We start from the raw sequence: 112,607 nt of genomic DNA on the forward strand, positions 1-112,607 counted from the left end.
GCAGCAATAACGAGTGCGACCATGATGTTCCCTTATATTCTTTAGATGACTTTGGCTTCGGTACGCAGCTTCGACACCAGGGTCGCCACGTCCGGCACGGTGATGCCGGCCGAGCGCTTGGCCGGCTCCGACACTTTCAGGGTCTTCAGGCGCGGGSTCACGTCCACACCCAGGTCTTCCGGCTTGATGGTCTCGAGCGGCTTCTTCTTCGCCTTCATGATGTTCGGCAGCGTCACGTAGCGCGGCTCGTTCAGGCGCAGGTCGGTGGTGACGATGGCCGGCAGGCTCAGGGCCACGGTTTCCAGGCCGCCGTCGACTTCGCGGGTCACGGTCACCTTGCCGTCTTCCAGCACGACTTTCGAGGCGAAGGTCGCCTGCGGCCAGCCCAGCAGSGCRGCCAGCATCTGGCCGGTCTGGTTCGAATCGTCGTCGATCGCYTGCTTGCCCAGGATGATCAGCTGCGGCTGTTCCTTGTCGGCCAGCGCCTTCAGCACTTTCGCCACGCCCAGCGGCTCGATCTCGGCACCGGTCTCGACCAGGATGCCGCGGTCGGCGCCGATCGCCATGCCGGTGCGCAGGGTTTCCTGGGCCTGGGTCACGCCGCAGGTCACGGCCACGATCTCGGTGACCTTGCCGGCTTCCTTCAGGCGGGTCGCTTCTTCCAGGGCGATCTCGTCGAACGGGTTCATCGACATTTTGACGTTGGCGATATCGACACCGCTGCCGTCGGACTTGACGCGGACCTTGACGTTGTAGTCGACCACGCGTTTGACGGGTACCAGGACTTTCATTGCCGGCCTGCGGATGCGGCAGGTCCAGCTTCATCTTGCGGTGCTTGACCTGCGGATGCTCAAAGGTCTGGGCGATGTCGTTGATCGGCCCGGCAGGCACGCCGGCGGCTTCCAGCGGCGCGACCCATTCGGCCGTGGTGCGGCCCAGTAGCACTTCTTCCAGCATCGGCACCAGGGTCTCGCGGTTGCGCACCCGGTTGTTGTTCGTCGCGAAGCGTTCATCGGCGGCGAATTGCGGGCAGCCGGCGATCGCGCAGAACTTGGCGAACTGGCGATCGTTCCCGACCGCGAGCACCATGTGGCCGTCGCGGGTGCGGAACACCTGGTAGGGCACGATGTTCGCATGCGCATTGCCCTGGCGCTTGGGCACCTTGCCGGACACCAGGTAGTTCATGTTCATGTTCGCCATCGCGGCCACCTGCACGTCCAGCAGGGCCATGTCGATATACTGGCCTTCGCCGGTCTTGTGGCGGTGTTCCAGCGCGGCCAGGATGGCGACGCTGGAGTACATGCCGGTCATCAGGTCGGAAAAGGCCACGCCCAGTTTCTGCGGGCCGCCGCCCGGCAGGTCGTCGCGCTCGCCGGTGATGCTCATGAGGCCGCCCATGCCCTGGACGATGAAGTCGTAGCCGGCAAAGGCCGACATCGGACCGTCCTGGCCGAAGCCGGTCACCGAGCAGTAGACCAGGCGCGGATTCAATTCCTTCAAATCCTCGTAGGACAGGCCGTAGCGCGCCATGTCGCCGACCTTGTAGTTCTCGATGAAGACATCGCTTTCCATCGCCAGCTTGCGCACGATGGCCTGGCCCTCCGGCGTCGAGATGTCGAGGGTGACCGACTTCTTGCCGCGGTTGGTGGACAGGAAGTAGGCGGATTCTCGGGTGTCCTGGCCGTCCTGGTCCTTCAGGTAGGGCGGGCCCCAGGCGCGGGTATCGTCGCCGCTGCCGGGCCTTTCGATCTTGATCACCTCGGCGCCGAGGTCGGCCAGCATCTGGCAGGCCCAGGGGCCGGCGAGGACGCGCGTCAGGTCGAGGACGCGGATGTGTGACAGTGCTCCAGACATGCTGCTCTCCAGTCAGACGCGTTCGATGACGACTGCCAGGCCCTGGCCGACGCCGATGCACAGGCTGACGACGGCGTAGCGGCCGTTGCGGCGCTGCAGTTCTCGCGCCGCGCTCAGGGCCAGGCGGGCGCCGGACGCGCCGAGCGGGTGCCCGATCGCGATCGCGCCGCCGTTCGGATTCACGCGCGGGTCGTCGAAGGACACATCCAGCATCTTGAGGCAGCCGAGCACCTGGGTGGCAAACGCTTCGTTGATCTCGATGACGTCCATGTCGGCCAGGGTCAGGCCGGCGCGCGCCAATGCTTTCGGAATGGCGTAGGCCGGGCCGAGGCCCATCACGCGCGGCTCGACCCCGGCGGCGGCGCCGGCCAGGATGCGCGCGACCGGCTTGGCGCCGGCCTTGTCGCCGGCCGCGCGGCTGCCGATGAGCAGGGCGGCGGCGCCGTCGTTCAGGCTGGAGGCGTTGCCGGCGGTGACCACGCCGCCTTCCTGCAGCACTTTCAGCTTCGCCAGGGACTCCACGGTCGATTCCGGACGCGGCTGCTCATCGGCGGCCACGATCCGCGGCGGCGTCTTTTTCCCGGTCGGGACCTCCACCGGCATGATCTCGCCGGCGAAGAAGCCGTCGGCCAGCGCCGCGGCATAGCGGGACTGGGAGAGGGCGGCGAAGCGGTCGCTGTCCTCGCGGCTCAGTCCGAGGTCCTCGGCCACGTTGTCGGCCGTTTCGGGCATGGTGTCGCCGCCGAACTCCTTGGTGATGCGCGGGTTCGGGAAGCGCGCGCCGAGGGCCGAGTCGAAGACCTTGAATTCACGCCCGAAGGCGGACTCGCTCTTGGCGACCACGAAGGGCGCGCGGCTCATGCTCTCGACACCGCCGGCCACATACAGCTCGCCTTCGCCGCTGGTGATGGCGCGTGCGGCGTCGAGCACGGCCGCCAGGCCGCTGGAGCACAGGCGGTTGACGGTCTGGCCGGGCACCGTATGCGGCAGGCCGGACAGCAGTACCGCGTGGCGCGCGATGTTGCGGCTGTCCTCGCCGGCCTGGCCGGCGCAGCCGAGGATCACGTCCTCTACCTGTGCCGGATCGAAGGGCGAATCGTCGACCAGCTTGCGGATGACGGAAGCGGCCAGGTCGTCGGGACGGACCGGGGCCAGGGCGCCGGCGAGGCGGCCGAACGGGGTGCGCAGGCCGGAGTAGATGTAAGCGTCGAGCATGATATTCCTTGATTGATCAGTTTTCCGGGGTGAGCAGCGAGACGCCCAGCAGGGCGCGGCGCTTCAGCCACGGACTCGGGCGATAGCGGGGATCGCGGTAGAAGTCGAACAGGCCGTCCAGGATGCGCAGCACGGTGGCGGCGCCGAGCGCATCGCCGAGCGCCAGCGGTCCTTTCGGGTAGCCGAGGCCGAGGGTCACCGCCTTGTCGATGTCTTCCGGGCTGGCGATGCCTTGCTGGGCGATGTCGGCGCCGATGTTGACGATGGTGGCGAGCACGCGCTGGCACACCAGGCCGGCGCTGTCGCGGATCCTTGATACCGGCGTACCGTCGGCGGCGAACAGCGCGTGGGCGGTATCGCGGAAGGCGTCATCGGTCAGCGGCGTGGTCATCAGGGTACGGCGGCCGGAAATGAACAGTGGATCGAGCGCCACGGTGCGGGCCGGATCCAGGCGCGCGGCCACGGCCAGGCTGGTCGCGTCCTGGCCCACCGGCAGCACCAGGCACAGGGAGTCCCCGGCCGGACGCTCGCCGCGGTCGCGCGTCGCCCCCAGCGCGTCCAGCAGGCGGTCGACCGCGGGCCAGGCGTCCGCATCGGCGGCGCTCAGCCAGACCGGCACGTCGCTGCGAGAAGGAACCGGAACGGCCGCAGCGTCCTGCTTCTGGCCGTCCTGGTAAACATAGAAGCCGCGGCCGCTCTTGCGGCCCAGCAGTCCGGCCGCCAGGCGCTGGCGTGCGATCGGCGAGGGGCGGAAGCGCGGCTCCTGGTAGTACTGGGCGTGGATCGATTCCATCACCGGCTGCGAGACGTCCAGTCCGGTCAGGTCCAGCAGCTCGAAAGGACCCATGCGGAAGCCCGCGGCCTCGCGCAGGATGCGGTCGAGTTCCGGATGCGCGGCGATGTTCTCGCCCAGGATGCGCAGCGACTCGGTCAGGTAGCCGCGGCCCGCATGGTTGACGATGAAACCGGGCGTGTCGCTGGCGCGCACCGGCGTATGGCCCATGCGGCGGGCGATCGCGGTCAGGCGCTCGGGCACGCCGGCATCGGTCAGCGGTCCGGCGATCACCTCGACGATCTTCATCAGCGGCACGGGGCTGAAGAAGTGGAAGCCGGCGACCCGGCCCGGCGCCTTGCACACGGCGGCGATGGACGTCACCGACAGCGAGGAGGTATTGGTGGCGAGGATGCAGCCGGCCGAGACCACGGCTTCGAGCTGGCCGAACAGCTCCTGCTTGGCGTCGAGCTTCTCGACGATGGCCTCGACCACCGCGGTGCAGGGCGCCAGGTCGTCGAGCGACGCGGCCACCGACAGGCGGGCGCCGGCGTCCTGTGCGGCCTGGGCGGAGATCTTGCCCTTGTCGGCCAGCTTCCGCAGGGTGGCCGCGATGGCGTCGCGCGCTTCCTCGGCCGCGCCCGGACGGGCGTCGTGCAGGATGACGGCCATGCCGCCCTGGACGGCGATCTGGGCGATGCCGCGGCCCATCAGGCCGCAGCCGACGATGCCGATCACTTCGAGGTTTTGTTCAGTGCTGCTCATGCTTTATTGTCCCGTGTAGGAAGGTTTGCGTTTCTCGAAGAAGGCGCGCATGCCTTCCTTCTGGTCCTGGCTGGCGAACAGCAGGTGGAAGGCCTTCCGCTCCAGCATCAGCGCGGCCTCGAGCGAGGCGTCCTGGCCGGCCAGCAGCACTTCCTTGATCTGGCTGGCGGCCAGCGGCGGCATCGCGGCGATGGTGCGCGCCAGTTCCAGCGCGCGTTCCTGCACTTTCGCATCCTCGACCACTTCGCTGGCCAGGCCGCAGGCGAAGGCTTCGCGGCCCGAGATCGGCGCGCCGGTCAGCAGCATCTTCATCGCCTGGAACTTGCCGATCGCACGGGTCAGGCGCTGGGTGCCGCCGGCCCCCGGCATGATGCCGACCTTGATTTCCGGCTGGGCGAAGGAGGCGTTCTCGCCCGCCACGATGATGTCCGCATGCATGGCCAGCTCGCAGCCGCCGCCCCAGGCATAGCCGTTGACGGCGGCGATCACCGGCTTCGGGCAGCCGGCGATGGCCTGCCACAGGCGCTGGACCTGGCGCAGGTGCATGTCGATAGGCGTGGCCTCGGCGATGTCGCGCAGGTCGGCGCCCGCCGCGAACACCTGGTCGCCGCCGGTCAGGACGATGCAGCGGATTTCCGGATCCTGGCCGAGGGCAGTGAAGTGCTCGGCCAGCTGCATGCGCACGCTCTGGTTGAGCGCATTGCGGACGTCGGGACGGTGGATGCGCAGGCAGGCGATGCCAGGTTCCGGGTGGGAAAGGATGAGGTCGTTCATCGAGGTCTCGCTTGTTACCGCGGGTCCGCACAGCGAACCGCGGGTTCGAAAAATGAAGATGCGACCCAGAATATGGAAAAATTCTCAGCTTGTAAAGCCTGAATCCACGCCCTGTATCAGAAAAATCTATCGTCGACATGCGTGGTTCGCATAGCGGACCGTGGGTTTGAAAATGCTTGACATCACGAGAATTGATATGACAGGATGAATTAAGAACCGGCGCCGGCAGCCGGCAAAACGACAAGGGAGACAGGGCATGCACATGGTGGATGAAGGCAACGACATCGAGCAGTTCGATGACAAGGAAGAGGGCAAGGACCGGCAGTTCGTCACCGCCCTGGCCCGCGGCCTGGAACTGCTGCGCTGCTTCGGCGCCAGGGAGCGCGAACTCGGCCTGACCGAGCTGGCGCGCCGCACGGCGATCCCGAAACCCACCGTGGCGCGCCTGGCCGGCACCCTCGCCAAGCTCGGCTACCTTGAACACATGGAAGCCGAAGGCCGCTACCGGCTCGGCGCCGGCGTGCTGGCGCTGGGTTACAGCATGCTGGCGCGGCTCGACGTGCGCGACGTCGCCCGCCCCATGATGCGCGAACTGGCCGAGCGCGCGCAGGCTTCGGTATCGATCGCCGTGCGCGACCGCCTGTCGATGGTGTACGTCGAGTCGATCCGCAGCAGCGCCTCGATCACCCTGCAGCGCGGCGTCGGCACGCGGCTGTCGCTGACCACCAGCGCCCTCGGGCGCGGCTACCTGGTCGGCCTGCCGGCGTCCGAGCGCGCCGCGCTGCTGGAACAGGTGCGCGAGCGCGCCGGCGACGACTGGGCGCGCCAGCAGGCCGGCGTCGAACAGGCGCTGCGCGACTATGCGGAATTCGGCTTCTGCATGTCGCTGGGCGAGTGGGACAAGGACGTCTACGGCGTCGGCGTGCCGTTCCGGGCCCCGGACGGCACCATGATGGCCTTCAACTGCGGCAAGCCCGCTTTCAAGTGCAGCCGCGAATACCTGCAGCACGAGCTCGGACCAGCCCTGGTCGAGCTGGTGCGCAAGGTCGGCGGCTCGATGGGACAAACTACGAACTGATTTGGAAAGAAGATGATACGCGACCAGGAAACCATGACTGTGCTGCTCGATACCCTGTCCCGCTTCGTGCGGGAGCGGCTGGTGCCGGCAGAGAATGAAGTAGCGGAGACCGACCAGATCCCGCCCGACGTCGTCGACGACATGCGCGAGCTGGGCCTGTTTGGCCTGTGCATTCCCGAGGAATACGGCGGTCTTGGCCTGACGATGGAAGAGGAAGTGCTGGCTGCGTTCGAGATCGCGAAGACCTCGCCGGCCTTCCGTTCCCTGGTCGGCACCAACAACGGCATCGGCTCCCAGGGCCTGATCGTCGACGGCACCGAAGAGCAGAAGCGCGACTACCTGCCGCGCCTGGCCTCGGGCGAGCTGATCGCCTCGTTCGCGCTGACCGAACCGGGTTCCGGCTCGGACGCCGCCTCGCTGCGCACGACGGCCGTCCGCGACGGCGACTTCTACGTCATCAACGGCACCAAGCGCTTCATCACGAACGCGCCGGAAGCCGGCATCTTCACGGTGATGGCGCGCACCAACCCCGAGATCAAGGGCGCGGGCGGCATCTCGGCCTTCATCGTAGAGAAAGGCACGCCGGGCGTCTTCATCGGCAAGACGGACAAGAAGATGGGGCAGAAGGGCGCGCACACCGCCGACGTCATCTTCGAGAACTGCCGCGTCCCGGCCGCCAACCTGATCGGCGGTAAAGAAGGCGTGGGCTTCAAGACCGCCATGAAGGTGCTCGACAAAGGCCGCCTGCACATCGCCGCGATCTGCGTCGGCGTGGCCGAGCGCATGCTGGACGATGCCCTGCGCTATGCGGTCGAGCGCCAGCAGTTCGGCAAGGCGATCGCCGACTTCCAGCTGATCCAGGCCATGCTGGCCGACAGCAAGGCCGAGGTCTACGCGGCCCGTTCGATGGTGCTGGATGCCGCGCGCCGCCGCGACAACAAGGAAGACATTTCGACCGAAGCCGCCTGCTGCAAGATGTTCGCGTCCGAGATGTGCGGCCGCGTGGCCGACCGCGCGGTGCAGATCCACGGCGGCGCCGGCTACGTGTCGGAGTACGCGATCGAGCGCTTCTACCGCGACGTGCGCCTGTTCCGCATCTACGAGGGCACCACCCAGATCCAGCAGCTCGTCATCGCGCGCAACATGATCCGCGCCGTGCAGCCATAAGCAAGCAAGACAGCAAGACAATTGGAGGAGACATGGAAGTAGCAGCAAACCGCGCGGTGATTGCCGCGGCAAACAAAAACACATGGAAGATCGTCTTTGTCTTCGCCTTCCTGGCGCTGATGATCGACGGCGCCGACCTGATGTTCCTGTCCTATAGCCTGGGCAGCCTGACCAAGGAGTTCGGCCTGACCAAGGTGCAGGCGGGCACGCTCGGCACGGTCACGCTGGTGGGCATGGCCCTCGGCGGCATCTTCGGCGGCTGGGCCGCGGACCGCTTCGGCCGGGTGCGCACGGTCGTCTGGACGATCATGCTGTTCTCGGTGGGTACCGCGGTGCTCGGCGCCACCCACAACTTCGAACAGTTCGCACTGTTCCGCTTCATCGCCTCGGTCGGACTGGGCGCCGTCTACGTGGTGTCGAACACCCTGATGGCGGAGTACGTGCCGACCGAGCGCCGTACCACGGTGCTGGGCAGCCTGCAGGCCGGCTGGTCGGTCGGTTACGTGGTGGCGACCCTGCTGGCCAGCTGGATCCTGCCGACCTATGGCTGGCGCTGGCTGTTCTACATCGCCATCATCCCGGTGGTGCTGGCCGTGCTGATGCGGCGCGTGGTGCCGGAACCGGCCGCCTGGATCGCCTCGCGCCAGAAGCTGGCCGCGGACAAGGCAGCCGGCACGCGCACCGGCGGCAAGCCGGCCGGCGCGATGAAGCTGATCTTCTCGAACCCGGCCCACCGCCGCATGTTCATCCTGTGGTCGCTGGCCGCCGGCTTCCTGCAGTTCGGCTACTACGGCGTCAACAACTGGATGCCGACCTACCTGGAAAAAGAACTGCACATGAACTTCAAGGCGATGACCGGCTATATGGTCGGCACCTACGTCGCCATGATCCTCGGGAAGATCGTCGCCGGCTGGCTGGCCGACCGCTTCGGCCGCCGCGCGATCTTCGCCTTCGGCGCCCTCGGCACCGCCGTGTTCCTGCCGCTGATCGTGTTGTACAACACGCCGGACAACATCGTCTACCTGCTGACCATCTTCGGCTTCCTGTACGGGATTCCGTATGGCGTGAACGCGACCTACATGACCGAGAGCTTCGAGACCACCATCCGCGGTTCGGCCGTCGGCGGCGCCTACAACGTCGGCCGCGTCGGCGCGGCGATCGCACCTGCCTGCATCGGCTACCTGGCCACCAACGGCTCGATCGGCCTCGGCTTCCTGGTGATGGGCGTGGCCTACTTCCTGTGCGGGATCGTGCCGGCGCTGTTCATCAAGGAAAAGCTGTACGACCCGCAGCAGTAATAAACCAGCCGGATACCATCATGACCATATCGCTTTCCGCCGCCGATTTCCAGCCGACCGAGATGTACTTCCTGCTGCGCGACTCCGTCGTGCCGCGCCCGATCGCCTGGGTGTCGACGGTGTCGGCCGAGGGCGTGCCGAACATCGCGCCCTTCAGCTTCTTCAACGTGGTGTCGCCGTCGCCGCCGGTGCTGGGCTTCAGCTGCGGTCCGCGCGGCGACAACCACGCCGGCGAATGGGTGCCGAAGGACACCTATGCGAACATCGTGGCCACCCGCGAGTTCGTGGTGAACATCGTGCCCGAACAGCTGATGGACGAGATGGTCAAGACCGCCGCCGACCTCGCGCCCGGCGACAGCGAGTTCCGCTACGCCGGCCTGGCGGAGGCGCCCAGCAGCATCGTGAAGGCGCCGCGCGTGGCCCGCGCCCCGGTCGCCTACGAGTGCAAGCTGCACGACATCCTCGACATGGGCGCCAACAAGTGGATCATGGGAAGCGTGCAGCACGTGCACATCGACGAGGCCGTGTACACCGGCCGCAAGGGCGAGCAGGATCATCGCATCGACCTGCTGGAGCAGACCGGCACGCGGCCGGTCGGACGCCTGGGCCGCGCCTACTACGTGCGGCTGCGCGAACTGGAGGCCCGCCTGCGCAGGGACGGGCCGAACAACTGAGCCTGGCTTATACCGGCATCGGCCGGTTGTTGTTCAGGTCGAGGAAGCCACGGATGATGCGGTAGGCCATCCAGAGCCAGGCCGCCGCACCGACCAGCCAGGCCAGCGGAATCCCGATGATGGTGATCGCCAGCACGAAGGCGACCGCCATCGCCACCACGTACCACCAGAACGAGCGGATCATCCAGGTGTGGTGGGAATAGACGATGGTGCCGGCCGTGTCCGGACGCCTGATGTAATTCACGATCAGGACGATGATGTTCAGCAGCCCCAGCGAAAAGAAGAAGGTCGCGGCATGGGCGAGATACAGGATGCGGGCGAACTGCTTTGCATCCTCGATACCGCGTTCGTAGACGAGTTCCTGGGACATGGCGTCCTCCTGTGTTGAGTTGGTGACGTCGTAAAGCCGACGATAGCCGATCGCGCGCTCAGGCGGCGCGCGCCCGGGATTGTACCCAAGAAATAATACTGACGGCATCCATCGCCCCGGCCTGGCGTGCGATCTCCTGGCCGCCCTGGAACAGCGCGATGGTGGGGATGCTGCGGATGCCGTAGCGCCCCGCCAGGTCCTGCGAGGCCTCGGTATCCACCTTCAACAGGCGCACCCGCGGCTCCAGCCGGCCGGCGGCCTGGGCATAGGCCGGCGCCATCATGCGGCAGGGCCCGCACCAGGCGGCCCAGAAATCGACCAGCACCGGAATGTCGTTGCGGCTGATGTGGCGCGTGAAGCGCTCGCTGTTCACGTCCAGCGGTTTGCCTTCGAACAGCGCTTTCGTGCATTTGCCGCAGACGGGTTGGTCGGCGAGGCGCTCGCTGGCGACGCGGTTGACGGCGTCGCAATGCGGACAGACGATGTGCAAGGGCTCGGTCATTGGGTTTCTCCTGCGAAGTCGATATGCGATTGTTCATATTGTAATGCCGGCCGTGCGACGCGTGCCCGCACTCCCGGAATAGAATCTGCCCATGAGCGAAACCCCAGCCCCCACCTCCGCTGGCGGCGCGTGCCTGATCGGCTGCGCTGGCTGGAGTCTCCACAAGGATGTGGCGCCCGACTTCCCCGAAGAAGGCAGCCACCTCGAGCGCTATGCGGCCGTCTTTCCCGCCGTCGAGATCAACTCCTCCTTCTACCGCCCGCATCAGCCGCAAACCTACGCCCGCTGGGCCGACAGCGTGCCGCCGGACTTTCGTTTTTCCGTCAAGCTGCCGAAGTCGATCAGCCACGAAGCCCGCCTGCGCGACGCCGACGAGCTGCTCGACCGCTTTGCCGGCGAGGTCAACCACCTGGGCGCGAAACTCGGCTGTATATTGATCCAGCTGCCGCCGAAGGGCGTGTTCGACGAAGAGGCGGCGCGCGACTTCCTGCCGCGCCTGCGCGAAAGGGTCGGCTGCATGCTGGCGCTCGAAGCCCGCCATCCGACCTGGTTTTCGGACGCCGCCACCGACGTCCTGCGCGAACACGGGGTGACCCGCGTGATGGCCGATCCGCCCGCCGGCCAGCCCGGACCGCATGTGCCGACCACGGAGGCCGGCTATATCCGCCTGCACGGCACGCCCAAGGTGTATTACTCGAGCTATCCGCCCGAATTCCTGCGCGAAGTCGAGCGGCGGATCGCGCTGCTTACCGCCAGTGGCGCCCACTGCTGGTGCATCTTCGATAACACGGCGGCCTTCGCGGCGGTGCCGAACGCCCTCGAGGTGCTGCGCGCGCTGAAGCCTGTGATGAGCAAGTGAGCACCATGGTCTGCGCCACCTTCCGCTTCTACGGCGAGTTGAACGACTTCCTGCCGCGCGAGCGCAAGGGGCGCGAGATCACCACCCCATGCGCGCGCATGGCCACCACCAAGCACATGATCGAAGCCCTCGGCGTGCCGCACACCGAGGTCGAGCTGGTGCTGGTGAATGGCGACTGCGCCGGTCTCGATCTGCTGCTGGAAGAGGGCGACCGCGTCGCCGTCTACCCGCACTTCACGCGCTTCGACGTCAGCGACCTGAGGCCGGCGCCGTCGCTGCCGCCGGGGCGGATTTGCTTCGTGGCCGACGCCCACCTCGGCGGACTCGCGCGCCTCTTGCGAATGGCCGGGTTCGACACCATCTACGACAACAGCCTGAGCGGCGACCAGGTCGAGGCGCTGGCGGCGGACCAGGAACGCGTGGTGCTGACGCGCGACCGCGCACTGCTCAAGCGCCGCGGCATAGACTTTGGCTGCTATGTGCGCGCCCAGCGGCCGGAGGCCCAGCTGCACGACCTGTTCGAACACTTCGGCCTGGCCGAGCGTGCCCGCCCGTTCACGCGCTGCCTGCATGACAACGCGCCGCTGCGCAGCGTCGCCAAGGCCGAGGTCCTGGACCGCCTGCCGCCCCAGGTCGCGGCGGTCCAGGACGAATTCAATACCTGCGACCTGTGCGGGCGGGTCTACTGGAAGGGCTCGCACTGGCAGCGCATGAGCGCCGTCCTGGCGCGTGCCGCACAATGAATGAACCCGACCGTGATGTACACTATGACGATCCTTTGCCGACCAGCGTGAGAGCATGTTGCAACAGGTAAGCTTCCCAATTCGCAGCGAATGTCCGCCAGGCGCCTGCGTCTGCGAGCGCGAGCGCCTGCTCGTCGAGCCCGACGCCGACCTGCGGCCCCTGCGCCTGACGCGCATGGAGGAGCAGAAGCTGATCGGCCGGATCGAGAACATCTCGAGCTACGAGGAGCTCAAGCGCCTGCAGGAGAAGATCCGCGCCAACCTCGGCGTCGAGCTGAAGATCGTGCCGGGCCCGAACGAGGTGCGCACCCTGCGCGGCATCGTCATCCTGCTGGAAGACCGGCCGGGCCTGTGCAAGAAGGTCAGGCAGTCGATTCCGGCGGCGATCCGCAAGGTGCTCGACCGCCATCCCGAAATCACCTGGGCCATCCTCGATTCACACGACCTGTTCGGCATGTAGCGCCAGCGCGTCGAATTCGATGAGCTGCGCGCCCAGCGCGCGGGCGAATTCCTGGTCGTGGGTCGAGACCAGCACCACCGCATCCTTGCTCTTCGCCGCCAGCAGCGCGATCAGCAGGGCGCGCGCATTCGCATCCAGGCCGTTCGACGGCTCGTCGAACAGCAGCACCGCCGGCTCGCCGATCCAGGCCGCGGCGATCATCAGCTTCTTCTGCGTGCCGAGCGACATATCGCCGCAGCGGGTGTCCAGGTGGCGCGCCAGACCGAAGCGCTCGACGATGTCCAGCACCGCCGCCGATACCTCGCAAGCCTTGGCCCAGGCGACGAAGGCCAGCAGTTCGCGGCCCGTCATGAAGGGATAGACGGGGCACTCGTCCGGCGCATACGCCAGGCGGGCCTTGGCGGCGGCCGGTTCGGCCTGCAGGTCGAGGCCGTCGATCCAGACCGTGCCGCCGTCGGGCTCTTCGATCCCGGCCAGCACCCGCAGCAAGGTCGACTTGCCGATGCCGTTCGGCCCGCGCAGCGCGTGCACACCGGGGGCGAAGCCGCGGCTCAGGTCCCGCAGGATCTGGCGGGAGCCGTAGGATTTGCATATCCCTTCGAAACGCAGCATTTTTTCTCCTAGGTCAGGCAGGCGATCGTCGCCGCGCACCAGCCGCCGGTGAGCAGGGTAGCGAGGACCACGGCGTGGCGCTCGCTGAGCACGGCCGGCGCGCGCAGGGCACACAGCAGCAGCGAGTACGCGGCCACGCCCGCCAGCGCGCGCTGAGCCGGTACGCCGGCAGCCACCGCCAGCGCCGCCAGGCCGGCCAGGAATGGCAGGGCGAAGGCGAGGACGGCGGCAAGATCGAAGCGCCGGTGCCAGTGTCGCGTCAGCGGCAATGCACCGGTAAAGCCGATGCCGGCGCGGTGCCCCAACTGCAGGCCGCGGAACATGCCGCCGGCCGTCAACGCGACCAGGGCCTGGGCGATCAGGACGGTTGCAAAGCTGCGGCCGTCGCCATCGAACAGCAGCACCAGGCCGAGCGCGGCGCCGGCGATTGTGGCCGCGACCAGCGCCTTGGTCATGGTCTCGTTGCGGCGTTCGCGAACCAGGATGACGAGCGAGACCTGGAGCGCCGGTCCATGACGCCCGGCCAGCATGCGCAGCAACGCGGCCGGCCAGGCCGGCATGGGAATCTCCATCTGCGGGAGCCGGCGGCGCGGACGGCGCCACGGCCCGAAAACGAGGGCGAAGGCGGCAATGGCGCCCACCAGCAGCGCGGCCACCGCCAGGAAGGGTGTACCCTGGCTGGCGGCCAGCAGCAGCGCGCCCGCAGCCATGCCGGCCCATGCTGCAAGTCGCCGTTCGAGCACGGCCAATTGCGCGGCCAGCGCCAGCAGGACCACGTCGATGAGCATGAGCTGGCGCGCCGCCGCGGCACCGTGCGCGGCAACGACGACCAGGGCGGCGCCGGCGATCGCCAGCAGCGGGGTATCGGCCAGCACCAGCACGGCGAGGTCGACCCGGCGCCGCTGGCGGGGCGAGAATGGCAGGGAAGCCGCGTAGGCCATGAAGGCGCCGCCTTCGATCTGCCTGCGCTGCATGCCCGCCCAGGCCGCGCAGGCGAGCAGCAGGACCATCAGGTAGGCGAAGCGCCAGGCGATGCCGTGCCCCGGGGCCAGCAGGCCGAGCAGGGGGCGCCCGAACATCGCCATATTGTCCATCGGCGTGGTGCCGGCCGCCGAGGCCACACCGACGATCAGCACCAGGGCCTGCCAGCGCCGCAGCAGCAGGCGCGCCGTACTGACGGCGTACCAGCGCAGGCGAAGACGGAGCAGGCGAGCGGCAATGATGGCAGTGTCCCGAAAGAGTTGTCGGTCGATTATGGCCTATACTCGAAGGAAACGCCATCAGCCAGGAGTCGCCATGAAGATCGTCATTGCCCCGGATTCGTTCAAGGAAAGCCTGTCGGCGCTGCAGGTGGCCGAGGCCATCGAGGCCGGCCTGCGCGAGGTGTTCGCGGACGCCGAGATCGTCAAGCTGCCGGTGGCCGACGGCGGCGAGGGCACGGTACAGGCGATGATCGACGCCACCGGCGGCCACCGCGTCGAGCTGAGGGCCACCGGGCCGCTGGGCGAGCAGGTCGGGGCCTTCTATGGCATGGCTTCGTCACCGGACGGCGGCGCGCCGCTGGCCGTGATCGAGATGGCCGCCGCCAGCGGGCTCGAACTGGTGCCATCGGAACGCCGCGATCCCTTGCGCGCGACCAGCCGCGGCACCGGAGAACTGATCCTGCACGCCCTGGATGCCGGCGTGCGCCGCTTCGTGCTCGGCGTCGGCGGTAGTGCGACCAACGATGGCGGGGCCGGGATGCTGCAGGCCCTCGGCGTGCGCCTGCTCGATGCCGGCGGCGCGGAGATCGGTCCGGGGGGCGCCGAACTGGCGCGGCTGGACCGTATCGACGTTTCAAGGCTGGACCCGCGCGTGAAGGACAGCCAATTCCATATCGCCTGCGACGTCAGCAATCCGTTGACCGGGCCGAACGGCGCGTCGGCCATCTTTGGGCCGCAGAAGGGCGCGACGCCGGAGATGGTCGCTCGACTGGATGCCAGCCTGGCGAACTATGGCCGCCTCATCGCGCGCGACCTCGGCCAGGACGTGGCCGACATGCCGGGCGCCGGGGCCGGCGGCGGCATCGGCGCGGCGATGGTGGTCTTCCTGGGCGGCCGCCTGCGGCCCGGCATCGAGATCATCGCCGAGGCGGTCGGGCTGGAGCAGGCCGTGCGCGACGCCGATCTCGTGATCACGGGAGAAGGGCGGATCGACGGCCAGAGCGTCAGCGGCAAGACGCCGGTCGGGGTGGCGCGGGTGGCCAAGCGCTTCGGCACGCCGGTGATCGCGATCGGCGGCGGCCTGGCGCGGGATGCGTCGGCCGTGCACGCGCACGGCATCGATGCGGTGTTCGCGGCGGTGTGCCGGCCGTGCACCGTGCAGGAGGCGCTGGCCGAGGCGCGCGAGAACCTGCGTTCGGCGGCGCGCAATGTGGCGCAGGCGCTGCGGATGGGCGCGGCGCTGGAGTCAGGCCGAGGCTGAGCGCCGCATCGCCAGCACCCGCTGGCCCGACGCCAGGTAGCGGGCCAGGCGCTCGGACAGGAAGGGCGGCAGCGCATCCTCCGGCGCGGGTTCGAAGCCGGCCTCGCCGTAGAATCCCGTCAGGTGCTCGTAGGGCAGGCACCAGGCCGTGCCGCGGTCCAGCCAGGGAATACAGCGGGCCAGCAGCGCGCGGCCGATGCCCTGGCGCTGGAATGACTGCGCCACCTGCATGCCGCGCAGGACGATGTCGCCGTGCTCCTCGCACAAGCGAACGGCGCCGGCCAGGCGGCCGTCCAGGTCTGCGGCGAACGTCAGGTCGGCTGCCGACACGCCGCCGCCATATCCTGCGGCCTCGTAGAAACCGGCAATCCTGGCGAGTTTGCCGGGCTGTACGACAGCGATTTCAAGCATGGGTTTCCTCAGGCGCTGACCGGCAGAGGGCCGCCGCGGCGCAGCCACCCAGCAGCGCGCCCAGCACGTGCGCCTGCCAGGCCACGGCCACGCCCGCCGGCAGGTCGGTGAATGCAGCCATGTTCGCGCAGGCTTCCCACAGCGTCTTGCTGGCCAGCGCAAGCGCGGCACAGGCGAGCACGGGCCGGCTGTCCGGGTAGCGGTCCCAGGCCGGCACGCCGCCCAGCACCGCGGTCAGCACGGCCAGGCCGGAGGCGCCGCGGTACTCGTGCATCCCCGGTACGAAGATCAACAGGCCGAGCGACAGCAGCAAGGCGCCGCTACCTAGCACAAGGGCATAGCGCCGCGAGCCGATCAACGCTTCGGTCAGCGCACCCAGCGTGAGCAGCGCCAGCACATCGGCGCCCGCATGCGAGGCCGAGAAATGCACGAGGTGGCCGCTCCACAGGCGCCACAGCTCGCCGTGCAGGATGGCGGCGCGCTCCCAGGCGAGTCCGGACGCTGCCTGCTCGCCGGCGCAGGCCAGCAGCAGGCAGATGCCGGCCAGCGCTAACGAGACGGGCGCAGTCTTAAGCACGGCGGCGCACGATCCAGCAAGCCGCGCCGGCGAGCAGCAGGGCCGCCGTCCAGCCGAATCCGCCGGCGCCGCGTCCGCCGCGGTATCCCTCGCCGCGCTCGACCTGGATGCCCGGATCGGATTTCGCCCGTTCCTTGAAACTCGCCAGCTGCATCTGCAGCGCCGGAATCATCCGCTCGACCGCCTGCGCGTAACCGTCCGACTGCGCACCGCGGACCTCCCTGCTGTAGCCGGCCAGGGTCGACGACCCCTTCACCTGACTCATGCCTGGCGCGCGGAACAGCAGCTTGCGGCTGCGGACATCGAACACGGCGGCATCCACCATGGTCTGCACGTCGTACTGGTCGCCTTTGATCAGATAGGCGCCGACCACGGTCCAGTACAGCACCGCCATCCGGTTGGTGTCGTTGAAGCGGATCTGGTCATACGACACCAGCGCGATCACGTCGACGTTGAACATCCGCGCCACCTGGTCGAGGTTGTCGAAGCCGCCGCGCGGGCGCAGGTAGGCGCTCGGGATGACCTCGATGCTGCCGATGTAGTCATACTCCGAGAACGAGGCCTTGACCTTCTCGAGCAGCTGCATCTGCTCGGCGTCCTGCGGCGCGGCGCGTCCGCCGCCCGGCACGAAGGCGATGCCGACACGCACCGGCAGGCGCAGCCTGGTGACGGTCGGCTCCATCTTCGGCGCCTCTTTCGCGTTCGGATACAGGTAGTCGACGATGCTGCCGGCCTGGCGCTCGCCAGTGTGCTGGAACATCGATGCGCAGCCGCCCAGCGCGAGCAGGGCGAGGGCGCAAAGGAGGGTCTTGAAGCGGTTCATGCATGCCTTTCAGTGGTGGCCGGTAGACGGCGGACCGGGGCATGATGACATTTTGAACTGGACGATCAACTGATGAATCCGAAGCGTCGATAATCGACGCCGGCGGTATCGTCTTGCGCTACCGAGACCGGCGTTGCTCAGCTACGCTGTCGATTGCGAGTGCCGTCCGGGTGCTGCTCGTGCGGCGCCAACAGATGAAGGTAGCAACGCGTTTGGATTGTCTGACACGCTGAACGCTGCACCTGGCGCCCCACCTGTCCTTTCGGCGACTAATGGCGGACCTGCAGACCTCGACGATAGCCGTATCGCCGAGCGTCGTTACCTGCGTATCCGAAACGGCGCTTGCGAACGAACCGAAGAGGAACCACTTGCTGGGCACGTGGACCCTCACGAAAGTACCCGATTCGTCGGAAATCTCATCGATCGGTGATGCGGAAGTGGCAGCTCGTATCGGTAAAAAGCTGGTCATCGCGCCAAACAACATCACGGTGGCGGGGAAAAGCTGCCGCAAACCGCCGAAGTTCGCCCGACACTACGAAGACGCGGCGAAGTACGTTTGAAAGACGGCGCACGCGCCGGTCGATCGTCTCGGCATTCCGACTGTCGTAGGGGCAGTCGATCTGGCGTGCACCGAAGCCCTCATCAAGGGATAGAACCATTTCGTGATCTATTGGCAGGGCTTCATCTTCGACGCGGTGAAGACAGAGTAAACCGCCCGACAGCTGGCCCGAGCTCGGGGGAGGCACGGGCCAGTAGCGTCCTCAATGCGCCTGCCCGCCCCCCAAATAAGCCGCCACCACCTTCGGATCGTTTTTCAAATCCGCCGCCGGCCCGTGCACGGCAATGGTGCCGTTCTCCAGCACATAGCCATAATCGGCCACGTTCAAGGCCGCCTGCGCGAACTGCTCCACCAGCAGCATGGTCACGCCCTCGGATTTCAGCCGCGCGATGATGCGGAAGACCTCGTCGACCAGGATGGGCGCCAGGCCCATCGAGGGTTCGTCGAGCAGCACGACATCCGGATTCAGCATCACGGCGCGCGCCATCGCCAGCATCTGCTGCTCGCCGCCGGACAGGGTGCCGGCCAGCTGGAGGCGGCGCTCCTTCAGGCGCGGAAACAGTTCGAGCGCGCGTTCGAGGTCGTGCTGGACGTCGCCTTTCGGGCGCGCGCGCGTGAAGCGCGGGAAGGCGCCCAGCAGCAGGTTGTCGGTGACGCTCATGGTGGCGAACACGCGCCGGCCCTCCGGCGAGTGGGCCAGGCCGGCGCGCGCGATGCGGTGCGAGTCGAGGCCGGTGATGTCGCGGCCGTCGAGCTGCACGCTGCCGCTCTTCGGTTTGATCATGCCGGAGATGGCGCGCATGGTGGTGGTCTTGCCGGCGCCGTTGCTGCCGATGAGGGTCACCAGCTGGCCCTTCGGGACCTCGAGGGAGATCCCGTGCAGGACGTCGACCTTGCCGTAGGCGGCGTGCAGATTCTGGATCGATAGCATCTTGGCTTGTCCTCTCAATGTGCGGCGGCTTGCGGCGGCGCTTCGGCGGCGCCGCCCAGGTAGGCCTCGATGACCTTCGGATCGGACTGCACCATGCCGGGCGTGCCCTCGGCGATCTTCTGGCCGAAGTCGAGCACGGTGACGGTATCCGAGATCGACATCACGACATCCATGTGGTGCTCGATCAGCACGATGGTGATGCCGTGGTCGCGGATCTTGCGGATGATCGCCATCAGCTCGCGGATGTCGGGCGCGGTCAGGCCGGCCGCCGGTTCGTCCAGCAGCAGCAGGCGCGGATCCAGCGCCAGCGCGCGGCCGATCTCCAGCAGGCGCTGCTTGCCGTAAGGGAGGTTGCGCGCTTCTTCCATCGCCAGGTCGGCCAGGCCGATGAATTCGAGGATGGCCGCCGCGCGCACGCGGGCCGCCGCTTCCTCACGCTTGTAGCGCGGGGTGGACAGCATGGCGTCACCCACCGTCGAACGGAAGCTGTGGTGCAGGCCGACCAGCACGTTCTCGGTGGCGGTCATCTCGCCGAACAGCTGCACGTTCTGGAAGGTGCGGGCGATGCCGCCCAGCGCGATCTGCGACGGCGTGCGGCCGGTGATGGCGTGGCCGGCGAATACGACGCCGCCTGCGGTCGGTTTGTAGATGCCGGTCAGGACGTTCATCATCGTGCTCTTGCCCGAGCCGTTCGGTCCGATCAGGCCGTGCACCGAGCCGCGCGCCACGTTCAGGTCGACCTGGTTCAGCGCCTTCAGTCCGCCGAACTGCATCAGCACCTGCTCCACGCGCAGCAGCTCGCCGCCCTCGGCGCCGGCTTCGGCACGCGCACCGGATGCCTTCATGCCGGCGAACGGATCGGCCTCGCCGGCGCCCTGGACCGCGGCGACGTGGACGCGGCCGCGTCCGAACAGGCTCTTGAAGAAGCCGACGATGCCGTCCTGCAGGTAGTAGACGACGAACAGGGTCATCAGGCCGAAGATGGTGAGGCGCCAGTCGACCATGCTGTCCAGCCTGTAGGCGAAGACGGCCATCGCGATCGTCCCCACCACCGGCACCGCGGCGCGCGCTACGGTGGTGCGGCGCTTGGCCAGCATCAGCGCGGCGATGACGACGGCGGCGACGGCGGCCGAGATCGCGATCTTGCGGAACACCTCGATGTCGGACAGGAGGCTGGGCAGCATGACCACGATGGTGGCACCGATCAGCGAGCCGAGGCGGCTCTTGCGGCCGCCCATGATCACGGCCAGCAGGAACAGGATGGTCAGCTCGAAGTTGTAGCTGTTCGGCGAGATGTACTGCTCCGAATAGGCGTACAGGCTGCCGGCCAGGCCCGCGAAGCCGGCGCTGATCACGAAGGCATAGACCTTGTAGCGGTACACCGACACGCCCATGCAGTCCGAGGCGATGGGGCTGTCGCGCAGGGCTTCGAAGGCGCGCCCGATGTGGGAGCGCAGCAGTCGGTGCACCAGTAGCAGGGACAGGAACATGAAGCCGGCCACCGCGTAGTAGTACTGGACCTCGGTCAGTTCCGTGCCCATCACGGTGGGCTTCTGCAGCTGGATGCCGAGCGGGCCTTCGGTCAGGAAGGTCATCTCGTTGATCAGGATTTGCACGATGGTGCCGAAGGCCAGCGTCACCATCGCCAGGTAGGGGCCGGTCACGCGCAGGGCAGGCAGGGCAAGGATCACGCCGAACAGGGCGCAGCCGATCACGCTGGCGGGCAGGGTCGCGTACCAGGGCATGGCCAGTTTCAGCACCAGCACCCCGGTGATGTAGGAGCCGATGCCGAACAGGCCGGCGTGGCCCAGCGAGACCTGGCCGGTGTAGCCGACCACGATGTCCAGGCCGTACAGCAGAATGGCGTAGATCAGGATGGTCTCGGCAAGGTGGATGTAGTAGGGATTCGCGAACAGCAGCGGATAGGCCGCGACCAGGACGATGCCCAGCGCGACGGCGGCGGCGAGTTTTTTGTTCATGCTCTATACCTTCTTGATCGCGGCCTTGCCGAACAGGCCGGACGGCTTCACCGCCAGCACCAGCAGCAGGAGCACCAGGCCCGGCACTTCCTTGTAGCCGGTCGACAGGTAGAAGCCGGTGGCGGTTTCGGCGATGCCGAGGATGATGCCGCCGACGATCGCGCCCATGCCGGAGGTGAGGCCGCCGATGATCGCCACCGCGAAGGCCTTCAGGCCCAGCGAGGCGCCCATCGTGGCGGAGGTCAGGGTGAGCGGCGCGATCAGGGCGCCGGCGAAGGCCGCCGTCGCCGAGGAGAGGGCGTACGAGAAGGTGATCACCATGCGCGTGTTGATGCCCATGAGGCCGGCCGCGTCGCGGTCGTTGGCGGTGGCGACCACCGCCTTGCCGTAGATCGATTTGCGGTTGAAGATCTCGACCGCCAGCATGATGGCGACGGCGCCGATGATGACCGCCACCTGCATCGGCTGCACGTTCGCGCCCAGCACCGTGAAGGGCTCGGACGACAGCGGCGAGGGGAAGGGCAGCACGTCCTTGCCCCAGATATTCTCGGCCACGTTCTTGAAGATGATGGCCAGTGCGATGGTCGACATGATCCAGCCGAATTCGGACTTGATGCGGATCGCCGGGCGCACCCCGATCCATTCGACGAACATGCCCTGCAGGGCGCCGAACACCATCACCAGCGGGACCATCAGCCAGTAGCTGATATAGGGACCGCCATGGATGGTCCCGACCAGGGACAAGCCGACCAGGGCGCCCAGCATCAGGGCCTCGCCCTGGCCGAAGTTCAGCGTGCCGGAAGTGGCGAAAGTGAGTTGATAGCCGAAGGCGATGACGGCATAGATCATGCCGAGCGCGATCCCGGAGAAGACCAGCTGGAGGAGGATGTCCATTTTTACCCTAGTGACCGATACGTCTGCCCGTCGTCCCCGCGCAGGCGGGGGCGACGGATAAGTGCGCTAGGTGCGCGGGCTTACTTCACCGGCACAACCCGGCCATTCTGCACTTCGCCGAACTTGGTGTTGTCGAAGTTGATGGCTTCGTGGTCGGTGTGGCTGTAGGGCTTGTTGTAGGTGGTGACCACGCCTTCGATCGGGGTCTTCAGGTTTTCCAGGGCGGATGCGATCTTCGGGCCTTCCGTGCTGCCGGCCTGCTGGATTGCGGCGGCCAGCAGGTAGATCGAGTCGTAGCCCTGGGCCGCCGACACCGCCGACGGCATGCGGCCGTTCGGCGGGTTGTAGGCTTTCACGTAGGCGTCGATGAAGGCCTTGCGTTTGGGCGTATCCGGGTTCTGGATGAAGGTCTGCGGCATCCGGGTGCCGTTGCCGTTGGCGCCGGCGTTGTCGATGAAGTTGGCCATTGCGAGCGTCCAGCTGCCGACGATCGGCACCTTCCAGCCCAGCTTCTGCATGCCGTTGGCGATCTGCGCCAGTTCGGGGCCGATGCCGTAGGTGAGCACGACGTCCGCGCCGGCCTGCTTGGCGCGCAGCAGCTGTGCCGTCATGTCGACGTCGCCGATGTTGTACTTCTCGACCGAGATCGGTTTCACGCTCTTCGCGGCCAGGACCTTTTCGAGGTCTTCGCGGCCGAGCTGGCCGTAGTTGGTCGAATCGGCCAGGATCGCCGGCTTCTTGAAGCCGCGGCGGATCGCTTCCTCGGCGATCATGGTCGACTGGATGGTGTCGTTGGCGGAGTTGCGGAAGACGTAGTTCTCGGGCTGGTTGGCAAACTGCTTGGTGACGATCGAGCCGGTGGCGACGTTGTTCATCACCGGGATCTTGGCCTGCTGGTAGAAGCGCTGCGAAGCCAGGGCCACGCCGGTGTTGATGTAGCCGACGGTGGCCACCACCTTTTCCTTGTTGATCAGTTCCTGGGCGATCTGCACGCCGCGTTCCGGCTTGGCCTCGTCGTCGCGTTCGACCATCTGGAGTTGGCGTCCCAGCACGCCACCTTTGGCATTGATTTCATTCACCGCCAGGCGGACGCCGTCGCGCATCGACACGCCCATCGGCGCCGAGCCGCCGGTGAAGGGGCCGGACACGCCGATCTTGATCGGCTCCGCCGCCATGCCTGACATCGAAAAACCCAGTGCTACCCCTGCAACCAATGCTTTCAGTCTGAAATCCATTGCTGTCTCCGTAGTTGATTTTTATGCCGCACGCTGGCGCGCGCCGAGGCTGGCGCAGACCTGTCGTCGAGCCATTCTAGGATAGCAATTGGGCAACAGCAAACGATTCATGTGACGCGTTGCACCATGCGTCATTCATGCAAATGCGTAAGAAAAACGTAAGGAAGAGGGTGTATGGCAGGGCGAAAAAAAAGAGGCCGCACCGCAGTGCGACCTCCCCATTTTAGTGCAAATTTTCCGGCTTAGCGATGACCGCGCCAGCGGCCGCCACCGTGGTAGCCGCGATGGCCGCCCCAGTTGCTCCAGCTGAAGCCGAGGCCGATCGAGATCGGCGGATACCAGAACGGATCATAGACCGGCGCCGGCGCATAGATCGGGGCCGGCACGTACACCGGCTGGGTCACGTAGGTGGGGCCGCTCGGCACCGGGCTATAGGTAACGACGTCCGAGGTGGTGACGCGGCCGGCATTGCCCGAGGCGGCGGCCTGGGCCGCGGTGCCATTCGGGACCGGGGTTACCGAGACGACCTGCCAGCCGTTCGCGTCCGGGGCTTGCGCGTAGGCGCGCGTGCCGTAGTTGGCGGGACCGGGATACTGGGTCGCGCAGCCGCTCAGTGCGGCCACTGCAAGAATGATGGCGAGTTTTTTCATGGCGGTTCTCCTCACCTGCATACTACCCAGTTTCTTGTGGCGCCCGCTTTTTGATTTACAGGCTGTTACACCTGTTCACTCTCCTGAAACGTGAGGCAAGCTCAGGAGCGGCGGCGCCGGCTGGACAGCGCCACCGCGGCCAGGATCATGCCGAAGCCCGCCACATGATAAAGGTGGGGCGCTTCGCCCAGCAGCGGCCAGGCAGCCAGGGTCGCGAACAGCGGGATCAGGTAGACCGACATGCTGGCCCGCGCAGGCCCCGCCACCGCCACCAGGCGGTCGAAGCAGAAGTAGGCGCCCAGGCTGGGGACGATAGCCAGGAAGCCGAGCGCCACGTAGAGGCGGCCGTCGCCGAAGGACGGCACATCGCCGCTGGCCGCTTCGAGGGCCGCGAACGGTGCCAGCACCAGCGCGCCGCCGCCGATCAGGGCCGCCAGCTTGACGGTGCCGGGCAGCGGCGGCAGCGGCACGCGCTTGTTGAAGACCGTGTACAGCGACCAGCCGATCGCGGCCAGCACCACCCACAGGTCGCCGCGGCCGAACTCGAGCTGGCCGAGGGCGCCGAGGTCGCCCTTCGTCAGCACCACCAGCACGCCGGCGATCGCCACCATCAGGCCCCAGCCCTGGCGGCGGCCCAGCGGGGCTTTCCACACCAGGCGTTCGACCAGGGTCACCAGGGCCGGACAGGCGGCCAGGATGATGGCGACGTTGGCGGCGCCGGTGTGGCGCGCGCCGATGTATTGCGGGGCCACCGCCATGCCCATGCCCAGCGTGGACAACAGCAGGATGCGCGGCCAGTTGGCCAGCAGGGTGCCGCGCAGCGCCCACATGCGCGGGCCGACGGTCGGCATCAGGATCAGGAAGGCCAGCGCCCAGCGGCCGAAAGCGAGGAATACGGGAGGAATCGCCGCACCCTGGGCCCAGCGCGCGACCACCAGATTGGCGGCGAACAGCGCGGGCGTGATGAGCATGAGGGGCAATTCGGCATTGAAGGCGGCGCCCTGGACACCGAGCCCGCCGCGGGATACTGCTTCCGACACAAAGTACTCCTTACATAAGACGCCGGAATCATACTGCAGCGCACAAAAAATGTGCTTCTGTTGCGCCTGCCTGAGCGCGGGAATATGGATGATTCTTTTGCGTCTGGAGTAAAATGCGAAAGAATTATCTTCAACCATGCCTGTATAGACAAGGAAGACGCCATGAAAGACGGCCAACTCGACGAAATCGACCGCCAGATCCTGCGCACCCTGGGCCGCGACGGACGCATCAGCAACCAGAAACTGGCCGATACGGTGAACCTGTCGCCGACCCCCTGCTGGCACCGCGTCAAGGCGCTCGAGGACGGCGGCTACATCACCGGCTATGCGGCCCTGCTCGACCAGCGCCGCATGGGCGTGCCGGATACCGTGATCATCGAGGTCACGGTGGACCGCCACGACGACGAAATCTTCAAGGCCTTTTCCGACGCCCTTGCCGAGCTGCCGGAAGTGATGGAAGCCTATCTGCTGTCGGGCGAATACGATTACCTGATCAAGGTGGCGGTGGCCGGCACCGAGGGTTACGAGCGCTTCCTGCGCCAGAAGCTGTACAAGCTGCCCGGCGTGCGCCACACGCGCTCGACCTTCACGCTGCGCTGCCTGAAGCGCTCGCCCTCGGTGACCCCGTCCTTCACTGCGTGAAGAGGGCCAGCGGCACCGCCTGCGCCATCGCCTGGTAGCCGGCGCTGTTCGGATGCAGGTGGTCGCCGCTGTCGTAAGCGGCGCGCAGGCGCGTGATGCGGGCCGGATCGCGCAGCGCCAGCTCGAAGTCGACCACGGCGTCGTAGGTGCCGCCGCTGCGCATCCAGGCATTGAAGCTCTTGCGCACGTTCTCCCGCGCCGCCGTGTAGTAGGCGTGGCCTTCGAAAGGTGTCAGGGTGGCGCCGACCGCGCGCAGGCCGCGTGCGCGGGCCTTCGCCACCAGTTGCTGGTGGCCGGCGATCAGGCTGCCGACCGGGATCGGATTCGCCCCCGGGCTGTAGACGATGTCGTTGATGCCGATGAGCACGACCATCCAGCGCACGCCGGAGGTGGCCGCGATGTCGCGGTCGAAGCGGTCGAGCGCCTTCTGGCCGGTCAGCATCGCCTCCGGATAATCCTTCAACAGGGAGTTGGCGGCGATGCCGCGGTTGGCCACGCCGATATTCCCGGCCACGCCCAGCTCCAGCTGCAGGCGCCGCGCCAGCAGGTCCGGCCAGCGCCGGTTGGTATTCGCGCTGCTGCCCTGGCCGTCGGTGATCGAGTCGCCGAGCGCGGCGACGGCCGCCGTGGCAGCCAGGCCGGAATAGGCGCCGCTGACGTCGACCTCGGTCAGGAACGGCCAGGTGGCGATGCTGCGCGCGACCGGCAGGTTCGATGCCGCGCTGTAGCTGCCGGCGCTCGAGACATAGCCGGCCTGCAGCGCCTGGTTGTGGAGGGTCGTGACGCGGGTCGAGGCCGGCAGGTAGAGGCTGACGGCGAGGTCGGCAAAGGGCGGCAGGTTGAAGCTGACCGGATCCGACAGCACGGCGGTACCGGCGGCGATCGTGACCGGGGCCCGCCCGCCGAACAGCAGCTGGCGGTCGGTGCCGGCAACCAGCGCCGCGCCGCTGGTGCGCAGGGCGATGCGGGCGGCGCCGATGGACAATGGCGCGCTGCCCATTTCGTTCGAGATGCGGATGCGCGCCCGGCTGCCGCCGGCGCTGGCATGCGCGATCAGACGCAGGGTCTGGTTGGCCAGCACCATCGTCGAGGCCGCGGGCGGCGGGCCGGCCGGCGCCGTTCCCCAGGTGGCAACCCAGGCTTCCACCGCCAGGGCCTGCAGCTCCTGTGCCGCGGCAGGCAGGGCCAGCGCCGCGGCGAGGGCGGGGCCGGCGCGGAGAAAATCGCGGCGTCGCGGACACTGGGGAACTTGAACCGGGGGAGCGGCGTCATTCTCGACGCCATCGTTTTCGGCAAACTGGGTCGGTTTCATGTTCGGCTCCTGGGGGTTGGACAAGCGTTAGACTGCCAATCGCGGAGCCGGAACAGGAAAAGTATTTGCGCCACCTCACACCTCGTGCGAGTGGCGCAGGGTTTATTGCAGGATGGTCAGCAGCCCGTCGAGCCCGGAGAAATTCAGGGCCACATCGGCCTGGGCGCGCACCACCGGCTTGGCGCGGAAGGCCACCGACAGGCCGGCAATCCCCATCATCTTGAGGTCGTTGGCGCCGTCGCCCATCACGATCGCCTGTTTCGGATCGATGCCGAGTTCGGCGCAGACGCGCTGCACGGTGCGCATCTTCTCTTCGGCATCGACGATGCCGCCCACCACCCGTCCGGTCAGCACGCCGCCCTCGGCTTCGAGCACGTTGGCGTGCACGTAGTCCAGCCCCAGGCGGGTCTTCAGGCGCTCGGTAAAGAAGGTGAAACCGCCCGACACCAGCAGGGTCTTCAGGCCGGCCGCCTGCACCGCCTCGAGCATCGCTTCGCCGCCCGCGGAAATGCGCAGGCGCTCTGCGTACACGCGCTCCAGCGCTTCCACCGGCAAGCCTTCCAGCAGGGCCACGCGGCGCTTCAGGCTCTCCGAAAAATCGAGTTCGCCGCGCATGGCGGCTTCGGTGATGGCGGACACCTGCGGCTTCAGGCCCTGCATGTCGGCGATCTCGTCGATGCATTCGATGGTGATCAGGGTCGAGTCCATGTCCATCGCGACCAGCCTGAAGTCGGCCAGGGTGAGACCGGCATCGACGAAGGTGGCGTCGACGCCGGCGGCGTGGGCGGCGGATTCGACCGTCGCCTTCAGCGCGGGCGTGAAGTCGAGGCCTTCGCAGCGCAGCGCGTGCGCGTGGATGGGCGTGCTGCTGCGCGGACAGGCCGGCGCGGCGACCTGTGCGAGCACGGCCTGGTCGGCCGCGGGGCCCTGGAGGATCAGTTTCTTGGACATGGCGAACTTAAGCTAGTAATTGTTTGATGGTCTGCTTGACCTGGTTCACGCGCGCCTGCAGGTCCGGCATGGCGGCGGTGATGCGCAGCTTGTCCTGGCCGGCCAGCTTGACCTGGCGGTTTTTCTGGATCAGCGTGATGATCCTGATCGGATCGATCGGCGGCTTTTCCATGAACTGCAGGTTGGCGGCTTCCGCGTGGGCGTCGATCTTCACGATGCCGACCTGCTTGGCCGAGATGCGCAGTCGGTGGGTCTCGATCAGGGCCTTCACCGCATCCGGAAGTTTGCCGAAGCGGTCGATCAGCTCTTCCTGCATGTCGTCGATGCGGTCCTGGGTTTCGCAGTTGGCCAGGCGCTTGTAGATCGACAGGCGCTCGTGGACATCGCCGCAGAAGTCGGCCGGCAGCAGGGCCGGCACGTGCAGGTTGATCTCGGTGGTCGAAGACAGCGGCGCGCTCATGTCCGGCTCGCGGCCGGCCTTCAGCGCCTTCACCGCCTCGTTCAGCATATCGGAATAGAGCTGGAACCCCACCTCCAGCATTTCGCCGGACTGGTTCTCGCCCAGCACCTCGCCGGCGCCGCGAATTTCCAGATCGTGCATCGCGAGGTAGAAGCCGCTGCCCAGTTCCTCCATCGCCTGGATCGCGTCCAGGCGGCGCTGCGCCTGCTTGGTCATGTTCAGGGCGTCGTTCACCAGCAGGTAGGCGTAGGCCTGGTGGTGCGAACGGCCGACGCGGCCGCGCAGCTGGTGCAGCTGGGCCAGGCCGAATTTATCGGCGCGGTGCATGATGATGGTGTTCGCGGACGGCACGTCGATGCCGGTCTCGATGATGGTCGTGCACAGCAGGATGTTGAAGCGCTGGGCCACGAAGTCGCGCATCACCTTTTCGAGGTCGCGCTCGTGCATCTGGCCGTGGGCCACGCCGATGCGCGCCTCCGGCACCAGTTCGCGCAGCATCGCCAGGCGGTTTTCGATGGTCTCGACTTCGTTGTGCAGGAAGTAGACCTGGCCGCCGCGTTTCAGCTCGCGGAGAACGGCTTCGCGGATGATGGAGCCGTCTTCGCTGCGCACGAAGGTCTTGATGGCCAGACGCTTCTGCGGTGCGGTGGCGATCACCGAGAAGTCGCGCAGGCCTTCCAGCGCCATGCCGAGGGTCCGCGGGATCGGCGTCGCGGTCAGGGTCAGCACGTCGACCTCGGCGCGCAGGGCCTTCAGCGCTTCCTTCTGGCGCACGCCGAAGCGGTGCTCCTCGTCGATGATGACGAGCCCGAGACGCGTGAACTTCACGTCCGGCGACAGCAGTTTATGGGTGCCGATCACGATGTCGACGGTGCCGTCGGCCATGCCCTTGATCGCGTTGTTGATCTCCTTGCCGGTGCGGAAGCGCGACAGCTCGGCGATCTTCACCGGCCAGTCGGCGAAGCGGTCGCTGAAGGTCTGCGCATGCTGCTCGGCCAGCAGGGTGGTCGGGGCCAGGATCGCCACCTGCTTGCCGCCCATGACGGCGATGAAGGCGGCGCGCAACGCGACCTCGGTCTTGCCGAAGCCGACGTCGCCGCAGACCAGGCGGTCCATCGGGCGGCCGGAGGTCATGTCCTGGATCACGTTCTGGATCGCGGCGCGCTGGTCGGGCGTCTCGTCGAAGCCGAAGCTCTGGGCGAAGTTCTCGTAGTCGACCGCGGAGTATTCGAAGCTGTGTCCCTGGCGCGCGGCGCGGCGGGCGTAGAGGTTCAGCAGCTCGGCGGCGGTGTCGCGCACCTGTTCGGCGGCTTTTCTCTTGGCCTTGTCCCACTGGCCGGAGCCGAGGGCGTGCAGCGGCGCGTCTTCCGGGCTGGCGCCGGAGTAGCGCGAAATCACGTGCAGCTGCGACACCGGTACGTAGAGCTTGGTCTCCTTGGCGTACTCCAGGTGCAGGAACTCGGTATCGCCTTCGCCCAGGTCCATGCTGATCAGGCCCATGTAGCGGCCGATGCCGTGGTTGATGTGCACGACAGGATCGCCGACCTTCAGCTCCGACAGGTCGCGCACCATCGACTCGACCTGGGACGTGGCTTCCTGTTTCTTCTTGCCGGCGCGTTTGCCTCCGCCCGCATACAGCTCGGTCTCGGTGATGAAGACCAGGCGGCCGGTCGACTCCTCGGACAGCTCGAAACCGGCCTGCAGGGGCGCGACGCCGAGGGCCACTCTGGCATCGCTGGCGCGCAGGCCCTCGAAGCCTTCGATCAGGGCCAGGTCCAGCTTGTACTCGTTGAAGTACTGCTGCAGGGTCTCGCGGCGGCCGGCCGATTCGGCGCAGATCATCACGCGGGTGTCCACGCGCATCAGGTAAGAGCGCAGATTCGACAGCGGATCTTCGAGGCGGCGGTTGACGGCAATGTCCGGGATCGGCGCCGACAATTCGGAAGCGGCGGCGGCGGGATCGCGCGCGATGGCCCAGCGGCCGTGCGGCTTGGCGCTGACGAAGAAATCCTCGGCGCCGAGGAAAATCTCCTTCGGCTCCAGGATCGGGCGTTCGCGGTCGGCCTTCAGGAACTTGTAGCGCGATTCCGTATCCGCCCAGAACCGCTGGATCGCGGCTTCGATGTCGCCGACCAGGGCCAGCGGGGATTCCTCGGGCAGGTAGTCGAACAGGGTCGCGGTCTGGTCGAAGAACAGCGGCAGGTAGTATTCGATGCCGGCCGAGGCGATGCCGCTGCCGATGTCCTTGTAGACCGGCGAGCGGGTCGGGTCGCCCTCGAAGCGCTCGCGCCAGCGGCCGCGGAAGGCGGTGCGCGCCTGCTCGTCCATCGGGAACTCGCGGCCCGGCAGCAGGCGCACTTCCTTGACCGGGTACAGCGAGCGCTGGGTATCGGCGTCGAAGGTGCGGATGGTTTCGATCTCGTCGCCGAACAGGTCGAGGCGGTAGGGCAGGCTCGATCCCATCGGGAACAGGTCGATCAGGCCGCCGCGCACCGAGTACTCGCCCGGCGACATCACCTGGGTCACGTGGCTGTAGCCGGCCAGGGTCAGCTGCGCCTTCAGCCTGGCTTCGTCCAGCTTCTCGCCCTGGCGGAAGAAGAAGGTGTAGGCGGCGAGAAAAGAAGGCGGCGCCAGGCGCACCAGCGCCGTGGTGGCCGGCACCACCAGCACGTCGCACTGGCCGTTGCGGATCTCGTGCAGGGTGGCCAGGCGCTCGGACACCAGGTCCTGGTGCGGCGAGAACGCATCGTAGGGCAGGGTTTCCCAGTCCGGCAGCAGGTGGCAGGACAGCTTGCCGTCCGCGAACCAGGGGATTTCGTCGAGCAGGCGCTGGCCGTCGCTGGCGTTCGCCACGATCACGGTCAGCATCTGCCCGCCGGCCTTCAGCTCGAGCGCGGCAAGGGCCAGCGCATAGGCATCCGAGGAACCATGCAGCGCCGGCAGGGCAAAGCGTTGACCGGGTTTGGGGAGGTGTTTTTTCAGGTCGAAAGGCATGCTGGAATTATAGTCGAACGAGGCCGCCGAGCACTCGCGCCGAGCCGGCGTCGAGGCCGGCCACGGCCGGGTCGTCGCCGGCCAGCATGCCGTCGTCCAATAGCAGGCGCAGCAGGGCCAGATTTTCGGCCCGGCCCAGGCTGACGGACAGCGGCTGGGCGGCCGACGGTCCGCTGCCCGCCGCGCCGAGGATCGCGGCGGCGATCGGCGGCGGCAGTTCCCACTGCAGGGCGATACGGGCCGCCAGCGTGCGGGTGCGCGCCAGCAGCGCGGTGACGAAGGCCGGGTCCTGGGGCAGGGCGTCGGTGTCGAGCATGCCGTCGAACAGGCGCATGGCCACGATCAGGCCGAGGTCGTCCATCAGGCCCGCCAGGTAGGCTTCGAAAGCATCGGCGCCCAGGCCGGGGGCGAGCAGGCTGGCGGCCAGCGCGCATTTCTCGGTATGGCTCCAGATGCGCGGGGCGGCCTGGCGGCTGTGGCGGCCGTTCTGGGTCCCGATCAGCGGGCGAAAGGCGGCACGGGCCAGCAGCATGCGCAAGCCGTTCCGGCCCAGCACCAGCAGGGCGGCGTCGATGGTGCGCACCTGGCCGGAAGAACGGTAGTAGGGACTGTTGGCTTCGCGGATGAGTTCCGCGACCAGGGACGGATCGCGGGCCACCTGGCGCGCCAGCTCGGCGCTCGACGCAGCTTCGTCGCGCAGGCTGCGCAGCAGCTGGGGAATGACTTCGGGGACGCGCGGGACCAGGTCGGCGGCGTGGTCCGGGGAATCGAGCAGGCGGTCGAGTTCGGCCAGCACCAGCTGGCTGTGCCGCTGCGCCTGTGCGGTCGGCGCCGCGGCCGCCGCGCCGGCGGTCAGCCAGCGCCACCAGGCCTGGCCGTGGTCCAGGGGCGCCCGGTCGGACGCCGGCGCCGGCGCTTGGGGCGCGGGTGCGCCGGCCCGCACAGGCGTGTGCGACGCGACGGCGTCATCAACGCCGCCGAACAGCCGCGCAATCCAGTTTTTCATTGCTACGCCCCTCGACTATGCCAGGGGCCATTCTACCCGAGGGGCGGCGGCGGACCGGATTGCGTTTGCAGAGCTCAGTGGCCGGCGGCGCCGCTGTCGCTGGAAGCGCGCACGGAGGGGGTGGTATTTCCGGTGCCGTTGGCGTCGGAATTGTCTTTCGCCGCCGCCGAGCCGGTGGCGGTGGCTGTGCCGGTGGTGGAAGCGCCGGTCGCGCCGGTCTGGAATACCTTCATAGCGGTTTCCCTATAGTGATCGCATGGTGGGGGCCACGGTAAGGCTGGCGGCAAGCGAACCGGGTCGCGGCGACCGGTAAGGCGGGGTGCCGCCATGGTCGCTATTGCCTTCGTTCGGGCCGCACGCCGCCAGGGACGCCGCCAGCAGGAGGGAGGCACCGGCAGGCTGTACGCCTGCTTCGGCCCTTATCTCACTGCGTATTGGTGGGAGGCGGGGTGGTTCCGCTGGTCGTGCCCGAATTGGTGGTGCCGGAAGTGCCGGAACCCGAGGTGCCGCTGCCGGTGCCCCAGTCGTTACGGCCCGAGGTGCCGGTGTTGCCGCTGGCGCCCGAGGTTGCGGTGCCTGAGGCGCCGTTGCCGGAGGTGCCCATGGTGCCGGAGTTGGACGTGCCGGTCGCGCTGCTGCCACTCGAGCTGCCTTCCATCGAGCCGCTGTCGGAGTTGCTGCCGGTCGAGCTGCAGGCTGCCAGGCCAATGGCCATCGCGGCAGCAATCATCACGCTTTGATATTGTTTCATGGTCTACTCCTTCGGTGGTGGATGACGCCATCATGGGGTGGGGGATGGGGTTCCAAAATAGGATGGGTCCGTCCAGCCATGTAGGATAAAGACGACGCTCTTGCTACAAATTTCCCTACAAGAACTGCATTTGGCTTGAAGTGTTCGCACAAAGAAAAAGGCCCCGCGGGTGGCGGGGCCTTGGGGGCAGGGAAGCGGAACGGGCTTAGAACAGGCTGTTCTGAAGCTGCTGCTGTTGCGGTTGCGGCTGCGCCGCCTGCTGCTGCGGTGGCGGTGGCGCGTTCGGATCGGCGTTCGGGTCCACGGCCGGCTGCTGGTCGAGGTCGACGCCGCCGAAGGTCGGACTTTCGGCAAACTCGGCGTAGACCCAGTCGTCGTTTTCGCGCACCAGGCCTTCCGGCTGCGGACGCTCTTCCTGCGGGCGCTTGGCCAGGGCCACCTTCATGTAGTCGATCCAGATCGGCAGCGCCAGGGTGGCGCCGAACTCGCGGCCGCCCAGGGATTTCGGATCGTCATAGCCCATCCAGGCCACCGCCACGACGTTGCCGCCGTAGCCCGAGAACCAGCCGTCGACGGCGTCGCTGGTGGTGCCGGTCTTGCCGGCGATGTCGGTGCGGCCCAGGGCCTTGGTGGCGGCGGCGCCGGTGCCGTAGCGGGCCACGTCGCGCAGCATGCTGTCGGTGATGAAGGCATTGCGCGCATCCAGAACGCGCTGCTCTTCCTGGTGCGCCGCCTGCGGCTTGGTCTCCTGGATCACCTTGCCGTCGGCGTCGACGATCTTCTCGATCAGGTAGGGCTGGACCCGGTAGCCGCCGTTCGCGAACACGGCGTAGGCGCCGGCCATCTGCAGCGGGGTGACGGCGCCGGTGCCCAGCGCCATCGTGTAGTTGGCCGGCTGGCGCGCGACGTCGAAGCCGAACTTGCCGATGAAATCATGGGCGTAGGGCACCGAGATCGCGCGCAACAGGCGCACCGACACCACGTTCTTCGATTCCGCCAGCGCGCGGCGCATGGTGATCGGACCGTCCCACTTGAAATCGTCGTTCTGCGGCGACCAGGTCTTGCCGGCGTCCTCGCCCGGCATGTCGAGCGGGGCGTCGAGGATGCGGGTGGCCGGCGAATAGCCCTTGTCCAGAGAGGCGGAGTAGATGAAGGGCTTGAAGCCGGAACCCGGTTGGCGCCAGGCCTGGGTCACGTGGTTGAACTTTTGGAAGTTGTAGTCGAAGCCGCCCACCAGCGCGTGGTAGGCGCCGGTGTCGGCGTCGATCGCGACGAAGGCCGCAGCCACCTGCGGCACCTGGGTGATAGCCCAGGCGCCCTTGGCATCCCTGGCCACGCGGATGATCGAACCGGTCGAAATGCGGCGCTCTTCCTTGGTGTTCGAGGCCAGCGAGGCGGCCGCGAACTTCAGGCCGGCGCCGCTGATGGTTACGTCGTCGCCGTCGATGGTCTCGACCCGCACCGCCTTGCCGGATGCAGACAGCACCACCGCCGGAATCAGGCCGTCGCTGGTCGGGCGCCTGTTGAGGGCATCGGTAATCGTATCCTCGCGCTCCTGCGGGTCCTCGGGCAGCTCGATGCGGCCTTCCGGTCCGCGGTAGCCGTGGCGCTGGTCGTAGGCCAGCACGTTGCGGCGCACCGAAGCGTAGGCCGCTTCCTGCTCGGCCTTCAGGATGGTCGTGTAGACCTTGATGCCCTTGGTATAGGCGTCGTCCTTGAACTGGTTGTAGACCGCCTGGCGCGCCAGTTCGGCCACGTACTCGGCATGGGTGTCGAATTCCTGGCCGCGGGTGTTCACGCGCAGCGGCTCGGCCAGCGCCTGCTGGTACTGCGCCTCGCTGATGTAATTCAGCTCCCGCATGCGCTTGAGCACCGCATGCTGGCGCTCGCGCGCACGCTTCGGATTCGCCACCGGGTTGTGGCGCGACGGGTTCTGCGGCAGGCCGGCCAGCATCGCCATCTCGGCCACGCTGAGCTGGTCGAGGTTCTTGTTGAAATAGGTGCGCGCGGCGCTCGAGAAGCCGTAGGCGCGCTGGCCCAGGTAGATCTGGTTCATGTACAGCTCGAGGATCTCGTCCTTGCTGAGCGCAGCCTCGATCTTGTAGGCCAGCGCGATCTCGTTGACCTTGCGGCCGATGTGCTTTTCGCGCGACAGGAAGAAGTTGCGCGCCACCTGCATCGTGATGGTCGAGCCGCCGCCGGCGCCGAAACCGTGGCGCAGGTTCGAATAGACGGCGCCGATGCCGCGCTGGAAGTCGATCGCGCCGTGCTCGTAGAAGCGCGCGTCTTCGATTGCCAGCAGCGATTTCTTCATCAGGTCGGGGATCTTCTGGATCGGGACGAAATCGCGGTGCTCCTCGCCGAACTCCCCGATCAGGACCTTGTCGGCCGTGTAGACGCGTAGCGGGATCTTGGGCCGGTAGTCGGTGACGGCGTCCAGTGCGGGCACATTCGGCAGCACGCGGACCACGACGTAGCCGACCACGCCGGCGACGAACAGGAGGATGAGGGCCAGGGCCAGAAATATAAAACCACGGAGGCGGTTGGGGCGGCGCGGGGCCGGAGTACTCTTAGTTGCCAAACTTGTCTCTCTGATGACGGTCAGATGACCGGCAGATCGCCGTGCCGACAGGGCGTAAACACGGTCTACGTCAAAATTATAATCCGCTTTTCTTCCATTACGGCATGTGCCATAGTGCGAGTTCAAGGCACTGCTAAGCAGTCCCTGCAGTTCAGAAACACGATACGTCCCAAGGAAAAGATGCCGTACGATCCCCATCCACCCGCGGTCAAGCCGTATATCCCGGCGTCCGCCCACCTCCCGGAATTCACCCTGCGCGCCCTGATCATGGGCACGGTGCTGGGCATGATCTTCGGCGCTTCCTCGCTTTACCTGGTGCTGAAGGTCGGCCTCACGGTCAGCGCCTCGATCCCGGTGGCGGTGATCGCGATCACCCTGTTCGGCATGGCCAAGAAGGCCGGCGGGCGCGAATCGACCATCCTCGAGAACTCGATCACCCAGACCGCCGGTTCGGCCGGCGAATCGCTGGCCTTCGGCCTGGGCGTGACCATGCCGGCGATTATGATCCTCGGCTTCGACCTCGAGATCTCGCGCGTCATGCTGGTCGGTGTGCTGGGCGGCCTGCTGGGCATCCTGATGATGATCCCGATGCGCCGCACCATGATCGTCGACCAGCACCGCGAACTCAAGTACCCGGAAGGCACGGCCTGCGCCGAGGTGCTGAAGGCCGCCGCCACGCCCTCGTCGCGCGAAGCCGCGGGCGAGGTGCGCATCGAAGGATCCGATGAGGAGAAGGCCGCTCGCCATCGCGCCTTCCTCATCTTCGGCGGCTTCGGCATCGGGCTGCTGTACAAGGTGTTGAGCATCTCGCTCAAGCTGTGGAAGGACACCGTCAACTTCGTCTTCAACGCGCCATTGAAGGCCGGTTCGGCCGGCGCCGAGATCTCGCCCGAACTGCTGGGCGTCGGCTACATCATCGGTCCGCGCATCGCGATGACGATGGCGGCCGGCGGCGTGCTGTCCTATCTGCTGCTGATCCCGATGATCAAATTCTTCGGCGAGCTCCTGAGCGTTCCGCTGGCGCCGGGAACCATGCTCATCAAGGACATGGGCCCGGACGACATCCGCAGCGCCTACGTACTCTACATCGGCGCTGGTGCGGTTGCCGCCGGCGGTTTGATCAGCCTCGCGCGTTCGCTGCCCACCATCTGGAATGGATTGAAGGGCGGCCTGACCGGCTTCAAGGGCGGCGGCAACGGCGACTCGAAGGGGGATGCCGCACCACTGCGTACCGACCAGGACATCCCGCTCAAATGGGTCGTGATCGGCTGCCTGGGCATCATCGCCGTGATCACCTTCGCCACGCCGCTGCACATGAACCTGCTGGGCGCATTGCTGATCCTGGTGTTCGGTTTCCTGTTCTCGACCGTGTCGTCGCGCCTGACCGGCGAGGTCGGCTCGTCCTCGAACCCGATCTCCGGCATGGCCGTGGCGACCCTGCTGTTCACCTGCCTGATCTTCCTGGTGATGGGCTGGACCGGCGGCCGCTACTACGTGACCGCGCTGTCGGTCGGCGCCATCGTCTGCATCGCCGCCAGCAACGCCGGCACCACCTCGCAGGACCTGAAGACCGGCTTCCTGGTGGGCTCGACCCCGCGCCTGCAGCAGTACGCGATCCTGGCCGGCGCCCTGGCATCAAGCCTGATCCTCGGGCCGATCCTGCTGAAGCTGAACGATGCCGGCACCGTCTACGTGCCCGCCGCCCAGGTGGCGCCGCACGTCACCACCGATGCGTCGAAGCTGAGCCAGACCGCCCAGCTGCAGGGTCCGCAGGCTTCCTCCGACCACGCAAGCTATAAAGTCTGGCAGAAGACGGACACCAACGGCGGGCCGGCCGGCAAATACCTGGTGCGCGACGACGGCTCGCTGGCTTACCTGGTCGACCCGGGCATCAACGGCCAGTTCCACACCCGTCCGGACGGCTCCGAGGTCAAGAAATACGATGCGCCCAAGGCCGTGCTGATGTCTTACATCATCAAGGGCATCCTCGACCAGCAGCTGCCCTGGACCCTGGTGCTGTTCGGCGTGATGATCGCGGTGGTGCTGGAGATGGCGGGCGTGCAGGCGCTGGCGTTCTCGGTGGGCGTGTACCTGCCGCTGGTGTCGACCCTGCCGATCGCGATCGGTGGCCTGATCCGCTGGATGGTCGACCGCCGCAACAACAAGCTGCCGCAGTACGCCGGCCTGAACGAAGAAGAACTGCAGGCCGCCGGCGACCGCAGCTCGGGCACGCTGCTGGCATCCGGCTACATCGCCGGCGGCGCCCTGGCCGGCATCATCATCGCCATCACGGCGGGTGTGCTGACCGATTTCGACAATGCGATGAACAAGTGGGCGGAGGCTGCGAATCCCTTCTTTGCGGGGGTGAATTCGGATGCGCTGTCGATCCTGCCGTATGCGGCCTTGATCGTGTTGTTGTATTGGGTGGGTCGGGAGAAGGCGGCGAAATGATCGTCGTCCCCGCGCAGGCGGGGACGACGTTTATGAGGCGCGGGGTTCGTTAGCGTTCGGGCGACTCAGACGAAGGCGAGGTCGTGCTGCCGGATGGTGTGATCCAACCACTCATCGGTATGCCCGAAGCTGTACCCCAGTGCCTTGGCGCGCGACGTATCCAGCACCATCGGCCCCGGCAAATCGAAGGGCGACAGCCGCCCGGCCTCCGCCGGCGCCGCCGCACGGCGCATCCGCACCGGCGACTCCAGCACCTCGCCGACGCGCTCGTACAGTTGCGAAGCCGACAGCGCCCCATCGCAGGCCGCGTTCACCGGACCGGTGAAGTCCTGCATGCCGCTCCAGAACAGGAAGTCCGCCGCCGCATGCGCGGTCATGAAGGACACGGCCGCGCTCTCGTTCGAATACGGCAGCGTCGCGCCGGCGCGCGCCAGTTCGACGTAGTGGGCGAGGCGGCCTGTAAAGTCTTCCGGGCCGCCCAGCACGTGGGCCAGGCGCGGCGTGACCAGCGGCAGCGAGCCGTCGCGCACCAGGTAGGCTTCGGCCTGCACCTTGCCGCTCACATAGCATTCGGTGGCGCGGCGCGGGTCGTGCCAGGGGTATTGGGTGTCGATGGGCTGGGCCTCGACCGCGAGCCCGGCTTCCGTCAGCAGCCCGGCTGCGCCGAAGCCCAGCACACGGTAGGCGTCGATGGTCGAGGTCATCACATAGCGGCCGACCTGGCCGGCAAAGGTGCGCACGGCGATCGCCGCGTCCAGCGGGCTGTAGCTCATCTGGTCGTAGACGATATCGAAGGGGCCGGCCTTGGCCACGGCGCGCATCGCCAGCTCGTTGCGGCGGTCGGCGCGGATGCGCTGGATGCGGCCGCCGAAGGGATCGGGCGCGTAGCCGCGCGTAGCGATGGTGACACGGTGGCCGGCGTGCAGGAGCCGCTGGACGAGCAGCCTGCCGATGAAACGGGTACCGCCGATCACCAGAATGTTCTTGAACATGGTTTTCCTTACGCTGAAGACGCTGAAAAGCTGGCGGGTTCGTGGTGAATCCGCTATATTTTGTATGCAGCGCAGCAATTGTTCAAACAAGAAAAAAACATTGCAATGAATAAGAAAAACTTATGCATGGTGGGGGCTTGAAGCCCCTGCGCAGCCTGTCCGGGCTGATCGATTTCGAATGTGCCGCGCGTTGGGGCAGCTTCAAGCTGGCGGCACAGGAGCTGCACAAGACCCCGGCCGCCGTCAGCCTGCAGGTCAAGCACCTGGAGGATGCGGTCGGCTTTCCCCTGTTCGTGCGTCATCCGCGCCATATCGCGCTGACCGCCAAGGGCCAGGAACTGGCGATTGCGGTCGGGCGCTCGCTCGGCGACCTGCGCGCCAAGGTCGCCGCACTGCAGCGTGGCGACGAGGAAGCCATCCTGCGCATCTCGACCACGCACTCCTTCGCCATCAAATGGCTGGTGCCGCGGATGCCGCGCTTCACCAAGCGGCATCCGGAACTCGACATCCGCATCGATTCGAACGACACCCCGGTCGACCTGGAAGACGATGGCGTCGACGTCGCGATCCGCTTCGGTCCGGTGAAGGACGGCGATCCGGCGTTGCTGTTCCGCGAGCGGCTGGTGCCGGTCTACAGCCCGGAGCTGCTGGCCGAGGGCCAACAGGAACTCACGCTTGCCGACCTGTCCCGCTTTCCGCTGCTGTGCGAGCGCACGCCGGAAGCCTGGCTGCAACTCTTGAACGAGAACCGCGCCTTGAAGGGAAAATTCGAGGGCAAATACGATTTTTCGCGCACCTTCAGCCACTGGGGCGTGCTGGCCCAGGCCGCGGTGGCCGGGCAGGGGATCGCCCTGGTGCCTTACGGGATCGCCTTCGAGGACATCGCCTCCGGCAGCCTGCGGGTGCTGCAATGCCGCAGCGCGCCCTATGGCAACGGCTACCGCTTCCTGGTCAATCCGCACAAGGAGGCGATGGCCAAGGTGCAGCAGTTTCGTGCCTGGGTCGATGCGGAGATGGAGGCGATGCGGCGCACGCTCGATGCCGGCAATGGCCGCGCTGGCGAACCTCCGGCGAAGTAAGCAGCGCCCTTATTTACAGGGCCGCTTGCTCCTGTCCATCATCGCGTCCAGCTGCGCCGCGCTCAATACCTTCGGCATCGGCTCGTCGACAGGCCTGGGCGGCGGCTCGTTCGGACATGCCGGCACCGCATGCGGCAGCGATGCCGCCAGCGCGAACAGGCGATCGCGCAAGGGCTCGCGCACGAGGTTCGCATCGATCCATAGCTGGTAATCGCGGCGGCCTTCCTTCCACGACAGCAGCGAGACTGCCTTTCCCGACGGGTCTTCTAGCACGACCAGCCGGGCCGGCAGGCCATTGATGCGCTCCGGTTCGTCCTTCGGATCGCGCCAGCTGGTGCTGCCGTCCGCCGACATGTCCTGTTCGAACAGGGTCAGCCGGTGCCCGTCCGGTGTGCGAAAGCCCCGGTACAGGCGGGAACGGACGTCGCCGACCTTTTCGGCGCGGCTGCCGAGGCCTTCGAGCAGTGTAAATGGCGTGTGGCGCAGGTCGACCGGCGTGAAGGCCAGCTTGCGGGTGGCGATGGCGTCCGGCAGGAAGCCGACGTCGAAGCGCTCGAGATCGCCCGGACAGACACGCTCGAAACCGTTGCGCTGTGCCTCGAGCTGGCCGTCGCCGTTTCGCGAGCGGCCCGCCTGGCATTCATATTCCTTGACGCCGGAGCGGACCACCATTGCGCAGGCGCCGATCGCGACGGGGCCGACTCCCGCCAGCAGCCAGCGTTTGGCGGGCGATCGCGCCGGTGCCGGCGCATCGTCGCGCAGGCGTTTCCCGAACCGCGTGCACAGCCAGGCCAGGCCGAGAGCCGGCAGCGCCATCGGCGCACCGGTCACAAGGGCGCCCAGCAGCGGCGCATGCATCCAGATGACGGCACCGAACAGATAGACGGCGCCCGCCAGCAGCACGAGCAGGTTGATGGCGTGTCCGGCGAGCCAAAGCAGGATGCCGATCGTTCTTTTCATGTTTCCTCTCTAGCATGTACGTACGAAAGATGATATTTTCCTACGGTTAATCTTTTTACTTTTCATCATCTTTCCTTATACATATGTCTCGTCACTCCGCGGTCACTGTTCCCTCCGCCTGCAAGGCCATCCCGGCGGCCATCGCCCTGCTGTTCCTGAGCGTCGACGCCGGCGCGCAAACGGCGCCTGCCGCCGGCAAGCCCCTCGAAACCAGCGCCGCCAAGCCGGCCGCAACGGCGAAAGCGAAGGAGGCGGATGCGAAAGCTCCGGCCGCGGTGAGCGCCGATGCGCCGCAGCAGCCGCAGGGCCAGATCGCCACCGTGAACGTGGTCAGCGAACGCCAGACCAACCGCGTGGACCGCCAAGTGTACGACATCAAGAATGACGCCAGCACGGCCGGCGCATCGATCGGCGACGTGCTGAACAACGTGCCTTCGGTGAACGTCGACCCGAACGGCACCGTGCGCCTGCGCGGCAGCGAGCGCGTGACGGTGCTGGTCGACGGCAAGCCGACTGCCCAGTTGCAGGGCGAGAACCGCGCCGCCGCCATCAATGCGCTGCCGGCCGAGAACTATGAATCGGTCCAGGTGATCAACAACCCGGGCGCGGAGTTCGGCAACGAGGCGGGCGGCGGCCCGATCCTGAACCTGATCTCGCGCCGCTACACCAAGCCGGGCGGGAACGGCACGGTGGCCAGTAACGTCGGCCCGGGCGGCCGCGCCAACGCCTTCGCCAACGGCAGCTACAGCGCCGGCTATGCCTCCGTGAACGGCACCCTGAACGTGCGCCGCGACGGCAACGACACCGACACCGAACAGCTGCGCGAGCGCATCGATCCGACGACCGGCGCGATCAGCCGCCTGCGCCAGGATTCGCACAACCATGGCATTAATACCTTCGTCCAGGCCGGCATGGGCGGGCGCTACAACTACAACGAGCGCGACACCATCACCGGCTCGTTCTCGGTCAACAAGCGCGGCAACGACGCCGACTCGAACCAGCATTTCACGGACTTCCGCACGACCCAGTCGCCGGTCGTCGACTACACCACGCGCCGCAAGACCGACGGCGATTCGCGCAACCACGAGATCGTCACCGGCTTCGAGCGCCGCTTCAACTCCGATGGCGAGACGCTGAAGATCGACCTGCGCCACTCGTCGAACAACAACAGCGCGGACACCTCGACCCTGTACCAGGCCCTGGCGATGCCGGCCACCGGCGCGCCCACCCTGCGCGACTACGCGCAGAACGTCGACACGCGCGTGCGCATGACCGACCTGAGCGCCGACTATTCGGGCAAGGCCGGCCCCGGCTTCCTGAACGCGGGTGCACGCCTGCAGCGCCTGCAGCAGACCGCCGACAACCGCTACCTGTTCCTGACCGGCGGCGGCCTGGACACCCGGCGCAGCAACCTGTTCGACCTCGACCAGGACGTGGTGGCGGTGTACGGCACCTACGAGATGCCGCTGAATAAGCTGTGGTCCTTCAAGAGCGGCCTGCGGGTCGAGCGCACCGACCAGGACCTGGACCAGGTCACCACCGGCGTCCAGGCCACCAACCAGTACACCAGCTACCTGCCCAGCCTGTTCCTGACGTATAAGCTGGACCAGTACTCGAACCTGCGCCTGTCCTACGCCGACCGCATCTCGCGCCCGACCTCGGGCGACCTGAACCCCTTCGTCAACTACGCCAACGACTATTACGTCAGCTCGGGCAATCCGCACCTGCATGCGGTCAAGCTGCACTCGCTGGAGCTGGGTTACGAAACCAAGATCAAGGGCCTGATGCCGGTGAGCGTGCGCGGCTACCTGCGCAAGGAATCCGACGTCATCACCGACCGCCGCGTCTTCCTCGACGCGAACACGCTCTTGACCACGCGCGAGAACCTGGGCGACCGCCGTTCGGGCGGCATCGAGTTCTCGGTGATGGGCATGATCCCGCCGAACATGCGCATCAAGGGAATCGCGTTGCCCAACATCCGCTTCATGTTCAACGGGAACTACGGCTTCATCGAACAGGACCGCACCGATGCCATGGGCCTGGCGGGCGGCAAGCGCTCCTCGCCCTCGCTGCAGTTGCAGGGCGGCGGACAATGGCAGATCGGCCCCGACGACGTGCTGACCCTGATGACCTTCCGCCAGGGTAAGCTGCTGTCGGGCGAGGGTTACCGCGAGCCCTTCGGCATGATGAACCTGGCCTACGAACACAAGTTCGACAAGCGCCTGTCGATGAACATTCGCGCCAACGACGTACTGCGCTCGACCGACCAGAAATTCCGCGTCGAGACCGATGTGCTGCGCGACCGCACCGACACCACCGTGCACCAGCGCCGCCTCTACGTGGGCTTGCGCTACACCTTCGGCGGCACGACCGGCAACGACGCGGTGCGCAACGCGATGCAGGCGGCCGGCATCAACGTCGACAGCCCGCAGGCGCGCGAAGCGATGCGCCGGGCGCAGGAGATGCAGCAGGCGCAGGCCCAGGCTGCGAGCGAAGCGCAGAAGGGTGCGCCGGTACCGGCTGCTACGCCGGCTGCCAAGCCAGCCACCACGCCGGCCCAGACGCAGCCGTCCGACAAGCAGTAAGTGGCTGCCGGCTCAGCGCCAGTCCCTCAGCACCAGTCTTTATCCGGCTGCATGTCGAGGCGCTGGGCCGCATCGACCACGTCCTGCAGTTCAACCGGGTCGCTGAACGGATCCTCGTCCAGCCTGGTGACCCGGTTCAGCTCCTTCTGCCAGCGCCGCAGTTCGTCGACGTATTTGCCGTCCGGCACGCGCTTGAGGTCGCCGTTCTCTTCGACCAGGTCGCAGATGCCGTTGTGCAGCCACTCGCCGGTATGCCAGTCCGGCATGTCGACGGCGGGGAAGAGGCAGATCCCTTGCAGGTCCGTGCCGCGCCGCACCGCCGCCAGCGATTCGCACATCACGTCGTGCAGCCAGTCGGCGCGGCCGTCGCGCATGCCGCTGGTTTCGCCGATGATCATCGGCCGGCGGTAGCGTTCCCAGACGGTTTGCAGCATGTCGCACAGTGGCGCGATGCGGTCGTCGCCGGGGTCCAGGGGCTTGTGCGGTCCGTGTTCGCGGTATTCCATCTGTCCGAACGAGTAATTGTTGGCGCCGACGATATCCAGGATCTCGGGCGCGCCGCCGAGCTCCGGATGCTCGCGGCCATAGATGACGTCCCAGGCCAGGAAGGTGTCGACCTCGGTCTCGTGGCGCGCGGCCTCGATCTGGTCGGGACGGTCGCGCGGCGCCACCACCCGCACCAGCGGATCGATGTGGACCATGCGTGCATCCGGATCGACTTCGCGGATCGCCTTCACGCCGGCGATCGCGGCCCGGCACAGCGCCAGCCGCAGGCGCATCCGGTCGTCGCGGCTGCAGCGGTAGGGCGCGGCCCATCCCCATTCGCCGGCGCAGAAGGAAAAGAAGGTGATCTCGTTAATCGGCGTGAAGAAGTGCGGCCCGCGCACTTTCGGGACCACGTATGCGGCGGCGGCCCGGCAATAGGCCGCGAAGCGGCTGGCGAAGGCGTCGTCGTACGGATCGAGGCCGTCCGGATAGCCGTAATGGAAAAGGTCCCAGATCGGAATGATCTTCGACGCGTTCATGGCCTCGATGAAGGGATCGACCATCGAGAAATCGTATTGTCCGCCGCCGGCGCGATCGGCCAGGGGCCAGGGAATGCCTTCGCGCGAGACGGCGATGCCGAGCTCGGCGAGGATATGGTAATCCTCGGCAGCGTGGCGGTCGTGCCGGGTTTCTGCGATCAGGTTGCGGCGCACCCCGGGACGCTCGCCCCAGAGGAAATTGGAGCATTCAAAACCGGACAGGAAGAATGTTGGAAATATTCCTGGATGCTTCGCCATGCAGTCTCCTTTCCCGGGCCGGCCCGGTCGAGGTCGTAGGATGCCACGAGTCGGATTTCGCCGCGTATCCAGGCGTGCGGAGGTTCGGAACGCGGCGCCGTTCCAGTCCCTGTTGCTTTGGCTATAATGGCAACATGAGCAAGCTATCGTTTAAAAAGACCGTCGCGTTCCTGTGTTTTTCAGCGCTCTGCGGGTGCGCCGGTTCAACGCCGAAAGCGTCTGAATATAATCTCGGCGTCCAGGCTTATAGAACGAAGGACTACGCTTCGGCACGCCAACACTGGGCAAAAGCAATCACGGAAGAGCACGAAACCTCAGCCAAGAACAACCTCGGGTATCTGCTTTACTACGGTTTGGGAGGCAAGGCCGATATCAGCCAGGCTATTTCGCTGTGGACGCAGGCGGCGGAAAGTGGCGATCGGGAATCCCAGTGGCATCTTGGTCATGCAGCCGAAGATGGCAAGGGCGTCGAACAAAGTGTCGTCAAGGCGTATGCCTGGTATCGGTGCGCAGCCACGGCCAACCAGGCGTCTGCGGCCGCCGATGAGCTGGAGGCCCGGATTGCACGCGACGCGAGCCAGTCGCTCGCAAGGCTCTTACCCAAGCTCTCACCGGCCGAGTTCCAGGCGGCCGAAAAGCTGGCCAAGCTCTATATCGCCAGTTATTCCAGGGCGACACCGAATCAATAATCGGGGCTTCGTTCAGCCGGCCCGCTTGGCGTGGTGTCCATGTTTCGCCAGTGCCGCGACGACCAGCTCGCAGTGGTCGCCCTGGATTTCGATCACGCCATCCTTGACGGTGCCGCCGGAACCGCAGGCGGTGCGCAACTGCTTGCCCAGCGCCGCCAGCGCAATCGCGTCCAGCGGCAGGCCCTTGACGATGGTGACGCATTTGCCGCCCCGGCCCTTGGTCTGGCGCGAGACGCGGACGACGCCGTCGCCGAGGATCGCGGTCCTGGCCTTGCAAATGCATTCCGCGGCCGGCTGCCGGCAATCGGGGCACATGCGGCCGCTTTCGGTGGAGTAGACGAGGCCGCTATTCGAACGATCTTTCATGCTCAGCTCTCGGAGGGAGACAATTCACGAGTTGATGCCTGGAGCTTCAGCTCGGCCAGGACGAAAGTAATACACTTGCAGGCCTGTTCAATTTCATGAGCTTCAGGCTTGCTCGCCGCGAAACGAAGTTGATTGATCGATTCGTTCCACATTTCAGGGAGCTTGCGGAAGTACGAGCCAGAAGCTTTCACTTCGGCAAGCGTCGATTCCAGAATTTTCTTGCTTTCCTGTCCTTTGAGGCGATATGCGGAATAGTCCGGTTTGCCATCTGGCAGAACTGCGAATTCCCTGATCTCGTCCAAACGCTTCAACGCGAATTCTAAAACGGCGATCAGTTTGGAGGTAACGATGTTCTTGGTCATCTCTGCCCGGGCTCGTTGTGCTTTCAAGGCAAAACGCCAAGACAGCATCGCCCCTCCAATCGAAGCCAATGCTGCAAATCCTTGAATGAGCGGGAGCCAATGTTGGAACCAGGTGAGCATTAAATCGAACATCATGTTGAAGCAAGTGTAGGGTTAAGTGCGGTTAAACCGGCTTGTAACGTGTAAAAATAGCCATCCATTATAGGGGATGGGGCTTTGCGTCCCGGAACAAAAACGGCGACCCGCAGGCCGCCGTGTCGTCAGGGACGCGGGAAGTTTACTTCACGCCATGCATCAACTTCTGGATCAGCGGCGCGATCAGGAACAGCAGGATGCCGGAACCGATCAGCGCGTAGAAGCCGAAGGTGTAGCCGCTCAGTGCCGATTCCACGCTCATGCCTTTTTCGCCCGAGATGTGGCTGGCGAAAATGCCCGACAGGTTGTTGCCGATGCCGGTCGACAGGAACCAGCCGCCCATGCCCAGGCCGACCAGGCGCACCGGCGCCAGCTTGGTGACCATCGAGAGGCCGATCGGGGACAGGCACAGTTCGCCGATGGACTGGATCACGTAGACCATGAACAGGGTCCAGAACGGGATCTTGCTGTCGGCGCCGACCAGGTGCTGCAGCGCGAACATCAGCAGCAGGAAGGCCAGGCCGTTGAAGATCAGGCCCAGGCCGAACTTGCGCGGGATCGACGGATTGGCGCGGCCCAGCCAGACCCAGACTGCGGCCACGATCGGTGCGCAGACGATGATGGCGATCGAGTTCACCGACTGGAACCAGCCGGTCGGGAAGATCCAGCCGCCGAAGTCGCGGCGCACGATGTTGTCGGCCAGGAAGGTGAAGGAGCTGCCGGCCTGCTCGAAGAAGCACCAGAACATCACGTTGAAGAAGAAGATGACCAGCATGGCGATGGCCTTGTCGCGCGCGACCTTGCCGTTGCGGATGCCTTCGACCAGCAGCATGACCGCCAGCGCGACGAACAGCGCCGAGAGAATGTACTGGATGGTGTCGGCGCCGAGCTTCAGCAGGAAGTAGACGAGCGGGATCACGACCAGCGAACCGACGATCACGCCGATCAGGCGGGTCGGGCTGGCCAGTTCGCCGACCGGTGCGCCGATGCCTTTCAGGCCCTTGCGGCCGATCTGGAACCAGACCAGCGACAGCAGCATGCCGATGCCGGCGGCGAAGAACACGACCTTGTAGGCCGGCACGCCGGTGCTGCCGGACATGGCGCCGGCCAGCCAGCCGGTCAGGATCGGCGCGACGAAGGCGCCGCTGTTGATGCCCATGTAGAAGATGGTGAAGCCGGAGTCGCGGCGCTCGTCGCCGATGCCGTACAGTTGGCCGACCATGGTCGAGATGTTCGGCTTGAACATGCCGTTGCCGACGATGATGGTGGCCAGGCCGAGCTTGAACACGTTCGGATCGGGCACGGTGATGGCGAACAGGCCGGCCGCCATGAAGGCTGCGCCGACCAGGATCGAACGCTGGTAGCCGATCACGCGGTCGGCGATGTAGCCGCCGAACACGGCGCCGGCGTAGACCAGCGCCAGGTAGGAACCGTAGGTCAGGTTGGCGTCGGCCTGGCCGACGCCGCTGCCGCCGTAGAACTGGGCGACGATGTAGAGCACCAGGGCCCAACGGATGCCGTAGAAAGCGAAGCGCTCCCAGAATTCGGTCATGAACAGCATCCACAGCGGCGCTGGGTGTCCCATGATCTGTTTGAATTCCGGGATCGCTTTCTGTTCGACGGTAGAAGTAGCTGCACCGCTCATGCGGTTCCTCCCCAAATACGTTTTATAAGAATAGGAATGATTGGGCCGCATGCCCGCATCGTGTGCGGGCGCAAATCCAATAGCGTCGCATTTTAGTGGAAATTCTGCTCGTTAAGGCAACTTTTTCCGGATCAATAGTATTGACGAGAAAAGGCTGCGCAAGTGTGGGGGCAAACTCGTGGGAGATGTCGTATATTGGCGAAAAGGCTGTACGGAAACACTGAACAGAAAGGGAAGAGGAATATGACGAACGACGTTGTCGACACATTGATATCCCCGGAGGGGCGCCTGGAAGTGCTGTCGAAGGCGGAAGTGGCAAAGCTGCTCGATACCAGCCAGGGTGGCCTGTACCAGGTCTTTCGCAAATGCGCGCTGGCGGTACTGAATTCCGGCAGTTCGATCGACGACGGCAAGGAACTGCTCGAACGCTACAAGGATTTCGACATCAAGATCATCCAGCGCGAGCGCGGCATCAAGCTCGATATCCGCAGCGCGCCGGCCCACGCTTTCGTGGACGGCAAGATGATCAAGGGTATCCACGAGCACCTGTTCGCGGTGCTGCGCGATATCGTCTACGTGAGCTTCGAAGTGACGGACAATCCGCGCTTCGACCTGCAGCGGCCGGAAGGCATCACCGATGCCGTGTTCCACATCCTGCGCAACGCCAACGTGATCCAGCCGCAGCGCAATCCGAACCTGGTGGTGTGCTGGGGCGGCCACTCGATCAACCGCGTCGAGTACAACTACTCGAAGCACGTCGGCTACCAGCTCGGCCTGCGCGAACTGGACATCTGCACCGGCTGCGGCCCGGGCGCGATGAAAGGCCCGATGAAGGGCGCCACCATCGGCCACGCCAAGCAGCGCCTGCAGGGCGGCCGCTACCTCGGCATCTCGGAACCGGGCATCATCGCGGCCGAGTCGCCGAACCCGATCGTGAACGACCTGGTCATCATGCCGGACATCGAGAAGCGCCTGGAAGCCTTCGTGCGCACCGGCCACGGCATCGTGGTGTTCCCGGGCGGCGCCGGCACCGCCGAAGAGATCCTCTACATCCTCGGCATCCTGCTGCATCCCGAGAACGCGGACATGCCGTTCCCGCTGGTGTTCACCGGCCCGTCGACGGCCAGGGAATACTTCGAGCAGATCGACCAGTTCATCGGCCTGACCCTGGGCGAAGAGGCGCAGCGCCGCTACAAGATCATCGTCGACGATCCGGAAGCGGTGGCGCAGGAGATGCACACCGGGATCCGCCAGGTGCGCGAATTCCGCAAGTCGCGCAGCGACGCCTACTACTTCAACTGGGGCCTGAAGATCGACCCCGAGTTCCAGCATCCCTTCCGCCCGAATCACGAGAACATGCGCAGCCTGTCGCTGCACAAGAACCAGGCGACCCACCTGCTGGCGGCCAATTTGCGCCGTGCGTTCTCGGGCGTGGTGGCCGGTAACGTGAAGGAGGAGGGGATCCGGGCGATCGAGAAGTATGGGAAGTTCGAGATCCATGGCGAGGATGAGATCATGGCGCCGATGGACAAGCTGCTGCAGTCGTTCGTGGAGCAGAGCCGGATGAAGTTGCCGGGCAAAGAGTATATTCCCTGCTATCGGGTGGTCCGTTAATAGCCACCGTCCTGAGGCACAGATCACGCGACGTATGGATCCCCGTTTTCACGGGGATGACGGTTTTACGGATGACGGCATTAAAAAAGGCGCGAACGGTCTCCCGTTTCGCGCCTTTTTTGTGACGCATCACGCGTCACTCAAGCTCAGTCTTCCTTGCGCAGGTGCGGGAACAGCAGCACATCGCGAATATTCGGCGAATCCGTCAGGATCATGATCAGGCGGTCGATGCCGATGCCGCAGCCGCCGGTCGGGGGCAGGCCGTATTCCAGTGCGCGGATGTAGTCGGCGTCATAGAACATCGCTTCTTCGTCGCCGGCATCCTTGGCGGCCACCTGGGCCTGGAAGCGGGCTGCCTGGTCTTCCGGATCGTTCAGCTCCGAGAAGCCGTTGGCGATCTCGCGGCCCACCATGAACAGCTCGAAGCGCTCGGTGATGCCGGGGCGGTTGTCGGAAGCGCGCGCCAGCGGCGAGACTTCGACCGGGTAGTCGATGATGAAGGTCGGCTCCCACAGCTGGGCTTCGGCGGTCTCTTCGAACAGGGCCAGCTGCAGCGCGCCCAGGCCCGAAATGATGTGCGGCTTGACGCCGAACTTCTCGAGCAGTTCCTTCTTCAGGAACTCGGCGTCGTTCAGCTGTTCGCTGGTGTACTCCGGCGCGTACTTGTTGATCGCTTCGACGATGGTCAGGCGGTGGAAGGGCTTGCCCAGGTCCAGCGGACGGCCGCCGTAGGTGACTTCGGCGGTGCCGTGGGCGTCGATCGCGGCCTGGCGGATCACGGCCTCGGTGTAGTCCATCAGCCACTTGTAGTCGGTGTAGGCGGCGTAGAACTCCATCATCGTGAATTCCGGATTGTGGCGGATCGAGACGCCCTCGTTGCGGAAGTTACGGTTGATCTCGAACACGCGATCGAAGCCGCCGACCACCAGGCGCTTCAGGTACAGCTCCGGCGCGATACGCAGGAACATTTGCATGTCCAGCGCGTTGTGGTGGGTGATGAAAGGCTTGGCCGCGGCGCCGCCCGGGATCGGGTGCAGCATCGGGGTCTCGACTTCCATGAACTGGTTGTCCTGCATGAAGCGGCGGATCGACGCGATCGCGGCGGTGCGCGCCTTGAAGGTGCGGCGCGTCTCTTCGTTCATGATCAGGTCGACGTAGCGCTGGCGGTACTTGGTCTCCTGGTCTGCCAGGCCGTGGAACTTGTCCGGCAGCGGACGCAGGGACTTCGACAGCAGGCGCAGCTTCGTCACCTTGACGGTCAGCTCGTCGACCTTGGTCTTGAACAGCGTGCCTTCCACGCCCAGGATGTCGCCCAGGTCGTAGTGGCGGAAGGCTTCCATCGCTTCTTCACCGGTGTTGTCCAGGGTGACGTAGATCTGGATGCGGCCGTCGGCGCGCGGGCCCGAGGCGTCCTGCAGGGTGGCGAAGGCGGCCTTCTTGCCGGCTTCGCGCTTGAGCATCATGCGGCCGGCCAGCACCACCTGCTGGGGTTCGGCTTCGAGCTGCTCGCGGGTCCAGCCGCCATAGGTCTCGACCAGGCCGGCAGCCTTGTGCTGGGGGACAAAGTCGTTCGGGAAGGCCACGCCTTTTTCGCGGATCGCTGCCAGCTTGGCGCGGCGCTCGGCGATGATCTTGTTGTCATCAAGCTGCAGCGAAGCCGCTTGCTGTTCCTGGCTTTGTTCTTGGTTTTCGGTGCTCATATCAGGTATCTATCTATGTTTGGTTCACGTGCAGGTCAGAGGACGCCCAGCAGGTCCTCAACGGACAGCTCGTCGTAATCGTTGACGATCTTGAGCACGTTGTCGAACTCCGCGAACGCGTCGGCAGGCAGGGTGGTCGTGATGACCACGGCGCGCATGCCGGCACGGCGCGCGGCTTCCACGCCCATCGGCGCATCTTCGAAGACGATGCAGTCGGCGGGATTCGCGCCCAGCTTCTCGGCGGCCTTCAGGAACACGTCCGGATGCGGCTTGCCCTGCTTGACGTCGGTCGCGCCGACCACGGCCCCGAAGTGGCGGCGCAGGTCGAGTTCGTCGAGGGTGAAGACGATGTTCTTCGGCGGCGCGGACGTCGCCACGGCCAGCGCCACGCCACGCTCGTCGGCCGCGGTCACGAAGTCGTCGAAGCCCTTGATGGCGGCGCGGTGCGGACCGTACATCTCGCGGTACAGCGCATCCTTCTCCGCTGCCAGGGCGGCGATTTCCTCGTCCGTGACCTCGTCGCCCAGGCGGGCGCGCAGGATCTCGCGGCCCTGGGCGCCGGCGGTCTCGCGGAAGAAGGCCTCGGCCTCGTACTCCTTGCCGCGGCGGGCGAAGAACTCGAGCCAGGACCTGGTGTGGAAGGCCATGTTGTCGACGATGGTGCCGTCCATGTCGAAGATGAAGGCGGGCTTGCTCATCACACTCCCTGCTTCAGCGAAGCCGAGATGAAGTCGTCGAGGTCGCCGTCCAGCACGTTCTTGGTATTGCCGGTCTCGAAGCCGGTGCGCAAGTCCTTGATGCGCGACTGGTCCAGCACGTAGGAACGGATCTGGTGGCCCCAGCCGACGTCGGTCTTCGAGTCTTCCAGCTTCTGCTGCTCGGCCATGCGTTTGCGCAGCTCGAGTTCGAACAGCTTGGCGCGCAGCATGTCGAAGGCTTCGGCCTTGTTGCGGTGCTGCGAGCGGTCGTTCTGGCACTGCACCACGATGCCCGACGGGGCGTGCGTCAGGCGCACCGCGGAGTCGGTCTTGTTGATGTGCTGGCCGCCGGCGCCGGATGCGCGGTAGGTGTCGATGCGCACGTCAGCCGGGTTGATCTCGATCTCGAAGGACTCGTCGACCTCCGGGTACACGAACAGCGAGGTGAACGAGGTGTGGCGGCCGTTGGCCGAGTCGAACGGCGACTTGCGGACCAGGCGGTGCACGCCGGTCTCGGTGCGCAGGTGGCCGTAGGCGTACTCGCCCTCGACCTTGATGGTGGCGGTCTTGATGCCCGCGACCTCGCCCTCGGAGATTTCCATCACTTCGGCCTTGAAGCCCTTGCGCTCGCAATAGCGCAGGTACTGGCGCAGCAGCATCGAGGCCCAGTCCTGGGCTTCGGTGCCGCCGGCGCCGGCCTGGATGTCGATGAAGCAGTTCGCATGGTCCATCGGGTTGCTGAACATGCGGCGGAATTCCATCTGCTCGATGACCTTCGCGATCTCGGCGGCGTCGCCTTCGACGGATTCGATGGTGTCGTCATCGCCTTCTTCGCGGCCCATTTCGAACAGGTCGCGCGAGTCGTCGATGTCGGCGCGGGCTTTTTCCAGCGTCAGGACGACGCCTTCCAGCGCCTTCTTTTCCTTGCCCAGGTCGAGGGCGCGCTTCTGGTCGTTCCAGACGGTCGGGTCTTCCAGTTCCTGGTTGACCTGTTCTAGTTTCTCCGACTTCTTATCGAAGTCAAAGATACCTCCGAAGTTCGGCTTCACGGCTGCTCAGGTCGTTCAGCAGGGCGGAAAGGGCGTTGATGCGTTCAGCTTCCATGGTCGGTGACGTATTTTTAGTAGGTTGAATCGAACCGGAGATTATACCCCACTGCAGGCGCGCCGGTTTCTGCTAGCATGCCGCCATAAAAATGTTTATTTGGAGGCAATATGTACAACTTGCTAGCGGCCGCCATCGCCGGCCTGTCCATGCTGGCCGCCGCCGGTGCGGCGGCCGCTTCCACGCAAGGGTGTGCCGGTGCCAGCGGCGAACTGGCCGCCGTCTGTGTGCCGCTCGAGGCCTATATCCGCGCGCATGCGAGCGGTGAGCGGCGCTACGTCCATGAGGCCTTCCGTCCGGACGCCCGCATCATCGGCGGCAAGGTGAACCTGTCGGTGGATGAATTCGCCACGCGCTTCGACGGCAAGCCGGCCGCCGACGAAGCCCAGCGCCGGCGCAGCATCGAAGTGCTGGACCTGACCGGCGACGCCGCGGTGGCCAAGATCACGCTCGACTATCCCGACATGAAATTCACGGACCACATGGCGCTGCTGAAGAAGGACGGACGCTGGCTCATCGCGAACAAGACCTTCAATACCGAGAAGAAGTGAGCGGGCGTTTATAATCCGCCCCGTCATCCTTCAGATATCGCCTATGGTTTCCCGATCGAGCTTCCTCGTCCTGTTCGCGCTGAGCGCGAGCTCCCTGTCCAGCGCGGCGCCGGCCGCACGCGTACCGGCCGGCAGCAGCGCCGAACTGGCGATCCTGGAAACCACCGACCTGCACTCGGCGGTGGTCGGCTACGACTACTTCAAGCTGGCCGCCGATCCTTCGCTGGGCCTGGACCGCACCGCCTCGCTGATCGCCCAGGCGCGCCGCGACTTCCCGAACACGCTGCTGTTCGATAACGGCGACACCATCCAGGGCAATGCGCTGGGCGACTACCAGGCCACCGTCGATCCGCTGCGCTGCGGCCAGCTGCTGGGCATCTACAAGGCGATGAAGAAGATCGGCTACGACGGCATCGGCATCGGCAACCACGATTTCAATTTCGGCCTGGCCTACCTGGGCCAGGTGACCGGCCAGCGCCTCGATGTCGAGGGCGTTCCTGGCAGGCAGTGCGCCGGACCGGGCTTCCCGGTGGTGCTCGCCAACGTCTACAGCACCAGGACCAAGAAGCCCCTCTTCGAGCCCTACCGTATCCTCAGCAAGCGCATCAAGGCGGTCGACGCCAAGGGCAAATCCGTCGAGGCCACCGTCAAGGTCGGCATCATCGGCTTCACGCCGCCGGCCATCGTCAACTGGGACCGCCGCTGGCTGGAGGGGAAGGTCTACACCGAAGGCCTGGTCGAGACCGCGAAGCGCTACCTGCCGGAGATGCGCGCCAAGGGCGCCGACCTGATCGTGGCGATCTCGCACGGCGGCCTGGATGCCAGCCCGTATTCGCCGACAATGGAGAACGGGAATTACTACCTGGCCCAGGCGGGCGGCGCATTGGGTGGTATTGATGCGCTGCTGCTTGGTCATTCGCATCAGCTGTTCCCGAATCCATCGAGCACCGTCGCCCAGTTCAACCTGCCGCACGTCGACAAGGCGAAGGGCAGGGTGTTCGGCGTGCCGACCGTGATGGCCAACCTCTGGGGCAAGAACCTGGGCGTGGTGCGCCTGCAGCTGCGCTACGACGGCAAGCGCTGGCGCGCCGACCAGGACGCCGCCATCGTCGAGAACCGCACGACCCAGCAGCCGGACAAGAGCTATGTGTCGGCCGATCCGGCGGTGATGTCGCTGGTGAAGGACGAGCACGAAGCCACGATCCGCTACGTGAAGACGCCGATCGGCAGCGCGGACTTCCGCATGTCGACCTATTTCGCCGACGTCGGCGACGTCTCGGCGATCCAGATCGTCAACCAGGCCCAGGCCGCCTACGTGCGCCATTACGTGGCGGAGAATCTGCCGCAGTTCGCGAAGCTGCCGGTGCTGTCGGTATCGGCGCCCTTCAAGACCGGTTCGGCCGGCGTGCTTGACTACACCGACGTCGCCGCCGGCGACCTGGCCCTGAACAACGCGGCCGACCTCTACCTGTATCCGAACGCGCTGGCGGTGGTGAAGGTCGACGGCGCCGGCCTGAAGGCCTGGCTGGAAAAGGCGGCGGGCCGCTTCAATACCATCGATCCGGACCGGAGCGAGCCGCAGGAGCTGGTCAACACCGGCTTCCCCGGCTATAACTTCGACACCGTGACCTCGCCGGAACTCGGCTACGAGATCGACCTGACCCGGCCGCCGGGCCAGCGCATCCGCAATCTCCAGCTGCACGGCGCGCCGCTGCCGGCGGGGCAGGAATTCCTGGTCGCGACGAATAACTACCGCGCCAGCGGCGGCGGCAATTTCCCGGGTCTGGAGGGCGGCGCGAAGACGGTGTTCACGGCGCCGGACGCCAGCCGCGACGTGCTGATCGCGTACATCAAGGAAGCGAAGCGCCTGAGCCGTGAGGCCAATGGTTCGCAGCGCAGCTGGCGCTTTGCGAAGGTGGCGACCAAGGGACCGGTGGTGTTCCATTCGGCGCCGGGCAAGCTGGAGCTGGCGCGCGCGGCCGGGTTGGGGAATGTGACGCAGCTGGCTGCGGACGATGGCTTGGGGAAGGGGTTTGCGTTGTATGCGGTGGACTTGGCAAAATGAACGGTCGTGCCGGACGTTGCCCGGCACGACGGGGCGCTTTAGAACCGGTTCGGCCGGCTAGCCTGAATCTCACCTGAAGCAATCGCAGCCAGGTCCAGCAGGCCCTGCACCTCGGCGGCGCGCAGGCGGCGCGGTTCGCGGTCGATCACACAGAGGGTGCCAAGCGCGTGGCCGGAGCGGTCGCGCAGCGGCACGCCGGCGTAGAAGCGGATTTGCGGATCGCCCTGGACCAGGGGATTGTTGCGGAAGCGTTCGTCGTCGAGGGCGTCTTCGACCACGAACATCTCGTCCTGCATCACGGCGTGCGAGCAGAAGGCCCAGTCGCGCGGTGTTTCGCGCGGTTCGAGGCCGACCCTGGCCTTGAACCACTGGCGGCTTGAAGTCAACAGGGAGATCAGGGCGATCGGCGAACCGGTCACCATGGTGGCGAGGCGGACGATGCGGTCGAAGCGGGTTTCCTCGTCGGTGTCGACCAGGCCGCTCGCGCCGACGGCCGCGAGGCGCGCGCGTTCGTCGGCCGGGACCGGATACCCTGGATCGGCCGCCGGCAGGAATTCCTTGTCGTTGCTGGCCGCGGGACGCAGATGGGCGTTGTCGTCCTTTCCATGCAGTAGACCCTGGACCAGGCTCAAGCGTGTACGGCGATGCCCTCCCGGCGTTTTCCAGGACTCGATCGCGCCACTTTCCATCCAGATTTGCACGGTGCTGGTAGCAACGCCTAGCAGGCGGGCCACTTCGCTCGTGGTCATCACCGGATCGTCGGGTTTCGTATTGCTCTGCATAAACTTTCCTCGTCTCCCTTCAGTATAGCGGATAACTTTGCACAAATCTTGTCTTCTGCAATTTCGTCAAGACGCCGAAATTTTGCTTAAATGCAATAGCTCGCTTCCCCTGAGGATGGGCTGAAAAAGCAAAGATTATATTGCCTATTGGAAATAATGTGGAAAATGTTCCCTCAGTTTCGGTAAATAGGAAGGCGGGAGGCGGTGCGGATCAAGAACTGCGGCGCCGGCCGGGCGGCGCCGGGGATCGCGCTGACGGATCAGTGCAGGGTGTCGCTTGATGCGGCCTTGTCCGTCTGCACCAGCACGAAGGGATTGACCACCGAGGCCCACAGGCGGGCGTCGGTCGCCTGCCACTCGAGGGCCTGGGCGTCCGACACCTTGGCGACCTTGCCTTCGCTCATCCAGCGCGCGATGTGTTCCTTGTCGTCGTGGGCGATGCGCAGGGCCACCTCGACCAGGTCGAGTTCCTGGCTCACGTAGATCACCGCGCCGTGGGCGAAATGGCGCTCCAGTTCCGACCAGTTGATGCGGGCGGTCTCGCGGTTGATCTTGTCGTGCAGTTCGGTGTCTTTTAATGGATCGGTTTTCATGGCTTCATTGAATCAGATGGGTTCGACCGTGGGAGCCGGCGAACCCGCCCATGTTAACCGATACGCCTGGCCCTTGCGGACATTCCCGACCAGGGCCGGGCGGAAGCACGCGAGGTTCGTGCCTCCGGGCCGCCGCACGCTTGGGTAGATGATGCCCATCGAGCCGGCTTCCAGCAGTTCCGCCGCCAGCCGCTGCGAGGCGATGTAGCTGTCGGGGGCCAGGCACTCGGCGTAGGCGTCGATGCCGCGCAGGTCGTGGAAGGTGGCGGTGAAGTCGGCCAGCAGGGCCTGGTAGCTGACGCTGTCGTCGAAGCGGCCGATCTCCTGGTATTCGACGGTCTTGTGGAAGCCGACCTCGGCCAGCGCCGTCTCCAGCTCGAAGGCGCAGTACCAGGCGCCGCGTTCGCCGTCGTTGAAGCGGCTGCCTTCCGGGCGCGCATAGGTATAGGCCGCATTGATCATGCGGAAGTTGGGCACGCCGAACACCAGCTCGTCCATGCCGATGCCGGGGAGGAGTCCGGACTCGCCGCGCAGGCGGTCATTGGTGGCGTTGTCGAGGTCGAACAGGTCGCGCAGCATGGCATCGCTTTCCGCCAGCGGCGCCAGCACCGAGTCTTCGGCATCGGCGAAGCGGGACGGAATCAGGCGGACGGTGTCGAACTGGCGCAGCTGGGTGAGCCCGGGTTCCTGCCTGGAGACCGGTTTCACTCACAGCCCTCCGCGGCGGGCGTCGAGCAGGCGGCGCACGGTCTGCATCGACAGCAGCCCGCCGGCCAGCATGAAGGCCAGCGGCGCGCGGCCATTGAAGACGGGATTGCTGTTCGGGAGGTGCACCCATTCGTCGGCCAGCTTGTCGCCGTACAGGATGTGCAGGGCCTTATAGATGCCGAGCAGGTAGGAGATGCGGGTGATGCGGTCTACTTCGAGCACACGGTCCGGATGCTTCTTCCATTCGTAGAAGGCGGACGAGGAGACGCCGCCGAGCAGCTCGCGCGCATCGTCGTCGCGTACCTGCCAGGCATTGGCGAGCTGGAAAAAGCCCAGCAGCGCGGAGCGCGACAAGCGTTCGCGTTGTGCGCGGTCGTTGAGGTCGACCAGCACTGCCGTTTCGAAGCGGCTCTTCGGGTAAGCGTAGGCAAGACTCATAGGAATCCTCCGGTTTCGGACCATTTATACTCCGCTTACGGACTCGATGCAAGTGACTTGTGCAAACAGTATTGCCGTGACAAAATTGTCCGCTTAGCAATAGCCGATTTCAAGCCCGAAGTTCAACATGTGGAGGACGCATGCGTCTGCTGTCGATTGGGGTTTTGTGTATCAGTATGTTCATGCTGGCGGTCGCCAGCGCGGCGCGCCCCTCGAATGCCGAGCTGAAGAAGCAGGTGGCCGACACCGAACGCGCCTTCGCCGCCACCATGAAGGCGCGCGACCACGCGGCCTTCACCAGCTTCCTGTCCGAGGAAGCCGTGTTCTTCTCGGGCCCGGGCAGCGTGCTGCGCGGCCGCGAAGCCGTGTCCACCGCCTGGAAGAAATACTACGACGGCCACCAGCCGCCGTTCTCCTGGGAGCCGGAAGAAGTCGAGGTTGTCGAGTCCGGCACCCTGGCCTACAGCGGCGGCGCGGTCTACGACGCCAGCGGCAAGAAGATCGGCCGCTTCAACTCGATCTGGCGCCTGGAAGCGCCAGGGCGCTGGAAGATCGTCTTCGACCGCGGCGAACAGCCGTGCAATTGCAAGCCCAAAATCGACACGCCCTGAGCGCCAATAATTCGTCGCTAATTCGGGGTCAGAGCACTTTTTTAATGAAATTCGGGGTCAGAACACTTTTTTAGGCAACGGCCCTGAGGAACTTGTCCAAAAATGTGCTCGGACGCCGAATTGACGATCTGGCGCCGGGAAAGGCCGAGGGGCAAGAAGATCGGCGTCGATTCCGGCGAACAGCCGTACAACTGCAAGCCAAAATCGATATCCCTTGACCTGCAATAATTCGGGGTCAGAGCACTTTTTTAGACAACTGACCGCAGGAAGTTGCCAAAAAATGCGCTCTGACCCCGAATTGCATTTCTAATGTGCTCTGACCCCGAATTTAGCGGGCGAGATGAAAATGCGGCAGCACGTGCTCGGCGATCTCGTGGAAGGTTTCGTCGAGTGGCCGGCGGTTGCGGCGGAAGTGCAGGCCGACGTGGTCGACGCCGGCTGCGCGCAGTGCCTGCAGTTCGGCGATCAGTGCCTCGCGGCCGCCGCGCAGGCCGAAGCGCCAGCGCTGCAGGGGCTCGTCGGGCCGCTCGGCCAGGTCCAGGTGGATGAAGCTGGCGTAGGGCTTGGCGCCGGCCACCGCGCGCCAGGCGGCGACGCGGTGCTGGTGGTCCTCGGGCGTGCCGGGATAGGCCAGGCAGCCATCCATCCGTCCGCCGATCCAGGCCGGCTCCTGCTGGGCGAGACCGGCCACCAGCAGCGGCAGCGGCGCATCCATCTTCGGCAGCACGTCCAGTCCCGGCGGCAGGATAGCCTGCGCGCCATCGCGCAGCAGCGCCACCTGTTCGCGGAAGCTGCCGCCGCGCCCGGCGAAGTCGCGGCCGAACAGCGGATACTCGACCGGCCGGTCGCCGCTGGCCACGCCCATCAGCAGGCGGTTGCCGCTCAGGCGCTGCACGGTCGCGGCCGACTTCAGCGTGAGCAGGGGCTCGCGGATCGGCAGCACCACGGCGGCGGTGCCGAGCAGGATGTCGTCGGTGATGCCGGCCAGGTAACCCAGGTAGGAAAATACCTCGAACACCTGGGCCGCATCGCCGAAGGACGGGTCATACACCGGCACGTCGCGCACCCACAGGGCGCGGAAGCCGAGCCGGTCGGCCAGCCGCGCCAGGTCGGCATGGCGCTGCAGGTCCGGCTCGCCGGGCAGCCGCTTCGACGCGCGCCGGGCGTTCTCGCCGGCCTGGGTCCAGTCGTTGTCCAGCGGAGCTTCGATGCCGATGCTGAAACCACCGGAGGCAAGGCGAGCGAGCGCGGGGCTGTTCATGGCGGGTCTCCCTTCAGTCCCACACCGGCGCCAGGCCCTCGGGGCTGACTTCGCGGCCGTTGCGGTCGAGCGCCGCGATCAGCGCCATGTCGTCGGCGTCCAGCGCGAGTTCACGCGCCAGCAGGTTGCTGGCCAGGTTCTCGCGCTTCGTGGACGACGGAATCACCGCATAGCCCAGTTGCAGGGCCCAGGCGAGTGCCACCTGGGCCACGGTCGCCTGGTGCTTGTCGGCAATGCGCGCCAGCACCGGATCCTTCAGCACCTTGCCGTAGGCCAGGGTCATGTAGGAAGTGACGGTGATGCCCTGTTCTTCCAGGAAGGAGGTCAGCTTGCGGCCCTGCAGGTAGGGGCTCAGCTCGATCTGGTTGGTGGCGATCTGGTCCTTGCCGACGACGTCGATGGCCTGCCGCGTCAGTGCGATATTGAAGTTGGAGATGCCGATCTGGCGCGTCAGGCCCAGGGATTTCGCTTCGGCCAGCGCTTCCATGGTCTCCGGCAGCTCGACGCCGTTGCCGGGCGCCGGCCAGTGGATCAGGGTCAGGTCGACATAGTCGGTGCGCAGTTTCTCCAGGCTCTCGCGCAGGCTGGGGACGAGCTGCTCCCGCGCATGGTTGGCGGTCCAGATCTTGGTGGTCAGGAACAGCTCGGAGCGCTGCACACCGCTTTCCGCCACGGCCTGGCCGACTTCGGCTTCGTTGCCGTAGATCTGCGCCGTGTCCACCGCCCGGTAGCCGAGCTCGAGTGCGGTCGACACCGAATCGATGACGGTCTGGCCGGTCAGGCGGAAGGTGCCGACGCCGAAGGAAGGGATCTTGCTCATGGTATATGTCCTTATCAAGTCGAATTAGATGGAAGAAGAGGAAGTGCAGGCCGCATCCCGCTGGCGCCCGGCATTGCCGATCCAGACCAGGGCGAGACCGCCGGCAGCGAGCGCCGCGCCGACGTAAGGCACAGCCGCATAGCCGAGTCCCTGGCCGATGACCACGCCGCCAAGGGCCGCGCCGACCGCGTTGCCGAGGTTGAAGGCGCCGACGTTCACCGACGAAGCCAGACCCGGCGCCTGGGAGGCAGCCTGCATGACGCGCATCTGTACCGGCGGCACGATGCCGAAAGCCGCGGCACCCCAGACCAGCAGGCCGATGGAGGCGCCGACATGGGTTTTCATCAGCAGCGGCAGCAGCACCATGACGACGGCGAGCGAAGCGAGGATCAGCTTGGTGGCGCCATCCAGCGACCAGTCGGCCAGGCGGCCGCCCAGGCTATTGCCGACGGTGAAGCCGATACCGATCAGTACCAGGGCGAGGGCGACGAAGCCCGGGCTGGCCTGGGTGATCTCGGCCAGCATCGGTGCCACATAGGTGTAGAGCGCGAACATGGCGCCCGAGCCCAGTACGGTGGTGCCCATGGCCAGCAGCACTTCGCGGCTCGTCAGCACCTTCAGCTCGCGGCGCACGTCCGGACGTTCGCCCGGTTCACCCTTCGGCAGGGCCAGCCACAGCGCGCCGATGGTGATCAGGCCCAGTACGGCGGTGCCGCCGAAGGCAAGACGCCAGCCGACCTGCTGGCCGATCCAGGTGGCTGCCGGCACGCCGCCGACGTTGGCGACCGTCAGGCCCATGAACATGGCCGCGATCGCGCTGGCCTGTTTCTCTTTCGGCACCACGCTGGCGGCCACGACGGCGCCGATGCCGAAGAAGGCGCCATGGTTGAGGCTGGTGATCAGGCGCGACAGCAGCAGGGTGGTATAGCCTGGCGCGAATGCCGACAGCAGGTTGCCGACCGTAAAGATAAGCATCAGCGACATCAGCGCCGCCCGTTTGCCGAAGCGGCTGAACAGCAGGGTCATCACCGGGGCGCCGACCATCACGCCGATCGCGTAGGCGGACACGAGCATGCCGGCGGTGGGGATGTTGACGTTCACGCCGTCGGCGATCACCGGCAACAGCCCCATGGGCGTAAATTCGGTGGTGCCGATCGCAAAGGCGCCGGTCGCCAGGGCCAATAAGGCGGTTGAAGATTTCATTGCAGCTCCTTGAAGAAGAATCCGTCGGGTTTTTCGATGGAAGTATTGTCCTTGGTTTATATTTGCGGATTAAGACCCTGAGCGACCAAAGACTTTTGCGTTTGAATCAAAAATGAAGACAACCCTCGACGAAATGCAGGCCTTCGTGGCCGTAGTGGACACGGGCTCGCTCACCGGCGCGGCGGAACTGCTGGGGATGACGGTATCGGCGACCAGCCGCGCGCTGGGACGGCTGGAAGAAAAGCTGCAGACGACGTTGCTGCGCCGGACGACGCGGCGGCTGGAATTGACGGAAGAGGGCGCGACCTTCCTGGAACATGCGCGTACCATCCTGGATTCGGTCGACGCGGCGGAAGAACAGATGGCGGCGCGGCGCATGCGCCCGGCCGGGCGGCTGCGGGTCGATGCGGCCACGCCCTTCATGCTGCATGTGCTGGTGCCGCTGATCGAAGGCTTCCGCGCCCGCTATCCGGACGTGGAGCTGGAATTGAACTCGAACGAAGGCATCACCGACCTGATCGAAAAGCGTACCGACGTGGCCCTGCGCATCGGTGTCCTGAAGGATTCGACCTTGCACGCCCGGCTGGTGGGAACGAGCCGGATCCGCGTGCTGGCCAGCCCGGCCTATCTGGCGCGTCACGGCACCCCGGCCGGACCGGAGGAACTGGGGCAGCACGTGCTGCTCGGCTTTAACCAGCCCGAGACCCTGAACGACTGGCCGCTGCGCGATACCGACGGCTGCACGCTGCGCATCCGCCCGACCATCGCCTCGTCCAGCGGCGAGACGCTGCGGCAGATGGCGCTGGCCGACCTCGGCATCGTCTGCCTCTCGGATTTCATGACCCGCGAAGACCGCGCGAACGGCCGGCTGGTCCAGCTCTTCCCGGAACAGACCCTGGACGTGCTCCAGCCCATCAATGCCGTCTACTACCGCAACACGGCGCTGGCCGCCCGCATCACCTGCTTCGTCGACCACGTGGTGGCGGTACTGGGCAAGCGTCCGTTCGAGGCCTGATCGGGTTTTCTAGTCCTTGACCTTGCCGCGCAGCGCCTTGATCTGGCCGCTGCGGGTCTTTTCGTCCAGCCGGCGGCGTTGGGATGAACGCGTCGGCCTGGTCGGGCGCCGCACCGCCTGCACCACGGCCGCCTTGTCGATCAGCTCCTGCAGTCGCCGCAGGGCGTCTTCCTTGTTGGCTTCCAGGCTGCGCGACTGCTGGGCTTTCAGCACCAGCACGCCATCCTCGGTGATACGGCTGTCGCGCATCGCCAGCAGGCGCTCCTTGACATGGTCCGGCAGTGAGGAGGCCTTGACGTCGAAACGCGCGTGCACGGCGCAGGAGACCTTGTTGACGTTCTGCCCGCCCGGACCCTGGGCCCGGATCGCGCTGAACTCGACCTCGTCCGGATTCAGCTTCACACCGGCTCGGCGTGCTCGACCAGCAGCTGGACCTTGGTCACGCCGTTGTACTCGTTGGCGTCCAGCCGGAAGGCCACGCGCGCGCGTTCGCCCAGGGCGGCCGTGTTGCCGAACCAGATCGCGTCGTAACGCCGGCCGTTCCGCTCGAGCAGCAGTTTCAGGTGCTTTTCCTTGAGGACGCGCTGGCTGACCACGCGGAACTCGTCGCAGAACACCGGCGGCGCGAAGCCCTGGCCCCAGACCTGGCCGTCCAGCAGCTCGATGAACTGCACGGTATAAAAATCGTCTTCCAGCGGGCCGTCGGTCTCGACCACCCGCTCGAGCTGGGCTTCGCTCAGCCACGCCCGGCCGATGGCTTCGAAGGCCTCGCGGAAGGTGTCGAAGTGCTCATGCCGGATCGACAGGCCGGCCGCCATCGCGTGGCCGCCGAACTTGTCGATCAGTCCCGGCACGCGCTTGGACACGAGGTCCAGCGCATCGCGCATGTGGAAGCCCGCGATCGAGCGTCCCGAACCCTTGATCCAGCCGTCGCCGGCCGGGGCGAAAGTGATGGTCGGGCGGTAGAACTTCTCCTTCAGGCGCGAGGCGACGATGCCGATCACGCCCTGGTGCCAGCTCTCGTCGAACACGGCGATCGTGCTGGCGTCCGACGGGTTGAAATCGTCCAGGTGGAGCAGGGCGGTGTCCTGCATCTCGGCCTCGATCTCGCGGCGCTTCAGGTTGATCTCGTTGAGCTGCTGGGCGATCTGCCAGGCGCGGTCTTCATCGTCCGTTACCAGGCACTCGATCCCGAGCGACATGTCTTCCAGCCGGCCGGCGGCGTTCAGGCGCGGACCCAGGGCGAAGCCCAGGTCGAAGGGCGAGGCGCAGCGCGCTTCGCGGCCCGCCACGCGGAACAGCGCGGCGATGCCGGCATGCATGCGGCCCGCGCGCATGCGCTTCAGGCCCTGGGCGACCAGGATGCGGTTATTGGTGTCGAGTTTGACGACGTCGGCCACCGTGCCCAGCGCGACCAGGTCGAGCAGGGAATCCAGCTTGGGCTGGGAGACGGCGTCGAACACGCCGCGCTTGCGCAGTTCGGCACGCAGGGCCAGCAGCACGTAGAACACGACCCCGACCCCGGCCAGGTGCTTGCTGGGGAAGCCGCACTCGGGCTGGTTGGGATTCACGATCACGCGCGCGTCCGGAAGATGGTCGCCCGGCAGGTGGTGGTCGGTGACCACGACCTCGATGCCGCGCGCACGCGCCGCCTCGACGCCGTCGATGCTGGCGATGCCGTTGTCGACGGTGATGATGATCTCGGGCGATTTTTCGCGCGCGGTCAGCTCGACGATTTCCGGCGTCAGGCCGTAGCCGTACTCGAAACGGTTCGGCACGATATAGTCGACGTGGGCACCCATCGAGCGCAGGCCGCGCAGGGCGGTGGCGCAGGCGGTGGCGCCGTCGCAGTCGTAGTCGGCGACGATGGTCATCTTCTTCCGGCTTTGGATGGCGTCGGCCAGGTACACGGCGGCGGCGTCGATCTGCAGCAGGGCGGTGGGCGGCAGCAGGGCCTGCAGTTCGCTGGCCAGCTCGCGCGGGTCGGACAGGCCGCGCGCGGCGTACACGCGGGCCAGAACGGGATGGATTCCGCCCTGGGCCAGCTGCTCGCTCTGGCGGCCGGGGAAGGGACGGGTGGAGATACGGGTCTTCACTTCTTCAGATGTTCCAAGGTCGGACGGCGCCAGAATTTGCGCTGGGCCATCGGTGTGGTCGTGGTTTCCAGGTGGCCGTCGCGGTGGCTCAGCACCAGCCGCAAGGCCTTGATACGGCCCTGCTTGAGGGCCGCCAGCAGGGGCGCGAACAGCGTCTGCTCGAGGGTGTGCATTTCCTGCAGCCAGGCGTGCCAGTCGGCCGCGATGGCCGCGGCGGCGGCGTTGCCGCAGACGAGCAGGCGGCCCTTATCGGCACCCCCGTCGCCATCGGCAATCAGGGCGCCGATGCGGTCCAGGCTGTCGAGGCGCTGGTCGGCCAGGGCCGTCAGCCAGCCCGGCGCGGCATAGGTGGCCACCGCGGGCTGGGGCGCCAGCTTGCCGGCGGCGCGCGCCACCAGTTTCAAGGCATGCTCGGCCGCCACGCTCGACGCGCCCCAGGGCCAGATCGAATTGATCGGGGCCTGGCCGCGCGCTTCGCGGGCCGCGTTGACAGGGTGGGTGTACCAGTTGACCTGGACTTCGTTCTGCAGCTTGCGGAAGGCGCGCGCCTGCGCCCCGGCCGGCACCCAGTCGGTCAGGTTCATGCCGACCGCGGCGTCCGGGCTGGCGGTCTGGATGCCGTCCCAGGTGTCGGCGCGCAGGAACCAGGTGTCGGGCGCGCCGTACAGCAGCGCGTGGCCGGCCTCCTCGCAGCAGGCGCGCGCGCTGTCGAACAGGCCGCGCGCTTCATCCTCGCGCAGGTCGAGCCGGCGCGTGTCGCCCATCATCAGGTGGCTGTGGGCGATCTGGATGTGGGCCGGGTTCACGATGAACCAGGTGCCGTCGCCCGGATCGAGGCCGTAGCCGCGCATGCTGCTGGTGGCGAAGCCGGGCGCGGTGCCGTTGGCCAGGCCGAGGCTGCGCGCGATCCAGAGTTCGTGCGGCAGCACGCGCGCGCTGCCCTCCAGCGGGCGGAACATTTGGCTGGAAAAACGCGACAGCAGCGCCGCCAGGGCCGGGGCATCGAGGGCGCGGATCAGGTCGGGCGCGAATTCGGGAACGGGGAGGGCGAACGGCAGGACGAGCGATATGTGGGCCATGGCGTATTGTAGGACAAATGGACGGTCCGCGAGAACAGCGGCCAGCCTGAAATCTTTATTTCAATCGTGACAAGCTCTCACATGGATGAGCTTTGTATGGCACACTGCGGGCCTCGAGCAGCGTTTATCATGGAGCCCATGAGCATCATCCACAAATTGCCCTACGAATGGCTGGTCGGCCTGCGCTATACGCGGGCCGGCAAGCGCAGCGGCCGGAACAGTTTTATCTCCTTTATTTCGCTGATTTCGGTGTCCGGCATCGCCCTCGGGGTGGCCGCGCTGATCGTGGTGCTGTCGGTGATGAATGGTTTTCAGAAGGAAGTGATGGACCGCATGCTGTCGGTGCTGGCCCATATCGAGGTCTTCGACGCCAGCGGCAGCATGCCCGACTGGCGCCAGGAAGAGCAGCAAGCCTTCCGCAACCCGGCCGTGCGCGGTGCCGCGCCCTTCGTCGAGACCCAGGGCCTGCTGGTGCGCGACGACGTCATGAAGCCGGCCGCCATCCGCGGCATCCTGCCGGAAGAAGAGCACAAGGTATCAAGCGTCGGCAAGCAGGTCCGCCAGGGCAGCCTGCAGAACCTGCGTCCGGGCGAATTCAACATCGTGCTGGGCTATGTGCTGGCGCGCTCGCTCGGCGTCGGCGTCGGCGACAAGGTCACCATGATGCTGGCCCAGGCCCAGACCACCCCGGCCGGCATGGTGCCGCGCACCCGCAGCTTCACGGTGGCCGGTATCTTCGAGGCCGGCCATTACGAATTCGATTCGGCGATGGCCTTCGTCCACCTGCAGGACGCCGAGCGCATGGAGCGCCTGCAGGCGCCGATGGGCCTGCGCCTGCGCATCGCCGACATGCACCAGGCCCCGCAGGTGGCTGCGGAACTCAAGAAGTCGATGCCCGGCGACCTGGTCATGCGCGACTGGTCCAAGCTGAACGCCAACTGGTTTGCCGCCGTCCAGACCGAAAAGCGGATGATGTTCATCATCCTGACCCTGATCATCGCGGTGGCCGCGTTCAACCTGGTCTCGACCCTGGTGATGACGGTGACCGACAAGCAGCCCGACATCGCGATCCTCCGCACGCTCGGCTCATCGCCGCGCTCGATCATGAAGATTTTCATGATCCAGGGCGCCCTGGTCGGCATCATGGGCACCATCGCCGGCGTCGCGCTGGGGGTGCTGGTGGCCCTGAACATCGACGTGATCGTGCCCTTCATCGAGCACCTGTTCGGGATCCAGTTCCTGTCCAAGGATATCTACCTGATCAGCGAGATCCCCTCGGACATGCGCTGGCCGGACGTTTTCAAGATCGGCGGCGTGTCGGTGCTGCTGGCTTTCGTGGCGACCCTGTATCCGAGCTGGTCGGCGTCGCGCGTGAAGCCCGCGGAGGCCCTGCGCTATGAATGACATGCGAAAAGAAATGAGCAATACCATGAACACTGCCGGCGCGCCGGTCCTGTCCTGCCGCGGCGTCGGCAAGACCTTCCGCGAAGGCGACTACGCCGTGCGGGTGCTGGACAATATCGACTTTTCCATCGGCCGCGGCGAACGCGTGGCCATCGTCGGCGCCTCCGGGTCCGGCAAGTCGACCCTGCTGCACATCCTCGGCGGCCTCGATACCCCGAGCGGCGGCGCGGTGGTGCTGCAGGGCGAGGACTTCGCCGCGCTGTCGGAAACCCGGCGCGGCGAGCTGCGCAACGCTTCGCTCGGATTCGTCTACCAGTTCCACCATCTGCTGCCGGAGTTCTCGGCGCTGGACAACGTCGCCATGCCGCTCCTGATCCGCCGCGTGAAGCGCGAGGAGGCGGTGGCGCGCGCCGAAGCCATGCTGGCCAGGGTCGGCCTGGCCAAGCGCGCCATCCACCGGCCCGGCGAACTCTCGGGCGGCGAGCGCCAGCGCGTGGCCCTGGCGCGCGCACTCGTCACCGAGCCGGCCTGCGTGCTGGCCGACGAGCCGACCGGGAACCTCGACCACAACACCGCCGAGACCATCTTCGACCTGATGCTGGAACTCTCGCGCACCCTCGGCACCGCCTTCGTGATCGTGACCCACGATCCGGAACTGGCGCGCCGCTGCGACCGCGTGCTGCGCCTGACCGAGCACGGACTGCAGGCCGAACAGACCTGAACCGCCATGTGGATCGACACCCACTGCCACCTCGACGCCCATGAGTTCGGCGACGAGTCCCTGCAGGTCGCGGCGCGCGCAGGGCAGGCCGGGGTGTCGATGATCGTGATCCCGGCCGTCGAACGCGGCAACTTCGAGATCGTTCGCAAGCTGGCCCATGCCGCCCCGAACGCCAGCTACGCGCTCGGCATCCACCCGATCCATGTGCCGCGGGCGACCGAGGACGACCTGGCGCTGCTGCGCCGCCTGGCCGAAGAGGCGATGGCGGACCCGCGCTTCGTGGCCATCGGCGAGATCGGCCTGGACTTTTTCATCCCCATGCTGTGCGAGCCGGCCATGCGCGAGAAGCAGGAGCTTTTCCTGCGCGAGCAGCTGCGCATCGCGCGCGATCTCGGCCTGCCGGTGCTGACCCACGTGCGCCGCTCGCAGGACCAGGTGCTCAAGCACGTGCGCCAGATCAGGCCGAACGGCGGCATCGCCCACGCCTTCAACGGCAGCTTCCAGCAGGCGCAGAACTTCATCGACCTGGGATTCCGCCTCGGCTTCGGCGGCGCCATGACTTTTACGCGCGCACTGCAGATCCGGCGTTTGGCGGCGGAGCTGCCGCTGGACGCCATCGTGCTCGAGACCGATGCGCCCGACATCGCCCCCAGCTGGATCCACCCCGGCCGCAACAGCCCCGAGGAGCTGCCGGCGATCGGCCGCATGCTGGCCGGGCTGCGCGGCGTGCCCGAATCCGAGGTCGGCGCGGCCACCTGGCGCAGCGCGCTGGGCGCGATTCCACGCCTGGAAAAGCTGCTCGCGCCTTGAAGATCGTCTAAGCGCGCGCTTCCTCGCCCATCCATGCATGCATGGTGCCGTGCGCTGACACCGTGAGGCGCAGCAGACGCACCGTCGCGCGCGCCGGTTTCCGCGTTCACGCAGCCACGACCATTCCGGCAGAATGAAGTTCCGTCCGGAGCTGCCCTGAAGCGTATGACGCATTGCAATGTTTGCTCCACGCACCGTGGAAGAATGGGTGCTTCCGCGGCACGACGGCACGCATGGAGGAGACACGGTGGAGAGCGCGAGCGAATTCCTGCGGCTGCTGCAGCACGAGAAGTCCCTGAGCACGGCCCATCGCCCCCTGCGCCTGCGCCTGGCGCACGCCGGGCAGCTCTCCGAGGACGTCCTGCTGCCGCAGCGGGTGGTGGGCAGCGAGGCGGTCTGCGGCGGCATCGAGTATCGCGTCGCCTGCCTGGCCGGCAGCCCGCACCTGCCGCTCAAGGAACTGATCGCACTGCCGGCCGAGATCCAGTTCGTCACCGACCGCGGCCACCTGCGCAGCGTCTGCGGCCTGGTCACCGAGGCGCGCGCCGGCGATTCCGACGGCGCCCTGGCGGCCTACGAACTGGTGCTGCGCGACGTTTTCGCGGTGATGGAAAAGCGCAGCAACAGCCGCGTGTTCCGCTATCAGAACGAGCTGGAGATCGCGCAGGTCCTGTGCGACGAATGGCGCCACTCGAACACCGTGCTGGCGAATGCCTTCGAACTGGAGATCGACCCGCTGATCGACATGCGCGACTACCCGCCGCGCGAACAGACCATGCAGCACAACGAATCGGACGCCGCCTTCGTGCGCCGCCTGCTGAAGCGCCGCGGCATCGCCTGGGTCTTCCGTCCGGGACGCAGCCGCAACACGGCGGTCGACCCCGCCCACGACCGCACCCCGGCCCATACGCTGCTGCTGTTCAGCGACGCCGGCAGCCTGCCGCGCAATGCCGCCGGCAGCGTGCGCTACCACCGCGACGGCATCGCCGACGGCCGCGACACCGTGACCTCCTGGACCGCCGCGCGCCGCCTGCAGCCCGGCGTCACCACCCGCCATAGCTGGGACTACAAGAACCCGGCCGGCGGGCAGTTCATGACTGCCAGCGCGCGCAGCATGGCCGACCAGGGCCCGAGCGGCAACCAGCTCGCCGCCACCCTGGACGACTACCTGATCGAGATGCCGCACGCCGGCAACGACGTCGACGACCACTGGCGCCTCGGCCACGTGCGCATGAGCCGCCACGAATTCGAATCGAAGTGCTTCCACGGCGAGGGCAGCGTGCGGGACTTCTGCGCCGGCCAGTATTTTTCGCTGGAAGACCATCCCGAGATCGATACCCACCCGGCGCCCGAGCGCGACTTCGTCATCACCGAACTGCGCGTGGTGGCCGACAACAACCTGCCGCGCGAGCTGGCCGCGCCGGTGTCCTCGCTGCTCGGCACGGTCGGACCGGCGTCCTCCGCGGAAGGCGGCGGCCGCGTGCGAATCGCCTTCAGCGCGGTCCGGCGCGGCATCCCCATCGTACCCGCCTTCGACCCGCGCAGCGATCTGCCGCATCCGCAGCTGCAAAGCGCGATCGTGGTCGGCCCGCCGAACGAAGACGTGCATTGCGACGCGCTCGGCCGCGTGAAGATCCGCTTTCCCGGCATGCGCGCCGCCGACCACGAGCATGCGCGCGGCGCCGGCGCGTCCGGCGGCCCCGCGGATTCCGCCTGGGTGCGGGTGGCTTCGAACTGGGCCGGCAACGGCAGCGGCAGCCAGCACCAGTCCGGCGACATTCAGCTGCCGCGCGTCGGCACCGAGGTGCTGGTGGCCTTCCTGGGCGGCGACCCGGACCGCCCCATCATTCTTGCCCAACTTTACAACCAGCGCTCGGCGCCGCCGGCCTTCAACGGCGCGGGCAAGCTGCCGGGCAACCGCTATCTGTCCGGCACCCGCACCCGCGAAATCGGCGGCGCACGCGGCAACCAGCTGCGCTTCGACGATACCCGCGGCCAGATCAGCGCCCAGCTGGGCAGCGATCACGGTGCCTCGGAACTCAACCTGGGCTGGATGACCCGGCCGCGCGACCACGGCGGCGCCGAAGCGCGCGGTGAGGGCGCCGAACTGCGCAGCGAGCTGTCGGTGGCGGTGCGCGGCGCGCAAGGTGTGTTGATCAGCGCCGAACCGGGCGAGGGCGGTTCCACCGGCCAGCTCGGGCGCGCCGGCCTGGTCGGCCTGGCCGAAGTCATGCAGGGCATCCTCGACGAAGTCGGCAAGCTGGCGGCCGTCCACAACGAAGACGAGCCCTCGCAGCAGCGCCTGGCCGCGCTGGTCGAAAAGCTCAAGCGCTGGCATGAAGGCAGCAACGTCGCCGAGGGCGCCGCTGGCGGCGGCGCAGCCATCGTCGCCGCCAGCGCCCCGGCCGGCGCGATCGTCGCCAGCAGCGACAACCTGGCGCTGGGCGCGGCCAGCAAGGTGGACGTGGTGAGCGCCGGCGACGCCGAGATCTCGACCGGCCGCAACATCTTCCTGCGCGCCGCCCGCGGCCTGAGCCTGTTCGCCCACGAGATGGGCATGAAGCTGGGCGCGGGGCGCGGCGACATCGTCGTCCAGACCCACCTGGGCAACATCCAGATCAAGTCGTCCGGCCGCATCAGCCTGATCGCCGCCGAACGCATCGAGCTGGAGGCGCCGGCCGTAAAGATCATCGCTCCTGGCGCCACCACCGACTGGATCGACGGCAAGATCACGCACCAGAGCAGCAGCCAGCAGATCCACAAGGGCTCCGACTTCATGTACTTCGGCCCCGGCGGCGCCAGTCCGAAGGACGTGCGCCTGCCTGCTTCGCACCTGCACACCGACGAATACGTGGTACTGCGCCACCTGCAGACCGGCGCGCCGATCCCGAACCAGCGCTATCGCGCCACCTTCGAAGACGGCCGCACCGTGACCGGACGCACCGACGACCAGGGCCGGACTTCGCTGCTGATCGGAGAAATGATCGGCGGCGTCGACATGGCCTACCTTCCCGAAGACGACGATCCGGCCGCCTGAGCCGGATCCATTACCTCACACGGAGCGCGCATGGCAGACCCGACCCGCCCATTGCCGAACCTCGTCCCGCAGCCGGACGGCAGCTGGACCGGACGCACGGTGCTGACGCCGACGGCGCTCAAGACCAGGGGCTTGTTCACGATGCCGCCGTCAAAGGTGGTGCCGGTGATTGTGGTGCCGGGGATTATGGGGACGAATTTGCGGGCGGCGAAGGATTCGAAGAAGCCTGAGAACAGGGCACTCAAGAGGGGAGAAGCCGCTTGGCGCGCTCCGAATGGTATAGCTGAGGGGCTTTATGCCTCGCGCGCATGGAAGGGGCGCGATCCGATAGCGAGACAGAATATTCTTGATGGCGACACACTCGAAGTGGATGACGGCGGGAGCATTTCTTTGCCGTTGGAGGCACGCAACTATGGCATGCTGGAAAAAGAGGTACGTGGGCGTCACTGGGGCGAAGTGCATTGGGGCTCGTATGGCAATCTGCTGTATGGGCTACACGTCGGCCTGAACCACACCTACGAAACGAGCTTGCTCGACAATGTACGTGTGTTGTGCCGGCACTGGAAGGAAATCATGGCCTGTGATCCGGAAAGATGGGGGGAGCGCTCAGTTCAAAAGATCACGGAAAAGGAACTCGAAAAGCACGCCGAGTATTACTTTCCGGTGTACGCGTGTGGATACAACTGGCTTGAATCCTGTGAGGACTCGGCAAAGCGCCTGCGTCAGCGCATCGAAGAGACGATCAAGTTCTGGACTGATAACAAGCGCCAATGCAGTAAGGTCATCCTCGTGACACATTCGATGGGTGGCTTGGTTGCCAGAGCTTGCGCCAAACAAATCCCGGAACACATACTAGGTGTCATTCATGGCGTCATGCCCGCATTCGGCGCTCCGGCCTGCTATCGCCGAATTGCGTGCGGTACTGAAAGCTGGAGCCCCAGCAATGGATCCCTTGACAATACGAAAGCGGAGTTTGTGGCCGACATATTAGGGGGGCGGCCGGAACTTACGATGCCGATAATGGCTACCGCACGCGGCCCGCTGGAACTTTTGCCTAACCATTTGTATCCGGGACCATGGCTGCATGTGTGCATGCTAAGTCGAGTCAATAACAAGGACGTACCACGTGACGTGGTTTATCTGCCGGGTGGTAACCCCTACGACCTTTATCGCGACATGAATTCGTGGTATCGACTCGTCGATCCAGCACTGATCGATCCCGCTGGACACTATAAAAATGACGAACGGAGCGCCAAGAAAGCTGTTCTTGAAGCGATCGATCATACAGAACGATTCCACCGCGACACCCTGGATACTTATTACCACCCAAATACCTACGCATTCTACGGCGCGGATCGGGCACACCTGTCGTTTGGTGCCGTCCGCTGGGTGGCCCGTGTTCCGGGTGGTGATGCGGTCTTTACTGAGGCGAATCTGCGTCGCGCTCGCTTGTTGGGATACCGGGAAACTGTAGGGCGGCGTGTCCAGGTTGAGGGAAAGACGACGCTGGAATTTGTGCCGGCACGGCAGGATGTGGGCGGTGATGGCACCGTTCCACAGCAATCTGGAGCAGGACCGCGAGGGAAGATCCGGCATATATTCGAAATGCGCGGCATTGAGCATCAGGAAGCTTTCAATGACGATAGTGTCTTGCTGCTCACGCAACATCTCGTTGTTAAACTGGTGCAGGAGTCGCCATGAGTTTGGCGAAAAATCCTGTTGCTAAAGCTTATCCGGCGGAGACTTCTTACTGTCCAGATCTCAGGACCGGCACTTCAGCCCGTAGTGACAAAAAACTGCTTGCAACTAACGAAATACTTGCGCCTTCGCAAGGCTACGTCGAGCTGCTGCCATGTCGCTGCGACAATCACCCTATCCTCAAGCCAATTCAGAAGTTGCCATGACGCGAATAAGGAAACGCGGATGGCGGGAACTCATCGTCCTGCTGGCAGCCCTCGCGTGTGCGGGAAGCTGGGCCGCCGGCCAAGTCCGCAGCATGCGCGACAGATCCGAGGTGGCAAAAATGACGGAAAAGATGAAAACGGTATGCGTCGGACGCTACCTGATCGATGTCCCGAGTCAAGCTGAAGTGGACCTCACACATGAAAGGATCGATGGGTTCGAAATTGTATCGGCTGAAGAATCCGAGTTTGAATTCCAGCAGCGTCTTGCCACGCGTGAGGTCGAGATCAACCAGAGGAGCGCCGGATCGGCAAGTAGGGGGGGGGGCGGAATTGTCGAGTCACGCGAACTTCGCATTCCAGGGATGATTGGTCGAACAATTATTTTTGGCCGCACACGTAGCTACGAGTTCATAGAAGGACAAAAGGTAGATGTCGAGTGGGTATCGGTAGAGGCTTATGCGCATACTGCTGGAATGAGCTTTACATTGTCAGCGAAATATGTGGACGAGTCCGATGCTAAAGCGGTTGAAGGGCTGCTTGCACGGCTACAAATGCGCGGGGAAGACGAAATACCAACGGTCCCAGGCTTTTGCGTTTCGCGTGCAATCTTCGCCGAGCCGCTGCCTGCGCACAAAAGTGAACAAGTCGCCATGCACCTCAGCATGCCGGACCACCCGGATGTGGCGCTGACGCTTTTAAGCGTCGCAGGTGGCCGTCCCGGACCAGGTGTGCTTGCACGATATGCAAAGATGGATGCGAACGCCGGGGCCGACGAACTATTGCGGGTAACTAAACTTCGTGCCGAACCACGTAGCATCAATGGCATGGACGGCGAGGAACTTGTCGAACGCATTCGCGAGTTCAATTTTACGACGACATACACGCTCAACTGGGAGCATCGCGGCGCGGATGGGGATCTTTTGCGACCATACTTGTCACTTGAAGCACAGGCCGGCATAGGCGAGCGTCCTGGCGGTAAGCCGGCCGGCGCGAGCTTGCACGAGGACGCTTTGCTGGCACTATGGGATAACGTTGCTTCCAGCGTCCGTTTGCGCAAGAATAAGCCACCACCAAGCTCGGGTCCGGAGCCTGGACCCACGGGCCCTATGCTGGGTGCCATGGTCCAGGCGGGTGAGGTCTGTCCACAGACCGGATGGTGGCGCTGCAGCGACGTCGCCGAAGGTATGAGTGTTTATGGGGGCCGGGTCCAATACACTCGCAAAGACGTACGCATGCCTCAAGCGCTGCTGCTGCCGCGCCAGACTTTGTGGCAAAAGCTGAAACGCATTCAACCGAGCGTGGAGATTCCTCGACGTACGGCCTGGACTTTGGTTGACAAACGCATGCGCCCGCGCAGTATGCCTGCAGTGGCGTTGGCGCCCGCCGTCACGCCGTCACCTGGCCTAAGCCTCGTTGCCGCCGACCACTCCGCAATAGCCATCGGTGCATATATTCGCACCGGAGAAGTTTGTCCCGCCAGCGGTTGGTGGCGCTGTGAAGAGGCGCATGCGCTGGACGGCACGCGTTGGTTTGCTCGGGGGAGCGTGCTGCCGCCCGCTACGTTCCGAGTGCCGGCTGGTGTGTTTGCGAAAGCTGCCGGTCCAGATGTCATCCAGCGTCGCAGTACATGGCAATTGATGCGGCATGCCGAGGCTGCCCTGTCGGTGGCACCTGCTCCAGTTCCGGCAGAGGGCTTGTCTGCCGATGATCCGCCTGCATCAGTCTGATCTGCCGCCATCCTCTTGTCATCTATTGAGCGCCCTTTGGGAGAAGACGCAAATGCGCCGATGGCTCTACGTCGTGATTTCGTTGATGGCCATGGGCTCTATGGGAAGCTGGGCGTTCAGCGAGGCTCGCAGCATGCGCGACAGGTCCGAGGTGGCGCACATGACGGAAAAGATGAAGACAGTGTGTGTCGGCCGCTACGTGGTCGATGTACCTGCCCAAGCCGAAGTCAGCGTTTCCGGCAGTATCCTGGACGGATTCGAGCTTGTCACGGTCGAAGAGAGCGAGACGGCTTTCCGTCGGCGAGTCGCGGCGCGCGAAGCCGCGATCGAAGCGAGCCAAGCGGATCCGGCTACTAATACCGAAGGGGGAATGGTCGAGGCGCACGATCTTCGAAACGCAGGTATGGTCGGGCGAACTTTCCTATACGGGCGCAGCCGCGGGTATTTGATGAAAGGGGATCGGCGTGTCTATAGTGAATCGGTGTCAGTCGACAGTCACGCACATATCGGCGGTGTAAGCGTCTCTCTATCAGCCGATACGACCCAAGAATCGAGGGTGGCTGAGGCTGAGGCACTTCTTGCGCGGATACGGAGGCGTGGCGACGATGAGGTCTCCAGCTTGCCCGGCTTTTGTGTCGAACGCGCCGTCTTTGTCGATCCGCTTCCTGTTCACAGCGGCGAACACATCGTGAGGCATCTTGATCTGCCTGAATACCCTGATCTGGCGTTGTCCCTCGCCAGTATCGCTGGTGCCCGCCCTGGCCCAGGTTTGCTAGCCCGGATAGCCGAAACGGACGCAAGGACGACGCCGGACATGATGCTGCGAATGACGAAGCTTCGGGAAGGCAAACGCAAGATCAACGGTGTCGATGGAGAGGAGGCTCTGCTTCGCGCCCGTGAATACAATCTCATTAAAACGTATGGCTTCAACTGGGAAGCGCACGGCACTCCTGACGATCCGGCACTGCCTTACCTGTCCCTGGAGCTCAGAACTGGAATCAGCGCGCGCCCGGGCGGCAAACCGGCCGACACAAGCCTGCACGAAGACGCACTACTGGCACTATGGGATCGCATCGCCTCCAGTATCCGCCTCCGGAACCCGGACAAGGCCAGCCGCCGCCCGAATTCCACTTCAGTAGATCCGCGGCAGCCCGTCGCCCCCTGAGCGCCCGTCCACGATATCCACGATGCGCAGCGCCATCCTGGGGTTCACAACCGGCGTGCTGGTACTGCAGTCCTCCGCCGGGCTCCCATCCATCGGCGTGCTGATCACCTGCGGCGCCGGCGTCGTCGCACTGATCGCGCTGGCGAAGCGCCCCGGAATCTTCAGCAAGGATGCGGGCAAGGCCTGCGCCGCCGCCATCGCTGGCGCGGTGCTCGGCTACGCCTGGGCCGCGCTGGTGGCCTACCACGCCCTGGCTCCCCGACTGTCCGTTGATGACGAAGGCCGCGATCTCACCATCGTCGGCATCGTCGACAGCCTCCCATATCGCTTCGAACAAGGCCTGCGCTTCAATCTCCAGGTCGAACGCACGGAAACCCCGGGTGGCACCGTCCCGCCGAGGATCGCACTCTCCTGGTACGCCGACCGTCGCGGCGAAGCGAAACTGCCCGCAACGCTGATGCCCGGCGAGCGCTGGCGCCTGACAGTCCGCCTGCAGCGGCCCCACGGCAATGCCAATCCCGGCGGTTTCGATTACGAAGCCTGGCTGCTGGAGCAGGGCGTGCGCGCCACCGGCTATGTGCGCGCCGACGACGCCAATGTCCGCCTGGACGCCTTCGTGCCGCGCTTCGGCACCGTGGTCGAGCGCAGCCGCGCCCTGCTGCGCGAACGCATCCTGCGCGCGCTCGAGGGGCGGCAGTACGCAGGCGTGATCGTCGCGCTGGTGATCGGCGACCAGCGCGGCATCGACCAGTCGGACTGGCAGGTCTTCAACCGCACCGGCATCGGCCACCTGATTTCCATCTCGGGCCTGCACATCACGATGATTGCCGGGCTGGCGGCGCTGGCGGTCTCGAGCCTGTGGCGGCGATCCTTCTTCACCGGCGCCCAGCTGCCCTTGCGGCTGCCGGCGCAAAAGGTCGCCGCCTTGAGCGGGGCGCTGGTCGCGCTGTTGTACGTGCTGCTGGCCGGCTTCGGCGTGCCGGCCCAGCGCACGCTCTACATGCTGACGGTGGTGGCGCTGGCGCTGTGGATGGGCAGGCTGTCCAGCGTCACCCATGTGCTGTGCGCGGCACTCGGCGTGGTCGTGCTGCTCGATCCCTGGGCCGTGCTGTGGCCGGGGTTCTGGCTGTCCTTCGGGGCGGTGGCGGTGATCCTGTTCGGTGGCCACGGCAGGATTGCGCCGCATGAGACCGGGTTGCGCAACAAGATGGCGCTGGCCGCCCGCACCCAGTGGTCGGTGACCTTGGGACTGGTGCCGCTGACCATGCTGCTGTTCGGCCAGGTGTCGCTGGCCAGCCCGCTGGCGAATGCGGTGGCGATCCCGCTGGTGAGTTTTATCGTGACGCCGCTGGCGCTGCTGGGCAGCCTGCTGCCCGCGCCCTTGTCCGGCTGGCTGCTGGTGGCGGCACATGCGGCGGTCGAGGGACTGGCTGCTGCGCTCGGCCATCTGTCCGCGTTGCCGGCGGCGGTCTGGCGCGCACCGTCGCCCCAGCCCTGGGTGTTCCTGCTGGCCCTCGGCGGCACGCTGTGGATGCTGATGCCGCGCGGCTGGCCGCACCGCTGGGCCGGCGCCGCGGCCTGGCTGCCGCTGCTGCTGCAGATGCCCGAGCATCCTGAGCCTGGGCGCTTCCGGGTTATCGCCTTCGACGTCGGCCAGGGCATGGCGCTGCTGGTCGAGACGTCCGGCCACCGCCTGCTGTACGACACCGGTCCCGGCTACGCGCCCGGCCTGGACGCCGGCAGCCGCGTGCTGCTGCCTTATCTGCGCATGCGTGGCATCGGCGTGCTCGACGGCATGGTCGTGAGTCACGGCGACCTCGATCACACCGGCGGCGCGCTGGCGGTGCTGGGCGAACAGCGGGTCGGCTGGGTTGCCTCGTCGCTGGAGGATGGCCATGCCATCGTGCGCGCAGCGCGGCGCCACCTGCGCTGCACGGCGGGCCAGCAGTGGGAGTGGGACGGCGTCCGCTTCGAGATGCTGCATCCGCCGGCGCCGATCTACGCGGACCCGAAGCCGAAGGCGAATGCGCGCAGCTGCACCGTCAGAATCTCGAACGGGCGCACGGCGATCCTGCTGGCCGGCGACATCGAGGCGGCCCAGGAAGCGGCGTTGGTCTCGGCAAACGCAGCGGGCCTGCGTGCCGATGTGCTGCTGGCGCCGCACCACGGCAGCGGCACCTCGTCGACGGCGCCCTTCCTCGCGGCCGTGCAGCCGAGCGTGGGCGTGTTCCAGGTAGGCTGGCGCAACCGCTACAAACATCCCAAGAACGAGGTCTTCGAACGCTACGGCCAGCTCGGCATCGAGCGCCTGCGGACCGACGAGCAGGGCGCCGTCACCCTGGAGTTCGGCGACACGGTCGGCTACGAGGACTACCGCCGCCGGCACGCCCGCTACTGGTACGCCGGGCCGCGCTAGATCAGGTCTCGCGCGGCAAGGTAATCGTCACCCGCAAGCCGCCGCCGGCGCGGTTCGCCGCCGTGATCCGCCCGCCATGGGTCTCGACCACGCGCTTGGCGATCGCCAGGCCCAGGCCGTGGCCGTCGACGTTGTTCTGTGTCGGATTCGAACGAAAGAAGGGATCGAAGATCTTGCCCATGTCTTCCTCGGCGATGCCGGGTCCGCGGTCCAGGACTTCGATGTGCACCGAACCGTCCTCGGGGTGCAGGGCGACGTCGACCGCGCCGTCCGCGCCGCCATGCTTGACGGCGTTGCGCACGATGTTCTCGACCGCGCTCCACAGGAGGTCGGGCGCGCCGCGCACCGTCACCGGGACCGGTGCGTCGACGTCGATGCGGGCGCCGGCTTCGAAGCGCGCATCGTCCGCGATCTGGTCGACCATCTCGACCAGGTCGACCTGTTCCATCGCCGGCGGCTTGCTGGTCGCGTCCAGGCGCGACAGGGTCAGCAGCTCGCCCACCAGGCGGTCCATGCGCACGCTTTCGCGTTCGATGCGGTCGAGCGAAGCCTGGATCTTTTCCGGCTGCTGGTGGGCCAGGCCGATCGCCGCCTGCAGGCGCGCCAGCGGCGAGCGCAGTTCGTGGGAGACGTCGTGCAGCAGGCGGCGCTGGCCGTCCATCAGGGCGCGCAGCTGGGCGCTCATGCGGTCGAAGTCCTGGCCCAGTTCGGCCAGCTCGTCGCCGCCGACCGCCATCCTGGTCTCGGCGAACTTGGGCGCGAGATCGCCGGCGGCGGCGGATTCGAAGGCGCCGCGCAGGGCGCGGATCGGGCGCGAGAAATACCAGGCGAGGAGGGCTGCGAACAGGAAGCTGGCCAGAGTCGCGGCGACGATCGGCAGCCAGCGGCCGACGTGGCGTCCGAACTCGGGCGGCAGGCCGAATCCGCCGCCGGGGCCGCGTGGACCGGGACCGAGGCCGGGACCGAGCCCGGGACCGGTGCCGCGGCCCGAGCCATAGCCGCCGGCGTCGCGCGAGGCGATCCGGGGGCCGGGCAGGGCGCCCACGCCGGCACCGGCCCCGGCGCCCGCGCCGCCGGCAAACCCGGGCTTCGGCATCTCGCCGCCGGCGCCCGGATAGGGGCCCGGGACGCGCGAAGCAAATGCCAGGTAGCGCCGGCCGTCCGGGGCGGTCAGGCGTGCGACGGCATGGAGGGACTGCGGGCCGGCTTCGAGGTCGCGTTCGACCTGCTCGCGCAGCTTGACCGGCACCGAGCGCCCGAGCAGTTCGTGGCCCTGCTCGTCGAGCACATACAGGCGCACGCGGCGGTTGCTGGCGGCCAGCTCGCGCAGGCCGTCGATGCCGCCGTGTCTCAGGGTGGCAGTGGCCGCGTCGAGCATGATGGCGGCGGGCGGGCCGACGTCCAGCGTCGGTTCGGTGTTGCGATGCCGGGCCTGGTCGCGCAGCCACACGGTGCCGCCGATGCCGATCGTGGCCGCCACCTGGGCGAGCAGGATCGACAGGAAGAACTTCCAGAACAGCCGGCCCATCGTTATTCGCGGATCAGCTGGTAGCCGAGACGGTAGACGGTCTGCAGGCAGGAGCGGCCGTCCGCCAGCGTGCCCAGCTTGTGGCGCAGGCTGCTCAGGTGGACGTCGATGTTGCGGTCGAAGCGGGCCAGCGGACGGCCCAGGCCCTGTTCGGACAGGTCGTTCTTGCTGACCGGGCGGCCGGCGTTGCGGGCCAGGACTTCGAGCAGGTTGAATTCGGTGCTGGTCAGTTCCAGCGGTACGCCGTCCCAGGTGGCGCGGCGCTGTTCGGGCAGCATGGTCAGCTTGCCGACCGACAGCGTGATGCCGGTTCCCTCGGTGCCGGTGCCCTGGGTGCGGCGCAGGATGGCGCGCACGCGGGCAGTCATCTCGCGCGGGGTACAGGGCTTGGTCACGTAGTCGTCGGCGCCCAGTTCGAGGCCGAGGATGCGGTCGGCGTCGTCGCCGCGGCCGGTCAGCATCAGCACGGGGATGCGGCTGGCGGCGCGGATGCGGCGCAGGGTCTCGATGCCGTTCATGCGAGGCATCATCACGTCGAGGATGACGATGGCGTACTGGCCGCTGAGCGCTTCGCGCGCCCCGGCTTCGCCGTCGTGGGCACAGGCCACCCGGAAGCCTTCCTGCTCCAGGTATTCGGTGAACATCCCGACCAGTTCGGTATCGTCGTCGATTAACAGCACTTGAGTCATGTTCGCATCTTAGCAAATGGCGGGAAATGGGGCAGCCGGCCATGGATTCTCTTTACCTCGTTTTACACCGGCCTAACACCACTTAACAGAGGCGCACACGACAATGCGGCATCCCAACCACTCAAGGATGCACGACATGAATCCGACGCGCAAAATCATCGCCGCCGCACTGCTCGCGGCCTGCTGTGCCACCACCTTCGCCGCCGGCCAGCTGGAAGCCCCTCCGGCTGACGGCGGCCAGGACGCCGCCCAGGGCCGCGAAGGCCGCGGTCCTGGTCCTGGTCCTGGTCCTGGTCCCGAAGCGGAAGGCCGTGGCCCTGGCGGTCCCGGTTTCGGCCACGGCGGCGAGCACAGTGGCGGTCCGGGCTTCGGCCACGAGGGCGGTCCCGGATTCGGCCATCACGGCGGCCTGCACCTGACCGAAGCCCAGCAGGACAAACTGTTCGCGATCCGGCATGCCGCCGCGCCGCAGCTCCGCCAGCAGGAAAAGGCGGTGCGGCGCGCCCACGAAGCCCTGCGCGCCCTCGGCGACGCCGCCCAGTTCGACGAAGCCAGGGCCAGTGCCGCCTCGCGCGAGCTCGGCCAGGCGATCGCCGCCGAGGCGCTGCTGCAGGCCCGCGTCCACGCCCAGGTGCTGGCCGTGCTGACGCCCGAACAGCGCGAGCAGATGCGCAAGCGCCGCCCGCAGCCGCCGCAAGAGCGTCCCTGATCGGGAAGGGAGGCGCCGACGGCGATGCGGTGTGCTGCACCTGGTGCTGCCGGCTGTAGGCGTTTCCCTCTAAACGGAAAGCGCGCCGGCAACCCGTGCGCTGCAATGCCCTTACAATGGGCGGCATGAACAAGCCTCTGCTGCATTTCACGCACGGGAACAGCTATCCCTCGGGCTCCTACGGACGCCTGCTCGGGGAGTTGGGCCGCGATTTCGACGTCCACACCACCGACATGCTCGGCCACGATCCGCGCTTTCCGGCGGACGACAACTGGCATGCGCTGATCGACGAGCTGATCGCCCAGCTCGAACGCCATGACGAACCGGTGATCCTGGTCGGGCACTCGCTCGGCGGCGCGGTCGGCATGCTGGCCGCCTGGCGCCGGCCGGATCTCGCGCGCTGCGTGGTGATGCTGGATTCGCCGGTGGTGGCGGGCTGGCGCGCCCACGTCTGGCGGATCGCGAAAGCGCTGGGCCTGGGACGCAAGCTGTCCCCGGGCGGCATCGCCGAACGGCGCCGCAATGTCTGGCCTTCGCGCGCGGCCGCCTACGAACACTTCATCTCGAAACCGATATTCCAGGCCTGGGCGCCGGGCGCGCTGGACGACTATCTCGACCACGGCCTGGCCCCGCATCCGCAAGGCGTGCAGCTGCGCTTCGACCGCGACGTCGAGGCGGCCATCTACAGCAGCCTGCCGCACGACATGGGCGAGGTGCTGCGCAAGCCCTACCCGCTGCCGATCGGCTTCGTGGCCGGCACCCGTTCGGAAGAACTGCGCCAGGCCGGCATGGCCTCGACCCGCAGGCTGGTGGGCGAGAATCTGGTCACGATCGAGGGCTCCCACCTGTATCCGATGGAGTCGCCCCAGCTCACCGCGCAGCTGACCCGCGAGATGATAGGACGTCTTTTGCCCGAGCTTGCGACAGATGACCGCCGCAAGGCTTTCGCGTAGAATCGCGGGTTACTATTCATTCACCGGAAAGCCCTGCGATGAGCATCAAAAGCGACAAATGGATCCGCCGGATGGCGGAAGAACACGGCATGATCGAGCCTTTCTCGGCCAAGCAGGTCAGGGAAAACGAAGGCCGCAAGATCATCTCCTGGGGTACCTCGTCGTACGGCTACGACATCCGCTGCGCCGACGAATTCAAGGTGTTCACGAACATCAACAGCACCATCGTCGATCCGAAGAACTTCGATTCGAACTCCTTCGTGGACGTGAAAAGCGACGTCTGCATCATCCCGCCGAACTCCTTCGCGCTCGCCCGCACCATCGAGTACTTCCGCATCCCGCGCAATGTGCTGACGGTCTGCCTCGGCAAGTCGACCTATGCGCGCTGCGGCATCATCGTCAACGTGACGCCCTTCGAGCCGGAGTGGGAAGGCTATGTGACCCTGGAGTTCTCGAACACCACGCCGCTGCCGGCCAAGATCTACGCTGGCGAGGGCTGCGCCCAGGTGCTGTTCTTCGAAAGCGACGAAGTCTGCGAGACTTCGTACAAGGACCGTGGCGGCAAGTACCAGGGCCAGCATGGCGTGACCTTGCCGAAGACCTGATACGGTTTTCGATGCCTGGTGCGCCAGGCTGTATCATGTTCAAAAGGGGCTGCGGCCCCTTTTTTCGTTTGCGAGCCCTTGGCTTCAGTAAGCCGGCGAAAAATCCTCAAGCGCCTTGATGCGCTCCTTGGCGTGGGTCTGCATGCAGCCGATATACATGACGGTGCGGATGGTGCCGCCGGCATTGCGCTGGTAGACGGCATCGCAATCGGCCTCGCGGAATTTGACCCAGGCGCGCTGCGCCACGATCAGCTTCTTCTTCGTCTCGATGCTTTCATTGCCCTCGTCGTCGAGCGCCTTGAGCGTCCGCTGGTACGCCTGGTTGAGCTTCGCTTCGACCGCTTTCTGCTCGATGGCCGCGCATTCGTTGATTTCGCGAGTGCTCATAAAAAAAGCCCGGATCGCTCCGGGCTTGCGAATGACGCGGCCGTGAATCAGTCCTGCCTCACGCAGTCGACGAAATACCCCAGCTTGCCATCCACCTCACGCTTGACCAGGCCGTGCACATCGGTCTCGAAGCCCGGGAAGCGCTCATTGAAATCACGCGCAAAACGCAGGTAGTCGACGATGGTCTTGTTGAAGCGCTCGCCCGGGATCAGCAGCGGGATGCCCGGCGGGTAAGGCGTCAGCAGGATCGCCGTGATGCGGCCTTCCAGGTCTTCGATCGCCACGCGCTCGATCTCGCGGTGGGCCATCTTGGCGAAGGCGTCCGACGGCTTCATCGCCGGGATCATGTCCGACAAATACATCTCGGTGGTCAGGCGGGCCACGTCGCGCGACTTGTAGAAGTCGTGGATTTGCTGGCAGAGGTCGCGCAGGCCCCAGGATTCGTAGCGCGGGTTGGCCGCGGTGAACTCCGGCATGATGCGCCACATCGGCTGGTTGCGGTCGTAGTCGTCCTTGAACTGCTGCAGGGCGGTGACCAGGGTGTTCCAGCGGCCCTTGGTGATGCCGATCGTGAACAGGATGAAGAAGGAGTACAGGCCGCACTTCTCGATGATCACGCCGTGCTCGGCCAGGTACTTGGTCACGATCGAGGCCGGGATGCCGGAGTCGTCGAAGGATCCGTCCAGTGCCAGGCCCGGGGTCACCACGGTGGCCTTGATCGGGTCCAGCATGTTGAAGCCTTCGGCCAGCTTGCCGAAGCCGTGCCAGGTGTCCTCGGCATGGATCATCCAGTCGGCCTGGGTGCCGATGCCTTCCTCGCTGGTGACCTGCGGGCCCCAGACCTTGAACCACCAGTCGTCGCCGATCTCTTCGTCGACCTTCTGCATGGCGCGGCGGAAGTCCAGCGATTCGTAGATCGACTCTTCGACCAGGGCGGTGCCGCCCGGCGCTTCCATCATCGCGGCGGCGACGTCGCAGGACGCGATGATCGAGTATTGCGGCGAGGTCGAGGTGTGCATCAGGTAGGCCTCGTTGAAGGCGTCCTGGTCCAGCTTGACGGTTTCCGACTCGCGCACCAGCACCTGCGAGGCCTGCGAGAGGCCGGCCAGCAGCTTGTGGGTCGACTGGGTCGAGAAGATCATCGACTCCTTGGCGCGCGGGCGGTCGCGGCCGATCGCGTGCATGTTCTTGTAGAAGTCGTGGAAGGTCGCGTGCGGGATCCAGGCTTCGTCGAAGTGCAGGGTGTCGATCTTGCCGTCCAGCAGTTCGCGCAGGGTCTCGACGTTATAGACCACGCCGTCGTAGGTAGACTGGGTGATGGTCAGGATGCGCGGCTTCTTGTTCTTGGCTTCGCGGGCGAAGGGGTTCGCTTCGATCTTCCTGCGGATCGACTCCGGCGAGAACTCTTCCAGTGGGATCGGGCCGATGATGCCGAGGTTGTTCCGGGTCGGCATCAGGAAGACCGGGATCGCGCCGCACATGATGATCGAGTGCAGGATCGACTTGTGGCAGTTACGGTCGACCACGACGATGTCGCCCGGCGCCACGGTCGAGTGCCAGACCATCTTGTTCGAGGTCGAGGTGCCGTTGGTGACGAAGTAGCAGTGATCGGCGTTGTAGATGCGGGCGGCGTTGCGCTCGGACTTGGCCACTGGGCCGGTGTGGTCCAGCAGCTGGCCGAGTTCCTCGACTGCGTTGCAGACGTCGGCGCGCAGCATGTTCTCGCCGAAGAACTGGTGGAACATCTGGCCGATCGGCGATTTCAGGAAGGCGACGCCGCCGGAGTGGCCGGGGCAGTGCCAGGAATAGGAGCCGTCGTTGGCGTAGTTGACCAGGGCGCGGAAGAAGGGCGGCGCCAGGCTGTCCAGGTAGGCTTTCGCTTCGCGGATGATGTGGCGCGCCACGAACTCCGGCGTGTCCTCGAACATGTGGATGAAGCCGTGCAGCTCCTTCAGGATGTCGTTCGGGATGTGGCGGCTGGTGCGGGTCTCGCCGTAGATGTAGATCGGGATGTCCGAGTTCTTGTGGCGGATCTCCTGCACGAAGGCGCGCAGCGCGCTAAGGGCGAAATTGGTCTCTTCGAGCGTCCCGCCGCCGAATTCCTCGTCGTCGATCGACAGCACGAAGGCCGAGGCGCGCGACTGCTGCTGGGCGAACTGGGACAGGTCGCCATAGCTCGTCAGGCCCAGCACTTCCATGCCTTCTTTTTCCATCGCGGCGGCCAGCGCGCGAATGCCGAGGCCCGAAGTGTTCTCGGAACGGAAGTCCTCGTCAATGATGACGATAGGGAATCGAAATTTCATGGACAGCTCCAAAGCGAAGCGCCGTGCACCCCATCTCCAGGAATGTAGAGATGGCCGGGCACGGCACCGTAAAAAATTGAGAAGCGGATTTTCGCAGAAAACTTCCGGTCCCGTGCAAAAATTTTTGCTAGGTTAACCAGACTGGTCCGATCGTGGCGCACTCTTGTGGCCGAGCCTACTTCCTGCGCTCGTAAGTGACGAAGGCAAACGCCACCCCATCGGCCGAGCGATGCTCCTCGCGCGCGGTCTCGATCCAGGTTGCCGGGTCGATCTCGGGGAAGAAGGTGTCGCAGCGGTAGACGCCGTCGATGTGCGTGATGATCATGCGGTCGGCGAGGCCCATCGATTCATGGAAGATCTGGGCGCCGCCGATGATGCTGGCGGGTTCATCGCCGGCGAGGGCGACCGCCTCCTGCAGCGACCCCGCCACCTCGACGCCGGCGTAGCACCAGTCCGCGTTGCGGGTGACGACGATGTTGCGGCGCTTGGGCAGCGGGCGGCCGATCGAGTCGAAGGTCTTGCGGCCCATGATGATGGGATGGCCGAGGGTGACCCGCTTGAAGTGGGCCAGGTCCTCGGGCAGGTGCCAGGGCAGCTGGTTGTCGACGCCGATGCCGCGCTGGCCGTCCATCGCGACCACGAGAGTGATTTGCTTAGCCATGGGATTACACCGCCACCGGGGCCTTGATCGCGGGATGCGGATCGTAGCCGACCACCTCGAAGTCGTCGAACTTGTAGTCGAACAGCGACTCCGGCTTGCGGCGGATGACCAGCTTCGGCAGCGGGCGTTCTTCGCGAGACAGCTGCAGCTCGACCTGTTCCATGTGGTTCGCGTACAGGTGGCAGTCGCCGCCGGTCCAGATGAAGTCGCCCACTTCCAGGCCGGCCTGCTGGGCCATCATGTGGGTCAGCAGGGCGTAGGAAGCGATATTGAAGGGTACGCCGAGGAAGATGTCGGCGCTGCGCTGGTAGAGCTGGCAGGACAGCTTGCCTTCGGCCACGTAGAACTGGAAGAAGGCGTGGCAGGGCGGCAGCTTCATCTGCGGTACGTCGGCGACGTTCCAGGCGGAGACGATCATGCGGCGCGAATCCGGATTGTTCCTGATCTGGTCCAGCACCTGGCTGACCTGGTCGATGTGCGAACCGTCCGGCGCCGGCCAGCTGCGCCACTGGTAGCCGTAGATCGGGCCCAGGTTGCCGTTCTCGTCGGCCCACTCGTCCCAGATCGAGACGCCGTTCTCCTTCAGGTAGGCGATATTGGTCGAACCGTTCAGGAACCAGATGAGTTCATGGATGATCGACTTCAGGTGCACCTTCTTGGTCGTCACCAGCGGGAAGCCGTCCTGGAGGTTGAATCGCATCTGGTAGCCGAACACGGAACGCGTGCCGGTACCGGTGCGATCCAGCTTGACCGTGCCATGGTCGCGGACATGGCGCATGAGGTCTGTGTATTGGCGCATCGGGGTTTCGGTGTAAAGCGGGTTGATGATCCGGCATTTTAACCGATCGCCGCCTGCACCTCGGCCGCCAGCAGCGCCGCCGCCTCACGCACACGTCCGTCGGGCGCTTCGAGGAGATTGTCGCCCACGTAGAGTTCGAAGTAGGAGGTGTCGGGCAGCACGCCGTGGCTGATGCGGTGGAAGATCCACAGCCCGTGCTCGGCCGCCAGTTTGCGGCGGATCTCGAGCGCGCGCTCGCGGCCGACCGGCAGGTGCACGTGCAGCATATTGGCCTGGGGCGCCGCCGGATTGAGCTTCAGGACCGGATGCTCGGCCAGTACCTCGTACACGAAGCGGGTGCGCTCGAACAGCGCCGGCATGCTGGCCAGGCGCGCATCGAACTGCATTGCCGCCGCCACCACGTAGGGGCTCTGGTGCACCAGCTTGCCGCCCTGGCGCGCGAACCATTTGGCGGCACGGGCCACGAATTCGCGCGTCCCCAGCAGCATCGCACCACCGACGCCGCCGATACCCTTGTACAGCGAGACGTAGACCGAATCGAAGCCGGCTGCGATCTCGGCCAGCGGACGGCCATAACCGGCCGCCGCTTCCCACAGGCGCGCGCCGTCCATGTGCAGGTGGATGCCCTTCGCGCGGCAGTGCGCCTTGATCGCCTGCAGTTCGTCCCAGCTGGAGAGCTGGCCGCCGATCTCGCGCATCGGGATCTCGAGGCCGACGGCGGACAGCCGTTCCGGAATGCCGGTGATGTCGGCCGCGGTCCAGGGACGGTGGCGCTCGCCGACCGACAGCGCGGCGAAGTGGTTCAGAAGCTGGTAGTTCGACTGCTCGTGCACGAAGATGTGCGAAGTCGGGTGCAGGGCCACCGGCGCCATGCCACGGTCCATCGCGGCCAGGCGCAGGGCGGTCACCTGGGTCATGGTGCCGGAAATGCAGAAGACGGCCGCTTCGAAGCCGAGCAGTTCGGCGACCTTGCGTTCGAAGTCCTGGACCACCGCGCCTTCGCCGTAGAGGTCGTGCTGGATGCCCTTGGCTTCGCACCAGGCGGCCATGGCGGAGAACATCTCGGCCGGGCGGCGGGCGCGGTGGCCGGGGAGGACGGTGGTGCAGCGTGCAAGCAGTTCGGTATCGCTCAAGGGGGGCTCCAGTGGATCGGTCTGGTCAACCGCGCCACTCTACACCGAACTGCCGGGACCGGAAAGGGCGGCCCCGGGCGCCGGGAGCGCTCGGGTGCTCAGTGGACTACCTGCACATGATGGAACTGCAGCGCCGCCAGGTTCGCATAGATGCCGCCCAGCGCCACCAGCGAGGCGTGGGTGCCGGTCTCGACGATGCGGCCGTCCTCCATCACGATGATGCGGTCGGCGCGCTGCACGGTGGCCAGGCGGTGGGCGATGATGAGGGTGGTGCGGCCGACCATCGCCGCTTCCAGGGCGCTCTGCACCAGGCGCTCGGATTCGGCGTCGAGGGCGCTGGTGGCTTCGTCCAGCAGCAACAGCGGCGGATTCTTGAGCAGCGCCCGCGCGATCGCGATGCGCTGGCGCTGGCCGCCGGACAGGCGCACGCCGCGCTCGCCCAGGTAGGAGCCGTAGCCCTCGGGCAGGCGTTCGATGAATTCGTGGGCGGCCGCCATCTTCGCCGCCGCGATCACTTCGGCGTCGCTGGCCTCCGGCCGGCCGTAGCGGATGTTTTCCATCGCGTCGGCCGAGAAGATCACCGTGTCCTGGGGCACGATGCCGATCGCGTTGCGCAGCACGTGCAGGTCGAGGTCGCGGATGTCGACGCCGTCCAGCAGGATCGCGCCCGACTGCGGATCGTAGAAGCGCAGCAGCAGCTGGAACAGGGTGGTCTTGCCGGCGCCGGAGGGACCGACGATGGCGACCGTCTCGCCCGGCTTGATGTTCAGGTCGAGGTGGGATAGCGCTGCGTGGTCGGGACGCGAGGGATAGGAGAAGCCGACGCCGGCCAGCTGCAGCGAGCTGCCGGCGGCCTGGCGCGCCGGCAGCGGCTTCGGCTGCAGCGGGCTCTCGATGCTGGAGCGCAGGGCCAGCAGTTCCAGCAGGCGCTCGGCGGCGCCGGCCGCGCGCTGGGCTTCGCCCATCACTTCGGACAGGGCGCCCACGGCGCCGGAGACGATCGAGGCATACAGGATGAACTGGCCGAGGTCGCCGCCCGTCATCGAGCCTTCCAGCACCGCGTGGGCGCCCAGCCACAACACGAAGACGATGGCACCGAACACCAGTACGATGGCCAGCATGGTGAGGATGGAGCGCGCGCGAATACGCCGCATCGCGGTGTGGAAGGCGTGTTCGACGGAAGCGCCGAAACGCTGGGCTTCGCGCCGCTCGCCGGTGAAGGACTGTACGGTGGGCATGGCGTTGAGGATCTCGCCGGCCAGCGCCGAGGCGTCGGCGATGCGGTCCTGGGAGTCGCGCGACAGCTTGCGCACGCGGCGGCCGAACAGCACGATCGGCACCACCACCAGCACCAGCAGGCCGAGGATGATGGAGGTGAGCTTGGCGCTGGTCACGAACAGCATGGCCAGTCCGCCCACGAACAGCAGGCTGTTGCGCAGCGCCAGCGAGATGCTGGTGCCGACCACGGCCTGGATCAGGGTGGTGTCGGTGGTGAGCCTCGACAGCACTTCGCCGGTGCGGGTGGTTTCGAAGAATTCCGGGCTTTGCCGGACTACGTGGGAGTAGACGGCGCTGCGGATATCGGCCGTCACGCGCTCGCCCAGCCAGGACACCATGTAGAAGCGGGCGGCGGTCGCCACCCCCAGCACCGCCGCCACCCCGAACAGGGCGAGGAAGGTGGCGTTGACGTTGGCGATGCTCTTGCCGCCGGCCGCGGCGCCGAAGCCGTGGTCGATCATCTGCTTGAAGGCGTAGGGGATGGCCAGGGTGGCGCCGGCGGCGACCAGCAGGGCGATCCCGGCCAGCACGAACTGGCGGCGGTAGGGGCGCAGGAAGGGGAAGAGGCCGGCGAGGGCGGCAAAGGTGCCCTTGCGGCTGACGGCATCGTTGGAACTGGTAGTGCTTTTACTCATGTCTCTTGGCTTCTTGTTGGCGGAGTGCTTCAAAGTTTCATTGGGTCGAGGTAGCCGGTCAGCTCGAGGTAGCCGCGGCCCAGCTGGCGGCCGTCGCGCTCCACCGTCACCGCGCCTTCCCAGTACACGGCGCCGGTCGAGCGGCGCGAGTCGAGTTCCTGGTCCGGCTGCAGCGGCTTCAGCAGCCAGCGCAGCGCGCCGGTCGTGATCGTGGTCGCCACCGGGTAGGTGGCGCCGGTGCGCGGCGATTTCCAGCGCGTCCGCGGCGCAAAGCCGACCTGGTCCGGGCCGAACTGGCTCAGGCGGCCGGCGCCATCGCGCAGGGTGGCGTGGGCCCACAGCTTGGCGCCATCCCTGGCGCGGATCTGGAAGGCCATCAGGGCGCCGCCGTCGTCCAGATTGATCCCGGTCCAGTCCCAGCCGGCCGCATTCGTGTCCAGCACCTGGCTGGACCATTCGTGGTCGAGCCAGGCCGTGCCCTTGACCGATACCGGCTTGCCCCTGCTGGTCACCGTGCCCGACACCGCCAGGTGGGGCTCGCTGTAATAATAACTGGCGTGCCCGGCTTGCGGGCCCTTGCGCGAAAAACCGGCCTCGCCTTCGAGCAGCACCGGCTGGGTCGGCGTGAGCTGCAGTTCGAAGGCCAGCTGGCTGCCGCGGACCGAGACCAGGTAGCGGCCGTCCGGCCCGCGCCGCATGCGCCAGTCTTCGAGCTTGACGTCGGTATCGCCGGTTTTCGCCCATGCCAGGCCGAAGCCTTCGCGCGCGCTGCGCTGGTCGTGCAGCAGGTGGCCGGCAGCCGGATCGGACAGGGCGGCGTGGCCGATCACCAGCTGCTTCGGCGCGAAGGCGCTGGGATTATCCGGATCGTGTTCGGTGCGGCTGCGAAAGAATGTGACCTGGAAGCCGAGCGGCTTGCCGTCAGGCGTGTTCAGCCAGCCGGTCACGTACCACCATTCGGTGCGGTGCCCGGGATGGGCGCCATAGTCCTGCGGGAACACGAGGGCGCGGCCGGGCGTCACCGGCGCGAATTGCGGCGGGCCCGCAAGGGCGGCGCCGGCCAGCAGCGACAGCATGGCGATCAGCAGGCGGAGCAGGCGCATCACCAGTCCTCCCGCACGGCGCGCACCGGCCCGCCGGACAGCGCATAGCGGCCCGACACCAGCGCGGTGGCGACCGAGGCCGCCACCAGCACCGCGGCCACGCTGCCGAGCAGGGACCAGGGCAGGTGCAGCTGCATGGTCCAGTGGAAGGATTGCGGGTTCACCACGTAGACCAGGATCAGGCTGATGAGCAGGCCGAGGGCGAAGCCGGTGGCCACGCCCAGCACGGTCAGCGAGCCGCCTTCCAGCGCCAGGATGCGCAGCACCTGGCCGCGCGACACGCCCACGTGGCGCAGCATGCCGAATTCGCGGGCGCGCGCCAGGGTCTGGGCCGAGAAGGTGGCGGCCACCCCGGACAGGCCGATGGCGATCGCGATCGCCTCCAGCAGATAGGTGACGGCGAAGCTGCGGTCGAAGATGCGCAGGCTGGCGGCGCGGATCTCGCCGGGGCTGGCCAGCTGCAGGCTGGCGCCGAAGGGCAGGCCGCGCAGCCGCGCGGCGATGGACTCCGGCTGCGTGCCGTCGGCGGCCCACAGCGCGGCATCGGTGACGGTGGTGTCGCCGGTCAGGCGGCGGTAGTCCGCCAGCCTGACGATTGCCGAACCGGACTGGTTGGCATAGTCGCGCCAGACGCCGGCGATGAAGAAGACTTGCTTGCGGCCGCCCAGCGGCAGTTCGATCCGCTGGCCGGCATGCATGCCGTACAGGTCGCTCATGGCTTCCGACACCCATGCCGGCAGTTCGCCGGCCGGCGCCGGAGCGCTCGCGCCGACCAGGGCCAGCAGGCGGCCCGGGTCGGCGGCATCGATGTCGCGCGCGACCAGGGTGATGTTCGGCCGCGTCGGGTCGAGCGACAGCGGGCGGGTGCGCAGGAAGGCTGCCTGCGCGACGCCGGGCAGCGCGGCGATCGCCGCCTGTTCGGCGGGTCCGAGGCCGCCGGTATTGCCGCCGCTGGCGGTGCGCACGTAGAGGTCGGCCGGCAGGATGTGCAGCATCCAGTCGTCCACCGAGACGCGGAAGCTGGCCACCATGATGCCCATCGCGACCATCAGGCTGAAGCTGGCCAGCACGCCGCCCAGGGCGATCGATGCCTGGCCCGGCGCATTGGCGAGCCGCGCCAGCGCCAGCGACAGCACCGGCGAAGGCGCGCGTTCCGGATGGCCCGAGCCGCGCCGCATGTGCAGGCGGTTCAGAAAGCGGAAGCTGCTGGCCGCCAGGCGCGGCATCAGGCCGATCCCGCCGATCAGCAGCAGGGCCACGGCAAAATAGCCGAACAGCGGCAGCTCGAACACCGGCGGGGCGAAGGCGCAGGCCGCGGCCGCGCCGAGGCAGAGCAGCGAGGGCCAGATGCGCGCCAGGCGGGCCAACGCGGTCTCGTCGTTGCCGGACTTGAGGGCGACGGCGGGCCGGGCGCGCGCCGCTTCCCAGGCCGGCGCCGCGCAGCCCAGCAGGGCCACGCCCAGGCCAAGCAGGAAGAACACGCTCGCCGCCACCGGCGTGAAGTGGACGGTCGGCTTCACGCCGGGGAAGTAGCCGGCGCCGAGGTCGCCGCCGAAGAAGGCCAGCGCGGCCGCCGCCAGTCCGTAACCCGCGGCGATGCCGAGCAGGGCGCCTATCACGCCGAGGCTGGCGCCTTCGAGCAGCACCTGGCGCAGCAGGAGGCGGCGCGGCAGGCCCAGCACCCGCAGCAGCGCGAACTGGCTGCGCCGCCGCAGCACCGACAGGGCCTGGGTCGAGAACACCAGGAAGGCGCCGGTGAACAGGGCCACCAGGGCCAGCACCGTCAGGTTGACGCGGTAGGCGCGGCTGAGATTATTGTTGCGGCTCTCCTGGTTGGCGTCGTTCGGCGCCGCCACCGTGAAGCGGCCCGGGAAATCGCGTTCCAGCTCGCGTGCCAGGCCGCGCTCGAAGGCGGCGCGGTCGACGCCGTCGCGCAGCTTGAGGTCGATGCGCGACAGCTTGCCGAGCTGGTGGAAGCGCCACTGCAGGGCGCCGATGTCCATCACGCCCAGGCGCTGGCCGCTGCGGGCGCGCAGGATGGGGCCGGCCACGCGCAGCGGCACGTTCCGGGTGCCGGCGCGCAGCATCAGGGTGGCGCCGGCCTGCGCGCCGAGCCAGTTCTGGGCGGCGGGCGAAAGGAAGATGGTGTCGTCGGCCAGCACGTCGGCGCCACGGCCCTTTTGCGGCACGCCGGCCAGGTCGGGCGAGACGTAGCCGGCGCGCAGGGCGTCGAGGCCGACGACCTTCAGCGAACCCGGCCTGCCGGCCAATGCGGCATCGAGTTCCAGCACGGGCGAGGCCAGCGCCACGCCTTCATGCGTGGCCAGGCGCGGATAGATGCTTTCGTCGAACTGGGCTTCACGCCCGCGCACCTGCAGGTCGGCCTGGCCTGCCAGGCTCTGGATGGCGGCCGAGAATTCGTTGAAGGCGGCGGCATTGATCAGGTGGATGGCGAAGCCCATGGCGACGCCGACCGCGATCGCGGCGACGGCGAGCAGGGCGCGCATCGGATGCGCGCGCCACTCGCCGAACAGCAGCCAGCGCGACAGCAGCCCTAGGCCGGACATTCCACCGCCAGGGTTTCGGCCTGGCGCCTCAGCTTGATGCGCGCCGCCTCATGCTTCGGCCCGTGCGCGGTATGGGCCAGGTCTTCTTCCGCCCATTTGTGGCGCAGGCGCAGCTTGTCGCATTTCTTGCGCTGGGCCTGGACTGCACGCGCTTGCCGGACCTCGACGCGGCCCTGCTTCTCCGCCGCCTTCTCGCGGGCGATGCGGGCCTTTTCCAGTTCCAGCAGGGTGCGGGCGTCGCCGCCCTGCGGACCGATCTGGTCCGAGATCGAGATGCCGGCCGGCGCCGGCGGCAGGGCTTTCGACGCGCCTTGCGCGCAGGGCTGGTCGCCGTAGCTGGTCTTGCCCCCGTGCGTGCATTTGTACACGTCCTGGGCCTGTACGGCGGCCGGCAGCAGGGTGGCGGCGAAGAGGAGGAAAACGCGCATCATGAAGGATCTCCGGTCAAAGAATTTTGCCAGGGTTCATGATGCCGAGCGGGTCCAGGGCTGCCTTGATGGCACGCATCAGGTCGAGTTCGACCTGGGCCTTGTAGCGCGGCAGTTCGTCGCGCTTCAGGGCGCCGATGCCGTGCTCGGCGGAAATCGATCCGCCGAAGGCCGCCACGCTGTCGTGCACGATGCGGTTGACGTCGCCCTGGTAGGCGAGGAAGGCTTCGTGCGGGGTGCCCTCGGGCGGCGCGATGTTGTAGTGCAGGTTGCCGTCGCCCAGGTGGCCGAAGCACACCACCTGCACGCCCGGCCAGGCGTGTTCGAGCAGGACGTCGGTCTTTTCGACGAAATCGGCGATGCGCGAGATCGGGACCGAGATGTCGTGCTTGATGTTCTTGCCGTCCGCGGCCTGGGCCAGCGGGATGTGCTCGCGGATCGCCCACAGGGCGCGCGACTGGGCGATCGAGGTCGCCACCACGGCATCCTGGGCCAGGCCGGCTTCCAGCGCGCGCTCGATGGTCTCTTCCAGCAGGCGCACCGCGTGCTGCTCCGACTCGTGGCTGGACAGTTCGAGCAAGGCGTACTCGGGATGGCGCTGCGGGAAGGGCCGCGGCAGGTCGGGGAAGTGCTTGCCGACCAGGCGCAGGCAGACGTCGCTCATCAGCTCGTAGCCGGTCAGGGTCGGGCCGGCGGTGTCCTGGGCCATGCCCAGCAGCCCCAGGGCATCGCGGCAGCTGGACAGCGCCACCAGGGCGGTGATGCCGGCCTTCGGCTGCGGGAAGAGCTTGAGCACGGCGCCGGTGATCACGCCGAGGGTGCCTTCGGCGCCGATGTACAGGTCGCGCAGGTCGTAGCCGGTATTGTCCTTGCGCAGGCCGCGCAAGCCGTCCCACAGCTCGCCGCGGGCGGTGACGACTTCGAGGCCGAGGCAGAGCTCGCGAGTATTCCCGTAGCGCAGGACGCCGGTGCCGCCGGCATTCGTCGCCAGGTTGCCGCCGATGGTGCAGCTGCCCTCGGCCGCCAGCGACAGCGGGAACAGCATGCCGTGATGGCTCGCGGCCTGCTGGATGTCGTGCAGGATGCAGCCGGCGTCCACCGTCATGGTGCGGTTGACCGGATCGATGGCGCGGATGCGGTTCAGGCGGCGCAGCGACAGCACCACGGCATGGCCGGATTCGTCCGGCACGCTGCCGACCACCAGGCCCGTGCGTCCGCCCTGCGGCACGATGGGCACGCGGTGGGCGGCGCATAGGCGCACCAGGCCGGCCACCTGGGCGGCGTCGAGGGGGCGCAGCACGGCGCGCGCACGGCCGGTGAAGCGGCCGCGCCAGTCGGTCAGGTAGGGGGCGACGTCGGCCTCGCCGGTGAGGACGTGCTCGACGCCGATCAGCTCGCGGCAATGCGCCAGGAAGAGATCGGATACGGAATCAGTCATGCGGAACTTTTACCTTGTCGAGCAACTCCTTCGCCAGCTTCTGGGCCTGCTTCTTGTAGGGGCGCAGGTAGAGCAGGGCGAACACGAAATAGGAGACGACCAGCAGCACCTCGCCCAGCGCCATGATGCGCGAGATGTCGGTCTTGTCACTCCAGGCCCGCACCACGCCTTCGACGAAGTAGATGAGGATGACCATCGACGACCACTGCAGCGTGTACAGGTCGCGTTTGATCACGCCGCGCAGCGGCAGCAGCAGCGGCAGCGCTTTCAGCGCCAGCAGAGAGCCGCCCGGATGCAGCGGGGCGACCGCGATTTCCCAGGCAAGCAGCCAGACGCACAGGATGACCAGGCTGGTCACCGCCCCCGTATGGAATACCCGATGCACTTGCATGTCCTACTCCATCCCCTGCAGATTGCGGCTCGCCAGCGCCAGGCGCCGGCCCAGCGCGATCGCGAGCCGCTTCTCGTCGTCCGTGATCGGCCGGTTGCCGTCCACGCCGGACCAGTGGGTCGCGCCGTAGGGGCTGCCGCCGCTTTCGGTGGTCATCAGCTCCGGCATGGTGTAGGGCAGGCCCATCACCATCATGCCGTGGTGCAGCAGCGGAATCATCATCGACAGCAGGGTCGATTCCTGGCCGCCGTGCAGGCTGCCGGTGGAGGTGAAGACGGCAGCCGGCTTGCCCGACAGGGTGCCGGACAGCCATTGTGCGGAGGTCCCGTCGAGGAAGTACTTCATCGCCGCCGCCATATTGCCGAACCGGGTTGGCGAACCCAGGGCCAGTCCGGCGCATTCCGCCAGGTCCTCGAGCTCGACATAGGGAGCGCCGCTCCGTGGGATGTCCGGCTCGGTGGCTTCGGCCACCGTCGACACCGCCGGCACGGTGCGCAGGCGCGCCTCCGCGCCGGGGACGCTTTCCACGCCCTGGGCAATGAGTTCGGCGAGCTTGCGTGTCTTGCCATGTCGAGAGTAATAGAGGACGAGGATGATCGGATCGGTTGGGTTCATCGTTGGTATTATAGGGCGCTTTATAATATGACACGAAGCGCGACATGACCGCGCGCCGCTACCAGGGTCCAATGCTTTCCAAAACCGTCTCCAGTATTTCCCGTTCCACCAGCGAGATGATCAACGTCGGCGTCGACAAGGTGCGCGGCCTGACCTGGGCCGAGGTGCGCGACCTGGTGCGCTTCGCGCGCCGCCGCCTGCTGACCGAGAAGCTGCCGCAGGTGGCGGGCAGCCTCACCTTCACCACCACGCTGGCCCTGGTGCCGCTGCTGACCATCGTGCTGGCGATCTTCACCACCTTTCCGATCTTCGGCCAGCTGCGCTCCTCCCTCGACCATTACTTCGTGCAGATGGTGATGCCGAAGGCGATCGCGAACACGATCACCTCGAACCTGACCCAGTTCGCCAGCAAGGCGACCAAGCTGTCGGCGGTGGGCGCGGTGGCCCTGGTGCTGACCACGGCGGCCATGATCGGCATGATCGAGCGCGCCTTCAACCAGATCTGGCGGGTCAAGCGCCCGCGGCCGCTGGTGCAGCGGGTGCTGATCTACTGGGCCCTGGTGACGCTCGGGCCGCTGCTGTTCGGCATCTCGCTAACCCTCACCTCCCAGCTGTTCAGCGCCACCACGGGCCTGATGAGCGCCGTTCCCTTCATCGGCACCCTGTTCTATACCGCCATGTCGGTGGCGCTGACCACCGGCGCCTACACGCTGCTCTACATGACGGTGCCGAACCGCTGGGTCGACTGGCGCGACGCCCTGTGGGGCGGGCTGGTGGCGGCGGTCGCCTTCGAGATCGCCAAGCGCGTGTTCGCCATCTTCATCCGCCAGTTCCCGACCTACGCCATCATCTACGGCGCGCTGGCGGCGCTGCCGCTTTTCCTGCTGTGGATGTATCTGTCCTGGCTGATCACCCTGGTGGGGGCGCTGCTCACCGCCGCGCTGCCGGTGGTGAAGTACGAGCGCTGGTGGTATGAACCGGTGCCGGGCGGCGCCTTCGTCGATGCGATGGCGATCCTGAAGGTGCTCCACGGCGCCGCCGCGACCACCGGCACCGCGCTGGCGACCGGCGCCCAGATCCGCGCCCACACCCGCATCGGCTACGACGAGATGTCCCTGCTGCTGGATCAGATGGTGGCGGCGGGCTGGGTGGGCCGGGTGCACGCGGAGGAGTCCGTCAAGGCGATCTGGGGCCGCGGCGCGCGCGAAGGCGGCGACGGCTGGGTTCTGTTGGTCGACCCAGGCCTGGTCCGCCTGTCCGACGTCTACCGCCTGTTCGTGTTCGGCGGCGCCGGGGTCGAGGGCCCGCCTGCGCCGGGAACGGGGGCTGTCGAGACTGCGCAGAACTCGCCGCTGGCGCTGGATACGGCGGCGCTGGCGCGCCGGGTCGAGGCGGCCGTGGAGCGCGGGCTGGACCAGAGCTTGGCGGACCATTTTGTTGTTAAATAGCCTGTTCACCAACGGTTCCGTTTCTGTTTCGCTACGGATACAGTTGAATTGTGGAATCAAACGTTGCCCGATGTTACTATTGGCGGCATACGTTTGGAGACCACATGGTTGTGCGCCGCTTCCTCTTGGGCCTGCTGTTCCTGTGCTGGACTGCGCTGGCCTATGCCGGCGACGACCAGTACGAATTCAATCACGAGCTGATCAATGCCCGCGAGGAAGCCTATGTCATGCCCCTCGACGCCCTGCGCAGGCTCGATATCCTGAAGCAAGGGCGCAGCGGACCGCAGCTGGGCCTGGTCCTGGTGGAAAGCAGCCGCGCATGGTTCTGGCGCGGCAGGAAGCACGAAGCCCTCGATGCCGCCGTCCAGGCGGAACAAATAGCCCGCGAATCCCGCGACGATAACCTGCTGGCCAAGGCCATGCTCAGCCACGGCCTGGTGCTGTCCAGGCTGGTACACGACCAGGATGCGGCGCGTCGCCTCGTCGAGGACGGCGCCGCGCTGGCCGCCGACAGCCGCGATGTCCACCTGCAGACCCGCGCCCTGGTCGCCCAGGGCCTGCTGGCCGACCAGGAAGGCCGCGTCGACGACGCCCTCGACTTCATGGCGCGCGCGGTCGTACTGGCGCGCGCGGGCGGCGACCCGGACGCCTTGTCGATGGCGCTGCGCGAACAGGTGCGCCTGCTGGCCGGCAATGGCACTGCCGGCGCGGCCCAGGCCCTGTCCCTGACCGACGAACTGGTTTCCATCGCCAGGAGCCGCGGCATCCCGGCCCAGCTGGCCCACGCCAGGCTGACGGAATACGCGGCCGCCGCCCGCGCCGGCAACCAGAAGCGCGCCGAGAAGGCCTTGCTGGCGGCCGTCGAGACCCTCGAAAAACTCCAGGCCCGCGAGAGCCTGGCCGTGCCGATGGCGAACCTGGCCGAACTCTATATCCAGTCCCGACGTTTCGGCGAGGCCGCCCGCACCAGCGAAGCGGCGCTGCGGATCGCGCGCGAGTTCGAGGACGATACCGGCAGCCGGCTCGCATCCTTCCAGCTCGGCATCGCCACCATCTATTTCCGCAACATCGCCGGCGGCCGCGCCATGGTCGACAAGGCGCTGGCCGGCATGCAGGGCGACGAGCGCTATGTGCGCATGCTGCTGGATTACGGCCACGCGCTGAACCAGGTCGGCTGGGGCGACGACGCGCTGACGATCTACGAAAAGGCCGGCTCGGTCTCGCTGGCCGCCTGGCGCAAGGAAAAGCAGCTGTCCTACCAGACGCTGCAGCGCGCCTATGCGGTCCAGAAGAAGCAGGCCGAGTTGAGCGCGCTGCACCACGAAAGCGAGCTGAAGGCGGCCGAACTGGCCAACGTCAAGCGCCTGCGCAGCATGTGGGTGCTGCTCAGCGCGACGACTCTGGCCGCGGTGGCCCTGATCGCCTTGCTGTACGCCCGCGTCAGGAAGGCGAACGCCACGCTGAAGCTGAAGAACGAGCAGCTGTTCCTGCAGAGCACCCGCGACTCGCTCACCGGCCTGTTCAACCGCCACTACTTCTACGAGCAGGTCGTGCCGCAACTGCACGCCCAGCGCAGCCGCGGCGAGGCCAAGGGAGGCGGCGTCTTCCTGCTGCTCGACGTCGACCACTTCAAGTCGATCAACGACCGCTTCGGCCATGGCGCCGGCGACGTGGTCCTGAAAAACGTGGCCTCGCGCCTGGCGGGCGCGCTGCGCGAACAGGATGTGCTGATCCGCTGGGGCGGCGAGGAATTCCTGGCCTACCTGCCCGGCGTCGCCACCGACGAGGCACGCCAGGTCTGCGGCCGCTTGCTGGCGTCGGTGTCCGGCACCGCCATCGTCGCCGAGGAGCGCGAGCTGACCGTCACGGTATCGATCGGCTTCTGCCCGAACCCGGCCGACAATGAGGCCGCCCCCGGCTGGGAACAGCTGGTCCACCTGGCGGACCTCTGCCTCTACCTGGCCAAGACGGCCGGCCGCAACCAGGCTTTCGGCGTGCAGGATGCCGCCGAGCTGACCAAGGAGGCGGTCGCCGCCGCCGATGCCGACCTGAAGCAGGCTTCGGCCGATGGCCTGCTGAGCCTCGTCAACGTTACCAGCTGAGCTTTCCGGTCAGCATCTGCCAGTACATTACCCAGTCGGCCCGGAACGACCACCAGGGATTGCCGAAGCTCGCCGGGCGGTTCTTTTCGTAGACGAAGTGGCCGATCCAGGCCCCGCCATAACCGCTCACCAGTGCGAACAGCAGCCACCAGGCATTCAGGCTGTCGAGGTACTGGGCGATCGCGGCGATGGCCGACGAGGTCCCGATGAAATGGGCGCGCCGGCACAGGCGGTTGTCGTGCTGGGTCAGGTAGTAGGGATAGAACTCCGCAAAGCTGCTGTAGCGAACGGCCGCCATCTGAAGGTCTCCTCTCATTGTCTGCCGGCGAAGGCGATCAGCGCGTCGAGCACCGCGTCGGGCTGCTCGGCCATCATGGCGTGGCCGGCGTCCACGGTGACGATTTTGCCATGCACGATGGCCGACGTCAGCGCCTGCGCGGAACGCGGCGGGGTCATGATGTCGCGTGCGCCCAGAACGAACAGCGTCGGGCAACTGATTCCGGCGGCCGCCACGCCGCCGTTGGCGTAGGCATTACAGGCCGAAAAGTCGGTGTGGAAGAGCTGGTCCGGGTTCTGCTCGGCCAGGCGCTGCATCAGGCGGCGCGACAGGCCCGTGACGGAAAAGCCGGGCGCCGGGCAGGCCGGGCGCGGCAGGGGACCGGTGTGCGACCAGATATTGACCATGTCGATTGCCTCCTGCAGCCGGTCCTTCGAGGCGGCGAGGAGGGTGTCGGATACCTTCATCGGCCAGGTCGTGCCGAGCAGGGCCAGGCCCGTCACCCGGCCGGGCGCGCGGTGGGCGGCTTCCAGCGCAATCAATGAGCCCATGCTGTGGCCGGCCAGCACGGCCTGGCCGGCGCCCGCCGCATCCAGCAGGTCCAGCAGCCAGTCGGCCATCGCCTCGACGCTGTCGAGGGATTGGCCGCCGCTGCGGCCGTGCCCGGGCAGGTCGGGCGCCAGCACGTTCCAGCCGTGCCAGGCAAAGTAGCGGCTCTGCAGGGCCCACACCGAGTGGTCGTTCTGGGCGCCGTGCAGGAAGACGATGGTGGGCTGCCGGGCATCGAAGGCCTTGCCGCCGGTGTAGCTGTAGGCTGGAGCGCCGTTGATCTCATAGATCATTTCAGGCTCCCTTCTGGGCCAGCTTCAGCCCGCGCGTCAGGTCTTCGATCAGGTCGTCGGCATCTTCGAGGCCGCTTGAGATGCGGATCATGCCTTCGCCGACCCCGGCCGCGGCCAGTTGGTCGGCAGGGACCCGGAAATGCGTGGTCGAGGCGGGGTGGATCGCCAGCGATTTCGCATCGCCGACGTTGGCCAGGTGCGAGAACAGGCGCAAAGCGTCGATGAAGCGCTTGCCGGCCGCGCGTCCGCCGCGCAGGTGGAAGGAGAACACGCCGCCGCAGCCGCGCGGCAGCAGGGTCTTCGCCAGCTCGTGGTCGGGATGGCTTTCGAGCTCGGGCCAGACCACCGATTCCACCGCCGGATGGCTCACCAGGAATTCGACCAGCTTGCGCGCGTTGGCCACGTGGCGCTCCATGCGCAGGCCCAGGGTTTCGATGCCTTGCAGGATGGCGAAGGCATTGTGCGGGCTCATCGCCGCGCCGAAGTCGCGCAAGCCTTCGCGCCGCGCCCGCAGGGCGAAGGCGCCGACCGTCGATTCCTCGGCAAACACCATGCCGTGGAAGCCCTCATAAGGCTCGCACAGTTCGGCGAAGCGTCCCGTGCGCGCATGGGCGCGCTGCCAGTCGAAGCTGCCGCCGTCGACCAGCAGGCCGCCGATCGCGGTGCCGTGCCCGCACAGGAATTTCGTCGCCGAGTGGAACACCAGATCGGCGCCGTGATCGAAGGGTCTCAGGAGCCAGGGCGTACTCAGGGTGGCGTCGACCATCAGCGGCAGGTCGTGCTCGTGGGCCAGTGCCGCCACGCGCGGGATGTCGAGCACGTCCAGGCCCGGGTTGCCCAGGGTTTCGCCGAACAGCACCTTGGTTTCGGGCCGGATCGCGGCGCGCCAGGCGTCGAGGTCGCGCGGATCGACGAAGCTGGTCTCGATACCGAAGCGCTTGAGGGTGTAGGCCAGCAGGTTGTGCGAGCCGCCGTAGAGGGCGCGCGAGGCGACCACGTGGCTGCCGGCGCCGGCGATGGTGGACAGGCCCAGGTGCAGCGCGGCCTGGCCGCTGGCGGTGGCGATGCCGGCCACGCCGCCTTCGAGGGCGGCGATACGCTCCTCGAGCACTGCATTGGTCGGGTTCGAGAGGCGGGAATAGACGTGGCCGGCGCGTTCCATATTGAACAGCGAGGCCGCGTGGTCCGCATCGCGGAACGCGAACGAGGACGTGAAATACACCGGCGTGGCGCGCGCGCCGGTGGCCGGGTCGGGGCTGGCGCCGGCGTGCAGGGACAGGGTGTCGAAGCCGGGATACCTGGGACCGCTCATGATCTGTTCATCCGTAGTGATGGTGACGAGCGGCATCCTACCACCAGCCGATAGCAATGCGACATCGCGAGTGGCTTTAAATCATCATTTGCGCAAGTTTGTTAGCGCGCAAGTATGGCTTTTTCGGAAGGCATAGGCTAGAGTCGGCGTTATGTGTTGAATAAGGTCCAAGTACCTCCGAATCCAGTGTCCAGCTCTCTCGTTCCCAGCGCTCCCGTACCACGTACCCACGACATGGTGACCACTATGAAAGTATCTGAAATCCTGCAGGTGAAAGGCGATATCCTTTACACGGTGTCTCCGGACACGCCGCTGGCCGACGCCGCGGCGACGATGGCGGAGCGCGATATCGGTTCTCTGGTGGTAATGGAATACGGCGACCTGGTCGGCATGCTGACCTTCCGCGAAGTGATCCAGGCCGTCAATACCTTCGGCAGCGCAACCGCCGCCGGCAGCGTGCGCAAGCACATGGACGACAGCCCGATCACCGTGACCCCGGACACCGAGGTCAACGAGGTGCGCCGCATCATGCTGGAAAAGCATGCGCGCTACCTGCCGGTGATGAATGCCCGCACCCTGCTGGGCGTGATCTCGTTCTATGACGTCGCCAAGGCGGTGCTGGAGGCGCAGAGTTTCGAGAACCGGATGTTGAAGGCTTATATCCGGGATTGGCCGGCGGAACAGGCGGCTGACGACTAAGTGTTGGCCTGAAGACCGTCATCCCCGCGCAGGCGGGGATCCAGGTTTGCTTGAGTAGTGCAGGCAGGCGTCCTCAGTTCGCGGCGAACTTGGGTTCCCGCCTCCGCGGGAACGACGTAGTTGATATTCAAGCCGCGCGCGTCAGCGCATCCGCCCCCAGCCACTCCAGCAGCTGCTCCGGCGCCAGCGGCCGCGAGAACAGGAAGCCCTGCGCCAGCGGGCAGCCCAGCGCCTGCAGGATCTGCGCCTGGCGCTCGTCCTCGACGCCCTCGGCGATGATCGATAGCCCGAGGTTGCGTCCCAGTTCGATCACCATTTCAGCAATGCTGCTGCCGCGCGCCGAGCCCGTGATCTCGGTGACGAAGGCGCGGTCGATCTTCAGGCGGTCGACCTGCAGGCGCTGCAGGTAGGACAGCGACGAGAAGCCGGTGCCGAAGTCGTCGATCGCGATCGAGACGCCGGTGCGCTTGATCGCGGCGAGGCGCTCGATCAGCAGGTCCGGCTCTTCCATCGCCATCGATTCCGTGATTTCCAGCTCGACCCGCTCCGGCGGCGCGCCGGTGTCCACCAGCGCCTGGCGCAGCATGTCGAGGAAGCCCGGGTGGCGGAACTGCACCTGGGACACGTTGATCGACATCGTGAAGTCCAGGTAGCCGGCCGCGCGCAGGCGCATCAGCTCGGCGCAGGCCTGGCGCAGCACCCATTCGCCGATCTCGATGATCAGGCCCGATGATTCGGCGATCGGGATGAAGCGATCGGGCGGTACCAGGCGTCCGTCCTCGGTGCGCCAGCGCAGCAGGGCTTCGGCGCCGAAGGGGCGGTGGGCGCCCAGTTCCACCTGGGGCTGGAAGGCCAGGAACAGTTCGCCGCGCGCGAAGCCGCTGCGCAGTGCGTGCATCAGGCGCACCCGTTCGCGGATCTCGACGCCCATGCCGCGCGAGAAGTAGAAATGGCCGCCGCGCTGGCGGCTCTTGGCGCGCTTGAGGGCGATGTCGGCGTCCTTGAGGGCGTCGGCGCCGCTGCCGTCGTGCTCCATCAGGCGCACCAGGCCGAGCGTGATCGAGACCTGCAGGTCCTGGCCCTCGATCGAGAAGGGCGCCGCGAACAGGGCGCGGATCGCTTCCGGATCGACCTCGGCGGAGTCGCCCAGCACGCAGAAGATGTCGCTGCCGATGCGCGCCAGCTGCAGGCGCGAATGGAGCCGGGCGCGCAGGCGCTGGGCCACCGCGACCAGCAGGGCATCGCCGAACTGGTGGCCGAGGGCGTCGTTGATCTCGGCAAAGTGGTCGAGGTCGACCAGGCACAGGACCTCGTCCGCCACGTTGGTGTTGCGGCTGATGCCTTCATCGATCAGTTCGACCAGGCGGGTGCGGTTCGGCAGGCCGGTCAGCGGGTCGTAGAAGGCGGCGCGCTGGAGGTCGGTCAGCAGGGCCACGTTGTCGAGGCCGACCGCGATATTCGACGCAAACAGCTCCAGCAGGCCGCGGCGCAGGGGATCCAGCGGACGTTCCAGCTCGATCCAGGTGGCGAAATCGCAGTGGGCCTTGCCGCCGAAATAAAGGGTGAGGTAGCGCTCGCCGAAGATGTGGCGTTGTTCGAGCAGGGTCTGGCGGATCGCCGCCGCGGTGCTGTCGCCACCCGCGGCCAGCATGCCGCTCGGCGCCAGCGCGGCCTTGTCGTGGCTGGCCGCCAGCACCTGCCATGCCGCCGCCTGCGGGCCGCCGAGGCAGGAGCACATCAGGCCGGGCGCGGGCTGGCCGATCAGGCGCGCCGCTTCGCGCAGGATGCCGTCCGCCATGCCGCCGACCGTGCGCTGCGCCATCAGCTCGGCGTTGGCGCGCACCACTTCGGCCAGGCCCTGGCGGCTCGCTTCCAGCGCGCGGATCTGTTCGTAGGCGCGGATCGCCGACGCCACCGAGGTGTAGAGCTTGGTGCGCGTGAGTTCGGACTTGGTCCGGTAATCGTTGATGTCGTAGCCGCGGATGGCGTCCATCTCGGGCGCATAGCCGGGCTGGCCGGTGCGCAGGATGATGCGCAGGTCGTGCCGGCCCAGGGTTTCACGGATGTGCCGCACCAGGTGCAGGCCGGCGTCCGCCTCCTCCATGACGACGTCGAGCAGGACCACGGCGATGTCGCCTTCGCGCTCCAGCAGGGCGCGCGCCTCGGCGGCCGAGTAGGCATGCAGGAAGGCGAGCTTGCGGCCGTGCAGTTCGAGGCTGCCGAGGGCGAAGGTGGTCGTCGAGTGGACGTCGGCGTCGTCGTCGACGATCAGCACCCGCCACGCGCCGGCGCTGCCGGCTTCGTTGTCCGGGGCGCCGCCGGAGGCTGTCGGCGCTTCGTCGACGAACACCAGTTCGTCGTCCTGCGCCTGGCCCTGAGGCGTCGTCGGTGCGGGCATTGCTGTATCTCCAAGTTGGCATGGAACAATGAAATCTAGTATATCTGAGTTGCCAGCTCGACAGAAAAAAATTCTTTAAGGCAACATCGAAAGCGTTGTTCCACCACCCCTCTCCACCATGGCCCGGGTCCTGCTGGTAGAATCGACCATTCCGTTTACTTATCTCGCACGCATCCATGTCCGGCAATACCTTTGGCAAGCTGTTTTCCGTCACCACTTTCGGCGAGTCGCATGGCCCGGCCATCGGCTGCGTCATCGATGGCTGCCCTCCAGGGCTCGCTCTTTCCGAGGCCGATATCCAGCCCGAGCTGGACCGCCGCAAGCCAGGCACCTCGCGCCACGTGACCCAGCGCCAGGAAGCCGACCGCGTGCAGATCCTGTCCGGCGTCTACGAGGGCGTCACCACCGGCACCCCGATCGCGCTGCTGATCCCGAACGAGGACCAGCGCAGCAAGGACTACGGTAACATCGCCGACACCTTCCGTCCGGGCCACGCCGACTACACCTACTGGCACAAGTACGGCGTGCGCGACCCGCGCGGCGGCGGCCGTTCCTCGGCGCGCCTGACCGCGCCGGTGGTGGGCGCCGGCGCGATCGCCAGGAAGTGGCTGCGCGAGCACTACGGCACCGAGTTCATGGGCTGCATGTCCCAGCTCGGCGACATCGCCGTCCCGTTCCAGTCCTTCGAACACGTGCATGCGAATCCCTTCTTCGCCGCGACCTCGGACGCCGACCTGATCGCGCGCATGGAAACCGCGATGGACGAGCTGCGCCGCGCCGGCGACTCGATCGGCGCGCGCATCGACGTGGTGGCGAAGAACGTCCCGGTCGGCCTCGGCCAGCCGCTGTACGACAAGCTGGACGCCGACATCGCCTACGCCATGATGGGCATTAACGCAGTGAAGGGCGTCGAGATCGGCGCCGGCTTCCTGTCGGTGGCGCAGAAGGGTTCCGAGCATGGCGACGAGCTGACCCCGGAAGGCTTCGTCGGCAACAACGCCGGCGGCGTGCTGGGCGGAATCTCGACCGGCCAGGACATCACGGTCTCGATCGCGATCAAGCCGACCTCGTCGATCCGCACGCCGCGCCGCTCGATCGACAAGGACGGCAACCCGGTCAGCGTCGAAACCTTCGGCCGCCACGATCCCTGCGTCGGCATCCGCGCCACGCCGATCGCCGAGGCGATGCTGGCGCTGGTGCTGATCGATCATGCGCTGATGCACCGGGCGCAGTGCGGGGATGTGCGGGTCAGCACGCCGCGTATCTGATTCGATTACCGTCGTCCCCGCGAAGGCGGGGACCCAGGTTCTGCCTGCGCTGGCGAGACACTGACAAACCGGGGGGAGTGCCAAGGGCACTATCCCGCCGTCGCGGGAACGACGGCATTGTAGCGGTGCTTAGGCGCGCGTCGCGACAGCCTCGAGCTGCTGCCTGCGCTCCACCGACTTCACCACCAGCGCCCGCAAATCGTTCAGCAGTCCGAATTCGGTCTGGCTCAGGAAGACCTGGGGGAAGCGGTCGTCCCAGTCGCCGTAGATGAAGCCGACCGGTTCGCCGTGGGTGCACAGCGGTATGATCACGAAGCAGCGCGCCGAGCCGAGGGCGCCTTTCCACCAGCCGGGCAGCTTGCTGGCGAATTTCGGGTCGCGTGCGTTCTCGATGAAGATCACGCGGTCGCTGCCGAGCGAGGCGAAGAACACGTTCGGCTCGTAGGCGTCGTCGAACACCAGGTTCGGCTGCAGGGTGCGGGCGCCGTCGCCGAGGCCGATCTTGGCGCTGTACTTGCCCTCGCGGCGGCTGCGCAGGAAGCCGAAGGCGCGCGTGAACGACAGGCCGTGGTAGGCGGTCTCGAGCGCTATCGACATCATCTGGCCGGGCGTCGCGCCCGCGCCGGCGTCGCGCATCTCGGCCACGCCAGCTTTCAGGATCTTGTTGCCGGCGTCGCGCATGCGGGTCGCGGCGGCGGCGCGGGCGCGCTTCTCGGGCGGGTTCGCCAGCGGCGCAATGGTCAGGTCGGCGGCCGCTTCGACCTTCGCCTGCTCGATGGCGCCGACGATGTTGTCCGGCTCGATGCCCAGCATCGGCGCGAAGCTCGAGGCCAGCTGGGCGACCTGCTCGAGCCCCTGCTCGTCGCCATGCCACAGCGACTCGGCGCACTGCGAGGACATGGTGCCCAGCGCTGCCAGCCAGTCGTCGTGGCCGAAACCGTCGCCGCGTTCGCCCGGTTCGATCCGGCGCATGCCGGCGATCAGGTTGCGCGGCAGGCCCCACTGTTCGGCGGTGGCGCGGCCGACCTGTTCGAGGGTGAGGCCGAGCTGGTCCAGCGCGGCGGCGTCTTCCGCGCCTTCGCTCGCGGCCTGCTGGAGCAGGGTCCAGCGCTCCGGCAGGTAGAAAGTCACCATCATCCGGCCCAGCGAGTGCAGGATCGAGCAGACCACCGCTTCCTCGGGGTCGCGCACGGCCGCCATGGATGCGACCTGCTGGGCCACCATCCCGGCCAGCACCGCCTTTTCCATCTCGATGTGGGCCTGCATCGAATCCGGCGTGGACTTGCTCAGCTCCTCGATCAGCTTCAGGCCCAGCGCCAGGTGGCCAATGGCTTCGGTACCCAGCACCAGCACGGCTTTCGAGACGGTGTTGATGCGCTGGCCGAATGCCGAGTACATGCCGCTGTTCGCCAGGCGCAGCACCTTCTGCGTCAGCACGGGGTCGGACAGGACGGTCTGGGTCATGGAGAAATCGCGCTCGTCTTCGCCGCGCATCGAGGCCAGGATGGCGTTGATGGCGCGCGTGAAGCCGGGCATGTCGCCGCGGCGGCGGATGCGTTCCCACAGCAGTGCGAGGGTGGCGTCCGCTTTCGGCGAGCGCTCGAGTTGGAGTGTCTGGTTCATGGTGTGCCCGCGCGCAGGTCGTCCGGCAGCAGCTCGGTGTACAGGTCTTCCTTCAGCGCGGCCAGGGCCACGTGCGCCGACATGGGTTTTCCGGTCAGGTAGCCCTGCACGTAGTCGCAGCCGCGCGACTCCACGTAGGTGAGTTGTTCTTCGGTCTCGACGCCTTCGGCCACCACCGACAGGTCGAGGTGCTTGGCCAGGTCGAGCACGGCGTTGCAGATCGCCGCATCCTTCTCGGACGCGGGCAGGTCCTTGATGAAGGCGCGGTCGATCTTCAGTACCGAAATGGGGAAGCGTTTCAGGTAGGCCAGCGAGGAGTAGCCGGTGCCGAAATCGTCGATCGCGATGCGCGCGCGGCGTTCGGCCATCTTGCCGAGGATGCTCTCGGCGTGGGCCGGATCGACCATCAGCGTACCCTCGGTGATCTCGAGCACCAGCTTGTCGCCGGGCGCGCCGGAAAAGGCGAGGGCGTCGTCCAGCACCGAGAGGAAGCGGTCGTTGCGGAACTGGCGCGGGCTGATATTGACCGAGATGTAGAGGTCGCGCTTGGCGACTTCCTCGAACTGGCGCAGCTGCACCAGGGCCGACTTCAGCGCCCAGGCGCCCAGCATGTTGATCAGGCCATTGGTCTCGGCGATCGGGATGAAGCGCACCGGCGGCACCATGCCGAGGGTCGGATGCTTCCAGCGCATCAGGGTCTCGAACCCTTCGATGCGGCGCGTGCGGCTGCTGACGATCGGCTGGTAGTACAGCATGAACTCGCCCTCGCGTACCGCCGAGAACATCGCGGCTTCGAGCGAGATGTCGTGCTGGGGCGGGCCGCTCTCGCGTGCGCTGTAGGTGACGGTGCGGGCCTTGCCGGTTTCCTTCGCGCGGCTCATCGCGCTGTCGGCCAGGGCCACCAGGCGTACCTCGTCCTCGGCGTGGTCCGGGTAGACCGAGACCCCGATCGAGGCGCCCAGGTAGACCGTGTGGCTGTCGATCTCGAACGGCGACTGCAGCGCGGCCAGCAGGCGTCCGGTGACCAGCTTGATCTGCGCTTCGTTGAAGGTGCCCGGCAGGACCGCGACGAATTCGTCGCCGCCGACGCGGGCCAGGGTGTCGGAATCGCGCAGGGTCTTGCGCAGGCGGCCGGCGGCCATGCGCAGCACGGCGTCGCCGACCGGGTGGCCGAGGCCGTCGTTGACTTTCTTGAAGCCGTCCAGGCCGATGGTGGCGACCGCAAAGCCCTGGCCGGAGCGGCGGGCGTTCGCGATCACCATGCGGATGCGGTCGGACAGCAGCAGGCGGTTCGGCAGTTCGGTGAGGGCGTCGTGGGTCGCCATGTGGCGCAGGCGCTGCTCGGTGGCGCGCTGGGACGACATGTCGCGGCCAACCGCCAGCAGATCCGGGCCGCCGTCCAGCAGGCTGACGCGCAGTTCGAACCAGGTGTCCTTTTCGCCGGCGCGCAGGCGGGCTTCGACCAGCACCGGTTCGGCGCGCGCGGTGGCGTCGACGATGGCGTTGCGCAGCGCGGGCTGGTCGGCTTCGAGCGCGAGGGAGGGCAGTGAGGTGCCGCGGAGTTCGGCGGCGCCGAGCAGGCGCAGGGTACGCCGGCTGGCATGGCGGATCAGGCCGGACGGGTCGATCCGGAACGCGATGTCGCCCGCCGCCTCCATGAGCGCATCCAGTCCGTGGGCCGTCTGCGCATGGCGCGGATCCTCGTTCGCTGCTACTGGTGAACCGGGGCGCATTATTAAAATATCTGCTTTCTTATCTTGGCCGAAACGACGGGTTCCGGTGGAGCCGCACGAGTGTACCAAACCGAAGACAATGTATCACTGAAAGATTCTCAAGAGCATTAAAAAACACAATGCGGTCGCGTGTCTGGCTCTCTCTTGAGGTCCGGCAGCTGTCGTTTCGGACAGGTCGTGCTTGCCCGGCAAAAGGCTTTAGGCTAGCCTTGTTGTCTTGTCGATAACTCGATTGCGGTGCCGGACCGCTGTATTGTCGCCGATGTAGTGCAATTAGGAAACTTTTCCTTTCCAGCCATGATGCTTATGTGCAACAACATGTGGACACCACGCAAGGAGGCGCGGCCATGAACCGATTCGATACGCACGAGGTATTCAACCAGGCGCCGCCTTTCGGCGACGTCAACCTGTTCCGCTGCGACCCCGCCCTGCGTGAAGGCCTGGAGCGAGAAGGCGCCGGCTGGGCCAGGGAGATGCTGGACGCCCTCGGCGCCACACTGGGCAGCAGCGAGGTGCTGGACCTGGGGCGGCTGGCCAACGAATTCTCGCCGCGGCTGGTGAATTTCGACCGCGCCGGCAATCGCATCGACGAGGTCGAATTCCATCCGTCCTGGCACCGCCTGATGAGCATGCTGATCGAGAACGGTACGCACTCGCTGCCGTGGGAGCCCAGCGAAGCCGGTCGGCCCGGAAGGCAGGTCGCGCGCGCCGCCGCCTACCTGCTGTTCGGCCAGGTCGAGAACGGTTCGCAATGCCCGGTGACGATGACCTATGCTTCGGTGCCGGCGCTGCGCCAGAACCCGGCAATTGCCGCGCGCTGGCTGCCGAAAATCCTGTCGCGCGAATACGATCCGCGCTCGCTCCCGGTGGAGCAGAAGCGCGGCGCCCTGATCGGCATGGGCATGACGGAAAAGCAGGGCGGCACCGACGTGCGCGCCAATACCACGCGCGCCACGCCACTCGGCCCAGGCCAGGCAAAAGCCCGCTTCGGCGAAGATGGCGAGGGCGCGTTCGCGATCGTGGGTCATAAATGGTTTTACTCGGCGCCGCAGTGCGACGCCCATCTGGTGCTGGCCCAGACGGACAGCGAGGGGGGCGCTGGCCTCAGCTGCTTCTTCGTGCCGCGCTTCCTGCCGGACGGCAGCCGCAACGCCATCCGCGTGCAGCGCCTGAAGAACAAGCTGGGCAACCGTTCGAACGCCTCGTCCGAGG

97 protein-coding genes and 2 pseudogenes (1 of these 99 running past the window's edge) are annotated in these 112,607 nt (G+C 66.6%); 35 read left to right on the forward strand and 64 right to left on the reverse strand.

Annotated features, from left to right (window positions below):
* Positions 1-41: 41 nt before the first annotated feature.
* The 5 genes and pseudogenes from AC1DOP_RS13750 to AC1DOP_RS13770 all read right to left on the reverse strand — a co-directional run bounded on the left by AC1DOP_RS13750 (position 42) and on the right by AC1DOP_RS13770 (position 5,380).
* A complete protein-coding gene (locus AC1DOP_RS13750) occupies positions 42-791 on the reverse strand; it encodes an electron transfer flavoprotein subunit beta/FixA family protein (protein WP_477251737.1) in 750 nt (249 codons plus the stop codon).
* 1 nt (position 792) lies between these two features.
* Positions 793-1,854 (reverse strand): annotated as a pseudogene (locus AC1DOP_RS13755) (CaiB/BaiF CoA transferase family protein); the annotation flags it as partial.
* Between the two features lie 12 nt (positions 1,855-1,866).
* The gene (locus tag AC1DOP_RS13760; protein WP_442121974.1) at positions 1,867-3,069 is read right to left on the reverse strand and encodes a 3-oxoadipyl-CoA thiolase; all 1,203 of its coding nucleotides are present in this window, start codon (positions 3,067-3,069) and stop codon (positions 1,867-1,869) included.
* 16 nt (positions 3,070-3,085) lie between these two features.
* A complete protein-coding gene (locus AC1DOP_RS13765) occupies positions 3,086-4,606 on the reverse strand; it encodes a 3-hydroxyacyl-CoA dehydrogenase (RefSeq protein WP_442121975.1) in 1,521 nt (506 codons plus the stop codon).
* A 3-nt stretch (positions 4,607-4,609) separates the two neighbouring features.
* Complete coding sequence (locus tag AC1DOP_RS13770; RefSeq protein ID WP_442121976.1) at positions 4,610-5,380, reverse strand: enoyl-CoA hydratase; 771 nt, start codon at positions 5,378-5,380, stop codon at positions 4,610-4,612.
* A 256-nt stretch (positions 5,381-5,636) separates the two neighbouring features.
* Here AC1DOP_RS13770 and AC1DOP_RS13775 point away from each other — a divergent pair, with 256 nt between their 5' ends.
* Genes AC1DOP_RS13775 through AC1DOP_RS13790 form a run of 4 tightly spaced genes read left to right on the forward strand, consistent with a single transcriptional unit; the run spans position 5,637 to position 9,597 of the window.
* Positions 5,637-6,458 (forward strand): IclR family transcriptional regulator, encoded by an 822-nt coding sequence (locus AC1DOP_RS13775; RefSeq protein ID WP_442121977.1) that lies wholly within the window; start codon positions 5,637-5,639, stop codon positions 6,456-6,458.
* A 12-nt stretch (positions 6,459-6,470) separates the two neighbouring features.
* The gene (locus AC1DOP_RS13780) at positions 6,471-7,625 is read left to right on the forward strand and encodes an acyl-CoA dehydrogenase family protein (RefSeq protein WP_442121978.1); all 1,155 of its coding nucleotides are present in this window, start codon (positions 6,471-6,473) and stop codon (positions 7,623-7,625) included.
* A 32-nt stretch (positions 7,626-7,657) separates the two neighbouring features.
* A complete protein-coding gene (locus AC1DOP_RS13785; protein ID WP_442121979.1) occupies positions 7,658-8,923 on the forward strand; it encodes an MFS transporter in 1,266 nt (421 codons plus the stop codon).
* 20 nt (positions 8,924-8,943) lie between these two features.
* On the forward strand, positions 8,944-9,597 hold the full coding sequence (locus AC1DOP_RS13790) for a flavin reductase family protein (protein WP_442121980.1): 654 nt from the start codon (positions 8,944-8,946) through the stop codon (positions 9,595-9,597).
* 7 nt (positions 9,598-9,604) lie between these two features.
* Here the strand turns inward: AC1DOP_RS13790 and AC1DOP_RS13795 are convergent, their stop codons facing one another.
* Together AC1DOP_RS13795 and trxC are read right to left on the reverse strand one after the other, a co-directional pair.
* Complete coding sequence (locus tag AC1DOP_RS13795) at positions 9,605-9,967, reverse strand: DUF4870 family protein (protein WP_442121981.1); 363 nt, start codon at positions 9,965-9,967, stop codon at positions 9,605-9,607.
* 58 nt (positions 9,968-10,025) lie between these two features.
* Positions 10,026-10,469, reverse strand: coding sequence for a thioredoxin TrxC (trxC, locus tag AC1DOP_RS13800; RefSeq protein ID WP_477251741.1), 444 nt, complete (start codon positions 10,467-10,469; stop codon positions 10,026-10,028).
* 91 nt (positions 10,470-10,560) lie between these two features.
* Between trxC and AC1DOP_RS13805 the strand changes: the two genes are divergently transcribed.
* From AC1DOP_RS13805 to AC1DOP_RS13815, 3 genes are read left to right on the forward strand one after another with little or no spacing between them, the layout of a single operon-like run.
* The gene (locus AC1DOP_RS13805; protein ID WP_477251743.1) at positions 10,561-11,328 is read left to right on the forward strand and encodes a DUF72 domain-containing protein; all 768 of its coding nucleotides are present in this window, start codon (positions 10,561-10,563) and stop codon (positions 11,326-11,328) included.
* A gap of 5 nt (positions 11,329-11,333) precedes the next feature.
* Positions 11,334-12,071 (forward strand): Mut7-C RNAse domain-containing protein, encoded by a 738-nt coding sequence (locus AC1DOP_RS13810; protein WP_477251934.1) that lies wholly within the window; start codon positions 11,334-11,336, stop codon positions 12,069-12,071.
* 55 nt (positions 12,072-12,126) lie between these two features.
* Entirely contained in the window at positions 12,127-12,531 is a 405-nt protein-coding gene (locus AC1DOP_RS13815) for a hypothetical protein (protein ID WP_442121984.1), read from the forward strand.
* Here the strand turns inward: AC1DOP_RS13815 and AC1DOP_RS13820 are convergent.
* Positions 12,508-13,053 (reverse strand): annotated as a pseudogene (locus AC1DOP_RS13820) (ATP-binding cassette domain-containing protein); the annotation flags it as partial. The gene AC1DOP_RS13815 and the pseudogene AC1DOP_RS13820 sit on opposite strands and share 24 nt — an antisense overlap.
* Positions 13,054-13,151: 98 nt before the next feature.
* On the reverse strand, positions 13,152-14,279 hold the full coding sequence (locus AC1DOP_RS13825) for a hypothetical protein (RefSeq protein WP_477251745.1): 1,128 nt from the start codon (positions 14,277-14,279) through the stop codon (positions 13,152-13,154).
* Positions 14,280-14,439: 160 nt separating this feature from the next.
* Between AC1DOP_RS13825 and AC1DOP_RS13830 the strand changes: the two genes are divergently transcribed.
* A complete protein-coding gene (locus AC1DOP_RS13830; RefSeq protein ID WP_442121985.1) occupies positions 14,440-15,606 on the forward strand; it encodes a glycerate kinase in 1,167 nt (388 codons plus the stop codon).
* Here AC1DOP_RS13830 and AC1DOP_RS13835 read toward each other — a convergent pair.
* The 3 genes from AC1DOP_RS13835 to rhlP are packed head-to-tail and all read right to left on the reverse strand — an operon-like array spanning position 15,592 to position 17,417.
* Positions 15,592-16,017 carry a GNAT family N-acetyltransferase gene (locus AC1DOP_RS13835; protein WP_442121986.1) on the reverse strand — a complete coding sequence of 142 codons (426 nt, stop codon included), beginning with the start codon at positions 16,015-16,017 and terminating at the stop codon, positions 15,592-15,594. The genes AC1DOP_RS13830 and AC1DOP_RS13835 overlap by 15 nt on opposite strands.
* A complete protein-coding gene (gene rrtA, locus AC1DOP_RS13840; protein WP_442121987.1) occupies positions 16,010-16,594 on the reverse strand; it encodes a rhombosortase in 585 nt (194 codons plus the stop codon). Before rrtA ends, AC1DOP_RS13835 begins: the two co-directional genes overlap by 8 nt.
* Positions 16,587-17,417, reverse strand: coding sequence for a rhombotarget lipoprotein (gene rhlP / locus AC1DOP_RS13845; protein WP_477251748.1), 831 nt, complete (start codon positions 17,415-17,417; stop codon positions 16,587-16,589). Before rhlP ends, rrtA begins: the two co-directional genes overlap by 8 nt.
* 272 nt (positions 17,418-17,689) lie before the next feature.
* Between rhlP and AC1DOP_RS13850 the strand changes: the two genes are divergently transcribed.
* Entirely contained in the window at positions 17,690-17,977 is a 288-nt protein-coding gene (locus AC1DOP_RS13850) for a hypothetical protein (RefSeq protein WP_442121989.1), read from the forward strand.
* Between the two features lie 201 nt (positions 17,978-18,178).
* On the opposite strand, the gene AC1DOP_RS13855 is transcribed toward AC1DOP_RS13850, so the two are convergent.
* The 6 genes from AC1DOP_RS13855 to AC1DOP_RS13880 all read right to left on the reverse strand — a co-directional run bounded on the left by AC1DOP_RS13855 (position 18,179) and on the right by AC1DOP_RS13880 (position 24,705).
* A complete protein-coding gene (locus AC1DOP_RS13855; protein WP_477251750.1) occupies positions 18,179-18,907 on the reverse strand; it encodes an ABC transporter ATP-binding protein in 729 nt (242 codons plus the stop codon).
* Between the two features lie 14 nt (positions 18,908-18,921).
* Positions 18,922-20,886, reverse strand: a complete 1,965-nt coding sequence (locus AC1DOP_RS13860) for a branched-chain amino acid ABC transporter ATP-binding protein/permease (protein ID WP_442121991.1) — start codon at positions 20,884-20,886, stop codon at positions 18,922-18,924.
* A 3-nt stretch (positions 20,887-20,889) separates the two neighbouring features.
* Positions 20,890-21,780 carry a branched-chain amino acid ABC transporter permease gene (locus AC1DOP_RS13865; protein ID WP_442121992.1) on the reverse strand — a complete coding sequence of 297 codons (891 nt, stop codon included), beginning with the start codon at positions 21,778-21,780 and terminating at the stop codon, positions 20,890-20,892.
* 80 nt (positions 21,781-21,860) lie between these two features.
* On the reverse strand, positions 21,861-23,015 hold the full coding sequence (locus AC1DOP_RS13870) for an ABC transporter substrate-binding protein (RefSeq protein ID WP_477251753.1): 1,155 nt from the start codon (positions 23,013-23,015) through the stop codon (positions 21,861-21,863).
* A 242-nt stretch (positions 23,016-23,257) separates the two neighbouring features.
* Positions 23,258-23,665 (reverse strand): hypothetical protein, encoded by a 408-nt coding sequence (locus AC1DOP_RS13875; protein ID WP_477251755.1) that lies wholly within the window; start codon positions 23,663-23,665, stop codon positions 23,258-23,260.
* Positions 23,666-23,766: 101 nt separating this feature from the next.
* On the reverse strand, positions 23,767-24,705 hold the full coding sequence (locus AC1DOP_RS13880) for a DMT family transporter (protein WP_477251757.1): 939 nt from the start codon (positions 24,703-24,705) through the stop codon (positions 23,767-23,769).
* Between the two features lie 162 nt (positions 24,706-24,867).
* Here AC1DOP_RS13880 and AC1DOP_RS13885 point away from each other — a divergent pair, with 162 nt between their 5' ends.
* Complete coding sequence (locus AC1DOP_RS13885) at positions 24,868-25,347, forward strand: Lrp/AsnC family transcriptional regulator (RefSeq protein WP_442121996.1); 480 nt, start codon at positions 24,868-24,870, stop codon at positions 25,345-25,347.
* On the opposite strand, the gene AC1DOP_RS13890 is transcribed toward AC1DOP_RS13885, so the two are convergent.
* From AC1DOP_RS13890 to AC1DOP_RS13920, 7 genes are all read right to left on the reverse strand, one after another.
* Entirely contained in the window at positions 25,337-26,659 is a 1,323-nt protein-coding gene (locus AC1DOP_RS13890; protein WP_477251759.1) for an SGNH/GDSL hydrolase family protein, read from the reverse strand. The genes AC1DOP_RS13885 and AC1DOP_RS13890 overlap by 11 nt on opposite strands.
* Positions 26,660-26,761: 102 nt before the next feature.
* Positions 26,762-27,610 (reverse strand): phosphoserine phosphatase SerB, encoded by an 849-nt coding sequence (gene serB / locus AC1DOP_RS13895; protein WP_477251761.1) that lies wholly within the window; start codon positions 27,608-27,610, stop codon positions 26,762-26,764.
* Between the two features lie 7 nt (positions 27,611-27,617).
* The gene (mfd, locus tag AC1DOP_RS13900; RefSeq protein WP_477251763.1) at positions 27,618-31,064 is read right to left on the reverse strand and encodes a transcription-repair coupling factor; all 3,447 of its coding nucleotides are present in this window, start codon (positions 31,062-31,064) and stop codon (positions 27,618-27,620) included.
* 7 nt (positions 31,065-31,071) lie between these two features.
* Positions 31,072-32,070 (reverse strand): HDOD domain-containing protein, encoded by a 999-nt coding sequence (locus tag AC1DOP_RS13905; protein ID WP_477251765.1) that lies wholly within the window; start codon positions 32,068-32,070, stop codon positions 31,072-31,074.
* 74 nt (positions 32,071-32,144) lie between these two features.
* On the reverse strand, positions 32,145-32,303 hold the full coding sequence (locus AC1DOP_RS13910) for a hypothetical protein (protein WP_477251767.1): 159 nt from the start codon (positions 32,301-32,303) through the stop codon (positions 32,145-32,147).
* A gap of 191 nt (positions 32,304-32,494) precedes the next feature.
* A complete protein-coding gene (locus AC1DOP_RS13915; RefSeq protein ID WP_477251769.1) occupies positions 32,495-32,821 on the reverse strand; it encodes a hypothetical protein in 327 nt (108 codons plus the stop codon).
* 205 nt (positions 32,822-33,026) lie between these two features.
* The gene (locus tag AC1DOP_RS13920) at positions 33,027-35,402 is read right to left on the reverse strand and encodes a penicillin-binding protein 1A (protein ID WP_477251771.1); all 2,376 of its coding nucleotides are present in this window, start codon (positions 35,400-35,402) and stop codon (positions 33,027-33,029) included.
* A gap of 180 nt (positions 35,403-35,582) precedes the next feature.
* Between AC1DOP_RS13920 and AC1DOP_RS13925 the strand changes: the two genes are divergently transcribed.
* Complete coding sequence (locus AC1DOP_RS13925; protein ID WP_477251773.1) at positions 35,583-37,853, forward strand: OPT family oligopeptide transporter; 2,271 nt, start codon at positions 35,583-35,585, stop codon at positions 37,851-37,853.
* 65 nt (positions 37,854-37,918) lie between these two features.
* On the opposite strand, the gene AC1DOP_RS13930 is transcribed toward AC1DOP_RS13925, so the two are convergent.
* Positions 37,919-38,845: an NAD-dependent epimerase/dehydratase family protein gene (locus AC1DOP_RS13930; protein WP_442122005.1), complete on the reverse strand. Its 927-nt coding sequence runs from the start codon at positions 38,843-38,845 to the stop codon at positions 37,919-37,921.
* A gap of 137 nt (positions 38,846-38,982) precedes the next feature.
* Between AC1DOP_RS13930 and AC1DOP_RS13935 the strand changes: the two genes are divergently transcribed.
* Entirely contained in the window at positions 38,983-39,924 is a 942-nt protein-coding gene (locus tag AC1DOP_RS13935; protein WP_442122006.1) for a LysR substrate-binding domain-containing protein, read from the forward strand.
* 9 nt (positions 39,925-39,933) lie between these two features.
* Here AC1DOP_RS13935 and AC1DOP_RS13940 read toward each other — a convergent pair whose 3' ends face one another.
* Positions 39,934-40,884 carry a hypothetical protein gene (locus AC1DOP_RS13940; protein ID WP_477251776.1) on the reverse strand — a complete coding sequence of 317 codons (951 nt, stop codon included), beginning with the start codon at positions 40,882-40,884 and terminating at the stop codon, positions 39,934-39,936.
* Positions 40,885-40,967: 83 nt separating this feature from the next.
* Between AC1DOP_RS13940 and AC1DOP_RS13945 the strand changes: the two genes are divergently transcribed.
* The gene (locus tag AC1DOP_RS13945) at positions 40,968-43,469 is read left to right on the forward strand and encodes a TonB-dependent receptor domain-containing protein (protein ID WP_477251778.1); all 2,502 of its coding nucleotides are present in this window, start codon (positions 40,968-40,970) and stop codon (positions 43,467-43,469) included.
* Positions 43,470-43,495: 26 nt separating this feature from the next.
* Here the strand turns inward: AC1DOP_RS13945 and AC1DOP_RS13950 are convergent, their stop codons facing one another.
* The gene (locus AC1DOP_RS13950) at positions 43,496-44,752 is read right to left on the reverse strand and encodes a glycoside hydrolase family protein (RefSeq protein WP_477251780.1); all 1,257 of its coding nucleotides are present in this window, start codon (positions 44,750-44,752) and stop codon (positions 43,496-43,498) included.
* A gap of 134 nt (positions 44,753-44,886) precedes the next feature.
* Between AC1DOP_RS13950 and AC1DOP_RS13955 the strand changes: the two genes are divergently transcribed.
* Positions 44,887-45,441: an SEL1-like repeat protein gene (locus AC1DOP_RS13955; protein ID WP_477251782.1), complete on the forward strand. Its 555-nt coding sequence runs from the start codon at positions 44,887-44,889 to the stop codon at positions 45,439-45,441.
* Positions 45,442-45,453: 12 nt separating this feature from the next.
* On the opposite strand, the gene AC1DOP_RS13960 is transcribed toward AC1DOP_RS13955, so the two are convergent.
* From AC1DOP_RS13960 to AC1DOP_RS13970, 3 genes are all read right to left on the reverse strand, one after another.
* A complete protein-coding gene (locus AC1DOP_RS13960; RefSeq protein ID WP_477251784.1) occupies positions 45,454-45,807 on the reverse strand; it encodes a translation initiation factor Sui1 in 354 nt (117 codons plus the stop codon).
* A gap of 2 nt (positions 45,808-45,809) precedes the next feature.
* Entirely contained in the window at positions 45,810-46,304 is a 495-nt protein-coding gene (locus AC1DOP_RS13965) for a hypothetical protein (RefSeq protein WP_477251786.1), read from the reverse strand.
* A gap of 142 nt (positions 46,305-46,446) precedes the next feature.
* On the reverse strand, positions 46,447-47,949 hold the full coding sequence (locus AC1DOP_RS13970; RefSeq protein WP_442122012.1) for a peptide MFS transporter: 1,503 nt from the start codon (positions 47,947-47,949) through the stop codon (positions 46,447-46,449).
* A gap of 243 nt (positions 47,950-48,192) precedes the next feature.
* Here AC1DOP_RS13970 and ppnN point away from each other — a divergent pair, with 243 nt between their 5' ends.
* Positions 48,193-49,563, forward strand: coding sequence for a nucleotide 5'-monophosphate nucleosidase PpnN (ppnN, locus tag AC1DOP_RS13975; protein ID WP_442122013.1), 1,371 nt, complete (start codon positions 48,193-48,195; stop codon positions 49,561-49,563).
* Positions 49,564-49,709: 146 nt separating this feature from the next.
* On the opposite strand, the gene lysS is transcribed toward ppnN, so the two are convergent.
* The 3 genes from lysS to prfB form a co-directional block, all read right to left on the reverse strand.
* Entirely contained in the window at positions 49,710-51,263 is a 1,554-nt protein-coding gene (lysS, locus tag AC1DOP_RS13980) for a lysine--tRNA ligase (RefSeq protein ID WP_477251789.1), read from the reverse strand.
* Between the two features lie 35 nt (positions 51,264-51,298).
* Positions 51,299-51,961 (reverse strand): HAD family hydrolase, encoded by a 663-nt coding sequence (locus AC1DOP_RS13985; RefSeq protein WP_442122015.1) that lies wholly within the window; start codon positions 51,959-51,961, stop codon positions 51,299-51,301.
* A protein-coding gene (gene prfB, locus AC1DOP_RS13990) for a peptide chain release factor 2 (protein ID WP_442122016.1) occupies positions 51,961-53,065 on the reverse strand; the annotation gives its coding sequence in 2 pieces (ribosomal slippage) (positions 51,961-52,983 and positions 52,985-53,065; 1,104 coding nt in all). Before prfB ends, AC1DOP_RS13985 begins: the two co-directional genes overlap by 1 nt.
* Positions 53,066-53,175: 110 nt before the next feature.
* Here prfB and AC1DOP_RS13995 point away from each other — a divergent pair.
* Together AC1DOP_RS13995 and AC1DOP_RS14000 are read left to right on the forward strand one after the other, a co-directional pair.
* Positions 53,176-53,616: a nuclear transport factor 2 family protein gene (locus AC1DOP_RS13995; RefSeq protein ID WP_477251792.1), complete on the forward strand. Its 441-nt coding sequence runs from the start codon at positions 53,176-53,178 to the stop codon at positions 53,614-53,616.
* A gap of 43 nt (positions 53,617-53,659) precedes the next feature.
* Positions 53,660-55,681, forward strand: coding sequence for a bifunctional 2',3'-cyclic-nucleotide 2'-phosphodiesterase/3'-nucleotidase (locus AC1DOP_RS14000; protein WP_477251794.1), 2,022 nt, complete (start codon positions 53,660-53,662; stop codon positions 55,679-55,681).
* Positions 55,682-55,719: 38 nt separating this feature from the next.
* On the opposite strand, the gene AC1DOP_RS14005 is transcribed toward AC1DOP_RS14000, so the two are convergent.
* From AC1DOP_RS14005 to AC1DOP_RS14020, 4 genes are all read right to left on the reverse strand, one after another.
* Positions 55,720-56,463: a GAF domain-containing protein gene (locus AC1DOP_RS14005; RefSeq protein WP_442122019.1), complete on the reverse strand. Its 744-nt coding sequence runs from the start codon at positions 56,461-56,463 to the stop codon at positions 55,720-55,722.
* A 260-nt stretch (positions 56,464-56,723) separates the two neighbouring features.
* Complete coding sequence (locus AC1DOP_RS14010; protein WP_477251796.1) at positions 56,724-57,056, reverse strand: DUF2288 domain-containing protein; 333 nt, start codon at positions 57,054-57,056, stop codon at positions 56,724-56,726.
* Between the two features lie 12 nt (positions 57,057-57,068).
* The gene (locus tag AC1DOP_RS14015) at positions 57,069-57,764 is read right to left on the reverse strand and encodes an RES family NAD+ phosphorylase (protein ID WP_477251798.1); all 696 of its coding nucleotides are present in this window, start codon (positions 57,762-57,764) and stop codon (positions 57,069-57,071) included.
* Positions 57,765-58,202: an antitoxin Xre/MbcA/ParS toxin-binding domain-containing protein gene (locus AC1DOP_RS14020; RefSeq protein ID WP_477251800.1), complete on the reverse strand. Its 438-nt coding sequence runs from the start codon at positions 58,200-58,202 to the stop codon at positions 57,765-57,767.
* 182 nt (positions 58,203-58,384) lie between these two features.
* On the opposite strand from AC1DOP_RS14020, the gene AC1DOP_RS14025 reads away from it, so the two are divergent.
* Positions 58,385-58,813, forward strand: coding sequence for a YybH family protein (locus tag AC1DOP_RS14025; RefSeq protein ID WP_477251802.1), 429 nt, complete (start codon positions 58,385-58,387; stop codon positions 58,811-58,813).
* 328 nt (positions 58,814-59,141) lie between these two features.
* Here the strand turns inward: AC1DOP_RS14025 and AC1DOP_RS14030 are convergent, their stop codons facing one another.
* From AC1DOP_RS14030 to AC1DOP_RS14040, 3 genes are read right to left on the reverse strand one after another with little or no spacing between them, the layout of a single operon-like run.
* Complete coding sequence (locus tag AC1DOP_RS14030) at positions 59,142-60,074, reverse strand: TIGR03571 family LLM class oxidoreductase (RefSeq protein WP_442122025.1); 933 nt, start codon at positions 60,072-60,074, stop codon at positions 59,142-59,144.
* A 13-nt stretch (positions 60,075-60,087) separates the two neighbouring features.
* Positions 60,088-60,894: a 2,5-didehydrogluconate reductase DkgB gene (gene dkgB / locus AC1DOP_RS14035; protein WP_477251804.1), complete on the reverse strand. Its 807-nt coding sequence runs from the start codon at positions 60,892-60,894 to the stop codon at positions 60,088-60,090.
* 24 nt (positions 60,895-60,918) lie between these two features.
* Positions 60,919-62,097 carry an MFS transporter gene (locus tag AC1DOP_RS14040; protein ID WP_442122027.1) on the reverse strand — a complete coding sequence of 393 codons (1,179 nt, stop codon included), beginning with the start codon at positions 62,095-62,097 and terminating at the stop codon, positions 60,919-60,921.
* A gap of 112 nt (positions 62,098-62,209) precedes the next feature.
* Between AC1DOP_RS14040 and AC1DOP_RS14045 the strand changes: the two genes are divergently transcribed.
* On the forward strand, positions 62,210-63,112 hold the full coding sequence (locus AC1DOP_RS14045; protein ID WP_442122028.1) for a LysR substrate-binding domain-containing protein: 903 nt from the start codon (positions 62,210-62,212) through the stop codon (positions 63,110-63,112).
* A gap of 9 nt (positions 63,113-63,121) precedes the next feature.
* Here the strand turns inward: AC1DOP_RS14045 and arfB are convergent, their stop codons facing one another.
* Genes arfB through AC1DOP_RS14060 form a run of 3 tightly spaced genes read right to left on the reverse strand, consistent with a single transcriptional unit; the run spans position 63,122 to position 66,287 of the window.
* Positions 63,122-63,514 carry an alternative ribosome rescue aminoacyl-tRNA hydrolase ArfB gene (gene arfB, locus AC1DOP_RS14050; RefSeq protein WP_442122029.1) on the reverse strand — a complete coding sequence of 131 codons (393 nt, stop codon included), beginning with the start codon at positions 63,512-63,514 and terminating at the stop codon, positions 63,122-63,124.
* Positions 63,511-65,208 carry a single-stranded-DNA-specific exonuclease RecJ gene (gene recJ / locus AC1DOP_RS14055; RefSeq protein WP_477251807.1) on the reverse strand — a complete coding sequence of 566 codons (1,698 nt, stop codon included), beginning with the start codon at positions 65,206-65,208 and terminating at the stop codon, positions 63,511-63,513. The genes arfB and recJ overlap by 4 nt, the downstream gene beginning before the upstream one ends.
* Positions 65,205-66,287 carry a hypothetical protein gene (locus tag AC1DOP_RS14060; RefSeq protein WP_477251809.1) on the reverse strand — a complete coding sequence of 361 codons (1,083 nt, stop codon included), beginning with the start codon at positions 66,285-66,287 and terminating at the stop codon, positions 65,205-65,207. Before AC1DOP_RS14060 ends, recJ begins: the two co-directional genes overlap by 4 nt.
* A gap of 138 nt (positions 66,288-66,425) precedes the next feature.
* Between AC1DOP_RS14060 and AC1DOP_RS14065 the strand changes: the two genes are divergently transcribed.
* From AC1DOP_RS14065 to AC1DOP_RS14100, 8 genes are all read left to right on the forward strand, one after another.
* Positions 66,426-67,691, forward strand: coding sequence for a lipoprotein-releasing ABC transporter permease subunit (locus AC1DOP_RS14065; RefSeq protein ID WP_442122032.1), 1,266 nt, complete (start codon positions 66,426-66,428; stop codon positions 67,689-67,691).
* A 13-nt stretch (positions 67,692-67,704) separates the two neighbouring features.
* The gene (lolD, locus tag AC1DOP_RS14070) at positions 67,705-68,412 is read left to right on the forward strand and encodes a lipoprotein-releasing ABC transporter ATP-binding protein LolD (RefSeq protein WP_442122033.1); all 708 of its coding nucleotides are present in this window, start codon (positions 67,705-67,707) and stop codon (positions 68,410-68,412) included.
* A 6-nt stretch (positions 68,413-68,418) separates the two neighbouring features.
* Positions 68,419-69,222 (forward strand): TatD family hydrolase, encoded by an 804-nt coding sequence (locus AC1DOP_RS14075; protein ID WP_477251812.1) that lies wholly within the window; start codon positions 68,419-68,421, stop codon positions 69,220-69,222.
* Between the two features lie 247 nt (positions 69,223-69,469).
* The gene (locus AC1DOP_RS14080; RefSeq protein ID WP_477251814.1) at positions 69,470-72,259 is read left to right on the forward strand and encodes a type VI secretion system Vgr family protein; all 2,790 of its coding nucleotides are present in this window, start codon (positions 69,470-69,472) and stop codon (positions 72,257-72,259) included.
* A 30-nt stretch (positions 72,260-72,289) separates the two neighbouring features.
* Positions 72,290-73,960 carry an esterase/lipase family protein gene (locus AC1DOP_RS14085; protein ID WP_477251816.1) on the forward strand — a complete coding sequence of 557 codons (1,671 nt, stop codon included), beginning with the start codon at positions 72,290-72,292 and terminating at the stop codon, positions 73,958-73,960.
* Between the two features lie 151 nt (positions 73,961-74,111).
* Positions 74,112-75,890 carry a T6SS immunity protein Tli4 family protein gene (locus AC1DOP_RS14090; protein WP_477251818.1) on the forward strand — a complete coding sequence of 593 codons (1,779 nt, stop codon included), beginning with the start codon at positions 74,112-74,114 and terminating at the stop codon, positions 75,888-75,890.
* 52 nt (positions 75,891-75,942) lie between these two features.
* Positions 75,943-77,055: a T6SS immunity protein Tli4 family protein gene (locus AC1DOP_RS14095; protein WP_477251820.1), complete on the forward strand. Its 1,113-nt coding sequence runs from the start codon at positions 75,943-75,945 to the stop codon at positions 77,053-77,055.
* A 22-nt stretch (positions 77,056-77,077) separates the two neighbouring features.
* The gene (locus AC1DOP_RS14100) at positions 77,078-79,471 is read left to right on the forward strand and encodes a DNA internalization-related competence protein ComEC/Rec2 (protein ID WP_477251822.1); all 2,394 of its coding nucleotides are present in this window, start codon (positions 77,078-77,080) and stop codon (positions 79,469-79,471) included.
* Position 79,472: 1 nt separating this feature from the next.
* On the opposite strand, the gene AC1DOP_RS14105 is transcribed toward AC1DOP_RS14100, so the two are convergent.
* A complete protein-coding gene (locus AC1DOP_RS14105) occupies positions 79,473-80,999 on the reverse strand; it encodes a sensor histidine kinase (RefSeq protein WP_477251824.1) in 1,527 nt (508 codons plus the stop codon).
* Between the two features lie 2 nt (positions 81,000-81,001).
* Positions 81,002-81,688, reverse strand: coding sequence for a response regulator transcription factor (locus AC1DOP_RS14110; protein WP_477251826.1), 687 nt, complete (start codon positions 81,686-81,688; stop codon positions 81,002-81,004).
* 136 nt (positions 81,689-81,824) lie between these two features.
* Between AC1DOP_RS14110 and AC1DOP_RS14115 the strand changes: the two genes are divergently transcribed.
* The 3 genes from AC1DOP_RS14115 to dcd all read left to right on the forward strand — a co-directional run bounded on the left by AC1DOP_RS14115 (position 81,825) and on the right by dcd (position 83,955).
* Positions 81,825-82,397, forward strand: a complete 573-nt coding sequence (locus AC1DOP_RS14115; RefSeq protein ID WP_477251828.1) for a Spy/CpxP family protein refolding chaperone — start codon at positions 81,825-81,827, stop codon at positions 82,395-82,397.
* A 125-nt stretch (positions 82,398-82,522) separates the two neighbouring features.
* The gene (locus tag AC1DOP_RS14120) at positions 82,523-83,350 is read left to right on the forward strand and encodes an alpha/beta fold hydrolase (protein WP_477251830.1); all 828 of its coding nucleotides are present in this window, start codon (positions 82,523-82,525) and stop codon (positions 83,348-83,350) included.
* 38 nt (positions 83,351-83,388) lie between these two features.
* Entirely contained in the window at positions 83,389-83,955 is a 567-nt protein-coding gene (gene dcd, locus AC1DOP_RS14125; RefSeq protein WP_442122044.1) for a dCTP deaminase, read from the forward strand.
* A gap of 84 nt (positions 83,956-84,039) precedes the next feature.
* On the opposite strand, the gene AC1DOP_RS14130 is transcribed toward dcd, so the two are convergent.
* The 12 genes from AC1DOP_RS14130 to wrbA form a co-directional block, all read right to left on the reverse strand.
* Positions 84,040-84,342: a lysozyme inhibitor LprI family protein gene (locus tag AC1DOP_RS14130; RefSeq protein WP_442122045.1), complete on the reverse strand. Its 303-nt coding sequence runs from the start codon at positions 84,340-84,342 to the stop codon at positions 84,040-84,042.
* Between the two features lie 47 nt (positions 84,343-84,389).
* Positions 84,390-86,645, reverse strand: a complete 2,256-nt coding sequence (locus AC1DOP_RS14135) for an Orn/Lys/Arg family decarboxylase (RefSeq protein ID WP_442122046.1) — start codon at positions 86,643-86,645, stop codon at positions 84,390-84,392.
* A gap of 175 nt (positions 86,646-86,820) precedes the next feature.
* Complete coding sequence (locus tag AC1DOP_RS14140; protein ID WP_442122047.1) at positions 86,821-87,306, reverse strand: dihydrofolate reductase; 486 nt, start codon at positions 87,304-87,306, stop codon at positions 86,821-86,823.
* Positions 87,307-87,310: 4 nt separating this feature from the next.
* Positions 87,311-88,105, reverse strand: a complete 795-nt coding sequence (thyA, locus tag AC1DOP_RS14145; RefSeq protein WP_442122048.1) for a thymidylate synthase — start codon at positions 88,103-88,105, stop codon at positions 87,311-87,313.
* 38 nt (positions 88,106-88,143) lie between these two features.
* Positions 88,144-89,238 (reverse strand): threonine aldolase family protein, encoded by a 1,095-nt coding sequence (locus AC1DOP_RS14150; protein WP_477251833.1) that lies wholly within the window; start codon positions 89,236-89,238, stop codon positions 88,144-88,146.
* Between the two features lie 98 nt (positions 89,239-89,336).
* On the reverse strand, positions 89,337-91,151 hold the full coding sequence (locus AC1DOP_RS14155) for an ABC transporter transmembrane domain-containing protein (protein ID WP_442122050.1): 1,815 nt from the start codon (positions 91,149-91,151) through the stop codon (positions 89,337-89,339).
* Between the two features lie 29 nt (positions 91,152-91,180).
* On the reverse strand, positions 91,181-92,254 hold the full coding sequence (locus AC1DOP_RS14160) for a lipocalin-like domain-containing protein (protein WP_442122153.1): 1,074 nt from the start codon (positions 92,252-92,254) through the stop codon (positions 91,181-91,183).
* A complete protein-coding gene (locus AC1DOP_RS14165; protein WP_477251836.1) occupies positions 92,254-94,821 on the reverse strand; it encodes an ABC transporter permease in 2,568 nt (855 codons plus the stop codon). Before AC1DOP_RS14165 ends, AC1DOP_RS14160 begins: the two co-directional genes overlap by 1 nt.
* Entirely contained in the window at positions 94,809-95,252 is a 444-nt protein-coding gene (locus AC1DOP_RS14170; protein WP_477251838.1) for a DUF4124 domain-containing protein, read from the reverse strand. Before AC1DOP_RS14170 ends, AC1DOP_RS14165 begins: the two co-directional genes overlap by 13 nt.
* A gap of 13 nt (positions 95,253-95,265) precedes the next feature.
* Positions 95,266-96,687, reverse strand: a complete 1,422-nt coding sequence (locus AC1DOP_RS14175; protein ID WP_477251840.1) for an FAD-binding oxidoreductase — start codon at positions 96,685-96,687, stop codon at positions 95,266-95,268.
* Entirely contained in the window at positions 96,680-97,078 is a 399-nt protein-coding gene (locus AC1DOP_RS14180; protein WP_442122054.1) for a DUF2069 domain-containing protein, read from the reverse strand. The genes AC1DOP_RS14175 and AC1DOP_RS14180 overlap by 8 nt, the downstream gene beginning before the upstream one ends.
* 3 nt (positions 97,079-97,081) lie before the next feature.
* Positions 97,082-97,693, reverse strand: coding sequence for an NAD(P)H:quinone oxidoreductase (gene wrbA, locus AC1DOP_RS14185; RefSeq protein WP_442122055.1), 612 nt, complete (start codon positions 97,691-97,693; stop codon positions 97,082-97,084).
* Between the two features lie 71 nt (positions 97,694-97,764).
* Here wrbA and AC1DOP_RS14190 point away from each other — a divergent pair, with 71 nt between their 5' ends.
* Complete coding sequence (locus AC1DOP_RS14190) at positions 97,765-99,141, forward strand: YihY family inner membrane protein (RefSeq protein WP_442122056.1); 1,377 nt, start codon at positions 97,765-97,767, stop codon at positions 99,139-99,141.
* A 104-nt stretch (positions 99,142-99,245) separates the two neighbouring features.
* Complete coding sequence (locus AC1DOP_RS14195; RefSeq protein ID WP_442122057.1) at positions 99,246-101,243, forward strand: GGDEF domain-containing protein; 1,998 nt, start codon at positions 99,246-99,248, stop codon at positions 101,241-101,243.
* Here AC1DOP_RS14195 and AC1DOP_RS14200 read toward each other — a convergent pair.
* The 3 genes from AC1DOP_RS14200 to AC1DOP_RS14210 are packed head-to-tail and all read right to left on the reverse strand — an operon-like array spanning position 101,233 to position 103,674.
* Positions 101,233-101,541: an Mpo1-like protein gene (locus tag AC1DOP_RS14200; RefSeq protein WP_442122058.1), complete on the reverse strand. Its 309-nt coding sequence runs from the start codon at positions 101,539-101,541 to the stop codon at positions 101,233-101,235. The genes AC1DOP_RS14195 and AC1DOP_RS14200 overlap by 11 nt on opposite strands.
* A 14-nt stretch (positions 101,542-101,555) precedes the next feature.
* Positions 101,556-102,362 carry an alpha/beta fold hydrolase gene (locus AC1DOP_RS14205; RefSeq protein ID WP_477251843.1) on the reverse strand — a complete coding sequence of 269 codons (807 nt, stop codon included), beginning with the start codon at positions 102,360-102,362 and terminating at the stop codon, positions 101,556-101,558.
* Position 102,363: 1 nt separating this feature from the next.
* Positions 102,364-103,674, reverse strand: coding sequence for an O-acetylhomoserine aminocarboxypropyltransferase (locus AC1DOP_RS14210; RefSeq protein WP_442122060.1), 1,311 nt, complete (start codon positions 103,672-103,674; stop codon positions 102,364-102,366).
* Between the two features lie 246 nt (positions 103,675-103,920).
* Here AC1DOP_RS14210 and AC1DOP_RS14215 point away from each other — a divergent pair, with 246 nt between their 5' ends.
* A complete protein-coding gene (locus AC1DOP_RS14215; protein WP_442122061.1) occupies positions 103,921-104,373 on the forward strand; it encodes a CBS domain-containing protein in 453 nt (150 codons plus the stop codon).
* Positions 104,374-104,500: 127 nt separating this feature from the next.
* On the opposite strand, the gene AC1DOP_RS14220 is transcribed toward AC1DOP_RS14215, so the two are convergent.
* Positions 104,501-106,771: a putative bifunctional diguanylate cyclase/phosphodiesterase gene (locus AC1DOP_RS14220; protein ID WP_442122062.1), complete on the reverse strand. Its 2,271-nt coding sequence runs from the start codon at positions 106,769-106,771 to the stop codon at positions 104,501-104,503.
* Between the two features lie 176 nt (positions 106,772-106,947).
* On the opposite strand from AC1DOP_RS14220, the gene aroC reads away from it, so the two are divergent.
* Positions 106,948-108,039, forward strand: coding sequence for a chorismate synthase (gene aroC / locus AC1DOP_RS14225; protein ID WP_442122063.1), 1,092 nt, complete (start codon positions 106,948-106,950; stop codon positions 108,037-108,039).
* Between the two features lie 129 nt (positions 108,040-108,168).
* On the opposite strand, the gene AC1DOP_RS14230 is transcribed toward aroC, so the two are convergent.
* Positions 108,169-109,662 carry an HDOD domain-containing protein gene (locus tag AC1DOP_RS14230; RefSeq protein ID WP_442122064.1) on the reverse strand — a complete coding sequence of 498 codons (1,494 nt, stop codon included), beginning with the start codon at positions 109,660-109,662 and terminating at the stop codon, positions 108,169-108,171.
* Positions 109,659-111,395 (reverse strand): putative bifunctional diguanylate cyclase/phosphodiesterase, encoded by a 1,737-nt coding sequence (locus AC1DOP_RS14235; RefSeq protein WP_442122065.1) that lies wholly within the window; start codon positions 111,393-111,395, stop codon positions 109,659-109,661. The genes AC1DOP_RS14230 and AC1DOP_RS14235 overlap by 4 nt, the downstream gene beginning before the upstream one ends.
* Before the next feature lie 347 nt (positions 111,396-111,742).
* Between AC1DOP_RS14235 and AC1DOP_RS14240 the strand changes: the two genes are divergently transcribed.
* Positions 111,743-112,607, forward strand: the 5' portion of a protein-coding gene (locus tag AC1DOP_RS14240; RefSeq protein ID WP_442122066.1) for an isovaleryl-CoA dehydrogenase. 836 nt of this gene lie beyond the right edge of the window; 865 of the gene's 1,701 nt are visible here — the first part of the coding sequence; its start codon is at positions 111,743-111,745; the stop codon falls past the right edge of the window.

Source organism: Massilia sp. 01N410, assembly GCF_056399665.1.

What these genes read in the sequence shown, in the direction of transcription:
- ppnN (WP_442122013.1), top strand. Translation starts at nt 48,193, where the DNA reads ATGACGAACGACGTTGTCGACACATTGATATCCCCGGAGGGGCGCCTG.
- AC1DOP_RS13790 (WP_442121980.1), top strand. Translation starts at nt 8,944, where the DNA reads ATGACCATATCGCTTTCCGCCGCCGATTTCCAGCCGACCGAGATGTAC.
- AC1DOP_RS13885 (WP_442121996.1), top strand. Translation starts at nt 24,868, where the DNA reads ATGAAAGACGGCCAACTCGACGAAATCGACCGCCAGATCCTGCGCACC.
- aroC (WP_442122063.1), top strand. Translation starts at nt 106,948, where the DNA reads ATGTCCGGCAATACCTTTGGCAAGCTGTTTTCCGTCACCACTTTCGGC.
- AC1DOP_RS13860 (WP_442121991.1), bottom strand. Translation starts at nt 20,886, where the DNA reads ATGAACAAAAAACTCGCCGCCGCCGTCGCGCTGGGCATCGTCCTGGTC.
- AC1DOP_RS14025 (WP_477251802.1), top strand. Translation starts at nt 58,385, where the DNA reads ATGCTGGCGGTCGCCAGCGCGGCGCGCCCCTCGAATGCCGAGCTGAAG.
- lolD (WP_442122033.1), top strand. Translation starts at nt 67,705, where the DNA reads ATGAGCAATACCATGAACACTGCCGGCGCGCCGGTCCTGTCCTGCCGC.
- AC1DOP_RS14165 (WP_477251836.1), bottom strand. Translation starts at nt 94,821, where the DNA reads ATGTCCGGCCTAGGGCTGCTGTCGCGCTGGCTGCTGTTCGGCGAGTGG.
- AC1DOP_RS14010 (WP_477251796.1), bottom strand. Translation starts at nt 57,056, where the DNA reads ATGAAAACCGATCCATTAAAAGACACCGAACTGCACGACAAGATCAAC.
- AC1DOP_RS13945 (WP_477251778.1), top strand. Translation starts at nt 40,968, where the DNA reads ATGTCTCGTCACTCCGCGGTCACTGTTCCCTCCGCCTGCAAGGCCATC.
- AC1DOP_RS14155 (WP_442122050.1), bottom strand. Translation starts at nt 91,151, where the DNA reads ATGAGTAAAAGCACTACCAGTTCCAACGATGCCGTCAGCCGCAAGGGC.
- AC1DOP_RS13770 (WP_442121976.1), bottom strand. Translation starts at nt 5,380, where the DNA reads ATGAACGACCTCATCCTTTCCCACCCGGAACCTGGCATCGCCTGCCTG.
- AC1DOP_RS14000 (WP_477251794.1), top strand. Translation starts at nt 53,660, where the DNA reads ATGGTTTCCCGATCGAGCTTCCTCGTCCTGTTCGCGCTGAGCGCGAGC.
- serB (WP_477251761.1), bottom strand. Translation starts at nt 27,610, where the DNA reads ATGTCCAAGAAACTGATCCTCCAGGGCCCCGCGGCCGACCAGGCCGTG.
- AC1DOP_RS14175 (WP_477251840.1), bottom strand. Translation starts at nt 96,687, where the DNA reads ATGACTGATTCCGTATCCGATCTCTTCCTGGCGCATTGCCGCGAGCTG.
- AC1DOP_RS14060 (WP_477251809.1), bottom strand. Translation starts at nt 66,287, where the DNA reads ATGGCCCACATATCGCTCGTCCTGCCGTTCGCCCTCCCCGTTCCCGAA.
- AC1DOP_RS14085 (WP_477251816.1), top strand. Translation starts at nt 72,290, where the DNA reads ATGGCAGACCCGACCCGCCCATTGCCGAACCTCGTCCCGCAGCCGGAC.
- AC1DOP_RS13765 (WP_442121975.1), bottom strand. Translation starts at nt 4,606, where the DNA reads ATGAGCAGCACTGAACAAAACCTCGAAGTGATCGGCATCGTCGGCTGC.
- AC1DOP_RS14205 (WP_477251843.1), bottom strand. Translation starts at nt 102,362, where the DNA reads ATGATCTATGAGATCAACGGCGCTCCAGCCTACAGCTACACCGGCGGC.
- AC1DOP_RS14200 (WP_442122058.1), bottom strand. Translation starts at nt 101,541, where the DNA reads ATGGCGGCCGTTCGCTACAGCAGCTTTGCGGAGTTCTATCCCTACTAC.
- AC1DOP_RS13830 (WP_442121985.1), top strand. Translation starts at nt 14,440, where the DNA reads ATGAAGATCGTCATTGCCCCGGATTCGTTCAAGGAAAGCCTGTCGGCG.
- trxC (WP_477251741.1), bottom strand. Translation starts at nt 10,469, where the DNA reads ATGACCGAGCCCTTGCACATCGTCTGTCCGCATTGCGACGCCGTCAAC.
- AC1DOP_RS13785 (WP_442121979.1), top strand. Translation starts at nt 7,658, where the DNA reads ATGGAAGTAGCAGCAAACCGCGCGGTGATTGCCGCGGCAAACAAAAAC.
- AC1DOP_RS14030 (WP_442122025.1), bottom strand. Translation starts at nt 60,074, where the DNA reads ATGAACAGCCCCGCGCTCGCTCGCCTTGCCTCCGGTGGTTTCAGCATC.
- AC1DOP_RS14040 (WP_442122027.1), bottom strand. Translation starts at nt 62,097, where the DNA reads ATGAAATCTTCAACCGCCTTATTGGCCCTGGCGACCGGCGCCTTTGCG.
- AC1DOP_RS13905 (WP_477251765.1), bottom strand. Translation starts at nt 32,070, where the DNA reads ATGAAAAACTGGATTGCGCGGCTGTTCGGCGGCGTTGATGACGCCGTC.
- AC1DOP_RS13970 (WP_442122012.1), bottom strand. Translation starts at nt 47,949, where the DNA reads ATGAGCGGTGCAGCTACTTCTACCGTCGAACAGAAAGCGATCCCGGAA.
- AC1DOP_RS14065 (WP_442122032.1), top strand. Translation starts at nt 66,426, where the DNA reads ATGAGCATCATCCACAAATTGCCCTACGAATGGCTGGTCGGCCTGCGC.
- AC1DOP_RS13850 (WP_442121989.1), top strand. Translation starts at nt 17,690, where the DNA reads ATGGCGGACCTGCAGACCTCGACGATAGCCGTATCGCCGAGCGTCGTT.
- AC1DOP_RS13805 (WP_477251743.1), top strand. Translation starts at nt 10,561, where the DNA reads ATGAGCGAAACCCCAGCCCCCACCTCCGCTGGCGGCGCGTGCCTGATC.
- AC1DOP_RS13955 (WP_477251782.1), top strand. Translation starts at nt 44,887, where the DNA reads ATGAGCAAGCTATCGTTTAAAAAGACCGTCGCGTTCCTGTGTTTTTCA.
- AC1DOP_RS14135 (WP_442122046.1), bottom strand. Translation starts at nt 86,645, where the DNA reads ATGAAATTTCGATTCCCTATCGTCATCATTGACGAGGACTTCCGTTCC.
- dcd (WP_442122044.1), top strand. Translation starts at nt 83,389, where the DNA reads ATGAGCATCAAAAGCGACAAATGGATCCGCCGGATGGCGGAAGAACAC.
- AC1DOP_RS14170 (WP_477251838.1), bottom strand. Translation starts at nt 95,252, where the DNA reads ATGATGCGCGTTTTCCTCCTCTTCGCCGCCACCCTGCTGCCGGCCGCC.
- AC1DOP_RS13995 (WP_477251792.1), top strand. Translation starts at nt 53,176, where the DNA reads ATGTACAACTTGCTAGCGGCCGCCATCGCCGGCCTGTCCATGCTGGCC.
- AC1DOP_RS14105 (WP_477251824.1), bottom strand. Translation starts at nt 80,999, where the DNA reads ATGGGCCGGCTGTTCTGGAAGTTCTTCCTGTCGATCCTGCTCGCCCAG.
- AC1DOP_RS13940 (WP_477251776.1), bottom strand. Translation starts at nt 40,884, where the DNA reads ATGAAAAGAACGATCGGCATCCTGCTTTGGCTCGCCGGACACGCCATC.
- AC1DOP_RS14005 (WP_442122019.1), bottom strand. Translation starts at nt 56,463, where the DNA reads ATGCAGAGCAATACGAAACCCGACGATCCGGTGATGACCACGAGCGAA.
- AC1DOP_RS14160 (WP_442122153.1), bottom strand. Translation starts at nt 92,254, where the DNA reads ATGCGCCTGCTCCGCCTGCTGATCGCCATGCTGTCGCTGCTGGCCGGC.
- AC1DOP_RS14020 (WP_477251800.1), bottom strand. Translation starts at nt 58,202, where the DNA reads ATGAGTCTTGCCTACGCTTACCCGAAGAGCCGCTTCGAAACGGCAGTG.
- AC1DOP_RS14140 (WP_442122047.1), bottom strand. Translation starts at nt 87,306, where the DNA reads ATGGCTAAGCAAATCACTCTCGTGGTCGCGATGGACGGCCAGCGCGGC.
- AC1DOP_RS13965 (WP_477251786.1), bottom strand. Translation starts at nt 46,304, where the DNA reads ATGATGTTCGATTTAATGCTCACCTGGTTCCAACATTGGCTCCCGCTC.
- AC1DOP_RS13780 (WP_442121978.1), top strand. Translation starts at nt 6,471, where the DNA reads ATGATACGCGACCAGGAAACCATGACTGTGCTGCTCGATACCCTGTCC.
- AC1DOP_RS13795 (WP_442121981.1), bottom strand. Translation starts at nt 9,967, where the DNA reads ATGTCCCAGGAACTCGTCTACGAACGCGGTATCGAGGATGCAAAGCAG.
- AC1DOP_RS13950 (WP_477251780.1), bottom strand. Translation starts at nt 44,752, where the DNA reads ATGGCGAAGCATCCAGGAATATTTCCAACATTCTTCCTGTCCGGTTTT.
- AC1DOP_RS13930 (WP_442122005.1), bottom strand. Translation starts at nt 38,845, where the DNA reads ATGTTCAAGAACATTCTGGTGATCGGCGGTACCCGTTTCATCGGCAGG.
- mfd (WP_477251763.1), bottom strand. Translation starts at nt 31,064, where the DNA reads ATGCCTTTCGACCTGAAAAAACACCTCCCCAAACCCGGTCAACGCTTT.
- thyA (WP_442122048.1), bottom strand. Translation starts at nt 88,105, where the DNA reads ATGCGCCAATACACAGACCTCATGCGCCATGTCCGCGACCATGGCACG.
- AC1DOP_RS13925 (WP_477251773.1), top strand. Translation starts at nt 35,583, where the DNA reads ATGCCGTACGATCCCCATCCACCCGCGGTCAAGCCGTATATCCCGGCG.
- AC1DOP_RS14130 (WP_442122045.1), bottom strand. Translation starts at nt 84,342, where the DNA reads ATGAGCACTCGCGAAATCAACGAATGCGCGGCCATCGAGCAGAAAGCG.
- AC1DOP_RS14095 (WP_477251820.1), top strand. Translation starts at nt 75,943, where the DNA reads ATGCGCCGATGGCTCTACGTCGTGATTTCGTTGATGGCCATGGGCTCT.
- AC1DOP_RS13985 (WP_442122015.1), bottom strand. Translation starts at nt 51,961, where the DNA reads ATGAGCAAGCCCGCCTTCATCTTCGACATGGACGGCACCATCGTCGAC.
- AC1DOP_RS14100 (WP_477251822.1), top strand. Translation starts at nt 77,078, where the DNA reads ATGCGCAGCGCCATCCTGGGGTTCACAACCGGCGTGCTGGTACTGCAG.
- AC1DOP_RS13760 (WP_442121974.1), bottom strand. Translation starts at nt 3,069, where the DNA reads ATGCTCGACGCTTACATCTACTCCGGCCTGCGCACCCCGTTCGGCCGC.
- AC1DOP_RS14235 (WP_442122065.1), bottom strand. Translation starts at nt 111,395, where the DNA reads ATGCGCCCCGGTTCACCAGTAGCAGCGAACGAGGATCCGCGCCATGCG.
- AC1DOP_RS14195 (WP_442122057.1), top strand. Translation starts at nt 99,246, where the DNA reads ATGGTTGTGCGCCGCTTCCTCTTGGGCCTGCTGTTCCTGTGCTGGACT.
- AC1DOP_RS13810 (WP_477251934.1), top strand. Translation starts at nt 11,334, where the DNA reads ATGGTCTGCGCCACCTTCCGCTTCTACGGCGAGTTGAACGACTTCCTG.
- AC1DOP_RS14115 (WP_477251828.1), top strand. Translation starts at nt 81,825, where the DNA reads ATGAATCCGACGCGCAAAATCATCGCCGCCGCACTGCTCGCGGCCTGC.
- AC1DOP_RS14075 (WP_477251812.1), top strand. Translation starts at nt 68,419, where the DNA reads ATGTGGATCGACACCCACTGCCACCTCGACGCCCATGAGTTCGGCGAC.
- AC1DOP_RS13875 (WP_477251755.1), bottom strand. Translation starts at nt 23,665, where the DNA reads ATGAAAAAACTCGCCATCATTCTTGCAGTGGCCGCACTGAGCGGCTGC.
- AC1DOP_RS14220 (WP_442122062.1), bottom strand. Translation starts at nt 106,771, where the DNA reads ATGCCCGCACCGACGACGCCTCAGGGCCAGGCGCAGGACGACGAACTG.
- rhlP (WP_477251748.1), bottom strand. Translation starts at nt 17,417, where the DNA reads ATGAACCGCTTCAAGACCCTCCTTTGCGCCCTCGCCCTGCTCGCGCTG.
- wrbA (WP_442122055.1), bottom strand. Translation starts at nt 97,693, where the DNA reads ATGAACCCAACCGATCCGATCATCCTCGTCCTCTATTACTCTCGACAT.
- AC1DOP_RS14230 (WP_442122064.1), bottom strand. Translation starts at nt 109,662, where the DNA reads ATGAACCAGACACTCCAACTCGAGCGCTCGCCGAAAGCGGACGCCACC.
- AC1DOP_RS14180 (WP_442122054.1), bottom strand. Translation starts at nt 97,078, where the DNA reads ATGCAAGTGCATCGGGTATTCCATACGGGGGCGGTGACCAGCCTGGTC.
- AC1DOP_RS13960 (WP_477251784.1), bottom strand. Translation starts at nt 45,807, where the DNA reads ATGAAAGATCGTTCGAATAGCGGCCTCGTCTACTCCACCGAAAGCGGC.
- AC1DOP_RS13855 (WP_477251750.1), bottom strand. Translation starts at nt 18,907, where the DNA reads ATGCTATCGATCCAGAATCTGCACGCCGCCTACGGCAAGGTCGACGTC.
- AC1DOP_RS13775 (WP_442121977.1), top strand. Translation starts at nt 5,637, where the DNA reads ATGCACATGGTGGATGAAGGCAACGACATCGAGCAGTTCGATGACAAG.
- AC1DOP_RS13915 (WP_477251769.1), bottom strand. Translation starts at nt 32,821, where the DNA reads ATGAAACAATATCAAAGCGTGATGATTGCTGCCGCGATGGCCATTGGC.
- AC1DOP_RS13815 (WP_442121984.1), top strand. Translation starts at nt 12,127, where the DNA reads ATGTTGCAACAGGTAAGCTTCCCAATTCGCAGCGAATGTCCGCCAGGC.
- AC1DOP_RS13870 (WP_477251753.1), bottom strand. Translation starts at nt 23,015, where the DNA reads ATGGATTTCAGACTGAAAGCATTGGTTGCAGGGGTAGCACTGGGTTTT.
- lysS (WP_477251789.1), bottom strand. Translation starts at nt 51,263, where the DNA reads ATGAGCACCGAAAACCAAGAACAAAGCCAGGAACAGCAAGCGGCTTCG.
- AC1DOP_RS14120 (WP_477251830.1), top strand. Translation starts at nt 82,523, where the DNA reads ATGAACAAGCCTCTGCTGCATTTCACGCACGGGAACAGCTATCCCTCG.
- dkgB (WP_477251804.1), bottom strand. Translation starts at nt 60,894, where the DNA reads ATGAGCAAGATCCCTTCCTTCGGCGTCGGCACCTTCCGCCTGACCGGC.
- AC1DOP_RS13865 (WP_442121992.1), bottom strand. Translation starts at nt 21,780, where the DNA reads ATGGACATCCTCCTCCAGCTGGTCTTCTCCGGGATCGCGCTCGGCATG.
- AC1DOP_RS13835 (WP_442121986.1), bottom strand. Translation starts at nt 16,017, where the DNA reads ATGCTTGAAATCGCTGTCGTACAGCCCGGCAAACTCGCCAGGATTGCC.
- AC1DOP_RS14215 (WP_442122061.1), top strand. Translation starts at nt 103,921, where the DNA reads ATGAAAGTATCTGAAATCCTGCAGGTGAAAGGCGATATCCTTTACACG.
- AC1DOP_RS13910 (WP_477251767.1), bottom strand. Translation starts at nt 32,303, where the DNA reads ATGAAGGTATTCCAGACCGGCGCGACCGGCGCTTCCACCACCGGCACA.
- AC1DOP_RS14210 (WP_442122060.1), bottom strand. Translation starts at nt 103,674, where the DNA reads ATGAGCGGTCCCAGGTATCCCGGCTTCGACACCCTGTCCCTGCACGCC.
- AC1DOP_RS13890 (WP_477251759.1), bottom strand. Translation starts at nt 26,659, where the DNA reads ATGAAACCGACCCAGTTTGCCGAAAACGATGGCGTCGAGAATGACGCC.
- AC1DOP_RS14090 (WP_477251818.1), top strand. Translation starts at nt 74,112, where the DNA reads ATGTCGCTGCGACAATCACCCTATCCTCAAGCCAATTCAGAAGTTGCC.
- AC1DOP_RS14190 (WP_442122056.1), top strand. Translation starts at nt 97,765, where the DNA reads ATGCTTTCCAAAACCGTCTCCAGTATTTCCCGTTCCACCAGCGAGATG.
- AC1DOP_RS14110 (WP_477251826.1), bottom strand. Translation starts at nt 81,688, where the DNA reads ATGACTCAAGTGCTGTTAATCGACGACGATACCGAACTGGTCGGGATG.
- AC1DOP_RS14045 (WP_442122028.1), top strand. Translation starts at nt 62,210, where the DNA reads ATGAAGACAACCCTCGACGAAATGCAGGCCTTCGTGGCCGTAGTGGAC.